Source organism: Cobetia sp. 1AS1 (assembly GCF_029846435.1).
Lineage (GTDB): Bacteria > Pseudomonadota > Gammaproteobacteria > Pseudomonadales > Halomonadaceae > Cobetia > Cobetia amphilecti.
Window position 1 is genome coordinate 1 of sequence record NZ_JARWKU010000005.1, and the last position, 114,865, is coordinate 114,865.

The 114,865-nt window shown below is 63.9% G+C and carries 98 protein-coding genes and 5 tRNA genes (1 of these 103 cut by a window edge); 67 read left to right on the plus strand and 36 right to left on the minus strand.

Features of this window, described 5'->3' with window-relative positions; all coding sequences use genetic code 11:
• Positions 1-722 precede the first annotated feature (722 nt).
• Both QD280_RS10015 and hisC read right to left on the minus strand, forming a co-directional pair.
• The gene (locus QD280_RS10015; protein WP_279839132.1) at positions 723-1,166 is read right to left on the minus strand and encodes a VOC family protein; all 444 of its coding nucleotides are present in this window, start codon (positions 1,164-1,166) and stop codon (positions 723-725) included.
• Between the two features lie 166 nt (positions 1,167-1,332).
• Positions 1,333-2,388 carry a histidinol-phosphate transaminase gene (gene hisC, locus QD280_RS10020; RefSeq protein ID WP_107336700.1) on the minus strand — a complete coding sequence of 352 codons (1,056 nt, stop codon included), beginning with the start codon at positions 2,386-2,388 and terminating at the stop codon, positions 1,333-1,335.
• 416 nt (positions 2,389-2,804) lie between these two features.
• Here hisC and QD280_RS10025 point away from each other — a divergent pair, with 416 nt between their 5' ends.
• From QD280_RS10025 to radA, 3 genes are all read left to right on the plus strand, one after another.
• Entirely contained in the window at positions 2,805-3,944 is a 1,140-nt protein-coding gene (locus QD280_RS10025; protein WP_279839133.1) for an alkene reductase, read from the plus strand.
• A gap of 179 nt (positions 3,945-4,123) precedes the next feature.
• The gene (locus tag QD280_RS10030; RefSeq protein ID WP_279839134.1) at positions 4,124-4,591 is read left to right on the plus strand and encodes a copper resistance protein NlpE N-terminal domain-containing protein; all 468 of its coding nucleotides are present in this window, start codon (positions 4,124-4,126) and stop codon (positions 4,589-4,591) included.
• 141 nt (positions 4,592-4,732) lie between these two features.
• Complete coding sequence (gene radA, locus QD280_RS10035) at positions 4,733-6,145, plus strand: DNA repair protein RadA (RefSeq protein ID WP_043336740.1); 1,413 nt, start codon at positions 4,733-4,735, stop codon at positions 6,143-6,145.
• 173 nt (positions 6,146-6,318) lie between these two features.
• On the opposite strand, the gene QD280_RS10040 is transcribed toward radA, so the two are convergent.
• Positions 6,319-6,963 (minus strand): DUF1415 domain-containing protein, encoded by a 645-nt coding sequence (locus QD280_RS10040; RefSeq protein ID WP_192838705.1) that lies wholly within the window; start codon positions 6,961-6,963, stop codon positions 6,319-6,321.
• Between the two features lie 325 nt (positions 6,964-7,288).
• Between QD280_RS10040 and QD280_RS10045 the strand changes: the two genes are divergently transcribed.
• Positions 7,289-9,160: a SulP family inorganic anion transporter gene (locus tag QD280_RS10045; RefSeq protein ID WP_279839135.1), complete on the plus strand. Its 1,872-nt coding sequence runs from the start codon at positions 7,289-7,291 to the stop codon at positions 9,158-9,160.
• Between the two features lie 118 nt (positions 9,161-9,278).
• Complete coding sequence (mnmH, locus tag QD280_RS10050) at positions 9,279-10,385, plus strand: tRNA 2-selenouridine(34) synthase MnmH (protein ID WP_043336739.1); 1,107 nt, start codon at positions 9,279-9,281, stop codon at positions 10,383-10,385.
• Between the two features lie 26 nt (positions 10,386-10,411).
• Here the strand turns inward: mnmH and QD280_RS10055 are convergent, their stop codons facing one another.
• A complete protein-coding gene (locus QD280_RS10055; protein WP_279839136.1) occupies positions 10,412-11,161 on the minus strand; it encodes a type 1 glutamine amidotransferase in 750 nt (249 codons plus the stop codon).
• A gap of 161 nt (positions 11,162-11,322) precedes the next feature.
• Between QD280_RS10055 and QD280_RS10060 the strand changes: the two genes are divergently transcribed.
• The 3 genes from QD280_RS10060 (at position 11,323) to QD280_RS10070 (ending at position 13,320) form a co-directional block, all read left to right on the plus strand.
• Positions 11,323-11,616, plus strand: a complete 294-nt coding sequence (locus QD280_RS10060) for an MGMT family protein (protein ID WP_213115038.1) — start codon at positions 11,323-11,325, stop codon at positions 11,614-11,616.
• A 181-nt stretch (positions 11,617-11,797) separates the two neighbouring features.
• Positions 11,798-12,409 (plus strand): DUF416 family protein, encoded by a 612-nt coding sequence (locus QD280_RS10065; RefSeq protein ID WP_043336733.1) that lies wholly within the window; start codon positions 11,798-11,800, stop codon positions 12,407-12,409.
• Positions 12,410-12,471: 62 nt separating this feature from the next.
• On the plus strand, positions 12,472-13,320 hold the full coding sequence (locus QD280_RS10070) for a CHAD domain-containing protein (protein ID WP_279839137.1): 849 nt from the start codon (positions 12,472-12,474) through the stop codon (positions 13,318-13,320).
• 108 nt (positions 13,321-13,428) lie between these two features.
• On the opposite strand, the gene hisF is transcribed toward QD280_RS10070, so the two are convergent.
• From hisF to hisB, 4 genes are all read right to left on the minus strand, one after another.
• Entirely contained in the window at positions 13,429-14,202 is a 774-nt protein-coding gene (hisF, locus tag QD280_RS10075; protein WP_043336726.1) for an imidazole glycerol phosphate synthase subunit HisF, read from the minus strand.
• Positions 14,203-14,213: 11 nt separating this feature from the next.
• On the minus strand, positions 14,214-14,960 hold the full coding sequence (gene hisA / locus QD280_RS10080) for a 1-(5-phosphoribosyl)-5-[(5-phosphoribosylamino)methylideneamino]imidazole-4-carboxamide isomerase (RefSeq protein ID WP_043336722.1): 747 nt from the start codon (positions 14,958-14,960) through the stop codon (positions 14,214-14,216).
• Between the two features lie 115 nt (positions 14,961-15,075).
• Positions 15,076-15,717, minus strand: coding sequence for an imidazole glycerol phosphate synthase subunit HisH (hisH, locus tag QD280_RS10085; RefSeq protein ID WP_054555217.1), 642 nt, complete (start codon positions 15,715-15,717; stop codon positions 15,076-15,078).
• 69 nt (positions 15,718-15,786) lie between these two features.
• On the minus strand, positions 15,787-16,380 hold the full coding sequence (hisB, locus tag QD280_RS10090; protein WP_043336716.1) for an imidazoleglycerol-phosphate dehydratase HisB: 594 nt from the start codon (positions 16,378-16,380) through the stop codon (positions 15,787-15,789).
• A 260-nt stretch (positions 16,381-16,640) separates the two neighbouring features.
• Here hisB and QD280_RS10095 point away from each other — a divergent pair, with 260 nt between their 5' ends.
• The 9 genes from QD280_RS10095 (at position 16,641) to QD280_RS10135 (ending at position 22,109) form a co-directional block, all read left to right on the plus strand.
• Entirely contained in the window at positions 16,641-17,126 is a 486-nt protein-coding gene (locus QD280_RS10095) for an acetyl-CoA sensor PanZ family protein (protein ID WP_225347481.1), read from the plus strand.
• A gap of 240 nt (positions 17,127-17,366) precedes the next feature.
• Positions 17,367-19,760 carry an AsmA family protein gene (locus tag QD280_RS10100; protein ID WP_279839138.1) on the plus strand — a complete coding sequence of 798 codons (2,394 nt, stop codon included), beginning with the start codon at positions 17,367-17,369 and terminating at the stop codon, positions 19,758-19,760.
• A 110-nt stretch (positions 19,761-19,870) separates the two neighbouring features.
• Entirely contained in the window at positions 19,871-21,043 is a 1,173-nt protein-coding gene (gene mutY, locus QD280_RS10105; RefSeq protein WP_279839139.1) for an A/G-specific adenine glycosylase, read from the plus strand.
• 138 nt (positions 21,044-21,181) lie between these two features.
• Positions 21,182-21,493: an oxidative damage protection protein gene (locus QD280_RS10110; RefSeq protein ID WP_052384882.1), complete on the plus strand. Its 312-nt coding sequence runs from the start codon at positions 21,182-21,184 to the stop codon at positions 21,491-21,493.
• A gap of 104 nt (positions 21,494-21,597) precedes the next feature.
• Positions 21,598-21,673, plus strand: a tRNA-Phe gene (locus tag QD280_RS10115).
• 5 nt (positions 21,674-21,678) lie between these two features.
• Positions 21,679-21,753 (plus strand) — tRNA-Gln (locus QD280_RS10120).
• Between the two features lie 49 nt (positions 21,754-21,802).
• A tRNA-Thr gene (locus QD280_RS10125) sits at positions 21,803-21,878 on the plus strand.
• Positions 21,879-21,955: 77 nt separating this feature from the next.
• Positions 21,956-22,031: transfer RNA gene (locus tag QD280_RS10130), tRNA-Phe, on the plus strand.
• Positions 22,032-22,034: 3 nt separating this feature from the next.
• Positions 22,035-22,109 (plus strand) — tRNA-Gln (locus QD280_RS10135).
• A 129-nt stretch (positions 22,110-22,238) separates the two neighbouring features.
• Here QD280_RS10135 and QD280_RS10140 read toward each other — a convergent pair.
• From QD280_RS10140 to QD280_RS10155, 4 genes are all read right to left on the minus strand, one after another.
• Positions 22,239-23,516, minus strand: coding sequence for a sigma-54 dependent transcriptional regulator (locus tag QD280_RS10140; protein WP_347881964.1), 1,278 nt, complete (start codon positions 23,514-23,516; stop codon positions 22,239-22,241).
• A 154-nt stretch (positions 23,517-23,670) separates the two neighbouring features.
• Entirely contained in the window at positions 23,671-24,054 is a 384-nt protein-coding gene (locus tag QD280_RS10145; protein WP_192838697.1) for a hypothetical protein, read from the minus strand.
• 116 nt (positions 24,055-24,170) lie between these two features.
• Positions 24,171-25,061, minus strand: coding sequence for a hypothetical protein (locus QD280_RS10150; protein WP_279839141.1), 891 nt, complete (start codon positions 25,059-25,061; stop codon positions 24,171-24,173).
• Positions 25,062-25,086: 25 nt separating this feature from the next.
• Positions 25,087-26,001, minus strand: a complete 915-nt coding sequence (locus tag QD280_RS10155) for a CsgG/HfaB family protein (protein WP_279839142.1) — start codon at positions 25,999-26,001, stop codon at positions 25,087-25,089.
• A gap of 589 nt (positions 26,002-26,590) precedes the next feature.
• On the opposite strand from QD280_RS10155, the gene thpD reads away from it, so the two are divergent.
• Complete coding sequence (gene thpD / locus QD280_RS10160; RefSeq protein WP_347881965.1) at positions 26,591-27,697, plus strand: ectoine hydroxylase; 1,107 nt, start codon at positions 26,591-26,593, stop codon at positions 27,695-27,697.
• A 247-nt stretch (positions 27,698-27,944) separates the two neighbouring features.
• The gene (locus tag QD280_RS10165) at positions 27,945-28,679 is read left to right on the plus strand and encodes a fumarylacetoacetate hydrolase family protein (protein WP_279839143.1); all 735 of its coding nucleotides are present in this window, start codon (positions 27,945-27,947) and stop codon (positions 28,677-28,679) included.
• A gap of 173 nt (positions 28,680-28,852) precedes the next feature.
• Here QD280_RS10165 and speA read toward each other — a convergent pair whose 3' ends face one another.
• The 3 genes from speA to QD280_RS10180 all read right to left on the minus strand — a co-directional run bounded on the left by speA (position 28,853) and on the right by QD280_RS10180 (position 32,415).
• A complete protein-coding gene (speA, locus tag QD280_RS10170) occupies positions 28,853-30,751 on the minus strand; it encodes a biosynthetic arginine decarboxylase (RefSeq protein ID WP_054555224.1) in 1,899 nt (632 codons plus the stop codon).
• Positions 30,752-30,927: 176 nt separating this feature from the next.
• Complete coding sequence (locus QD280_RS10175) at positions 30,928-31,890, minus strand: homoserine kinase (RefSeq protein ID WP_279839144.1); 963 nt, start codon at positions 31,888-31,890, stop codon at positions 30,928-30,930.
• A gap of 195 nt (positions 31,891-32,085) precedes the next feature.
• On the minus strand, positions 32,086-32,415 hold the full coding sequence (locus tag QD280_RS10180) for a DUF2782 domain-containing protein (protein WP_082388170.1): 330 nt from the start codon (positions 32,413-32,415) through the stop codon (positions 32,086-32,088).
• A gap of 357 nt (positions 32,416-32,772) precedes the next feature.
• On the opposite strand from QD280_RS10180, the gene polA reads away from it, so the two are divergent.
• From polA to QD280_RS10250, 14 genes are all read left to right on the plus strand, one after another.
• The gene (polA, locus tag QD280_RS10185; protein WP_279839145.1) at positions 32,773-35,661 is read left to right on the plus strand and encodes a DNA polymerase I; all 2,889 of its coding nucleotides are present in this window, start codon (positions 32,773-32,775) and stop codon (positions 35,659-35,661) included.
• 125 nt (positions 35,662-35,786) lie between these two features.
• Positions 35,787-36,854 (plus strand): type I restriction endonuclease, encoded by a 1,068-nt coding sequence (locus QD280_RS10190; RefSeq protein ID WP_279839146.1) that lies wholly within the window; start codon positions 35,787-35,789, stop codon positions 36,852-36,854.
• Between the two features lie 322 nt (positions 36,855-37,176).
• Complete coding sequence (locus QD280_RS10195; protein WP_279839147.1) at positions 37,177-38,697, plus strand: sigma 54-interacting transcriptional regulator; 1,521 nt, start codon at positions 37,177-37,179, stop codon at positions 38,695-38,697.
• A 451-nt stretch (positions 38,698-39,148) separates the two neighbouring features.
• Positions 39,149-40,285: a TRAP transporter substrate-binding protein gene (locus tag QD280_RS10200; protein WP_082388171.1), complete on the plus strand. Its 1,137-nt coding sequence runs from the start codon at positions 39,149-39,151 to the stop codon at positions 40,283-40,285.
• The gene (locus QD280_RS10205) at positions 40,282-41,013 is read left to right on the plus strand and encodes a TRAP transporter small permease subunit (protein WP_279839148.1); all 732 of its coding nucleotides are present in this window, start codon (positions 40,282-40,284) and stop codon (positions 41,011-41,013) included. The genes QD280_RS10200 and QD280_RS10205 overlap by 4 nt, the downstream gene beginning before the upstream one ends.
• The gene (locus QD280_RS10210; RefSeq protein ID WP_054555227.1) at positions 41,003-42,352 is read left to right on the plus strand and encodes a TRAP transporter large permease subunit; all 1,350 of its coding nucleotides are present in this window, start codon (positions 41,003-41,005) and stop codon (positions 42,350-42,352) included. Before QD280_RS10205 ends, QD280_RS10210 begins: the two co-directional genes overlap by 11 nt.
• Before the next feature lie 131 nt (positions 42,353-42,483).
• Complete coding sequence (locus tag QD280_RS10215; protein ID WP_054555228.1) at positions 42,484-43,107, plus strand: hypothetical protein; 624 nt, start codon at positions 42,484-42,486, stop codon at positions 43,105-43,107.
• A gap of 259 nt (positions 43,108-43,366) precedes the next feature.
• Positions 43,367-44,482 carry a TauD/TfdA family dioxygenase gene (locus QD280_RS10220; protein ID WP_279839275.1) on the plus strand — a complete coding sequence of 372 codons (1,116 nt, stop codon included), beginning with the start codon at positions 43,367-43,369 and terminating at the stop codon, positions 44,480-44,482.
• A complete protein-coding gene (locus tag QD280_RS10225; RefSeq protein ID WP_279839149.1) occupies positions 44,479-45,099 on the plus strand; it encodes an HD domain-containing protein in 621 nt (206 codons plus the stop codon). The genes QD280_RS10220 and QD280_RS10225 overlap by 4 nt, the downstream gene beginning before the upstream one ends.
• A 220-nt stretch (positions 45,100-45,319) precedes the next feature.
• Positions 45,320-46,294 (plus strand): ABC transporter substrate-binding protein, encoded by a 975-nt coding sequence (locus tag QD280_RS10230; protein WP_279839150.1) that lies wholly within the window; start codon positions 45,320-45,322, stop codon positions 46,292-46,294.
• A gap of 431 nt (positions 46,295-46,725) precedes the next feature.
• Positions 46,726-47,583, plus strand: coding sequence for an amino acid ABC transporter ATP-binding protein (locus tag QD280_RS10235; protein ID WP_279839151.1), 858 nt, complete (start codon positions 46,726-46,728; stop codon positions 47,581-47,583).
• 79 nt (positions 47,584-47,662) lie between these two features.
• On the plus strand, positions 47,663-48,568 hold the full coding sequence (locus tag QD280_RS10240; RefSeq protein ID WP_279839154.1) for a transporter substrate-binding domain-containing protein: 906 nt from the start codon (positions 47,663-47,665) through the stop codon (positions 48,566-48,568).
• Between the two features lie 82 nt (positions 48,569-48,650).
• Positions 48,651-49,370: an ABC transporter permease subunit gene (locus QD280_RS10245; RefSeq protein WP_215823720.1), complete on the plus strand. Its 720-nt coding sequence runs from the start codon at positions 48,651-48,653 to the stop codon at positions 49,368-49,370.
• Between the two features lies 1 nt (position 49,371).
• Positions 49,372-50,121: an ABC transporter permease subunit gene (locus tag QD280_RS10250; protein WP_279839155.1), complete on the plus strand. Its 750-nt coding sequence runs from the start codon at positions 49,372-49,374 to the stop codon at positions 50,119-50,121.
• A gap of 205 nt (positions 50,122-50,326) precedes the next feature.
• Here QD280_RS10250 and QD280_RS10255 read toward each other — a convergent pair whose 3' ends face one another.
• The gene (locus tag QD280_RS10255) at positions 50,327-51,004 is read right to left on the minus strand and encodes a TetR/AcrR family transcriptional regulator (protein ID WP_279839156.1); all 678 of its coding nucleotides are present in this window, start codon (positions 51,002-51,004) and stop codon (positions 50,327-50,329) included.
• A gap of 267 nt (positions 51,005-51,271) precedes the next feature.
• On the opposite strand from QD280_RS10255, the gene QD280_RS10260 reads away from it, so the two are divergent.
• On the plus strand, positions 51,272-52,483 hold the full coding sequence (locus tag QD280_RS10260) for an HlyD family secretion protein (protein ID WP_279839157.1): 1,212 nt from the start codon (positions 51,272-51,274) through the stop codon (positions 52,481-52,483).
• A gap of 2 nt (positions 52,484-52,485) precedes the next feature.
• Positions 52,486-54,075: a DHA2 family efflux MFS transporter permease subunit gene (locus QD280_RS10265; protein ID WP_279839158.1), complete on the plus strand. Its 1,590-nt coding sequence runs from the start codon at positions 52,486-52,488 to the stop codon at positions 54,073-54,075.
• A 123-nt stretch (positions 54,076-54,198) separates the two neighbouring features.
• Here QD280_RS10265 and QD280_RS10270 read toward each other — a convergent pair whose 3' ends face one another.
• From QD280_RS10270 to QD280_RS10285, 4 genes are all read right to left on the minus strand, one after another.
• Entirely contained in the window at positions 54,199-55,677 is a 1,479-nt protein-coding gene (locus QD280_RS10270) for a 4Fe-4S binding protein (protein ID WP_279839159.1), read from the minus strand.
• Between the two features lie 43 nt (positions 55,678-55,720).
• Positions 55,721-56,581: an FTR1 family protein gene (locus QD280_RS10275; protein ID WP_279839160.1), complete on the minus strand. Its 861-nt coding sequence runs from the start codon at positions 56,579-56,581 to the stop codon at positions 55,721-55,723.
• 126 nt (positions 56,582-56,707) lie between these two features.
• Positions 56,708-57,073 (minus strand): cupredoxin domain-containing protein, encoded by a 366-nt coding sequence (locus QD280_RS10280; RefSeq protein ID WP_279839161.1) that lies wholly within the window; start codon positions 57,071-57,073, stop codon positions 56,708-56,710.
• Between the two features lie 156 nt (positions 57,074-57,229).
• Positions 57,230-57,790, minus strand: a complete 561-nt coding sequence (locus QD280_RS10285) for an iron transporter (RefSeq protein WP_279839162.1) — start codon at positions 57,788-57,790, stop codon at positions 57,230-57,232.
• Positions 57,791-58,011: 221 nt separating this feature from the next.
• On the opposite strand from QD280_RS10285, the gene QD280_RS10290 reads away from it, so the two are divergent.
• Positions 58,012-60,375 (plus strand): GNAT family N-acetyltransferase, encoded by a 2,364-nt coding sequence (locus tag QD280_RS10290; protein WP_279839163.1) that lies wholly within the window; start codon positions 58,012-58,014, stop codon positions 60,373-60,375.
• A gap of 356 nt (positions 60,376-60,731) precedes the next feature.
• On the plus strand, positions 60,732-62,198 hold the full coding sequence (locus QD280_RS10295; protein WP_248379790.1) for an aminoacyl-histidine dipeptidase: 1,467 nt from the start codon (positions 60,732-60,734) through the stop codon (positions 62,196-62,198).
• 117 nt (positions 62,199-62,315) lie between these two features.
• Here the strand turns inward: QD280_RS10295 and QD280_RS10300 are convergent, their stop codons facing one another.
• The gene (locus QD280_RS10300; RefSeq protein ID WP_279839165.1) at positions 62,316-62,729 is read right to left on the minus strand and encodes a hypothetical protein; all 414 of its coding nucleotides are present in this window, start codon (positions 62,727-62,729) and stop codon (positions 62,316-62,318) included.
• Between the two features lie 390 nt (positions 62,730-63,119).
• On the minus strand, positions 63,120-63,707 hold the full coding sequence (locus QD280_RS10305; RefSeq protein ID WP_043333235.1) for a type 1 glutamine amidotransferase domain-containing protein: 588 nt from the start codon (positions 63,705-63,707) through the stop codon (positions 63,120-63,122).
• Between the two features lie 216 nt (positions 63,708-63,923).
• Between QD280_RS10305 and rmuC the strand changes: the two genes are divergently transcribed.
• The 5 genes from rmuC (at position 63,924) to QD280_RS10330 (ending at position 68,831) form a co-directional block, all read left to right on the plus strand.
• Complete coding sequence (gene rmuC, locus QD280_RS10310; protein WP_279839166.1) at positions 63,924-65,798, plus strand: DNA recombination protein RmuC; 1,875 nt, start codon at positions 63,924-63,926, stop codon at positions 65,796-65,798.
• Between the two features lie 345 nt (positions 65,799-66,143).
• Positions 66,144-66,440: a DUF2282 domain-containing protein gene (locus QD280_RS10315; RefSeq protein WP_043333233.1), complete on the plus strand. Its 297-nt coding sequence runs from the start codon at positions 66,144-66,146 to the stop codon at positions 66,438-66,440.
• 110 nt (positions 66,441-66,550) lie between these two features.
• The gene (locus QD280_RS10320; RefSeq protein WP_249330415.1) at positions 66,551-67,477 is read left to right on the plus strand and encodes a DUF692 domain-containing protein; all 927 of its coding nucleotides are present in this window, start codon (positions 66,551-66,553) and stop codon (positions 67,475-67,477) included.
• On the plus strand, positions 67,474-68,280 hold the full coding sequence (locus tag QD280_RS10325; protein WP_279839168.1) for a DNA-binding domain-containing protein: 807 nt from the start codon (positions 67,474-67,476) through the stop codon (positions 68,278-68,280). Before QD280_RS10320 ends, QD280_RS10325 begins: the two co-directional genes overlap by 4 nt.
• 77 nt (positions 68,281-68,357) lie before the next feature.
• Positions 68,358-68,831 carry a DoxX family protein gene (locus tag QD280_RS10330; RefSeq protein WP_279839170.1) on the plus strand — a complete coding sequence of 158 codons (474 nt, stop codon included), beginning with the start codon at positions 68,358-68,360 and terminating at the stop codon, positions 68,829-68,831.
• 135 nt (positions 68,832-68,966) lie between these two features.
• Here the strand turns inward: QD280_RS10330 and QD280_RS10335 are convergent, their stop codons facing one another.
• From QD280_RS10335 to betT, 3 genes are all read right to left on the minus strand, one after another.
• Positions 68,967-70,079 (minus strand): phosphatase domain-containing protein, encoded by a 1,113-nt coding sequence (locus QD280_RS10335; protein WP_279839171.1) that lies wholly within the window; start codon positions 70,077-70,079, stop codon positions 68,967-68,969.
• A 199-nt stretch (positions 70,080-70,278) separates the two neighbouring features.
• Complete coding sequence (locus QD280_RS10340; protein WP_043333228.1) at positions 70,279-70,758, minus strand: Dps family protein; 480 nt, start codon at positions 70,756-70,758, stop codon at positions 70,279-70,281.
• Positions 70,759-71,122: 364 nt separating this feature from the next.
• On the minus strand, positions 71,123-73,120 hold the full coding sequence (betT, locus tag QD280_RS10345; RefSeq protein ID WP_279839172.1) for a choline BCCT transporter BetT: 1,998 nt from the start codon (positions 73,118-73,120) through the stop codon (positions 71,123-71,125).
• Positions 73,121-73,532: 412 nt separating this feature from the next.
• Here betT and QD280_RS10350 point away from each other — a divergent pair, with 412 nt between their 5' ends.
• The 6 genes from QD280_RS10350 (at position 73,533) to QD280_RS10375 (ending at position 80,487) form a co-directional block, all read left to right on the plus strand.
• A complete protein-coding gene (locus QD280_RS10350; RefSeq protein WP_213113680.1) occupies positions 73,533-74,156 on the plus strand; it encodes a hypothetical protein in 624 nt (207 codons plus the stop codon).
• Complete coding sequence (locus tag QD280_RS10355; RefSeq protein ID WP_043333222.1) at positions 74,156-74,593, plus strand: hypothetical protein; 438 nt, start codon at positions 74,156-74,158, stop codon at positions 74,591-74,593. The genes QD280_RS10350 and QD280_RS10355 overlap by 1 nt, the downstream gene beginning before the upstream one ends.
• A 139-nt stretch (positions 74,594-74,732) precedes the next feature.
• Complete coding sequence (locus QD280_RS10360) at positions 74,733-76,823, plus strand: ATP-binding protein (protein ID WP_279839174.1); 2,091 nt, start codon at positions 74,733-74,735, stop codon at positions 76,821-76,823.
• Positions 76,824-76,839: 16 nt separating this feature from the next.
• Positions 76,840-78,369 carry a response regulator gene (locus QD280_RS10365; protein ID WP_279839175.1) on the plus strand — a complete coding sequence of 510 codons (1,530 nt, stop codon included), beginning with the start codon at positions 76,840-76,842 and terminating at the stop codon, positions 78,367-78,369.
• Positions 78,370-78,491: 122 nt separating this feature from the next.
• Positions 78,492-79,253, plus strand: coding sequence for a DUF1007 family protein (locus tag QD280_RS10370; RefSeq protein WP_279839176.1), 762 nt, complete (start codon positions 78,492-78,494; stop codon positions 79,251-79,253).
• A complete protein-coding gene (locus tag QD280_RS10375; RefSeq protein WP_279839177.1) occupies positions 79,243-80,487 on the plus strand; it encodes a sodium:proton antiporter in 1,245 nt (414 codons plus the stop codon). Before QD280_RS10370 ends, QD280_RS10375 begins: the two co-directional genes overlap by 11 nt.
• A gap of 165 nt (positions 80,488-80,652) precedes the next feature.
• Here the strand turns inward: QD280_RS10375 and QD280_RS10380 are convergent, their stop codons facing one another.
• A complete protein-coding gene (locus QD280_RS10380; RefSeq protein ID WP_279839178.1) occupies positions 80,653-81,081 on the minus strand; it encodes an HIT family protein in 429 nt (142 codons plus the stop codon).
• 404 nt (positions 81,082-81,485) lie between these two features.
• On the opposite strand from QD280_RS10380, the gene QD280_RS10385 reads away from it, so the two are divergent.
• From QD280_RS10385 to QD280_RS10420, 8 genes are all read left to right on the plus strand, one after another.
• A complete protein-coding gene (locus QD280_RS10385; RefSeq protein ID WP_043333219.1) occupies positions 81,486-82,493 on the plus strand; it encodes a TAXI family TRAP transporter solute-binding subunit in 1,008 nt (335 codons plus the stop codon).
• Positions 82,494-82,856: 363 nt separating this feature from the next.
• On the plus strand, positions 82,857-84,929 hold the full coding sequence (locus QD280_RS10390; RefSeq protein WP_152965327.1) for a TRAP transporter permease: 2,073 nt from the start codon (positions 82,857-82,859) through the stop codon (positions 84,927-84,929).
• A 204-nt stretch (positions 84,930-85,133) separates the two neighbouring features.
• The gene (locus QD280_RS10395) at positions 85,134-85,913 is read left to right on the plus strand and encodes a TSUP family transporter (RefSeq protein WP_225347489.1); all 780 of its coding nucleotides are present in this window, start codon (positions 85,134-85,136) and stop codon (positions 85,911-85,913) included.
• Positions 85,914-86,081: 168 nt separating this feature from the next.
• Complete coding sequence (locus QD280_RS10400) at positions 86,082-87,077, plus strand: zinc-dependent alcohol dehydrogenase family protein (RefSeq protein WP_054555249.1); 996 nt, start codon at positions 86,082-86,084, stop codon at positions 87,075-87,077.
• 65 nt (positions 87,078-87,142) lie between these two features.
• Positions 87,143-87,274: an entericidin A/B family lipoprotein gene (locus QD280_RS10405; RefSeq protein ID WP_084589348.1), complete on the plus strand. Its 132-nt coding sequence runs from the start codon at positions 87,143-87,145 to the stop codon at positions 87,272-87,274.
• 23 nt (positions 87,275-87,297) lie between these two features.
• The gene (locus tag QD280_RS10410) at positions 87,298-87,429 is read left to right on the plus strand and encodes an entericidin A/B family lipoprotein (RefSeq protein ID WP_107335644.1); all 132 of its coding nucleotides are present in this window, start codon (positions 87,298-87,300) and stop codon (positions 87,427-87,429) included.
• Positions 87,430-87,580: 151 nt separating this feature from the next.
• Positions 87,581-87,712 (plus strand): entericidin A/B family lipoprotein, encoded by a 132-nt coding sequence (locus QD280_RS10415; RefSeq protein WP_043333217.1) that lies wholly within the window; start codon positions 87,581-87,583, stop codon positions 87,710-87,712.
• A 175-nt stretch (positions 87,713-87,887) separates the two neighbouring features.
• Entirely contained in the window at positions 87,888-88,775 is an 888-nt protein-coding gene (locus QD280_RS10420; protein ID WP_213113684.1) for a LysR family transcriptional regulator, read from the plus strand.
• Between the two features lie 69 nt (positions 88,776-88,844).
• Here the strand turns inward: QD280_RS10420 and QD280_RS10425 are convergent, their stop codons facing one another.
• Entirely contained in the window at positions 88,845-89,951 is a 1,107-nt protein-coding gene (locus QD280_RS10425; RefSeq protein WP_279834730.1) for a rhodanese-related sulfurtransferase, read from the minus strand.
• 337 nt (positions 89,952-90,288) lie between these two features.
• Here QD280_RS10425 and QD280_RS10430 point away from each other — a divergent pair, with 337 nt between their 5' ends.
• From QD280_RS10430 to QD280_RS10445, 4 genes are all read left to right on the plus strand, one after another.
• A complete protein-coding gene (locus QD280_RS10430) occupies positions 90,289-91,080 on the plus strand; it encodes a formate dehydrogenase accessory sulfurtransferase FdhD (protein ID WP_279839179.1) in 792 nt (263 codons plus the stop codon).
• A gap of 15 nt (positions 91,081-91,095) precedes the next feature.
• Positions 91,096-93,483: an FdhF/YdeP family oxidoreductase gene (locus QD280_RS10435; protein WP_279839180.1), complete on the plus strand. Its 2,388-nt coding sequence runs from the start codon at positions 91,096-91,098 to the stop codon at positions 93,481-93,483.
• Positions 93,484-93,657: 174 nt separating this feature from the next.
• The gene (locus tag QD280_RS10440; protein ID WP_043333215.1) at positions 93,658-94,098 is read left to right on the plus strand and encodes a VOC family protein; all 441 of its coding nucleotides are present in this window, start codon (positions 93,658-93,660) and stop codon (positions 94,096-94,098) included.
• 285 nt (positions 94,099-94,383) lie between these two features.
• Complete coding sequence (locus QD280_RS10445) at positions 94,384-95,610, plus strand: diguanylate cyclase (RefSeq protein ID WP_279839181.1); 1,227 nt, start codon at positions 94,384-94,386, stop codon at positions 95,608-95,610.
• Positions 95,611-95,665: 55 nt separating this feature from the next.
• Here the strand turns inward: QD280_RS10445 and QD280_RS10450 are convergent, their stop codons facing one another.
• Positions 95,666-96,352, minus strand: coding sequence for a phosphatase PAP2 family protein (locus QD280_RS10450; protein ID WP_279839182.1), 687 nt, complete (start codon positions 96,350-96,352; stop codon positions 95,666-95,668).
• A gap of 529 nt (positions 96,353-96,881) precedes the next feature.
• Between QD280_RS10450 and QD280_RS10455 the strand changes: the two genes are divergently transcribed.
• Positions 96,882-97,394: an META domain-containing protein gene (locus QD280_RS10455; RefSeq protein ID WP_279839183.1), complete on the plus strand. Its 513-nt coding sequence runs from the start codon at positions 96,882-96,884 to the stop codon at positions 97,392-97,394.
• 151 nt (positions 97,395-97,545) lie between these two features.
• Here QD280_RS10455 and QD280_RS10460 read toward each other — a convergent pair whose 3' ends face one another.
• Positions 97,546-100,389, minus strand: coding sequence for a valine--tRNA ligase (locus QD280_RS10460; RefSeq protein ID WP_279835212.1), 2,844 nt, complete (start codon positions 100,387-100,389; stop codon positions 97,546-97,548).
• A 263-nt stretch (positions 100,390-100,652) separates the two neighbouring features.
• On the opposite strand from QD280_RS10460, the gene QD280_RS10465 reads away from it, so the two are divergent.
• Positions 100,653-103,607 (plus strand): ATP-binding protein, encoded by a 2,955-nt coding sequence (locus tag QD280_RS10465; protein WP_279839184.1) that lies wholly within the window; start codon positions 100,653-100,655, stop codon positions 103,605-103,607.
• Between the two features lie 15 nt (positions 103,608-103,622).
• Here the strand turns inward: QD280_RS10465 and QD280_RS10470 are convergent, their stop codons facing one another.
• The 3 genes from QD280_RS10470 to QD280_RS10480 all read right to left on the minus strand — a co-directional run bounded on the left by QD280_RS10470 (position 103,623) and on the right by QD280_RS10480 (position 107,075).
• Positions 103,623-104,093: a DNA polymerase III subunit chi gene (locus QD280_RS10470; protein WP_043333207.1), complete on the minus strand. Its 471-nt coding sequence runs from the start codon at positions 104,091-104,093 to the stop codon at positions 103,623-103,625.
• A 221-nt stretch (positions 104,094-104,314) separates the two neighbouring features.
• The gene (locus QD280_RS10475) at positions 104,315-105,409 is read right to left on the minus strand and encodes a branched-chain amino acid aminotransferase (RefSeq protein WP_192838659.1); all 1,095 of its coding nucleotides are present in this window, start codon (positions 105,407-105,409) and stop codon (positions 104,315-104,317) included.
• 145 nt (positions 105,410-105,554) lie between these two features.
• A complete protein-coding gene (locus QD280_RS10480) occupies positions 105,555-107,075 on the minus strand; it encodes a leucyl aminopeptidase (RefSeq protein ID WP_279839185.1) in 1,521 nt (506 codons plus the stop codon).
• A 412-nt stretch (positions 107,076-107,487) separates the two neighbouring features.
• Here QD280_RS10480 and lptF point away from each other — a divergent pair, with 412 nt between their 5' ends.
• Genes lptF through QD280_RS10495 form a run of 3 tightly spaced genes read left to right on the plus strand, consistent with a single transcriptional unit; the run spans position 107,488 to position 110,121 of the window.
• On the plus strand, positions 107,488-108,582 hold the full coding sequence (gene lptF, locus QD280_RS10485; protein WP_082388186.1) for an LPS export ABC transporter permease LptF: 1,095 nt from the start codon (positions 107,488-107,490) through the stop codon (positions 108,580-108,582).
• Positions 108,582-109,664 (plus strand): LPS export ABC transporter permease LptG, encoded by a 1,083-nt coding sequence (gene lptG / locus QD280_RS10490; protein ID WP_248379841.1) that lies wholly within the window; start codon positions 108,582-108,584, stop codon positions 109,662-109,664. Before lptF ends, lptG begins: the two co-directional genes overlap by 1 nt.
• 58 nt (positions 109,665-109,722) lie before the next feature.
• Positions 109,723-110,121 carry an RDD family protein gene (locus tag QD280_RS10495; protein ID WP_279839186.1) on the plus strand — a complete coding sequence of 133 codons (399 nt, stop codon included), beginning with the start codon at positions 109,723-109,725 and terminating at the stop codon, positions 110,119-110,121.
• A gap of 157 nt (positions 110,122-110,278) precedes the next feature.
• On the opposite strand, the gene QD280_RS10500 is transcribed toward QD280_RS10495, so the two are convergent.
• A complete protein-coding gene (locus QD280_RS10500; protein WP_107335632.1) occupies positions 110,279-111,103 on the minus strand; it encodes a hypothetical protein in 825 nt (274 codons plus the stop codon).
• A 618-nt stretch (positions 111,104-111,721) separates the two neighbouring features.
• Here QD280_RS10500 and QD280_RS10505 point away from each other — a divergent pair.
• Together QD280_RS10505 and bfr are read left to right on the plus strand one after the other, a co-directional pair.
• Positions 111,722-111,925, plus strand: coding sequence for a bacterioferritin-associated ferredoxin (locus QD280_RS10505; protein ID WP_043333196.1), 204 nt, complete (start codon positions 111,722-111,724; stop codon positions 111,923-111,925).
• A 399-nt stretch (positions 111,926-112,324) separates the two neighbouring features.
• The gene (gene bfr, locus QD280_RS10510; protein ID WP_043333195.1) at positions 112,325-112,804 is read left to right on the plus strand and encodes a bacterioferritin; all 480 of its coding nucleotides are present in this window, start codon (positions 112,325-112,327) and stop codon (positions 112,802-112,804) included.
• 93 nt (positions 112,805-112,897) lie between these two features.
• On the opposite strand, the gene QD280_RS10515 is transcribed toward bfr, so the two are convergent.
• From QD280_RS10515 to QD280_RS10525, 3 genes are all read right to left on the minus strand, one after another.
• Positions 112,898-114,019 (minus strand): 5-(carboxyamino)imidazole ribonucleotide synthase, encoded by a 1,122-nt coding sequence (locus QD280_RS10515; RefSeq protein ID WP_107335630.1) that lies wholly within the window; start codon positions 114,017-114,019, stop codon positions 112,898-112,900.
• Positions 114,020-114,022: 3 nt separating this feature from the next.
• Entirely contained in the window at positions 114,023-114,541 is a 519-nt protein-coding gene (purE, locus tag QD280_RS10520; protein WP_043333193.1) for a 5-(carboxyamino)imidazole ribonucleotide mutase, read from the minus strand.
• 221 nt (positions 114,542-114,762) lie between these two features.
• A protein-coding gene (locus QD280_RS10525) for a DUF1653 domain-containing protein (RefSeq protein WP_225996526.1) crosses the window boundary here: on the minus strand, positions 114,763-114,865 show its 3' portion. Its footprint extends 155 nt past the window's final position; only the last 103 of its 258 coding nucleotides appear in the window; its start codon lies off the right edge, out of view; the stop codon is at positions 114,763-114,765.

Sequence of the window (114,865 nt, forward strand, 5' to 3'; positions counted from 1 at the left end):
TCGGAAGTGAAACCGCTTAGCGCCGATGGTAGTGTGGAGTTTCTCCATGTGAGAGTAGGTCATCGTCAGGCACTTATACCGAACCGCCCCTGTAGCCTTGCTGCAGGGGCGGTTCTCTTTGTGCGCAGAAAAAATTGGCGCAATAGAAAATCCGTGTGCAGAAAGGCGTGCATGGAAAAGTGGTGCGAGAGGTAACCTTCCCATGCTGCACAAGAAGAAAGTCTTTGGCTCATCATCGTGCTGTGATGGTTCTGCCATTGATGGAAAATGATGTGCGCTTGTTATTTATCCCTGGTTTTGCCAAGAACCTCCCCTGCAGATTTTACTGTGGGGGTGTATTTTTATGCGGCTTAAAGTGCTTGGCATGGAGCTCTTAGCGGTGGGCCCATCATATTGATATTCATTTGGTAGTGCAGAGTTTCTTCATGTGAGAGTAGCGGATGGCCGCCCCGATCCTCGTCAGGCACTTATACCGAACCGCCCCTGTAGCCTTGCTGCAGGGGCGGTTCTCTTTGTGCGCAGGAAAAGTGGTGCAGAGAGTCCTGCATGCGAATCAGCTGTGGGCGAGAGAGAAGGGCGAGAGAAAAGCTTTGCCCAAGCAACGTGCAAATGGCACAAGAAGGCCCCTGTCGAGATATCGACAGGGGCCTTTTGTCTTCGGGGCCTTTTGTCTTCGGGGCCTTTTATCTTCAGGGCCAGTGCAATTTCAGTGCGCCATCACATCAGGGCGCGACTTCGTAGAGTTCGATGGGCGTGCCGTCGGGGTCTGCCAGGAAGGTGAAGCGGGCGCCGGTGTATTCATCGACACGTATCGGCTCTGGCGTGGCGCCACGCGCGATCAGCAGCTCGACACAGGTATCGATGTCTTCCGTCGCCAGCGCCAGGTGACGAAGGCCACAGGCTTCCGGATAGCTGGGGCGTTCAGGCGGCGAGGGGAAGGAGAACAGCTCCAGCTGGATCCCGCCCGGCAGGCGCAGATCGAGCTTGTAGCTGTCGCGGGCCTCACGATAGGCCTCGTTGATCACCTGCGCATCCATGACCTCGAGATAGAAGCGCCTGGCGCGAGGGTAATCAGCGGTGATCAGCGCCACGTGATGGACTCGCGTCAGAGGCAGGCGGGGTGTCGGGGTAGCGTCTGAAGCCTTGGCGAGACTGTCCGTTGTCATGTTGTGCTCCTGCAGAGTGTTCGGTGCGATGAACGGCACGACGAGCTGTGTGATGAGCTGTGTGGATGGGCCGTGCGGTGAACTCCTGAGTGACATCCTGATGAAATAAGGCGCCCGTGGGCGCCTTATTTGATTGGAGCGATCACTGGCCAGGCCGTGCGCTATCTCAGCGACACAGGGTTTCCAGGGCTTCGATCAGGCTGTCCATCTCGGCATCGGTACCGATGCTGATGCGCAGATAGTCACGCAGTGCGTCGGTGTTGAAGTGGCGCACCAGGATGCCCTGTTCGCGCAGGCCGATGAACAGCTTGCCGGCATCGTGGGTCGGGTGAGTCGCCAGCACGAAGTTGGTCTGCGAGGGCAGGATCTCGAAGCCCAGCGCGGCCATGCGATCGCGCGTCTGCTCGCGGGTGGTGATGACGCGTGTGCGGCACTCATCGAAATAGTCGGGATCACTGAGCGCGGCGACGCCGACCTGTTCGGCCAGGCGGTCGATGGGGTAGGAGTTGAAGGAGTCCTTCACGCGCTCCAGACCTTCGATCAGCTCACGCGAGGCCACGGCATAGCCAAGACGAATGCCCGCCAGGCTGCGTGACTTCGAGAAAGTGCCTGTCACGACCAGATTCGGATACTGATGAATCAGCGGGATGGCGCTTTCGCCACCGAAGTCCACGTAGGCTTCGTCGACCAGCACCACGCTCTGCGGATTGCGCTCCAGCAGCGCGGCAATCGCCTTGCGGCCATGGCCATGCCCTGTCGGGGCGTTGGGGTTGGCGAAGATGATGCCGCCATTGTCGTTGCCGAAGGCTTCCAGGTCGACTTCCCAGTTGTCGGTCAGTGCGATGCTGCGCGACTCGATGCCATACATGCGGCAGTAGACCGGATAGAAGCTGTAGCTGATGGACGGCAGCAGCAGCGGCTTGTCCTGGCGGAAGAATGCCTGGAAGGCCAGCGCCAGTACCTCATCGGAGCCATTGCCGACGAAGACTTCCTCGGCGGCCACATGGAAGGTATCGGCCAGGGCGGCGCGCAGCGAGCTGGAGCTCGGGTCCGGGTAGCGGCGCAGATCAGAGGCATTGAACTCGCGCAGCGTCTGCTCCACGGCGGGCGCCGGCGGGTAGGGGTTCTCGTTGGTGTTCAGCTTGATCAGCTGCTCACGCGGTTGTTCGCCGGGGACGTAGGGGGTCAGGTCGTGGACCTGTGGGCTCCAGTACTTGCTCATGATTTCTCGCCGCTGGTGACAGTGCATGACCCGTGTCATGGATGCTTTTCATGTTGCCCGCTGGATCGTCGCGGTACAAGCACCGGCATGCGCTCTGAGTGAGTCATGAGGGGCATTGGAGCGGTGATTGAAGGCTGTTGCGAAGGTCTGTTATGAAGGACTGTCGGGAGAGGGTGTTGTGAAGAACTGTCGGGAGAGGGTGTTGTGAAGGACTGTCGTGAGGGGGTGTTGAAAGAAGCCCAAGAGTGGCCGCACGGCGGGCCTCGCCCATTGTTGCCATGCCAGCATTATTCTCGTGCGATGTGCGTGCTTGAAGCAGCGCGTGGTGTGCCGCATGTCACAGGCATGCTTGCCCAGCTCGTGCGACCTTGCACGGTGAGGACGCTGGGTGAAGTCCTGCAATTCAAGGAGTCCCGATGACTGCCAACACCAATGCCCCGTACGCCGATACCCTGCTCGATCCGGTCAAGCTCGGTGATCTGACCCTGCCCAACCGCATCCTGATGGCACCGCTGACACGTGCTCGTACCCCCGACAGCGTGCCCGGTGAGCTGCAGCAGGCCTATTACGGTCAGCGTGCCGGTGCCGGCCTGATCATCAGCGAGGCGACCAACATCTCGCCCACCGCACGTGGCTACGTCTACACGCCGGGCATCTGGACCGATGAGCAGGAGGCGGGCTGGAAGGGCGTCGTTCAGGCGGTGCACGCCAAGGGCGGGCGCATGGCGCTGCAGCTGTGGCACGTCGGGCGTGTCTCGCATGAGATGGTGCAGCCGGACGGCCAGCAGCCGGTTGCGCCGAGCGCCCTGCGGGGTGAAGGCGCCCAGTGCTTCGTCGAGTTCGAGGACGGCACCAGCGGACGTCATCCCACCAGTACGCCGCGCGCCCTGGAGACGGACGAGATTCCCCAGCTGATCGAGGACTATCGCCAGGCCGCCGTGCGTGCCAAGCGTGCCGGCTTCGACATGATCGAGGTGCATGCCGCCAACGCCTACCTGCTCAACCAGTTCATGGCCACCAGCACCAATCAGCGCACTGACCAGTACGGTGGCTCGGTCGAGAACCGTGCGCGTCTGACGCTGGAAGTCGTCGATGCCGTCGCCGAAGTCTTCGGCCCTGAGCGTACCGGCATCCGCCTGACGCCCTTCATCGAGATATTTGGCCTGACCGATGACGAGCCGGAAGAGATGGCCTTCTACATGGCCGAGCAGCTCTCCAGACGTGGCATCGCCTATGTGCACGTCAACGAGCCGGACTGGGCCGGTGGTGACATCAAGTTCAGCGATGACTTCCGTCGTGCCCTGCGCGAGCGCGTCACTGGCGCGCTGATCTTCTGCGGCCATTACGACGGTGAGAGCGCGGCACGTATCATCGATGAGGGCATCGCGGATGCCGTCGCCATCGGGCGCCCGTATATCGCCAACCCGGACCTGGTCGAGCGCATTCGCCTCGGGGCTGAGCTCAACGAGCAGGACCCGGACACCTTCTACGGTGGTGGCGCCAAGGGTTACACCGACTATCCGTTTCTCGACAATGGCCATGATCGCCGCGGCTGAGGCCGACACGATTTAGCGAATGGTGTTCGATAAACGCCATCGGGGGTGGCCTCTCGGGGCGGATACCCGCTATTCTTGAGCGTGGAAGCTTGTGAGCGGTCTGCCTGCCAAAGCGGGTAGACCGCTCGCCGTCGATAGCGCTGATGCTGCTATCGAGTCATCGCCTTAAGGAGGATTCAATGCAGATCAGGACTCTGATGGTGGGAGCCGCGCTGATGGTCGGTCTCGCCGGGTGCGCATCAACGGCCCAGACCAATGACGGTGCCGCTGACAACAGCGCCACCGAGACAGCCAGCGAGCAGGTTGCCGTCTACAAGGGCACCCTGCCGTGTCGTCGTTGCACGGGCATTGACCTCGATGTACGCCTCAAGGGTGCCGAAGAGGCAGCCCAGGATGAGCGTACCTTCAGTCTCGATGCCACCTATCGTGATCATCCGCAGCAGCCGGACCCGGAGCATTATGAAGGCCAGTGGGACGTGCTGTCCGGCACCGTGACGAACCCGGACGCGACCGTCTATGAGCTGACGCCGGACGGCGAAGGCCAGACCTACTACTTCCTGCGTCTGGATGCCCAGACCCTGGAGCTGGTCGACCCGCAGAAGCGTCGCTTCCAGAACGGTGAGACACTGCGCCTCAAGCGCCAGTAAGCGTGCCGTGCGCCACAAGGCGATCGTGAGCACAAGGAAGGCGGCGCAAGCCGCCTTCCTTGTGTCTGGCCGTTGGAAATCCGCGGCTGACGACACTCCGCCGCGGCGCCGAGAATCATTTCTTCCCGACAGGATTGTCTGATGGCGAAAGCAAAGAGCGCCTTCGTATGTACCGAATGCGGTAGCGAATTCTCGAAGTGGCAGGGCCAGTGCAGCGGCTGCCGCGAGTGGAACACCCTGCAGGAAATCCGCGTCGGCGCCACGGTATTGCCCGGCGCCGCCCCCGCTGCGGGTGCCGTCGCCGGTGGTGCTGCGCGTAGCGCCAGCAATGGGCGGGGCGGCTACGCCGGCACGCTCAGCGACAACGTGACCGATCTTTCCAATGTCTCGCTGGCCGAGGTGCCGCGCTTCTCCTCGACCTTCGGCGAGTTCGACCGCGTGCTGGGCGGCGGGCTGGTGCCGGGTTCCGCCGTGCTGCTCGGTGGCCACCCGGGGGCCGGCAAGTCGACGCTGCTGCTGCAGACCGCCTGCAAGCTCGCCCAGCACAAGCGCTCACTCTATGTCACCGGTGAGGAGTCGCTGTCGCAGGTGGCGATGCGCGCCCATCGTCTGCAGCTGCCGACCCAGGGCCTCAAGATGCTGGCCGAGACCAGCGTCGAGACGATTCTGGCCACCGCCGAGCGCGAGAAGCCCGAGGTGTTGATCATCGACTCCATCCAGACCATGCATCTGGAGGATCTGTCATCCGCGCCGGGTGGTGTCTCGCAGGTGCGTGAGTCCGCCGCCGCGCTGACCCGCTTCGCCAAGCGAACCAATACCGTGCTGCTGCTGGTCGGCCACGTGACCAAGGACGGCTCGCTGGCCGGGCCCAAGGTGCTGGAGCACATGATCGACGCCTCCCTGCTGCTGGAGGGCGATGGCGATTCGCGTTTCCGCACGCTGCGTGGCCAGAAGAACCGCTTCGGCGCGGTCAACGAGCTGGGCGTGTTCGCCATGGTCGAGCTGGGTCTGAAGGAGGTGAAGAACCCCAGCGCGATCTTCCTATCGCGCAGCGAGGAGCAGTCCTCCGGCAGCCTGGTGATGGTGGTGTGGGAGGGCACGCGACCGATCCTGATCGAAGTGCAGGCCTTGCTGGATGACTCGCCGTTGGGCAATCCACGCCGTGTCGCCGTCGGCCTGGACGGCAATCGCCTGTCGATGTTGCTGGCAGTGCTCAACAAGCATGGCGGCCTGTTCACCGGCGATCAGGATGTCTTCCTGAACGTGGTCGGCGGGGTCAAGGTGCTCGAGACCAGCGCCGACCTCGCGGTGCTGTGTGCGGTGGTCTCCAGCCTGCAGAACCGTCCGCTGCCGCGTGAGCTGGTGGTGTTCGGCGAGGTGGGGCTGTCCGGCGAGATCCGTCCGGTGCCGAGTGGTCAGGAGCGCATCGTCGAGGCCGCCAAGCATGGCTTCACGCGCGCCATCGTGCCCAAGGGCAATGCCCCCAAGAATCCGCCCAAGGGCATGACCATCGTGGCGGTCGACAAGCTGTCCCAGGCACTGGAAGCCCTGTGAAATCTGCGCCTGGCGCGTGAGCCTGCCGCACGGGGACATCGTGGTGTGATGCTGCATACAACGAACAAGGCCAGCCTCGCGGCTGGCCTTGTTCGTATGGAGTTTTCTCCGAGCACGAAGCTCAGTCTGTCTTGTCAGTCCTGCTTGTCAGTCCTGCTTGTCAGTCCTGCTTGTCAGTCCTGCTTGTCAGCCTGACGGGCGGCGTGAGCACAGGCCTTGAGGCGTGAGACCAGACGCTCGACACCGCGCTCGCGCATGAGTTCTTCATTGCGCCCCGGCACCTCTTCGACATCGCCTGCGTAGGCATTGATGGCGGCTTCGACCGAGCTCTCGCGCAGCAGGTGCAGCATCGGGTAGGGCGAGCGGTTGGTGTAGTTGGCCGCGTCGTCTTCCTCGGTATCCTCGAACACGTATTCCGGGTGGAAGCTGGCCAGCTGATAGATGCCTTCGTAGCCCTGCATCTCCAGCAGCGCCTCGGCATAGTCGAGCAGCTCGAGGTAGGTATCGAAGTCGCGGAAGCCGTCCTTGAAGATCACCAGCGTCGTCTCGGCGTCGCGATTGGCGTCCAGGTTCAGCAGCTCATCGCCGAGTGCCTGCAGGCTGCGCTCGAGGCCTGCACCGGGCACCACGGCATACTGGATGCTGTTGCGTGCCATCTCGCGCGCGGCGAACGGGCACAGATTGTCGGCGATGATGTGCGTCTCGACCCACTGGCGCGTGGCGTCGATGGCCTCGGCTTCGCTGGCATCCAGCGGCGGGGTGTAGCCACCCGCCGTCTCGGGAGTCGTGGTATCGGTCGGCGTAGCGTCGGTGGTCATGGCGTCAGGGTCCGCAGCGGTGTCAGGAAAGGGTATTGTCACTGCTCGGGCGCGGCATGGCCAGCGCCGTGTCTTCTCGTCTCTCTTCGTTTCTCGTTATCGTGTCTCGTCGCCGTGTTTCTTGATCATGTCTCTTCAGCGTATGTCTTTATAGTGGGAGGACCGCAGGGTCACAGGTCGTTGTCGGGTATGTGGCGGCCCTGTTTCATTAGTGATTTCAGCGATAGACTTATCACCGCTGGTTTCAAGCCTGCCCCGAATACGCTCAGGGACATTGCGGCTACCGGCTGACGATTTCTTTCCTGCCTCGCCACGGAGATACTTCTTGTCCGCTGATACTCCGCCTCCTTCCTCGCCGCCCCCCGAACCTCCCGAATCTACCGAGACGGCAGAGGGGCCCGAGCACACCAGTGCCGCGGCCTATCGACTGTCGCGACTGTTGCCCTTTCTTGGCTGGATGCGTCAGCTGTCGCCCGGGGATGCGCGTTCTGATCTGATCGCGGGCCTGAGTGGCGCGGTGCTGGTGCTGCCCCAGGGGGTGGCCTATGCGTTGATCGCCGGCCTGCCACCGGCGCATGGGCTGTATGCCGCCATCGTGGTGGCGATCATCGCCGGCCTGTTCGGCAGTTCGCGGCATATGGTCAGTGGCCCGGCCGCGGCGATCTCGATGGTGGTGTTCGGCACCGTCTCGACCCTGGCCGCGCCGGGCAGTCCCGAATACCTGCCGCTGGTGCTGGCGTTGACCTGCATGGTCGGCATCATCCAGCTGTCGTTGGGGCTGATGCGCATGGGGGCGCTGGTCAATCTCATCTCGCATACGGTGGTGATCGGCTTCACCGCCGGCGCCGGGGTCTTGATCGCCACCAGTCAGCTCAAGCACCTGTTCGGCATTGCGCTTGGCGATGCCTCGAGCTTTCTCGGCACCTGGTGGGCGCTGCTCGGGCATCTGGGCGATACCTCGTGGGCTACGCTGATCACGGGGCTCAGCACCTTGCTCTCGGCCGTGCTGGTTCGGCGGCTGAATCGCAAGCTGCCGTGGATGCTGGTGGCGATGGCCGTCGGCTGTGGTGTCGCGGCATTGCTTGGCGGCAGTGCGGCAGGCATCCCGATGGTCGGCGCCCTGTCCGGCAGTCTGCCGCCGTTTTCCCTGCCGCCGCTGGGCTTTGATACCCTGCGCTCGTTGGGCGGGGCGGCCTTCGCGCTGGCGGTGCTCGGCCTGATCGAGGCAGTCTCCATCGCGCGCGCCATCGGCGTACGCTCGCATCAGCGTATCGACGGCAACCAGGAGTTCATCGGTCAGGGATTGTCGAATCTGGCAGGCAGTTTCTTCTCGTGCTTTGCCGGTTCCGGCTCCTTCACGCGCTCCGGCGCCAACTATGATGCCGGCGCCCGCACCCCGCTGTCGGTGGTGGTGGCGGCGCTGATCGTGCTGGCGGTGCTGCTGCTGGTGCCTGACGTGACCGCCTGGCTGCCGTTGCCGGCTATGGCGGGCCTGATCATGGTGATCGCCGCCAACCTGATCGAAGTCGGTCATATCCGTCAGATTCTGGCCGTCAGCCGCGAAGAGGCGGTGGTGCTGGTGATCACCTTCCTCGCTACCCTGCTGTTGCCGCTGGAGTTCGCCATCTTCGCCGGGGTACTGGTCTCGCTGGTGCTGTATCTGAACCGCACCTCACGGCCACGGTTGGTCGAGATGGCGCCAGACCCGGAGCACCCGGAGCTTGGCGTGCGCAATGCCGAGCGTTATCAGCTGGCCCAGTGCCGGGGAGTGGTGATTCTGCGCGTGGATGGTTCGCTGTTCTTCGGGGCGGTCGACCACGTCCAGCGCAAGCTGGCGCGCTATACCGGCAAGCACGTCATTCTGCTGGGCACCGGCTGCAACTTCATCGATATCGCGGGCGCCGAGATGCTCGAGATCGAGCAACGTCGCCTGCGCGATGCCGGCGGCAGTCTCAGCATGTGCGGCTTTCGCATGTACGCGCTGGAAGTGATGGAGCGCGGTGGCTTCCTCGAGCGCATGGGGCGTGAGAACTACTTCCATACCGCCGAGGCGGCGATTGCCTCGCTGCGCGACTCGGTCGCCGAAGCGCATCGCGCCCACGGAGAACAGCCCGCTGCCTGCCCCGATTGTCAGCTGTTCGGTCCGGCCGGGATCGGGCCGGGGCAGGGGGTGCGCCTGACGCCACCGTTGGCGTGAAAGCACAAGGCTGGGGGCGGCTGCACGCTTGCGATAGAATATGGCCCCTTGATGGTGCGGCCAGTCAGCCAGTCGCCGCCCATTGCCTCAATCCTGTTCTGTCTGCCGAGAGATGCCCATGAGTTTGCCCACCGTGGCGGCCAGCTGCGACCTGATTCGCGACGGCCGTCCGTTGATCGATGTGCGCGCGCCGGTCGAATTCGCCGCTGGTGCCTTGCCGGGTGCCGTCAATCTGCCGCTGATGGATGATGAGGAGCGTCATCGCGTCGGGGTGCAGTACAAGCAGGTCGGCCCGGAATCGGCGGTACATCTTGGCCATCAACTGGTCAGCGGCGGGATCAAGCGCGCACGTATCCGCGCCTGGGTCGAGCACGTCGAGCGGCACCCTGACGCGATTCTCTACTGCTTCCGCGGCGGCATGCGTTCCCAGCTCAGTCAGCAGTGGCTGCAGGAAGCGGGGATCGAGCGTCCGCGCATCGAGGGCGGCTGGAAGGCCATGCGTCAGCAGCTCTGTCAGCATATCGATGAGCGTGCCGAGCAGGCCCCGATGCTGTTGATCGGCGGGCTGACCGGCTGCGCCAAGACCGAGCTGATCCATGCGCTGGACAATGGCATCGACCTGGAAGGCTGTGCGCGCCACAAGGGTTCGGCCTTCGGCCGTCACCCCTTCCCGGCGCCGAGCCAGATCGACTTCGAGCACCGCATCGCCGCCGAGATGCTCACGCTTGAGGATGAAGCGCCGACCATCATGGAAGACGAGTCGCGCTTCATCGGCAGCGTCAACATTCCGCTCGCCACTTGGCGCGCGATGGAGCAGGCACCGTTGATCCGCGTCGAGATGCCGCTGGATTGGCGAGTCGTGCAGATTCAGAAGGACTATATCGAGGGGCTGTGGTCCACCTACAGTCGTCACTATGGTGACTTCCTCGGCTGGACCCTGATGCAGCGCCAGCTGCGTCAGGCGCTGCTGCGTCTGCGCAAGCGCCTGGGCAGTGCGCGCCTTGCTCGTCTGGTGCGCATGCAGGACATCGCCTTCCAGGAGCACAAGCGCGGCAATCCCATTGCCCATGAAGGCTGGCTGGCGCCGCTGCTCAGCGAGTATTACGACCCGATGTATCGCTATCAGCTCGAGAAGCACGAGCGCACCTTCCTGCACGTCGGCGACTGGGACAACAGCCTTGCCTTCGCGCGTGAGTGGAGCGCCAATCACCGCTGGCAGCGCTGATATCCCTCACGAGCGCCGGTCAGCGCTCACGCATTCAGCCAGTCCACCAGCAGGCGGTCCAGCAGGGCCGCCTGACGATCAAAGCGCTTCGGGTCTTCCAGCAACGCCTCGCGTGACTGCACGCCATTGCCCTCTAGGGGCGCGGGATGGTGGGCCAGGCGGTCCTGCGTGGCCGCCGCATCCATGTGCGGATGGAAGTTGAGCGCCACCACGCGACCCTCATCCCAGCTGAAGCCGGCCACTGGCGTATGCTCGCTGCTGGCCAGCAGCTCGCAGTCTTCCGGCAGGCCGCAGATCTCCTCATGCCACATCAAGGCCTCGAACTCGGCGGGTAGCCCCAGCGGGCACTCGTTGCTGCGCGTCAGCATGGCCCAGCGACGCTGCGGCACCACGGCGGGCGAGACGATCGCCCCCATCTGCTCGGCGATCAGTCGCGCCCCCAGGCCAATCCCCAGCAGCGGGCGATTGCTGTTCAGTGTGCGCCGAATCAACTTGCGCTGCAGGCGCAGCGACTGCTGTTCGGCGGGCGAGGCGGGCTGTGCGGCGCTCGACAGGCGTTGCGGACCATCCAGCACCACCAGCGCATGAAAGTCATCGATGCCCGGCAAGGCTTCGCCTGCCAGCGGGAAGCTGGTGTTGAAGCTGTGCCCCATGCCGGAAAGCCAGTCCTTGAGGCGTAGCGGACTCTGCCAGTCATGCGCTAGCGTTGCGGTATCGGCGGCTGAATCTGGTTCAGGGTCAGGGAGTTGCCCCTGATGTATGAAGTAAAGATGCATGGCTTCATCATGCGTGAGCGCCATGTCAGCGTAAAGGCCCCAGTACTTGCTTCTCAGTACTTGCTTCTCAGTGCCTGCATCTCATTACTTGCATAGTCAGTATCTACATCTCAGTACCTGCACCGGGCGAACCAGCCGCGACACGACAAGGAGAGAACCGCATGCGGGCCGAACTGCTCGAACAGATCTATACCGTGGTGGCGCAGATCCCCGAAGGCCGCATCACCACCTACGGGCGTATCGCCAAGATGACCGATGGCGCCAGCGCGCGCATGGTCGGCTCGGCGATGCGTCACCTGCCGGATGGCCATCAATTGCCGTGGCATCGCGTGATCAACGCCTCGCTCAAGGTCACCGAGCACGGCGGGGCAGTGCGCCAGCGGGAAAAGCTGCGCAGCGAAGGCATCCTGTTCGATGCTGCTGGCCGCGTGCCGACGGAGTGCCTGTGGCCCTGAGGTAGGCGGCAGCACGGCAGCGCTCGAGCGGGAGCGTGTTCATCCGGCCACGCGCGGGCGCTACCCTTTCGCCTATCCTATCGCATACCCTATAGCGACCTCCGGTGACATCGCGGCTGGCGGAGCCAAGACGCCAGCGCGAACGCCGCATATTGAATAGTGAAGTGAGAATAGAGCCGTCATGACTCAGCCTGTATCCGGTTTCCGTGCGCGCCTTGATGCGCTGGCCCCCGTGCGCCGTACTGCCTTCATGGCGGCGCTGACCGAGCGACTCCTGCCCAATGCCGGCTTCTACGCCGAAGCCAATGGCACGGCCAGCGCGCTGGACACCACGCGTGAGCTGCGCAAGCTGCTGGACCTCGTCTGGGAGCAGCTGCGCGTGCGCGATGCCAAGATCGATTTCTCGCTGCAGGCCGAGAAGGTCACCGCCTTCGAGCCCGCCGAGGACGACGACAGCTTCGGCGCGCGCCGCGCCCTGGAAGCCGTGATGGCGCTGACCGCCTGCATCGATGTGCTGATCAGCGAAGAGCCGGAAGCCGCGCTCAAGATCAGCCGTCTGTCCGCCGATGGCGTGCGCGCGCTGATCGACCTGCAGGCCGGTGAGGGCATCGAGCAGGAAGCGCTGGAAGCCATGATTCGCGAACATCCCTTGATGATCGATGAGCGTGACTTCCAGGACGCCGTGCTCGAGAGCGTCGAGGCCCCGCAGCTGTCACGCGATGACTGGCGCGCGCTCAAGCAGTTGGGCCGCAATGAAGATGTCAGCAATCTCGGGCTATCCTTGCAGGACTGAGCGGCCCGATTCGGGCCATCCTGGTGCCAGTGAAGACTGGCCAGCCGTTGTTGGAGAGACAGATGAGCGACACCCGTCAGCAGGATTCTTCTCCGATGAACGCAGCGCTGAATGGCGTGATTCAGGCGCGTCTGGACGCCATGCGTGAGCGCCTCGCGCAGCCGACGCTGAGCGCGGCGGATGTACATGCGCTGCGCGTCGACTGCAAGCAGCTGCGCGGCTGGTGGCAACTGCGGCGTGAGTCACTGGGCAAGTCGGCGGTGAGTGAGCATCAGGCGCGTCCGCGCGCCGTCGCCAAGGCATTGGCCGGGCCGCGCGAGGCGCACATGCTGCGCAAGACGCATGGTCGCGCCTACGCCTGGGTGGATGAGCGCAGTCAGCGCCTGCTGGATGCGCTGCGTCCGGGGCTGACCAGTGCTGCGCTGAGCGAGCCTGAGGGCGAACTGGATCACGCGCCGCTCGAGACGCTGTTGAGCGAAGAGCGGGCGGCCTGGCAGGCGGCACCGCTGACGGTGGAGGAGCTCAACATCGGGCTGGAATTCAGTCGTCATCGCATCAGCAAGCTTGCGGCGCAGGTGGCCAGCAAGCGTGAGATCGAGACATCTCACCGGCTGCGCAAGTGGGTCAAGTACCGCATGTTCCAGCTGGCACTGGCGCACGAGGCGCTGGGCGAGGCAGCCGCGCGGGAGCTCGAGTCACCGAGTCACGGACGGCATCGCGAGCCGGAACTGCTCGACAAGGCGGCCGCGCGGCTGGGCAATCAACATGACCTGGCGGAGCTGGCGCTGTGGGTCGGGGAGCGCGTGATGCTGCCCGCCGCCGAGAAGCACCTGGTCGTGGACATCATGACGCTTGCCGACCAGCGACTCGCGCAGGCGCTCAAGCCACTGAAGAAGCTGGGCTACGTCTGAGCGCTGTTCTCGCCTGAACCGAAGTTGCGTCTCTGCAGACACGAACGCCGCCATTCCCTGAGGAAATGGCGGCGTTCGCGCTTCTGCCTGAACTACCTGCGGCTGCGCTTACAGGCGCATCTCGATACCGCGTGCGGCCATATGCGCCTTGGCCTGGGGGATCGTGTACTCGGCGAAGTGGAAGATGCTGGCGGCCAGCACCGCATCCGCACCGCCTTCGAGCACGCCATCCACCAGGTGGTCGAGGGTGCCGACACCGCCGGAGGCGATCACCGGCACGCTGACGGCGTCGGAGATGGCGCGTGTGACGCCGAGATCGAAACCGGCCTTGGTGCCATCGCGGTCCATGCTGGTCAGCAGCAGTTCACCGGCGCCCAGTTCGACCATCTTCTTCGCCCACTCGACGGCGTCGAGTCCGGTCGGCTTGCGGCCACCGTGGGTAAAGATCTCCCAGCGCGGTGTCTCGCCGTCCTGGCTGACGCGCTTGGCGTCGATGGCGACCACGATGCACTGGCTGCCGAAGCGTTCCGCGGCTTCACGCACGAAGTCCGGGTTGAACACGGCCGCGGTGTTGATCGAGACCTTGTCCGCGCCGGCATTCAGCATGGTGCGAATGTCTTCACAGGTGCGGATGCCGCCCCCCACCGTCAGCGGGATGAACACCTCACCGGCGATGCGCGACACCATGTCGACCGTGGTGCCACGGTTGTCGACGCTGGCGGTGATGTCGAGGAAGGTGATCTCGTCGGCGCCTTGCTCGTTGTAGCGCTTGGCGACCTCGACCGGGTCACCGGCATCGCGGATACCGACGAAGTTGACGCCTTTCACGACACGACCGGCGTCGACGTCCAGACACGGGATGATGCGTTTGGCGAGTGCCATGATCGCTCCCCTCAGGCCTTGCGGCCGGTGATGGAGTCGGACAGCGCCTGCGCTTCGGCGATGTCCAGGCTGCCTTCATAGATGGCGCGGCCGGTGATGGCGCCGAGGATGCCCTGATCGGCCACTTCGGCCAGGCCACGGATGTCATCCAGGTTGGTCACGCCGCCGGACGCGATCACCGGGATACCGCCTTCGCGGGCCAGTGCCACGGTGGCTTCGATGTTGACGCCCTGCATCATGCCGTCGCGGGCGATGTCGGTGTAGACGATGGAGGACACGCCGTCGTTGGCGAAGCGCTTGGCCAGCTCGGTGGCCTTGATGGTGGAGACTTCGGCCCAGCCATCGGTGGCCACGAAGCCGTCACGCGCATCGAGACCGACGATGATGCGGCCGGGGAAGGCGCGGCACATCTCGGCGACGAAGGCCGGTTCCTTCACGGCCTTGGTGCCGATGATGACCTGGCCGACGCCGGCTTCCAGATAGTGCTCGATGGTCGCGGCATCACGGATGCCACCACCGATCTGGATCGGCAGCTCCGGGTAGGCGCGGGCGATGCGTGTCACGGCGTCGCCATTGACCGGCTTGCCTTCGAAGGCACCGTTGAGATCGACCAGATGCAGACGACGGCCACCGGCCTCGACCCAGCGCGCGGCCATGGCCAGCGGGTCATCGCCGTAGTTGGTGGAGTCTTCCATACGGCCTTGCTTCAGGCGTACGCACTGACCGTCCTTGAGATCGATCGCGGGGATTACCAGCATGTCGGGTGTCCTCTCGGCGTGTCTGGGCACGCCTGTATTGTCGTCGGTATATCGAAGGCGGATGTATCGGCGTCCGTCACGCGAGACAGACGCCGAGGGTCACGCGGGCGAGCCTTCAGGGCTGCCAGCGGACGAAGTTCTCGAGCAGCTTGAGGCCGGCGGCCGCGCTCTTCTCCGGGTGGAACTGCACCGCGAACAGGCTGCCCTCACCGATGGCGACGTGCGCCTCGGCACCGGCGTAGTGCGTGGCGCCGTAGACCTTGGAGCGCTCGCTGGCCGACACATAGAAGCTGTGCACGAAGTAGAAGCGCGAGTTGTCCTCGATGCCTTCCCACAGCGCGTGGCCCTGGGTGTGCGCGACATGGTTCCAGCCCATGTGCGGCACCTTGAGGCGCTGGCCGTGTTCGTCCAGCTGCTGGTCATCGAAGCGTTTCACGTCGCCCTTGAAGTAGGCGAGGCAATCGATGCCACCGTTCTCTTCGCTGCGCTCCATCAGCATCTGCTGACCGACACACACGCCCAGCAGCGGCTTGCTGTGGTTGCTCAGCAGCTCGCCGACCAGACCACGCAACTCGGCGCGTTCAAGCTCGCCCATGCAGTCACGGATGGCGCCCTGGCCGGGCAGCACCACGCGGGTGGCGCCGCGGATGGCGCGCGGGTCGCTGGTGATCACGACATTCTCGTCAGCCACGTGCTCAAGCGCCTTGGCGACGGAGTGCAGGTTGCCCATGCCATAGTCGATGACGGCAATCGTCATGTCTTTCTCCCGAAGGCCGGAGCAGGCTCCGGCGCTGGATGTCAGGCGTCTGGCGCCCGGATCATTCGTTTACAGCGAGCCCTTGGTGGAGGCGATACGGCCTCCCATACGCTCGTCCTCTTCCACCGCCATGCGCACGGCACGGCCGAAGGCCTTGAAGATGGTCTCGGCCTGGTGGTGGGCATTGAAGCCCTTGAGGTTGTCGATATGCAGGGTGGCGCCAGCGTGATTGACGAAGCCCTGGAAGAATTCCCAGAACAGCTGGGTATCGAAGCGACCGATGTTGCCGCGGGTGAACTCGCACTGCATGAACAGGCCCGGACGACCGGAGAAGTCGATCACCACGCGAGACAGGGCTTCATCCAGCGGCACGTAGGCATGGCCGTAGCGGCGGATGCCGGCCTTGTTGCCCAGCGCCTGCGCGAAGGCCTGACCCAGGGTGATGCCGATGTCCTCGACGGTGTGGTGGTCATCGATATGCAGGTCGCCATCGCAGTCGACCTCGATGTCGATCACGCCGTGACGGGCGATCTGGTCCATCATGTGTTCGAGGAAGGGCACGCCAGTGTTGGCGCTCAGCTTGCCTTCACCGTCCAGATTGATGCGGACCCGGATCTTGGTTTCCGAGGTGTTGCGATGAACTTCGGCGATACGCTCTACCATGATGTCTCTCCAGCGGTCGGTGACACCATCAGCGGCTTCGAGGCCGATGGGGTCTGGGCGCAGTCTGGGGCCTTTGGTAAGAGAGGCGTGTGTCCAGTCCGGCCGGGAAGTGCGCATCATGTGGTTATTGTCATGTGATGTCGCAATCGAAATCGTGATCAGGGCATTGACGACGGCAGAGAGCCGTCGGCGGGGCGCTTGATCGGCGGCAGGCGCGTCGTCTTTGTGCCTGCCCGACCCGTCATTATAGAGAAAGGACAATGGCATCCGCTACAATGGCGGGCATTCATATCGCGGGCGAGGATCTCACCATGCCGGTCACTCTTCAGATGATCGATCACGCACGCTGGCAAACCGATGAGCAAGTCCGTATCGATCTGTCGCGTATCTATCACGAAGCCCCCAGTGAGCGTCTCCCGCTCGCCCCGGATGACTTCATTCAGGCCAATCTCGCCGCGGGACACCGCTTCTGCAGCGCCTTCTTCAACGATCGTCATATCGGCGCGCTACTCTGCGAGGATGAAGGCGATGCCTGGAAGATCAGCCATTGCTGCGTGCGCAAGAGCACGCGTCGACGCGGTGTCGGTACGCGCCTGATGGCGCTGCTGTCGCTGGAAGCGGCCAGTGCCCAGCGTCTGCTGGTCGTGCCGAGTCAGGGATTGACCCTGGCCGACGAGCTGCTGGTATCACGTCTGGGCTATGTGCGAGACCCCGCTCGCGACGGCTTCGTGCTGGCGCAGGAGTGAACCCGGTCGTTGCCGGATGCGGAACTGACGTCAACGCGACCTGTCCACCGGCTGTGTCATCATCGATGTTGTCTTGAGGCTGTCTCGCTGTGCGGGAGGATGGCGCGCAGCGCTCGAGCTAGATGATGAGCGGGAGAAAGGGCATCGCCTGATGCCACGAGTCCCCAGCGCCATTCCATGTGCTGCCCTCTGGAGTGAGGGCACCGTAGCAATTCTCATCGTGTCAAAGGGAGGACGCAGATGAAAGCACTGTTCAGAGCCTTGCTGGCCATCGTCGGAGTACTGGCGTTGGTGGTCGTGGCAGGGGTGATCTATGTCACTACCTTCCTCGATCCGAATGATCTCAAGCCGCGACTGGTCAAGGCGGTCAAGGACCAGGCGGGGCTGGAACTGGCCCTGAACGGCCCGCTGGACTGGTCCTTCTATCCGCGTCTCGGCGTCAGCGTCGAGGACGCCGAAGCCTGGCTGCCGGAGCAGGAGCGTGACCAGTCACCGTTCGCCTCCTTTACCCGCGCGGAAGTCGGCGTGTCCTTCACGCCACTGCTGAGCGGTGAGGTCGAAGTCGAAGGCGTCTTCCTCGACGGCCTCAAGCTGGCGCTCGAGCGTGATGCACAGGGGCGTGGCAACTGGGAAAGCCTGCTTGAGCATGCGGCGACGGCCGCCGACAGTGGCGCGGCGGATGAAGCGCTGCCGCCGGCCAAGAGCGCCGGTGTGGCGCTGGCGGATGACACGACGCCGTCGGTGCAGAATGGCGCCGGCAGCATGGCGGTCAATCTCGATATCGCCTCGGTGCAGGTCACCAATGGTCAGATCGCCTATCAGGATGCGGCCAGCGGGCTCGACATGACGCTCAATGACGTGGCGTTGACGTCCTCCAACGTCAGCCCCGACAAGGCCTTCCCGGTCGAGCTGTCGTTCGTGGCCGATGGACGTGAGCCGGAGCTTCAGAGCACCGTCAGCCTCGATGGCAAGGTGGCGCTGGACCTGCAGGGCGGCCGTCATGTGCTGACCGGCGTGAGCCTGGATACCACCACGCGCATGCCGTCGCTGGGTGACAAGGACCAGAGCGTGGCGCTGGACATCGACACCCTGACGCTGGACACCGACAAGCAGCTGTATCTGGCCGATGGCGCCGAGCTGGACGCGACGCTCCATCAGGCCGCGTTGGGTGACAAGGCCCTGCCGCTGAAAGCCACCTTCGGTGCCGAAGCGGACCTGGCGGCAGGCACGGCGAATCTCGAGAATCTGCTGCTGACCTCCGGCAGTGACCTGCGTCTCAGCGGGGCGCTCAAGGCCAAGGACATCACCGGCGATGCGCTCAGCTATAGCGGCCAGTTCAAGCTGGCACCGCTGTCGCCCAAGGCGTGGATGACGCGTGTCGGCATGGAGGCGCCGCAGACCGCCAAGAGCAGCGCGCTGACCTCGCTGGCCTTCTCCAGCCCGTTCAAGGGCGACATGTCGCAGGTGCAGCTGACCAACCTGGTGATGGCGCTGGATGACACCACCATCAATGGGCGTCTCGGCTCGTCCTTCGATGCCTCGCAGATCACCTTCGATCTGGATGTCGACGCGCTCAATCTCGATGACTACCTGGCACCGGCGGGCGCAGACGAGAAGACGGCAAGCCTGGGGGAAGCGCTCACGGCGGGCGTGATCGCGCCGGTCTATGCGGCCGATGGCGACGCGGAGCTGCTGCCGGTGGCATTGCTCAAGACGCTGGGGCTTCAGGGGCAGCTGGATATCGGCACGCTGATCGCCTCGGGACTCGAGATGAGCAAGGTGACCGCCAAGCTGTCCGGCCAGCCGGGTGTTCAGCAGCTCGATAGCCTGACGGCCAGCCTCTATGGCGGCTCGCTGGCGGCCAATGCGCGCATCGACAGCCGCAAGACACCGCTGAGCATGAGCTTCGGCGAGAAACTGAGCAATCTGGATATCGCGCCGTTCCTCAAGGCGCTGGCGCCGGAGCAGAAGGGCATCCTGCGCGGTCGCCTGACGCTCAATGGTGACTACACCACCAGCACCAATCAGATCGACAGCATCAAGCGCAACCTGAACGGCAAGGGCAACTTCGAGATTCGCAATGGCGAGGTGCTCGACGTCAATGTCTCCAGGGAGATGTGCACTGCCGTGGCGACGCTGAGTGGCAAGACCTCCTCGCGCGAGTGGAAGGCCAATACGCCGCTGGAGCGCGCGCAGGGCAGCTTCACGGTCACCAATGGCGTGATCAGCAATCAGGATCTCGCCCTGGCGATCCCGGGCATCGCGCTGGACGGTAAGGGCCAGCTCAACCTGCCGACCGAGGCCTTCGACTACAACGTGGCGGCGCGCTTCATCGAGGGCGCGGATGACGCGGCCTGTGAGGTCAATCCGCGTCTGATCAAGCTGCGCTTCCCAGTGCAGTGTCAGGGCAATCTGAGCGGTGAGCCGGGCGAGTGGTGTGGCTTCGATCAGAAAGGCTTCCAGAGTGCCGCAGCGGAACTGGCCAAGGATGAAGCCAAGCGCAAGGCGGGCGAGAAGGTCAGCGAGAAGCTGGATGAGAAGCTCGACGAAGATACCCGCAAGAAGATCGACGACAAGCTGGGCGAAGGCGCCAGCGACAAGCTGAAGGGCGCGATTCAGGGGCTGTTCAACTGATCACGCGCTCCCTTCGCAGCAAGACCGGCACGCCAGCTCCTCGGGGCTGGCGTGCTGCCGTTTGAGCCCAGGCCATGGCGTCGACCATGGCGCGAGCAGAGGAAGTTTTGATGGCGCGACCTGACACTGCTGCCACGCCAGACGTGACAGCTCCCGAGAGCCACGCCACACCCGGCTTCGAAGACATCGCCCTGAGCCCCGAGGCGTTTCAGGCGCGCGTGTTCGACTGGTTCGATGAGCATGGCCGCAAGCATCTGCCCTGGCAGGAGAACACCACGCCGTATCGCGTGTGGGTCTCGGAGATCATGCTCCAGCAGACCCAGGTTGCGACGGTGTTGCCGTACTATGCCCGCTTCATGGAGCGCTTCCCGGATGTCGCGGCGCTGGCGGCGGCGGATATCGACGACGTGCTGCACCTATGGACGGGCCTTGGCTACTACGCGCGGGCGCGCAATCTGCACAAGGCCGCGCAGCAGGTCGTGAATGAGCACGACGGTGCCTTCCCGGTCGAGAGTGTCGAGGCACTGTCGGCCTTGCCGGGCATCGGGCGTTCGACCGCCGGGGCGATCATCAGCATCAGCACCGGACAGCGGGCGCCGATTCTCGATGGCAACGTCAAGCGCGTGCTGGCTCGCCTGCATGCCGTGGAGGGCTGGCCGGGCCGTCCGGCGGTGGAGCGCAAGCTGTGGACGCTGGCGGAGCGCTACACGCCGCAGGTGCGGCTGGCGGACTGGACCCAGGCGATGATGGATCTCGGGGCCACTCTGTGCACGCGCGGCAGCAAGCCGGATTGCGCGCGTTGCCCCTTCGAGGAAGTCTGCGTGGCGCATGCGCGTGGCGAAGAGAAGCGCTTCCCCGAGAGCAAGCCCAAGAAGACCATTCCGACGCGTCAGACGTTGATGTTGCTGGTCAGTGATGCGGCGGGGAAGATCCTGCTGGAACGCCGTCCGCCGACGGGCATCTGGGGCGGCCTGTGGGCGCCGCCACTGGTCGAGGACCGCGAGGCCGCGCGGGAATGGGTCGCTCGCGAAGCCCGCGGCGCCCATCTGGAGGCGCCACTGGCGAGTTTCGAGCATGTCTTCAGCCACTTCCGGCTGACCATCACGCCGCAGCCGGTACAGCTGGGGGAGGCAGGGCTTGCGCCAGCTCAAGCGGCCGGGAGCGTCAACGAGTCAGCCGCCGACCGCCGCTTCGTCGACCCTGCCGCGCCGGACGCCGTGGGCCTGCCGGCGCCGGTCAAGGCGCTGCTGGCGCGCTGCACGGATGATCTGTTCGGCCTGTGAGGCCTTGCTGGCGTCGGCATCGGCCGCACGTCTGGGGCAAAGCGGCTCAAGCGTGCGAGAATGAGGCAACAGTAAGGGCGTCTGGCGAAGGCTCGACGCTCATCCGCACTGACATCCAGTTCTCTTACGGAGTTACCCATGCGCACCGTACATTGCCGCAAGTATGACCAGGACCTGCCGGGTCTCGATTTTCCGCCGCTGCCGGGCGAGAAGGGCCAGGACATCTGGTCCAACGTCTCGAAGCAGGCATGGGAAGAGTGGCAGGCGCTGCAGACGCGTCTGATCAACGAGAAGCACCTCAACATGATGGATGCCGACAGCCGTCGCTATCTGATGGAGCAGATGGATCGCTTCTTCAACAACCAGGAGACGGATCAGGCCGAAGGTTTCGTGCCGACGGATGCCGCCGCCAAGGGTGAATCGCAGGGCGGACAGGGCTACGAAGTCTGAGTGGACGGCGAGGACGGCGGAAGGCGAATTACGACGCCAAATTCTTGATAAGCAAGGGTTGACGTCGGGAAAGGTTTTCTATTTAATACGTCCTCGTTGGCAAGGGCCAGATAGCTCAGTTGGTAGAGCAGGGGATTGAAAATCCCCGTGTCGGCGGTTCGATTCCGTCTCTGGCCACCAAGTGTTGGGGTATAGCCAAGTGGTAAGGCACCGGTTTTTGGTATCGGCATTCCCAGGTTCGAGTCCTGGTACCCCAGCCAGCTGACATGCAGTAACGTAGTAAGAAGACTCATATCATGAGTTCTTTGTGCCGGCTTAGCTCAGTTGGTAGAGCAACTGACTTGTAATCAGTAGGTCGAGGGTTCGACTCCTTTAGCCGGCACCATCTTCAGGCTTCTGTAGATGAGCGAAGAACACACGATATAGAGGTCGCCTTGGCGGCTTTTTTTGTGTCTTCAGGTTGGCCAGATAGCTCAGTTGGTAGAGCAGGGGATTGAAAATCCCCGTGTCGGCGGTTCGATTCCGTCTCTGGCCACCAAATTGGGGTATAGCCAAGTGGTAAGGCACCGGTTTTTGGTATCGGCATTCCCAGGTTCGAGTCCTGGTACCCCAGCCAATTCTGGCTAGCTGATGAAGTCGCAGGATGAATTCGGCAGCCAACAGAAAAGCCACCCCTCGGGGTGGCTTTTTTGCGTCTGGAGTATAGGTCAGGAGGGCGAAGGGCATGCCTCGGCCGGCGCTCATCTCAGTGCGAGGTGGGCTCGTCCGGGTGCATCGCCAGCCAGCTCAGGCGCTTGCGATAGATGGTGGAGGGCGCGATCTCCAGTATCGCCGCAGCGCGGGGGATACTGCCATCACAGGCGCTGATGACGCTCTCGATCGCCTCGCGTTCGACCATCCACAACGGGCGCAACGTGGTCTCGCTGTCCTCCGGCGCGTTGTGGCTGAGAGGCGTGCGATACGCCGTGCTGCTGGGCAGGTCCAGCATGTCGGCCGTCAGCACCTCACCATCATTGAGGATGATGGCGCGCCGTAGCGTGTTTTCCAGCTCTCGCACGTTGCCGGGCCAGTCATGGGCCAGCAGCTGACGCTCGGCGCACGCACTGAGTCGTGTGAAGCGTTTGCCTTCGTGGCCTGCCATGCGCCCCAACAGCCCGGTGGCGATCTCCAGGATATCCTGACCGCGCTCGCGCAGCGGCGGCACCTTCAGCGGAATGACGTGCAGGCGATAGAAGAGGTCTTCCCGGAAGCGGTGGGTATCGACCAGTACCCGCGGGTTCTGATGCGTGGCGCACACGATGCGGCAATTGACCTCTACCGTGCGCGTGGCACCCACCGGCATTACCTGTCCTGTCTGCAGGAAGCGCAGCAGCTTGCTCTGCAAGGGTAGCGGCAGCTCCGCGATCTCATCGAGAAACAGCGTCCCCCCATCTGCCGCCACGGCGAGCCCCTGCTGGGCGCTCACGGCCCCCGTGAAAGCCCCGCGCACATGTCCGAACAATTGCGACTCCAGCAGCTCTGCCGGAATGGCGGCACAATTGACGGCGATGAACGGGCCGTCACGTACCGGGCTATGGCGGTGAATGGCAGTGGCACACAATTCCTTGCCGCTGCCGCTTTCGCCGGTGATGAAGATGGGAGCGTCCGAGTGGGCGACCTGGATGAGAGTGCGATAGAGCGTCTGCATGGCCGATGAGTCTCCGATAAACTCCCCAAAACCGCGAGGTCGCTTTACCGGTAGTTCCCTTACCCGCGAGGTAGTGGAGATATCGTCAGCCAGATTCAATGCAGTAGCCGATGATGCAGCCTGATGAGCTTTCAGTGCGGTCATGAGTGTTGTTCCCTTGCTGCTGGTCTTTCTGCATTGCCTGCGCTTCGTGCGAGCGGGCTGCGAAAGAATAATTGTCGGGCTGCTTCTGGTGACAGCCTCACCGGAGAGTCTGGATTCTCCAGCGTTGAGTGTTCGTCTTGGGGGTTTATCGAGTACCCATATAGAGGTTAATGACTTGTGCGAGATGATCATGGCGGCTTTTAGTGCGTTTTTTCCGCTCCCCCTGAGTGGCAGACTTCTCAGTCTCGACGCTTGCCTGGCTGACCAACTCTCTACTCACGCTGAAAGGGTGAGTTCTGGTATCTGACGGTCTGTCTTCCCGCGGATGACTGTCCCGAGCAGTGCATCACTGGGCGTCTTCCTCCTCATCTTCGTTGTTGTGGGTAATGGTGAAGTCAGTCGACGACGTCTGAGAACTGCCATCCGCGGACTGATCCGCAGTGCTGTCGATGGTGCCGGTGGAGCCATCACTCAGCGTCTGTTCGATCTGTTGCCAGTTGCCGATCGAGGTGCTGCTGCCGGTATTGAGGGTATATTCCCCGATATTGGTATCGGACCCTTCCCCCAGGCTGCCGGCCTTCTTGCTCTCGTAGAGGATCAGGGCGGTTTCTGCGCTACGTGCCGGAAAGTCGTAGGGGAAGGGCCCCATCAGCGAGTTGGCGCTGACCGTCGTGGCCAGCAGGCATCCCGCGCTGACGACCCCCAGGCTGATACGTGTAAAAGCATTCATGTCTTGCTCCTTTCGCTCTGTGAAAGATGCAGTGTCTGATGCGTGAAGACTCTTATGCCGGCAGGTACTGAAACACACGCGGGTCGCCCCGCGTGTGTTGGTTGCCTGCTGAGGATTTACGGAGTAACGGGGCCGACGGAGACGGACATGTTGTTACCCACAGAGGTGGCCGTGTTGCTGATGACCGGGCCCTCGAAGCTGCCTGCCGGCGGCAGATCCAGCGTGATGCCGCTGACTGTGGCAGTCGAGCTGATGTTGGCGAAGCTCATCTGGGTATTGTCGGCAATCAGGGCGCTATCGATCCCTGTGCTATCCAGAGTGACCGACAGATTGTTACCGACGGAGGTCGCGGAATTGTCCACTGTCAGGTTGAGGATGTCGCTGACCTCAGCCAGTGAGTCGACATTTGCCAGCTGGGGGCCGAAGGAGTGACGACCAGGCCCACCGCCATAGAGTTCGCTTCCGGACAGAGTCTGCTCATTATGCAGATTGACCATGGCATCGCTGTCGATGGAGATATTGTTGCCCACCGAGGTGGCAGCATTTTCCAGTGATTCAAGCTTGGTGATGTCAGGATTGGGCGTTGAGCCGGCATAGCTGATATAGACATCCACATCGGCCGATGCTTTCGCCATGGCATCTGCATCAGCTTCAGCCTTTAAGCCTTTGATTCCGGCACTGGCCTCAGCACTGGAGTTGGCTTTGGCTTTGGCGCTGAGGCTATCCACCAGCTCTATGGTCGGGTCGCCTGCTTCGCCAGCGCCGTAGCTGATATCACTGACGATAGCTGTGGATGACACATCGCCGACTTGCTTCTGCAGGCTTTCGATCATTACCAAGCCACCTGGATCTTTGATTTTCGGATCAATATAGACGTCAATATTGACATCGGTATTCACCTGACCATCCCAGTTCCAGTCCACGTTATCGAAGGCTTGCGCCTGACTTGCCATCATCACACCACTTACGAGACCGATGGCGACTGCGAGCTTATTATAGGTAGTCATTGTCATGTTCCTCATGAATGTTGACTTATTGTGCTGCGCTGGATGCTGCCGGTACTTCTGATGCGGGTGCTGCTTGCAACGGTGTTGCGACTGCTTCATTGCCACTTGCTGCATTGCTGCTGGTATTGGCTGCGGCCACTTGCTGCGTGTTGCTATTGTCATCTGCAACATGCTGTCCCGGGTGCAATGCACATTCCTGTCCCGCAGGTACAGGAAGTCCCAGGCCTTCAGTCAGAAGCTGATACGCGCCCATCTCCACGACTGATCTCACGCCCAGCTGCAGTGGCTCATTGCGCACTGCGCCGGAATCAAACTCGATCAACTGATTGCCGAAGAAGCGGTAGATGCCGGCTTCGACTTCGTAACCGACCACCTGCTTCTGCAGGCTGGTGACATAGACGGTGCGGAAGGTGCGGATATCGACCATGCGCAGATCCAGGCCGACGTTGATGACTGCAGTGCGAAGTCCGGCCCCGATTCCGCTGACGAACAGGCGGGCACCACCGCTTGAAATGTTGTAATTGAGCTCTGTCAGTGCACCGAGAACCACGAAATGCGAAGGGAGTACCGCGAGGTTTCGGGGGGTATAAGCCAATGCCTTCTGCTCGAAAAGTTGCTGCTCTGCCAGCGGGACTCGTACATCGAGACGCTCGGTAAGATGTACCTTGCGAGTCTTGTAGAGGGCACTTATCAGCATCTCGGATACGCCCTGGGTCACGGCAGCGCTCTCTGTCACGGTGGAGTAGCTGCGTTGACCGGTCTTGTCCGTCACCTGACCCACTGCAATCACAGGCAGGTTGGTGGCGCCTTGCACCCGGCTGAGTGATACGAGGCATTCACTATATGGCGTGTTGTTTGAGGTGACTGGTGGCCCTACGACCGGTTCGACATTGTCGAATTTCGGTTCGACAGCTGCGCAGCCCCCCAGCACTGTGGCCATGCAAGCGGCCATGCATATCCGTGGCTTAAACATGCTGGAAGTTCCCCTGGTGTGACGCATGATCCTGCGCCGTTATTTTTTCTCTGATATGTCTCTATCAGTTGTTCTGCCGTGTTTTCTAAAGGGCACGAAGCGTGCCAAACAATTTCACAATATTTCACAGACACTTACGCATTAATGCGCAATGTTGCGTGCGATGCGTTTTGCAAATGGCGAAGCGAAGTGAGGGGAAATACCACGGGCGTGGTGCCAGTGATGAGTCGCTGATTAAGCTGCTTGTCTCACGGAAGATGAGAATTCGTGGCAACAGGATGAGTCGGGACTGGCGAGAGGGGATGACTGAAGGAATTTGTCATCCGCGAGGCACAGGCAGCCTCATGTTTTCTTGAGAAGGGTGATGGCGGGTGTGGTGTGAGATTGGATGGTCTTTTAACGATGTTGCGGATCAGATCTCTATGCTTATTTCATGAATCTCGGGGTTGAAGTCTGTTGTATGGCCCATAGGTGGGACAGTGCGGGCAAGCCGCATGCTAGAACGCCAGATTCCACTTTCCTCAATGCAAGACATTGATGCCTTAAGGAGAGCATGATGACAGCTTCACGCCATATGACCTCGTACAACGCCACTTCTGCTCTTTCATCCAAGCAACGCCAGCATGAGCAGACCGATGGTGGCAACGTCAGCGCCGCTGCAGAAGCCTCCAACCAGCAGCTGGACGCCCGTCAGACCAATGCCGACCGTGATCAGGCGCCGGAAGCCTATCTCGACAAGTCGGGCAGCGACCGAGGGTCCGATCACTCGAGAGACGCCTATCCGACGCGCCTGAGCCAGCCGCCGGAGCATCTGTGGCAGAAGCGCCGTGAGCCCGTCGTGCACTCGCGTGCCGATGAGGGTCCGCTGGGCGCCGAGCAGCTCAAGCGTTTCAAGAGTGACGGCTTCCTGTTCGAGCCGGAATTCCTGACGCCGGAGGAAGTCGAGGCGCTGAAGACCGAGCTGGCAGCGCTGCTCGACAACGAAGAGTGGCAGGGGCGTGATTTCACCATCACCGAGCCCAAGAGCCGCGAGATTCGCTCCATCTTCGCCGTGCACTTCCTGTCCGAGCGCTTCCGCCAACTGGCAGAAGACCCGCGCCTGGTCGATCGCGCGCGCCAGATCCTGGGGGGCGATGTCTATCTCCACCAGTCGCGCATCAACTACAAGCCGGGCTTCGAGGGCAAGGGCTTCAACTGGCACTCGGACTTCGAGACCTGGCACGCCGAGGATGGCATGCCGGAGATGCGCGCGGTCAGCGCCTCGATCATCCTGACCGACAATCACCACTTCAATGGCCCGCTGATGCTGATCCCCGGCTCGCATGAAGTCTTCGTGCATTGCCTGGGCGAGACGCCGGATGACAACCACAAGTCATCCCTGCAGGCCCAGAAGGTCGGTGTGCCCTCGCGTGAAGCACTGAGCGAGCTGATCGCCGAACGTGGTATCGAAGCACCGACCGGTGCCGCCGGTGGTCTGTTGATGTTCGACTGCAATACGCTGCATGGCTCCAACGCCAACATGTCGCCGGACCCGCGCAGCAACGCCTTCTTCGTCTACAACCGTGTCGACAACGCGATGCAGGCACCCTTTGCCGCCGCGCGTCCGCGCCCGGAGTTTCTCGCGCACCGTCTCGATGGTGGCTGGGATGAACTTGAAGACTGAAGTTGAAGACCGAGCTTGAAGACTGAAGTGGAAGACCGAGCTTGAAGACTGAAGTGGAAGACCAAGCTTGAAAGCTGAGCTTTGAAGATCGAAGTGAACTGAACTGCACAACGCCGGGTTGCGCTCAGGCGGCGAAATCTCGGACGTTGGTGTGGTAGTGGCAGGCTGTCGGGGCGACGTATCATTGCGATATCTCTCATTGATCGTCTTTCATTGATCCTCCATCACGCCCCGACAGGAGTTCTGCATGCCGCTTGCTCAGCGTTTCACCCCGCGTTTCAGCGATGGTCGCGTCTTCGCTCATGACCTCGGCAAGGTGGTCTGTGTCGGCCGCAATTACGCAGCCCACGCCGCGGAGCTCGGCAATGAAGTGCCCAGCGAGCCGTTGCTGTTCATCAAGCCCGCCACCAGCGTGACGCCGATGGACAAGCCATTGGCGATCTCGCGGCGTCGCGGCCAGTACCATTACGAGGCCGAGCTGGCGCTGCTGATCGGCAAGCCGCTGTGTGAAGCCAGCGAAGCAGAGGCGCTGGAAGCACTGGCCGGCATGGGCTTGGCACTGGATCTGACCCTGCGTGAGCGCCAGAGCAAGCTCAAGGCCAAGGGCCAGCCGTGGGAGCTGGCCAAGGCCTTCGATGGCAGCTGTCCGTTGTCTTCCTTTGTGGCGCTGGAAGGGTCGCGTTGGCGCGATGCCGATGGCGAGCTGCGCAGCGTGGATTTCCAGGCGCTGCGCTATCGCTTCGCCATCGACGGCGAACAGCGCCAGCAGGCGGATACCAGCCTGATGCTGTTCTCCGTCGCGCGTCTGCTAAGTGAGATCAGCCACAGCTTCACCCTGCTGCCCGGCGATGTGGTGCTGACCGGCACACCGGAAGGCGTCGGCGAGCTGAATCCGGATCAGGCGCTGGCACTCGCGCTGGATGCCCCGGATGGCAGCGGCGAGCTGTTGCGTGTCGAGACACGCACGCGCGGCGTGGTATGACGTCTGGGGCTGAGACAGCCCAGAGTATGTAGACAGCAGCCCTGAGCGAGTTCTGAAAAAGAAAAGCCCCTGCCGGGTCACCGGCAGGGGCTTTTGCTGTCTGGGCTTTAGCTTTTGAAGCTGTTCCATGCGGGCTCGGTTCATTGAGCCAGGGCCCGAGCCTCGCACAAGTCTCAGCTCTCCAGGTAGGTATAGCCGTCGAGACCGGCCTTCAGGTCTTCGAGCAGGTCTGCCTGTTCCAGCGCATTCAGGTTGGATGACTTGAGCTGACGTGCGAGGCGTGCGGCCAGCTGCTCCGGGTCGAAGTTCACGTAACGCAGCACCTGCGCCACGCTATCACCCTGAATCGCATGGGAAAGCTGCCACTGGCCATCGTCGTCGAGGCTGGCATCCACGGAATCGGTATCGCCGAACAGGTTGTGCAGGTCGCCGAGGATTTCCTGATAGGCGCCGACCATGAAGAAGCCGAGCAGCTTCTCTTCATCGGCATGCCATTCCGGCAGCGGCAGGGTGGCGTCCAGGCCCTGGTCATCCACATAGGTGTCGATGCGGCCATCGCTGTCGCAGGTGATGTCCTGAATCACGCCACGTCGTGTCGGCGCGCGGTCGAGACCGGTCAGCGGCAAAATCGGGAAGATCTGCTCGATGCCCCAGATGTCCGGCAGCGACTGGAACAGCGAGAAGTTGACGAACAGCTTGTCGGCCAGCTTCTCGTTGAGCTCATCGAGCACCGCGCGGTGCGAACGCTGACGCGCATCGAGACGCCCGGCCAGGCTGCGACACACGTTGGTGTAGATGGCTTCGGCCTCGGCACGGATGGCGATGCTCGCCAGCCCCATCACGAAGCGCTCCTGCACCTGATGCTGGGCGTGCACCACGGCGTGGTAGATCTCCACCAGCTCACGCGGCTCAAGCTGACCTTCCAGTCGTGCGGCCTGCGCCCACAGCGCGGCGATCTGGGCATCGTCCTCGCGGCGTGCGGGCAGCGGCAGGTTCACGCGCTCCTCGCCGATCACGTCCGTCACCAGCACCGCATGATGGGCGGTCAGGGCGCGGCCGGATTCGGAGATGATGTGCGGATGCGGCAGGTCATGGGCATCGCAGACGGCGTGGAAGGCGCCGACCACATAGTCGGCATATTCGCGCATCGAGTAGTTGAGCGAGCAGGCGCTTTCCGAGCGGGTGCCTTCGTAGTCCACGCCCAGGCCGCCGCCGACATCGACGATTTCCACGCCGGCGCCAGCCTCGTGCAGGCCCTGATAGAAGCGCGCGCACTCGGCCAGACCGCGCTGGATATCGCTGATGTCCGCGATCTGGGAGCCAAGATGGAAGTGGACCAGCTTGAGGCAGTCCAGCGCATCCACTTCGCGCAGACGCTCGACCAGCGCGACGATCTGGCTGGCGGTCAGGCCGAACTTGGACTTCTCGCCGCCGGTGTTCTGCCAGTTGCCCTTGCCGATGGTGGCCAGGCGCGCGCGCAGGCCGATGCGCGGACGCACGCCCAGGCGCTGTGCCTCTTCCAGCACCAGTTCCAGCTCGCTGGCCTTCTCGACCACCAGATGCACGCGGTGGCCGAGCTTCTCGCCCATCAGCGCCAGACGCACGTATTCGCGGTCCTTGTAGCCATTGCAGACGATCACCGACGGGCCGCTGTCCGACAGCGCCAGCACGGCGAGCAGTTCCGGCTTGCTGCCGGCTTCCAGGCCGACACGCCCGCGTGAGCGCTCGCTGGTCGCCAGCAGTTCCTCGACCACGCGACGCTGCTGATTGACCTTGATCGGGTAGACGGCGGTGTAGCTGGCGCCATAGCCGCGCGAGCTGATGGCGGCATCGAAGGCGGCGCACAGCTGCTCGACGCGGTCATGCAGGATATCGGCGAAGCGAACCAGCAGCGGCAGGCGCAGGCCCTGGGCTCGCGCCTTGTCGATCAGCGAGATCAGCGGCAGCGCAGGCGTGCCCGGCTCGCCATGCGGGCGCACCAGTGTCAGGCCATCCTGGCCCACGTCGAAATAGCCGCTGCCCCACTGGTCGATGTTGTAGGTGCGGCGTGCTTCGGCTGCAAAGGAGGTCATCGCGGTCTCCGGAGATGGACGGCGTGAAGGCAAGCCCGGCGGTGCTCAACAGGTGTGGGCAGCGTCGGAGAAGACAATGACGCCCGCAGGAATGCGGGCGCTCAGAGGGCGCATTATGCCTGCTGGGGGCCAGCAGGCAATTGCTTTGACGACTTGGTGAGTACGGAAGGTGCCGATCAGGCCGGTTGCGTGGCCTCGGGCAGCGGCAGAGCGCCTTCCTCGATGCGGCGACCCAGCAGCTGGCGGTACTGTGCCGGGTCCTTCGGCGTCAGGCTGTGGGCGGGCGGGTCCACGTAGACCACCAGCAGGCGTGACAGCCAATAGCGCAGCGCGGTCATGCGCAGCATGCTCGGCCACAGGCGGCGTTCGTCGGCATTCATCGGGCGCTCGGCGAGATAGGCGCTGAGCAGGGCGTCATAGCGCGCCTGGTCCAGATGGCCATCGTCATTGGAGCACCAGTCATTGACCAGAATTGACAGATCGAAGATCAGGTCGCCCGTGCAGCCGTTGTAGAAGTCGATGATGCCGCCGAGACGATCGCCGTCGAACAGGGTGTTGTCGCGGAACAGGTCACCGTGCAGCGCGCCCTGCGGCAGCTCGACACCGCTGAAGACGTCTTCGCAGACATCGATCTCGTCGGCCATCAGCGCCTGGTCTTCCGGGCTCAGATACGCCAGCACCTTGTGGTGCATCGGCTTGATCCAGTGCAGGTCACGGGTATTGGGGCGGTGGCCGGTGAAATGCTGCGAGACGGCATGCATGCGCCCCAGCGCCGCGCCGATCTCGCGGCACTGGGCCACGTTGGGCGAGACCGGCCAGTTGCCCGGCATACGCGGGAACAGCAGCGCCGGCTTGCCTGCCAGCACCTTGAGCGCCTGGCCGTCGCGGTCGTGTAGCGGGCCCGGCACCGGCAGCTTGTGGCTGGCGAGGAAGTCGAGCAGCTCGACGAAGAAGGGCAGTTCCGCATGCTCGCCCTGCTCGAACAGGGTCAGCACCATCTCGCGGCGATCGGTGGTGACGAAGAAGGTCGAGTTCTCGGTGCCGTGCGCGACATCCTCAAGCGATGTCAGCGTGCCTGCGTCGTACTCTGCCAGAAATTCTGCGACCTGAGCGTCGCTCAGGGGGGTAAAGACTGCCATGGGTGACTCTTCTCGCCGAAATGTGTCCGCCCCGCCAGTGGCGCGCCGCCGGAGCGAAACGGCGGCAATGCGCTGACAGGAGTTGTTGTAGGTATGCAGGAAGGATGCCGCCACGCCCGGGGGCAAGAGATGTGCCGCGGGCGTGACGCCTGTCGCTGCTGGCTCAGCTGTCGCGTGAACCAGATGCCGAGCTTATCACTTTTTCAGTGCCCAGCCGGGTACCTTGAGCTGGCTGGCGCTGGTGACGCTGGACTTGATGAAGTTGCCGTTGCCGTCACTGTCGAGCAGGAAGAAGGGCGCGCCGCCCTTGGGGATGATCTCGATGGCATAGAGATGGCCATTGACGCGGTATTCGCGCAGCTGGCGGTCATCCTGCTGACGGCTGGTGATCTGCGGCTTGGGGGCCTCGCTCTCGGCGACGGCCAGCGGCGCACTCAGGGCGGTGACGGCCAGCAGCAGCCCGGTGGCCAGCAGCGTGGGCAGGCGCAGCAGGGAATGCGGAGCAATGGAAGCAGTCGAGCGCATGACAATCCTCCTTTACACAAGCGCAGCCTGTATCAGGTTCCGCGTGCAAAATTTCTGTGAGCAAGGGGCCTGCAGGCAGGGTGCCTGCGAGCAAGCACCCGGTGCGTACCCGTGCAGAAGACAAGCGAATCGGCGCTGGCCTGAAACCTTGCCTGATGGGCGCAGTTTACGTCCCTTGCCGGCAGTGTGCACGACTTCCCGCCATCAATGCCGGGCGCAGAAGACACACGCGCCGAGGGTGGCGACTGTGCCTCGCCGCAGCCCTTGCGTATCATGACAGCCATAGCTGCCGAGAGGTTTTCGGCCCCGACTCTGCTTGCCCCAAGCTCACCCTTCAGCCTACGGATGCGACTGCTCATGGCCGCCACGCCGATCGTTCTCGTCGATGGATCTTCCTATCTCTATCGTGCCTTTCATGCTCTGCCGCCGCTGACCACCTCCAAGGGCCTGCCCACCGGCGCGGTGAAGGGCGTGATCAACATGCTCAAGAGCCTGATCCGCCAGTACCCGGACAGCCCCATGGCGGTGGTCTTCGATGCCAAGGGCAAGACCTTCCGCGACGACATGTACCCCGAGTACAAGGCCCAGCGCCCGCCGATGCCGGATGACCTGCGTCTGCAGGTCGAGCCGCTGCATGCCTGCGTGCGCGCCCTTGGCCTGCCCCTGCTGTGCGTGGAAGGCGTCGAGGCCGATGATGTCATCGGCACCCTGGCGCGCATGGCGACCGAGGCCGGGCGTGACGCCGTCATCTCCACCGGCGACAAGGACATGGCCCAGCTGGTGAACGAGCACATCACCCTGGTCAACACCATGAAGAACGAGACGCTGGACGTGGACGGCGTCACCGAGAAGTTCGGCATTCCGCCGAACCTGATCATCGACTTCCTCGCGCTGATGGGCGACAAGGTCGACAACATCCCCGGCGTGCCGGGCGTCGGCGAGAAGACCGCGCTGGGCCTGCTGCAGGGCATGGAAGGCGGCCTCGACACCATCTACGGCGATCTCGATCGCATCAAGGCGCTCAGCTTCCGCGGCGCCAAGACCCTGGCCAAGAAGATGGAAGCGCATCGTGAAGATGCCTATCTCTCCTACCGTCTCGCCACCATCAAGCTGGACTGCGAGCTGGAATATGGCCTGGATGACCTCGCGATCGCCGCGCCGGACACCGCCGCGCTGGTCGAGCTCTACAAGGAGATGGAATTCCGCGCCTGGCTGAAGGAGTTGCTGGAAGGCGGCGACATGGCGGCCACGCCGCATGCCGACGAGAAGGACAGCGGAGTCGCCGGCAGTGACCTGTTCGGTGACAGCATCGCGCCGGTCGCTGAAAAGGCCTCAGGCAAGGGCAAGACCGCCGCTGCGCCAACCCCTGATCTGGAAGCGGCGGAAGAGGGCGACGAGATGCCCGATGCGCTGCCGCCGCGTGAAGAGCGCAACTACCGCGCCATCACCGAGCAGGCCGAGCTGGATGCGTGGCTCGAGCGCGTGCGCAACGCCACCTCGCTGTGCTTCGATCTCGAGACTACCAGCCTCAACTACATGGAAGCCGAGATCGTCGGTATCGGCATGGCGCTGGAAGTCGGCGAGGCCGTCTACATTCCCGTCGCTCACAGCTATCTGGATGCTCCCGCGCAGCTGGAGCGCCAGGCCGTGCTGGAAGCGCTGACGCCGATTCTGGCCGATACCGCCATCACCAAGATCGGCCAGAACCTCAAGTACGATATCGAGGTGCTGGCGCGCTATGACATCGCGGTGGCCGGCCCGCTGGCCGACACCATGTTGATGTCCTACGTGCTCAATTCCACCGCGACCCGTCACGACATGGACTCGCTGGCGCTCAAGTATCTGGGCGAGAGCACCATCAGCTTCACCGACATCGCCGGCAAGGGCGCCAAGCAGCTGACGTTTGATCAGATCGCGCTGGAAGAGGCGATGCCGTATGCCTGCGAGGATGTCGACATCACCCTGCGTCTCGCCGCGCTGCTGATGCCGCGCATCGAGAAACTGGGGCGTCTGGATGAAGTGCTGCGTCAGTTCGAATATCCGCTGATTCCGGTGCTGGCGCGCATCGAGCGTAACGGTGTCGCGATCGACCCCGAGCGCCTGCACGTCCAGACCCGCGAGCTGACCGAGCAGATCCACGACATCGAGAAGCAGGCCTTTGAGCTTGCGGGCCGCGAGTTCAACCTCTCTTCCCCCAAGCAGCTGGGCGAGATCCTCTTCGAGGAGCAGAAGCTGCCAGTCAAGAAGAAGACGCCCAAGGGCGCGCCGTCCACCGCCGAAGCGGTGCTGGAGGAGCTGGCGCTGGACTACCCGCTGCCCAAGCTGATCATGCGCCATCGCGGCATGACCAAGCTCAAGAGCACCTACACCGACAAGCTGCCGCAGCTGGTCAACCCGACCACGCGTCGCCTGCACACCAGCTACCATCAGGCCGTCACCGCCACGGGGCGTCTGTCGTCGTCTGATCCGAACCTGCAGAACATCCCGGTGCGCAGTGACGAGGGCCGTCGTATCCGTCAGGCCTTCATCGCGCGCCCCGGCTATCGCATCGTCGCGGCGGATTACTCGCAGATCGAGCTGCGCATCATGGCGCACCTCTCCGGTGACAAGGGTCTGCTCTCGGCCTTTGCCGACAACCGCGACGTGCACGCCGCCACCGCCGCTGAAGTCTTCGGCACCGAGGAATCGCGTGTCAGCAGTGACCAGCGTCGCAGCGCCAAGGCCATCAACTTCGGGCTGATCTACGGCATGTCCGCCTGGGGTCTCTCGCGCCAGCTGGATATCGAACCCGGCCAGGCCAAGACCTACATCGAGCGCTACTTCGAGCGTTATCCGGGCGTCGCCACCTATATGGAAGACACGCGTCAGCTCGCCGCCGAGCAGGGCTACGTCGAGACCATCTTCGGCCGTCGTCTCTACCTGCCAGAAATCGGCTCACGCAATCACGCGCGTCGCAGCGCCGCCGAGCGCACCGCCATCAACGCCCCGATGCAAGGCAGCGCCGCCGACATCATCAAGCGCGCCATGATCGACGTGGACGCCTGGCTGGCGGGCAGCGACGGTGCCGACAGATACGACGCCATGATGGTCATGCAGGTACACGATGAACTCGTCTTCGAAGTCGCCGAAGCGCAGGTCGAAGACTTCATGAAAGACGTCGCGCAGCGCATGCAGAACGCCGCCTCCCTCGACGTCCCCCTGCTCGTCGAAGTCGAGCAAGGCGACAACTGGGAAGAAGCGCATTAACGCGACGCACCATTAAAGCAATCATCAAAACCCCGCTTCGGCGGGGTTTTTTGTTATTAACTTTGACAGTTATACTTATTAAGGCAAAAATATAAGCGCTAGCTTTTACACAGGGAAGAAGAAAAATGAGCTTGATAGAACGTTTCCAGCCATTGGTCCGTCGTGCACGCGATGAAAGTTCTCACATTACAACGGAAGAAGCCACAAAGACTGCGTTAATACTGCCTATGTTGCAGATATTGGGGTATGACGTTTTTAATCCTCGCGAGGTCATCCCCGAGTATATCGCCGACATAGGCAAGAAAAAGGGTGAGAAAGTAGATTATGCCATCATGAAAGATGGCGAGATCTCAGTTTTGATCGAGTGTAAGCCTTTAGGTATGAACCTTGATCAAGCTCACTTCACTCAGCTTTATCGTTATTTTAGTGTGACTCCTGCACGTTTTGGCGTACTCACAAATGGTGTGGAGTACCGTTTCTTCTCGGACTTGGATGACAGGAATAAGCTTGACGATCAGCCTTTCTTCCGCTTCGATCTGCTAGATCATAATGATCGTGATTTAGAGGAATTGAAGAAATTCAGCAAGAGTGATTTTGAGGTTGATAATATCCTTGGTTCTGCGAGTCAGCTGAAGTATATCTCGCTTATACAAGAAGAGTTTTCTTCTCTCATTACAGATGTGCCTGAAGACTTTGTGAAATTTATCGTGTCCCGTGTCTACGAAGGACGTATGACACAAAGTGTCGTGAGTGAGTTCAAGCCAACCGTTTATGATGCGATTCAACAGTTTATTCGTGAACAGGTAGATACTCGACTCAAGAAAGCGCTTAACTCCAGTGACCTGTCAGTTAGCGATGTCATGAGAAGCGATCCTGCTGAAAAAGAGGCAGAGCCAGAAGACGGTATCGAAACCACGCAAGAGGAAATTGACGCCTATAATATCGTGCGAGCTTTGGTGTGCGATAAGGTCGATATTGAACGTGTTGTTATGCGTGATACCAAGAGTTATTGCGGTATTTTGCTTGATGATAATAATCGCAAGCCGATCTGTCGCCTTCGCTTTAACGGTAAAAGCATTAAAAGAGTTGAGTTCTTTGATGATGAAGCGGATAGAGTAGAAATCAAAGATATTAAAGATATATTCTTGTTCAAGGATCGCTTGTTGAATACCCTGGATAAATATATTCAGTAATTTCAGATGTGATCAAGAAAACCCCGCTTTGGCGGGGTTTTCTTGTTTCTGGGCTGCATTTCCTGGGCAGGATCTCTGGCCCCCTCGTCTCTGTCCATGCCCATAAAACGAGCATGAGAAAGCAGAGGCACTGGCGTCGGGAAGTTCTACGACCACTGGCTACGTTGATCCTTGGCGGCGGTAGGCCGATGCTGTGGGTGGTGTCCGGTTTTCCGGACGCTGGCTGCGCGATGGCGCAGCTCATAACAATCAGATCCGGCGGGTGTGGTGGCAGAGGGATATGGCTGCCCACGATGACCGGACACGCCAAGGGAGAGCGGTGATGACTCAGCAGATGCCTGTGTCAGGCGCGGTGGGCGGGGAGAAGATGACTGCCCCGCTGCGTGATGATCTACCTGCCACCTCGATTCATCTGGAGCGGGCGCGCCGCGAGTTGCTGCGTGCCGCGATGGATGCGGTGGAGGAGTGGGTCGTGGTGGTGGATGCCCAGGGCGGTATCCAGTTTCTGAATGCGCCCTATGCCGAGTTTCTCGGCGTCGAGGCCAGCGAGGTGCTGGGACGCGATGTCAGCGAGGTGATCGAGAACACCCGCATGCACGAGGTGCTGGAGAGCGGACGCGCAGAGCTTGCCCAGCTGCAGTTGATTCGTGGCCACCACATGATTGCCCACCGTTACCCCATCTTCCGCGACGGCGAGCTGATCGGCGCCATCGGCTCGGTGCTCTATCACGACACCTGGGAATGGCGGCAGGTGAATGCTCAGGTTCAGGCGCTGGAAGCGGAGGTGGACTATTACCGTCAGGCGCTGGAAACCCCCACCGGCGCTCGCTGGCAGCTGAGTGACATCATCGGCGATTCGCCCGCCATGCGGGAACTTGCCTGCAAGGTGCGCAAGATCGCCCCCGGCGGTGCCTCGGTGTTGATCCGTGGCGAGTCCGGCACCGGCAAGGAGCTTTATGCCCATGCGTTGCACCGCAGCTCGGCGCGTGCCAAGGGCCCCTTCATCAAGCTCAACTGTGCGGCGATTCCCGAAGCGCTGCTGGAAGCGGAGCTGTTCGGCTATGAAGAAGGCGCCTTCACCGGTGCCAAGCGCGGCGGCAAGCCCGGCAAGTTCCAGCTCGCGGATGGCGGCACGCTGTTTCTCGATGAGGTCGGTGACATGCCGTTGGCGATGCAGGCCAAGCTGCTGCGCGTACTGCAGGACCGCGAGGTCGAGGCGGTTGGCGCGACCCGTCTGGTTAGTGTCGATGTGCGTGTCATCGCCGCGACTCACCGCCCGCTGGAAGCGCTGGTCGAGAGCGGCGAATTCCGCGAAGACCTCTTCTATCGCATCAACGTGGTGCCCTTGAAGGTGCCGCCGCTGCGCGATCGCCGCGACGACCTGCCGACCCTGGCCACGCACCTGTTGTCACGCCTGGCGCGCCGCAGTGGCCGCCGCCCGCCGATTCTCTCCGAAGCCGCTCTCGAACGCCTGTGTGCGCATCACTGGCCGGGCAACGTACGCGAGCTGGAAAACGTGCTCGAAGCCGCCTTCTATCTGGGCGGCAGCCATATCCAACCGACCGATCTGCCGGATGCCATCGGTGCCCGGCATGCCGCTACCCATCAAAGCGACTTGTCCACACCCGCTTCAGCGTCAGAGTCGTCCACAACCGCCCGGGAGTTGCATACCACGCCGACCACGCTGCGTGAGGCGATGGCTCAGGCGGAGCGCCAATTGATCGAGGATGCGCTGCGCGCCGCCGAGGGCAATCGCACCCGCGCCGCTCGGCAGCTTGGCATCGCCAAGTCCTCGCTCTACGAGAAGCTCAACCGGCATGACCTGTTGGCCGAAATGCCCTGATCGACAGGCATTTCACCTTCCCGTCACCAACGAGTGGCCAAAGCGTCCGGAAATTCGGTCAGTGACCGGAATTCCGGACGCTTTGCGTTTCTCGCCACCCCACGTCCTGCATAGCCGCATGGGGTCTGCATTCCTCTATCGGCATATTCGACTGGAGTCGTAGACAGAATTCATGACAGCGCGCGACCTTGGTCGCAGCCTTGGCGGCCTGAGTGTCCGGCTTTCCGGACGCTGACGTGAGCCGATACTGTCGCTCAAGGCGCGGTGAGTCGCCTCGCGCGGGCCTTCCCCTCGTAGCTCTCTGAAATCATTGACGTTGTTGTGGCGTGGTCAGCCGCTTGCGTTGTCATCGGGTAAGTTGACGTAAGCGTCATCTTGCAACGTGGCTCATGTCCAGCAAGCCACAAGCCGTACGACCAGCGAGCACAACAACAAATCAGGGAGCCGCACCATGTCGCAACACGCCACGCCGTATCAATCGACGCCGACCCGCCGCCTGCGCCTCGGAGCTGCCATTGCGGCGGCCGTGGCCACCACGACCTTGATGGCCGCCGCGCCAGCCCAGGCGGAAGGGCCGAAACAGCTCGACGTCGCCAGTACCTTCTCGACCAAGAACTTCCTCGGTGCCGGTGCCGTGCGCCTGTCCGAGGAACTCAAGAGCGCGACCGGCGGCGAAGTCGGCCTGCGCGTGCACGAGCCGGGGGACCTGGTGCCGGCCTTCGAAGTCTTCAACTCCGTGTCTTCCGGTGCCATCCAGGCCGGTTGGGACTGGATGGGCTACTGGGCCGGCACGGTGCCGATCACCAATCTCTACGGCGCACTGCCGTTCGGCCCGAGCCCGGAAGCCTTCATGTCCTGGATGTGGGCCGGCGAGGGTACCGAGCTTGTGCAGGCCGCCTACGACCCCTACGGCGTGAAGGTGCTGCCGTGCTTCATCTCGCCGCAGGAAACCGGCGGCTGGTACAACAAGGAAATCAACTCGCCGGAGGACTTCAAGGGCCTGTCGATGCGCATCTCCGGCCTCGGCGCCAAGGTGCTCAACAAGCTGGGCGCCTCGACTCAGCTGGTGCCGGGCAGCGAGATCTATCTTGCGCTGGAGCGTGGCCGTGTCGATGCCACCGAGTTCTCGGTGCCGCAGGTCGATCAGGCGATGGGCTTCAATGAAGTCGCCAAGTACTACTACTTCCCGGGTTGGCACCAGAGCGCCAGCTGGTTCTCGCTGCTGATCAACCAGCAGGTGTGGGACAGCTACAGCGATGAGCGCAAGGCGCAGTTCCAGACTGCCTGCCGCGCGACCCTGCAGTGGGCGATGGCCGAAGCGCCGCCGGCTCAGGTGCGTGCAATCCACGAGCTCGAGGAGAAGGGTGTCGAGGTCAAGCGCTTCCCGGAGCCGGTGATGACCGCGCTGCAGGAAGCCTGGGGTGAAGTGCTGGCCGAAGAGAAGCAGACCAATCCTGACTTCGCCAAGGCCTACGATTCGCTGATGAAGCACGCCGCACTGATCGACGAATGGTACGAGCTGCAGGCCATGCCGCAGCCGATGGCCATGAAGCAGGCAGACAACGCTGACGAGGGTAGCGCCCAATGACCGACCCCCGCCTTGCGCCCTGGCGGGCACAGGGCGGGGCGGTGTGTGACGCCCTGGGTCGACCGCTGGTCGGCCTGGGGCTGTGGCTGGGTCGCCTGACCAGCTGGTTGGGTCTGGCGATCATCCTGGCCGTGCTCACCACCGTCACGCTCAACGCCCTGGGCATCAATGAAATCGCCAACTGGGGGTCGCCCGACGTGCTGCTGTTCGGCACCGCGATCACCATCAATTCCGTCACCGAGTTGCAATGGCACCTGTTCGGTCTGCTGACGCTCTTCGGTGGCACCTACGCCCTGCACAGCGATACGCATGTGCGGGTCGACCTGTTCTATCAGCGCCTCTCGCCGCGCGGACGCGCCGTGGTCGATATCCTCGGCCACCTCATCATGCTGATTCCCTTCTGTCTGCTGATCGCCTGGCTGTCCAAGCACTTCGTCACCATGTCCTACATGTCCGGCGAGAAGTCCAACTATGGCGGTCTGGTGGACCGTTACCTGATCAAGGCGATGCTGCCGACGGGGCTGGTGTTCCTCGCCCTCGGCGCGCTGGGGCAGATCTTCGAGAATCTGGCCTGCCTGTTCGACCCGGCGCGCACCCCTGAGCGCCTGAAGGACCACGAGATTGCCAGTCTGGCCGGCCTTGCGGATCAGCAGAATGCTGCGCAAGCGACCACCGACGCCACGGCACCCCAGAATCATGCAGACGGGAGCCATGACAATGCTCGCTGAATACGCCTTGCCCATCACCATGGTGGTGGCACTTCTGATCGGTATCTTCTCCGGCTACCCGGTGGCCTTTCTGCTCGGCGGGCTGGGCATCCTGTTCGCCTTCATCGGCGACATCCCGCTGCCGTTTCTCGGCACCGTCGGCTCGCGCATCTTCGGCGGCGTGATCGAGAACTGGCTGCTGATCGCGATTCCGCTGTTCGTGTTCATGGGGCTGATGCTGGAAAGCTCCGGCGTGGCGCGCAATCTGCTGATGACACTGCAGCGGCTGTTCGGTCGCGTGCATGGCGGTCTGGCCGTCTCGGTGGCATTGCTGGGCGTGGTGATGGCTGCCAGTACCGGCATCATCGGTGCCTCGGTGGTCATGCTGGGCCTGCTGGCGCTGCCGGTGATGCTGGGGCAGGGCTACAAGGCCGAGATGGCCTGCGGGGTCATCGCGGCCTCCGGCACCCTGGGCATCCTGATTCCGCCCTCGATCATGCTGGTGCTGATGGGCTCCATCCTGCAGATCTCGGTGGGGGCGCTGTTCAAGGCGGCGCTGATTCCGGGGCTGATGCTCGGCGCGCTCTACGTCGCCTATCTGCTGATCACCGCCAAGCTGCGCCCGGACTGGGCACCGCTGCCGGACCAGTCGCTGCTCGGCACCGACAAGACACCGCTGCCGCTGGCGCTGCTGCGTGACCTGCTCGGCCCGATGGTGCTGATCGTCGCGGTGCTGGGGTCGATCATGACCGGTATCGCCACGCCCACCGAGGCCGCGGCCATCGGCGCGGGTGGCAGCCTGCTGCTGGCGCTGGTGATGGGCGGACTGTCCTTCTCCACCCTGCGTAACACGCTGCGCGATACCTCGCGGACCAGCGCGATGATCCTGTTCGTCGTCATCGGCGCGACCTGCTTCTCGGTGGTCTTCAAGCGCCTCGGCGGTGACTACCTGATCGAGGATGTCATCACCGGCACCGGCCTTGGCCCTTACGGCCTGCTGTTGCTGCTGATGGGGCTGATCTTCGTGCTCGGCTTCTTCCTCGAGTGGATCGAGATCAGCTTCGTGGTGCTGCCGCTGGTGGCGCCGGTGGTCGAGGCGCTGGACTTCGGGCTCGGGCTTTCCGGCCAGGGGCTGCTGGTGTGGTTCGCGATTCTGGTCGCCATCAACCTGCAGACGAGTTTCCTGACGCCACCCTTCGGCTATGCGTTGTTCTACCTCAAGGGCATCACCGCCGGGCAGGTGTCCATCGGCACCATCTATCGCTCGATTCTGCCCTTCGTCGGCCTGCAGCTGGCGGGTCTGATCCTGTGCATGCTGTTCCCTGCGCTGGTGCTGTGGCTGCCGGGGCTGATGCCCTGACGCACGCCACTCCGGACATCACAGGGAGGTGATGTCTGGGTAAGCAGAGAGCTGAGCAGAGAGCTGAGCAGCGCTATACGGCGTGAGGTCCGCAGGGGTGACCCTTCGGGGGTTCTATCAGGGAGAATGAAATGCTGCCACGACGCAGGGTATTGATTGCGGGGCAGGGGGAGTGGCTGGAGGCCATGGCGCGCACCTTCCTGGAAGATGGCGCCATCATCGCCCTGATGGGCACCGCGCCGGCGGACCTCGAACGCGTGCTGGATGCACTGGGCGGCGAGCAGTCGGACCGCTTCGGCCAGGTGGTCGGCGAGGGCTGCTTCGAGACACTGGTGGCACGTCTCGGGCGCCTCGACGTGCTGGTCTGCATGCCGCCGCAGGCCATGGCCGGGCAGTCGCTGGAAGCCTGTCTGGTCGCGCAGGTTGCCGGCCCCGGCGCCTTGCTCAAGGCGGCCTGTGCGCGCATGTTGCGCCACGGCGGACGCCTGCTGGCCGTGGCACCACCGCTGCCCTCGCAGCCGTCCTCGTCGCTGTCCTCGCAGCTATCCTCTCAAGAGCATCACGGCACTGCCATGGCACAGGCGGCGCTGAGTGAGTTGATCCAGCGACTGGCGTCACGCGCGCCGGACAAGGTACGCGCCAATCTGCTGTGCCCGGAGGGCAGCCGACCGGACGCCGTGGCGGAATGCGCGCGCTTTCTGGCCGGTGGCGCCGGGCGCTCCCTCAATGGTCAGGTGCTGCACCTGAGCGACTGATCTCCCGACAGACGTTTTACAACACAAGCGGCCGTGGCATTGCCACGGCCGCTTGTTGTCGTCTGCTGGTCTGACATATGGCCAATTTGATCAAATATACGTCCAATAATATCAACCCGCTCTGGCTGAAGTGATTAAGGTAGAAGGAGACTCAGCGTCGCACCAGCATCCGCGAGCAGGTACCTGACCAGAAAGACAACAGTGCCGCTCCCTCAGCCGTGGAGATCATCGAGTGCCCAGCAGCCCGCATTCCGTCAGCCTGAAAGATCATGGACAACAACTGCATCTGAGCCACGCCGAGGGCGATCTGACCCTCGAGGCGCTCTGGCTGCGTGAGCGGAGTCCCGATGAAACGACGCTCGACTCCCTCACCGGTCAGCGCCTGATCGAGGCGGCGGACCTGCCGCTGGACCTGAGCCTGACTCGGGCGCAGCTGGATGGCGACACGCTGTCACTGGCCTTCAGTGACGGCCATGCGGCGAGCTTCTCGCTGGCGGCCCTGCTGGCGGAGTGTCAGCCCTCCGAGGCCTATCAGGGCATGACCTTCTGGCAGGGGAATCTCGCCCAGCTGCCCGAGGCCGACTTCGCGGCGGCGCTGGAGGATGACGCGGCCTTGCTGGACATGCTCGAGCAGTTGCAGCGCTTCGGCTTCGTGCGCGTCAGCGGCGTGCCGGACACGGAGGACGGCATGCAGGGGCTGATCCACCGTATCGGGCCGCTGCGGCGCACCAACTGGGGCGGTATCGCCGACGTGAAATCCGTCGCCAATGCCTATGACCTCACCATGACCCAGCGCGGGCTGGAGCCGCATACCGACAATCCCTACCGCGACCCGATTCCGGGCTATATCTGGCTGCACTGTCTGCGCAACGCGGCCCAGGGCGGCGACAGCATGCTGGTGGATGGCTTCAGTGCGGCAGAGCACCTGCGCCGTGAAGACCCGGAGGCTTTCGCCTGCCTGACAGAAGTCACCCCCGGCTTCCGCTACCACGACGCCACCACGCGCCTGGAGAGCGAAGGCCCGCTGATCGAGCTGGATAGCCGTGGTCAGGTCGCCCGAGTACGTTTCTCCAACCGCACCGAGCGGGTGCCGGCGCTGCCCGGCGCGACCCTGCGTCGCTACTACGCTGCCCGCCAGGCGTTCTATCGCCTGATCTCCGGTGACGACTTCACGCTGCACCTCAAGCTGGCACCGGGCCAGATGCTGATCATGGACAATTACCGGCTGTTCCATGGTCGCAGCGCCTTCCAGCTGGAAGGCGGCATCCGCCATATGCGCCAGGGCTACGTGGACCGCGACTCCACCGCCAGCCGCCGTCTGCTGCTGGCCGATCAGCTCGCCGGTCAGTTCGCCAATGAGGAGGCCAGCGCATGAGCGAGCAGGCCCGCTTCCGCAGTTTCGAGGAAAGCACGCATGCCGAGTGGGCGCTGATCGATGCGCGCTTCCGGGAATATCAGTCCGATGCCTGCCGGCGTGTGCTTGAACATCTGGGGCGCCTCAAGGGCGACCACCACGGCTATCCGGTCGATCGCTACGAACACTGCCTGCAGACCGCCACCCGCGCGCTGCGCGCTGGTGCCGATGAGGAGATGGTGGTCTGCGCGCTGCTGCATGACATCGGCGATGACCTGGCACCGGCCAATCATGCCGAGATCGCCGCCGGTATCCTCGAGCCGTTCATCGACCCGCTGAACACCTGGATGATTCGTCATCACGAGCTGTTCCAGGGCTATCACTACCGCGAATTCTTCGGTCAGGACCGCCACGCCCGCGAGGCACATGCCGGGCATCCCGCCTATGAGCGCACCGTGCGCTTCTGTGACGAGTGGGACCAGACCAGCTTCGACCCCGAATACGACACCCTGCCGCTCGAGCATTTCATCCCGATGCTGGAGCGCGTGATGGCGCGTGCGCCCTTCGGCGGCTTGCCGGATCTGGTGCCGGAGCCAGAACTTGAGAAGGGCCAGGTCAGGCAGGCCGATGCTCGCTGAAGGCGTACTCTGCCTGAGGGTAAGTTCCAACGAATCAATCGCTTGTCACGCAGCCCGCGGCGCAGCAGGGCGGAGAAGACACAAGCGCCGACAACGACAACGACAACGACAACGACAGCGCCGTGAGCGATGGACACGCACGACGACCGCCATATACGAAGCCTTTCAGCCCCGACAACAACAAGGCCCGGCGCGACCGGAACCGACAAGGAAAGACACGATGACCACCACCCCGTACCCCCTGACATGTACGACGAAGCACGGCGCCCGCCGTGGTCTGCTTGCCCTCGCGACCCTGCTGCTCGGCACGGCTAGCCTGGCAGCCTCGGCCCAGGACAAGGATGACGAGCTGACGCTGATCGTGCCGCCGTGGCCCGGCGTCACCGTCAAGAGCGAGATCGTTGCCCAGATCCTCGCTCCGCTGGGTTACGACGTGGAGCGACAGGAAGTCAGCTCCACCGTCGGCTACAACACCCTGACCACCGGCGACAGCGACGCCTTCCTCGCTGGCTGGCTGCCTGCTCAGAAAGACAGTTATGACGCGGCCATGGCCGCCGGCGCGATCACCGATCTCGGCAACAACGTCACCGGCGCCCGCATGGGCTTCGCGGTGCCGGGCTATGTCTACGAGGCCGGCATCCACAGCGCCGCGGACCTTGCCGCCCACGCCGAGCAATTCGACGAGACCGTCTACTCCATCGAAAGCGGCTCCACCGTCAGCGACATGCTCAATGGCGCCATCGACAATGATGTCTATGGCCTGGGCGACTGGGATGCGATGGAGTCCTCGACGCCCGGCATGCTCAGCGAGGTGCGTGCCGCCCAGCGCGAGCAACGCTGGATCGCCTTCTACGGCTGGACACCGCACTGGATGGTGCCGGAATTCGACACCCATATCCTGGAGGATCCGGAGTCGGTGTTCGGCCCCGACAATGGCGCCAGTGACGTCAAGACCGTCGTGCGCACCGCCTACGCCGAAGCCAATCCCAACCTCGCCCGCTTCCTCGATCAGCTGGTCTTCAGCTCCGAAGAGCAGAGCGGCTTCATCCTCGACTACAGCCTGAAGGAGCGTGACCTCGATGAGGTGGCGCACGACTGGCTGGCCGCCAATCCAGACCGGCTGGCGAAATTTCTCGCCGACGTGACCACGCGCGATGGCGAGGATGCCCTGGCCGCCGTGAAGGCCAGCCTGTGAGGCTGACCTAGCCTTGCTGCCGCCTTGACGGCCTTGACGGCCTGGGCGGGCGCCGAGGGATGGCTCCCGCCCATGGCCTCGTATTGCTTGAGCCTCGTAGCGCCCAGGCCACGTCGCGTCCAGGGCGCGCAATCCGTGAACCACGACCCTGCTTGCCATGCCTCTGGCGTGGAAAATCGCAATGTGGAACGCCTCTTGCTATACAAGTGTATCAATAGTCGTTCGCTCGATTGCAGCTCGATCGCCGATTGCGCAGCCCGCCGCGGCAAGACAGGCCTCATCCGCGCATCGCCCGTCAGGCCCGGCAGCATCACGCCGCACCAGCAGGGTGCGTCACGCCGCTAGCGGCTGCACGATCGCCCATTTCACGCCAGCCACAGCCACCCACTTGTGAGTCGCTCATGACTATCTCGCCCTCGAACGTATCTCCCATGACCCGCTCGAAGAATGCAGACAGTGACGGCATCTCCCAGCCTCCGCAGGCGCGCCCGGACGCCAAGGCAAGACCCGCACGCGCTGCCTCGAATCGGGTCGTCGTCGAAGCCAGCAACATCGTCAAGCACTACGGTGATCTGGCGGTGCTGCACGACGTGTCCTTGCGCGTGAAGGAAGGCACCGTCACCACCATCATCGGCGCCAGTGGCTCCGGCAAGAGCACCTTGCTGCGCTGCATGAACCTGCTCGAGCGCCCCGACCGGGGCGAGCTGTCGATCGCCGATGAGCATGTGCGCTTCGACCGCGACAGCCGTGGCGGCCTCATCGGGCTGGATCGTCGTCAGATCCAGCGCCTGCGCTCCAAGGTCACCATGGTCTTCCAGCAGTTCAATCTGTGGCCGCACCTGACCGTGCTCGGCAATGTCACCGAGGCGCCGATGCGCGTGAAGGGCATGTCACGCCGCGAGGCGACGCGTATCGCGGAGCACTATCTGGAACGTGTCGGCATGCTGGAACGCGCCGACAGCTATCCGGCCTTTCTCTCCGGCGGCCAGCAGCAGCGGGTCGCGATCGCGCGTGCGCTGGCGATGGAGCCGCGCGTGCTGCTCTTCGATGAGCCGACCTCTGCGCTGGACCCGGAGCGGGTCAGTGAAGTGCTCGGCGTCATCCGCAGCCTCGCCGATGAGGGCCGCACCATGCTGATGGTGACCCACGAGATGGCCTTCGCCAGAGAAGTCTCCGATCAGATCGTGTTCCTCGATGAGGGTAGGGTCGGCGTGGCCGGAAGCCCGGCGGAGGTCTTCGAGCAGACCGAGCACGAGCGCTGCCGCCGCTTCATCGCACCGGCCGCCTGAGCTCCGCCTGTATCACCCCGGCATGGACCTCCCCGCCATGACGTAGATGGACCCACAACAACAGCCAGGAGATGGCCTGATGACCTTGATGAACGATGCTGGATTCGCTGCCAAGACACCTTCACTGACCGCGCGCGGAACGCCTGCCTCTGATTCCACTTCCACCTCTGCTCTTTTCACCTCTGCTCCCACCTCTGCGCTGCGCAAGCTGGCCGGCGCCCTGATGATGGGGGGACTGGCGGTGGGTGGACTGACGCTGGGCGCCGCTCAGGTGCATGCCGCCGACACCCTCAAGATCGGTATCTCCGCGGAACCTTATCCGCCCTTCACCTACACCTCCGCCAGCGGCGAGTGGACCGGTTTTGAAGTGGAGCTGGCCGAGGCGATCTGTGACGCCATGCAGCGTGAGTGCGAGATCACCCCGACCGGCTGGAGCGGCATCATCCCTTCGCTGAAGGCCGGTCGCATCGACATGATCATGAATTCGATGACCATCACCAAGGCCCGCGAGAAGGTCATCGACTTCAGCATCCCCTACTACAACTCGCCCGGCGCCTACGTGGCCGCCAAGGATCTCGAACTCGAGATTCCGGACGGCCTCGACGGCAAGATACTCGGCACCCAGGCGGCGACCACCCACGCCAACTTCGCGCGTCGAGCGCTGCGCAGCACTGGCGTCGATGTGCGTCTCTATGACCAGCAGGAGCAGGTCAACAGTGATCTGCTGTCCGGGCGCGTGGACGTGATTCTGGCCGACGAGATCGCCATGAGCGCACTGGTCAAGCGTGACGAGGCCAGCAACTTCGAGATCAAGGCGACCACGCCGCAGCACGAGGCCTACGGCATCGGTGCCGGCGTCGGGGTACGCAAGGAAGATGGCGCGCTGAAAGAGGCGCTCGATGGCGCCATCCATCAGGTCTATGCGGACGGCACCTGCACGGCGCTCTCGAACAAGTACTTCGATACCGACGTCTGCCTGGGCTGAGCCTGCGCGTGCTGGCCGGCCGGTCAGCACGCCTCGCGTATCGCATCCGCCATTTCCTACTGATACGAGAAGGACGCCGATCATGTCCCAGTTCGCCCAGGAAGGGCTCGCCGATTGGGCGGCCCCGATACTCGCCGGCGCCGTCACCACCCTGCAGATCGCCTTCGCCGCCTATGCCATCGGCTTGCTGCTCGGGCTGGTGGGGGCGGCGTCACGACTCAGCCCCTGGGCGCCGCTGCGCGCGCTGGCCACCAGCTATTCGACGGCCGTGCGCGCGGTGCCGGAACTGCTGCTGATCATCCTGCTGTACTACGGCGGCTCCCAGGCGCTCACCGCCTTGATGAACGCGCTGGGTATCGCGGGCAAGGTCGAGATCAGCGGCTTCGTCACCGCCGTCGGCGTACTGGCCTTCGTGCAGGGCGCCTACATGACCGAAGTCTTTCGCGGCGCCATCCTGGCCATTCCCAAGGGCCAGCTGGAAGCGGCCGATGCCTACGGCTTCTCGCCCATGGCGCGCTTTCGCTACATCACGCTGCCGGGCATGTTGCCCAACGCACTGCCGGGCATGTCCAACTTGTGGCTGATCCTGATCAAGGACACCGCCCTGATCAGCGTCATCGGCTTCAGCGAGCTGTTCTTCACCGTGCAGCAGGCGGCCGCCAGCTCGCGCGCCTACTTCCTGTTCTACAGCGTGGCGGGGCTGCTCTATCTGCTGATGACCCTGACCTCGAGCGCCGCGTTCAGTCGTCTGGAGCGCTACGTGCGCCGCGGCGAACCCGATATTTCAGCCCAGGAGGCGTGACATGGATTTCAGCTGGTTATCGGACCCCTATTATCAGGAATCGCTGTGGACAGGGTTGGTCAATACCCTGGTGCTGCTGGTGGTGTCGGCCGTGCTCGGCTTCACGCTGGCGGTCGGCATGGCGATGGCGCGCATCAACGGCCCCAGGCCGCTCGCCTGGCTGGCCAGCGGCGTTTCCATCGTGATGCGTGGCACGCCTCTGCTTGTGCAGCTGTTCTTCTTCTATTACGGCATCGGCCGGCTGCTGGAGGGCATTCCCGGCATCCGCGAGAGCATGTTCTGGGGCATCCTGCGTGATCCCTTCTTCTACGCCACCCTGACCTTCACGCTCTCGGTGGGCGCCTACACCGGTGAGGTGCTGCGCGGGGCGCTGCTCAGCGTGCCGCCCGGTGAGCGGGAAGCGGGGCGCGCCTTCGGCATGGGGCCGTTTCAGGTCTTCAGTCGCCTGTGGCTGCCGCGCGCCATCCAGCTGTGCCTGCCGACCCTGACCGGCGAGATGATCCTGCTGCTCAAGTCGGTGCCGCTGGTCTCGACGATCGCCATGATGGACCTGCTGCAGGTCGCCAACATCATCCGCGACGAGAACTTCCTCACCTACGAGCCGCTGCTGTTCATCGGCGCCATCTACCTCGTGCTGACCATCCTGCTGACCCTGTGTCTGCGTCAGGTCGAACTCAACTTCCCCGGCGTACGCGCCCAGGCACGCAGCGGCGGGTGGTTGGCGCGCCTGCGCCAGCCAAGGCCCGCCTGAGGCCACTCGCCTGGCGGCCATCGCTGATTTCCCGCAGAAAGCACACAAAGACGCCGAGTCAGTCGACTCGGCGTCTTTGTGTCTGTGGGCCGATGATCAGGCACCGAAGCCAGCAAGCTTTCTAACTGGCACCGAAACCTGCCAGCTTTCTAACTTGCACCGAAGCCAGCAAGCTCTCTAACTGCCCCCGAAGCCAGCAAGCTTTCTAACTGGCACCGAAACCTGCCAGGAATACGCGCACACAGCGTCTGACATGTGGGCAGAGTTGTTCGGGACTTGCGGTATCGGGTGGGCAGCCGAGCAGGGCGTCGACATGCAGCGGGTTGAGCAGCATGCCGGTGAGCAGGTTGGCGGCGGCCAGCGGTTCCTGGCCGAGGCCGGTGGACGGCAGGTGGCCCTGGGCGACCTGACGCGACAGGTAGCCTGCCAGGCGTTGTCGGGTCAGCTTGGGGCCGTTGTCGAGGAACAGCTTGCCGAGCTGCGGGTTGCGGCCGCTTTCGAAGGCGAGGCCACGGAACAGGCGGATCAGTTCCGGCGCGAGGGCCAGCGCCAGCATCGCCATGCCGAAGTCTTCCAGCGCTTCCTCGACGCTGCGTGTCTCGTTGGCTTCGTGGTCCATCACCGACCACACCGTCTGCGCCTCCTGCTGCATCACGGCCAGAAACAGGCCGTCCTTGTTGCCGAAATTCCGATACAGCGTTGCCAGGGAGCCGCCTGCCTCGCGAGCAATCTCATTGATGCTGGTCGCGGCGTAGCCATTTTGCAGGAAGTGTTCTCTGGCGACTTCCAGCTGGCGCTTGCGGCGTGCTTCCCCGCGTGGCGAGGCGCGAGTACCTGCTGTCTCCGTAGCGCTGGCAGTCTCTTGCGGGGTTGAATCGGTCATGGGCGTGTCCTGGATGGGAACCGTGAAGCAGCCTGAATCAGTCAGAGTTGCGGTTTTGCGAACGGGGCGCGATGTCTCGTGAAACTGTCGAGGCCACATCAATGAAGTGTAGTATTTATTACACTTAGTGGCGATGCAAGACGGAGCACATGTCCCGGACGGGCACGGGGGTTGCGACGGATGTTGCGACGGATGTTGCAACCGGCGTTCTCATCGTCAGACGAATGTCACGCCTGTCATTGGCAGGCAGCAAGAGAGAATCGCTCAATGAACAAGGCAGGCAAGAGTGTCGTGGCACTCGTCGTCGTGGCTGGCGTGATCGCTGGCGGAGTGATGGGGCTTGAATGGTGGCGTGTCGGTCGCTTCATGCAGGAGACAGACAATGCCTACGTGAAGGCCGACAGCGTGCCAATCCGTTCCGAGATCACCGCGCGGGTCACACAGGTGCTGGTGCACGACAACGAGCCGGTGAAAGCCGGGCAGCTGCTGATTCAGCTCGACGATGGGGATGCCCGGGCCAATCTGGATCAGGCCGCGGCGGCGTTGGACAACTCGCGTACCGGCGAAGCCCAGGCTGCGAGCCAGCTGACGCTGCAGCAGGCCAGGATCGATGAAGCCAAGGCGGCACTGGAGTCTGCCAAGGCCGAGCGTGATCAGGCGGCGTTGCACCTCAAGCGCTCCAAAAGCCTGGAAAGTCGCAGCTATGCCTCGCGTCAGTCCTATGAAGATGACCAGGTGACCATGCGAACCGCCGAGGCGAGCGTTGCCCAGAAGCAGGCCGCGCTGGTGTCTGCCCGGCAGCAGCTTGAGGTCTACAAGGCCCAGCAGGACGCCGCGCGTGCCGAGGTCGTCTCGTCAGCAGCGGACCTGGCCTACGCGCGTCATCAGTTGGAGAAGACCTCGATTCGTGCGCCGCGCGATGGCGTGGTCGGCAATCGCAGTGTCGAGGTGGGCACCATGGCCAGTTCGTATCTGACGCTGATGCAGCTGGTGCCGGTGCAAGATGCTTATGTGGTGGGCAACTACAAGGAAACCCAGACCGAGCGCATGCGCGTCGGTCAGCCGGTTAGCCTGGTGGTGGATGCTTACCCGGATATCGAGTTCAAGGGCGTGGTGGATAGCCTCTCGCCGGGCACCGGTACCCAGTTCAGCCTGTTGCCGACCGACAATGCCACCGGCAACTTCAACAAGATCGTCCAGCGGGTGCCGGTACGCATACGCCTGACGGGCCCTGCGGATGCGTTGCCGCGTCTGCGTGCCGGGCTCTCGGCGATTCCGAGCATCGATACGCGTGAGCTGCCGGATACGGGTACCTATGCCGCAGCGGCTGATTCCTCCGACGCGCCCGAATCTGCGCTGAATGGCTCTTCTACAGCGCCCGAACCCGCTCTGAATGATTCCTCCCAAGCGCTTGAACCTGCGCTGAAAGCAGTCACGACTGCGTCGATCGTTGCCAATGATATCCGTGAGGCACAGTGAGCATGGCTGAGGCAACGCAGACAGCGGCCTCCGGTGCGGGTGACATGCCGTCGCGTACCCAGCAGATCGGTTTCATTGCGGCGGTGTTCGGCATGTTCATGGCGATTCTGGATATCCAGATCGTGGCCAGCTCACTCAATGAATTGCAGGCGGGGCTGTCGGCCAGCCAGGAACAGATTTCCTGGGTCCAGACGAGTTATCTGATCGCCGAGATCGTGATGATTCCGCTCTCCGGCATGCTGGCGCGTATCTTCTCGACCCGCCTGGTGCTGACGGTCTCGGCGGTGGGCTTCACGCTGGCAAGCCTCGGGTGCGCGCTGTCGACGTCGCTTGAGACCTTGATCGTGCTGCGCGCGCTGCAGGGCTTCATGGGCGGGGCGATGATTCCGCTGACCCAGGCGGCCAGTTTCTCTATCTTCCCGCGGCGCATGATGGGCAGCATCCAGGCAGTGATCGGCCTGGTTGCTACCATGGCCCCCTCCATCGGTCCGTCCGTCGGTGGCTATATCACCGAACACATGAGTTGGCATTGGCTGTTTCTGGTCAACCTGGTGCCGGGAGTCATCGTCGCCACGCTGGTGTGGCGCAATCTGGATATCGACAAGGGCGACCGCCAACTGCTCAAGCGTCTCGATATTCTCGGACTGTCGATGATGGCGGTCTTCCTCGGCAGCCTTGAATTCGTGCTCGAAGAGGGGGCGGGTGATGACTGGTTCGCCAGTTCGCTGATCCTGTTCTGGACGGTCATCTGCGGGCTTGCGGCCATCGGGTTCTTCTGGCGCACGCTGACCATCGACAATCCGATCGTCGATCTGCGTGTCTTCAAGGACAGAAACTTCGCATTGGGGGCACTGGTCGGCTTCTGGATCGGCGTGGTGCTCTATGGGCTGGTCTATCTGGTGCCGCTGTATCTGGGCACGGTCGCGGGCTTTTCCAGTGTGCAGATCGGCGATGTGATGTTCGTCAGTGGTGTGGTGATGTTCCTGATGGCACCGCTGGCCGGCAAGCTCTCCGACACGATCGACCTGCGCCTGATGCTGTGCATCGGCCTGGTGCTCACTGGCATCGGTACCGGGCTCAACATGCACCTGACATCGGCATCAGGCTACAACGCCTTCTTCTGGCCACAGGTGATTCGGGGGGCTGGGCAGATCATGGTGCTGTTGTCGGTCTCGCGCCTGGCGCTGGGCCGGCTGTCAGCACATGACGTCGGCAACGGCAGTGGTCTGTTCAACGTGATGCGCAATCTGGGCGGCGCGGTGGGGCTGGCGCTGATCGACACCATCCTCGAGCTGCGTGAGGACTATCACTGGAATCAGTTGATCGGAGCGGTGGATCTCGGGCGTCAGGAGGTGGTCGATCAGCTCATCTCTTACCAGCTGAGTCTCAACAGTCTTGCTGATCCATTGCGGGCGGGTGTCGGCATGATTGCCCAGCGCATCAGTACTCAGGCCGAGGTGCTGTCCTACGACAACCTCTTCCTGTGGCTTGGGACGGTCTATGTGGTCGGCAGCGTCGTCGCCTTCCTGTTCCGCAAGCCGGAGCCACATCCGGCCCCCGCCAAGACGGACAAGCCTGTGCTTGAGGACTGATCGTGCTCGTGAAGAATGACAGCTGAGTCGTGACAGCGCTTGAACGCTGAACGCAGAAGGCCCGCCGATCGGCGGGCCTTCTGCGTGGGGGCTTTACGACAGGTGCCTGTCGAAAGAGCGGCCTTACCAGCCCCAGAACATCAGGTACCAGATGGCCAGTGCTGGCAGAAAAGCGACCGCGACACTGGCAGTTCCGATGACGCGTGACACCTTCCCCGCCAGCTGGCCGCTGTTGCGCTGCTCACCGGTGATGCGCCAGGCAAGGCGTAATCCCCACAGGCATGCCAGTGCCAGCAGGGTGGCGCGCAGGTCATTGGCCCACAGCAGGTTGATGCCATCACCACGCAGCAGCGTCATGGTGGTGGAGGAGAGGCCAAGGAAGACGCCAAGCCCGCCCAGCGGGATCAGGCTCAGCGACAGATGCCACATGCGTGACAGCGTGGCCTTGCCGCCCATCAGCAGGTTGCCGACCAGCAGTGGCACACTGGTGATGGCGCCCAGCAGGCAGCCACCGGCCACGATCCACGCCGTGATCAGGCCGCCGTCGAGCAGATTGAAGACGTCGTTGTGCGCAGGATAGTTGGTCAGTATCCACGCGGGCAGCGAGGTCGTCAGTGCCCACATCATGTCGTGCTCGATCAGCCATACGGCCAGTTGCTGCTTGAGGGCAACGAACCACGGGCTGGCGCTCCAGCTGAAGGCGCCGATGGCGACGCCGAGCAGACCGAACACCAGTACCGAGTAGTGGGTGAAACGCACCGGCTGCGGCGGCTCGACGAGCTCTGCGCCCGGTGCGCGCCATTCCAGCTGCATGGCACCCTTGTAACCGCTGCAGCGACCACAGACGTGGCAGTCACCGGCACTGTCGAGCTGCTTGAGGGGAATCAGCGGCGCGCAGTCAGGGGCGTGCGTGCGCACGGCGTTCCCCTCGCGTATGGCCTGATTGTGCGCCGTCCACTGGGCCTGGTCGGTACGGAAATGCGTCGGCGACAGGCGGGCCAGCAGGTTGAAGACACCATTCACCGGACACAGCTGGCGGCACCAGACGCGCGTGCCCTTGCCGTAGATGAGGCCGACGATGATGGCAGCCACCGTCGAGCCGCCCAGCACCACCAGCGCGCCAAGCGGGTACTGATAGACACTGGCCAGCTGGCCATAGAGCGTCGTGCCGAGGAAAGCCACGAAGGGCCAGCCGCCCCAGCGCATCCAACCGGGAATCGGTCGGCCGAGGCCGATACGGCTGGCGGCCTCGGTGAGGGTGCCTTCTGGGCAGAAGACGCCGCACCATACACGCCCCATCAGCACCATGCTGATCAGCACGAAGGGCCACCACAGCCCCCAGAACACGAACTCGGCAAATACCGTCAGGCTGGTGAGTATGTGGGCCTGGTAGTCCGGCAGTGGCAGCAACGCAGGCACGACCAGCAGGAAGGCATAGATCCCCACTACCAGCCATTGGATCAGCTGAATCAGTCCACGACGCTGCTGCATCGCCTGTCCGAAGCGCGCGATGCGCGTGCCCCTGGCATTTCGCGCTGCACCCGCATCGCTGGCGATGATGTCAGGGACACCGCCATGGGGGCGTGAGCCGCAATTAGCCATGAATGCTTCCTCTTTCTTCTGTTCGCTGGCTCGCAGGCAGTTCTCAGCTACGGGCGCGGTTGGCCAGCTGATTGCGCTGGTCCTTGCGCTCGACCTTGCGCTGACGCTTCATCAGACTGATCACGATGGCCCAGTAGGCGGCATAGCCCAGCACCATGGTGGTGGCAGGCCAGGCGCGATAACCGGCGAAGGTCGCCAGCAGGCCACCGAGTCCACTGCCGTCATCCAGCAGCCAGCTGGAATCCCACAGCGGGTCCATGCCGGCCGGCAGATAGCCCAGGCCGATCAATTGCTCAAGCCCGGACATCAACAGTGAGGCGGCCAGCAGCAGCAACAGGATTTCGGTGACACGGAAGAACAGCTTCCAGGAAAACAGCCGCGACCCCAGCTGCAGTGCCATGAAGGTCGCCACGGCCAGCGCGAAGCCGATCCCGGCGGCGAGAGAGAAGCTGCCGATACCCCCGGACTGCAGGCTGGCGGCGCCCATGCCGTAGAGGAATACCACCGTTTCCGCGCCTTCACGCGCCACGGCGATGGCCACCAGAATCGCCACGCCCCAGTAGCTGCCGGAAGAGACGGCATTGGCCAGCCCGCTCTCGAGTTCAGCCTTGAGGGTGCGGCCCTTGGTGCGCATCCACAGCACCATCTGGGTGATCAACAGACAGGCGACCAGCACCAGTGCTGCCTGGAAGACTTCCTGTGCGGTGCCGGTCAGCCAGGTATTGGCACCCATGAGGGCAGCACCCATCAAGCCGGCCAGTACCAGGCCGGCGACGACACCACCCCACAGGTAGCGAAGGCCTGCGCGTGTGCCGGACTGCACCAGCCAGGCATGCATGATGCCGACGACGAGAATGGCTTCGACGCTTTCGCGCCAGACGATAAACAGGACCTGATCAAACATGGCGGGACTCTCGGGAGCAGCGGGCAGGCGCAAGGGGCTGCGGGGCAGTTCGCGCACTGGCAGGGAAGAGATGGGGATTGCGGCTGAGGCTGAGGGCGACGTGCGTGATGGACATGAAGATATGCATCAGTCCGTGGCGATGACCTTGCCGCGGGCATCCGGCAGGTGGAAATCATCGAAGTAGTCGTAGCTACCGGCCCGCAGAGGATGGATGACCACGAAGGACTTCACGCCCGGCGCCAGCACCTTTTCCTTGCGCAACGAGTTGCTCTCGAACTCGGCGGGCGTGTTGCCGGCGTTGTGCAGCTGGATGACGAACTTCTCGCCAGCCTTCACCTTCAGCACTTCCGGCTTCAGGGTGCCATTCTCGAGGGTCAGGTCGTAGGAAGGCATGTCAGAGGCGGCTGCCAGGCCCGAGGGCAACAATGCAGGCAGCAGAATGGCGAGCAGAGGGATGAGTCGCAGGACGCTCAGGCGACGGGACAGACGCATGGAAGGCTCCAGGTCAGTGAAGTGGACAAGCCGGGCATCGTAAGCTGCAGGCCATGGCGCCGGTGATCAAGCGACCAATGGCCGCAGGTGCAGTCATCAGCACCGGCGGCCATTGGCAGGATCTCATGAGGCGCGCGTCTCGGCGCTGAGGGTGGCTCAGTAGCCGCCCTTCTTGCCGACACCGGCATAGACGAAGTCGTAGTCGGTGGTGATGGTATCCGGCCATTCAGCGACACCGGTTTCCTTGTCGACATGGCGTGGCATGTCCGGATGCTGGATCTCGAAGGTCAGGTGATACTTGCCCGGACCATCCAGTTTGACGTTCTCGCCGTAGTGAGTGCCGTCATTGGCGATCATCGGCACCAGCTTGCCTTCGATCGGCGTGTCGCTGCCGGACTTGGTCAGGGTGTAGTGAATGCCCAGATACGGAATCCAGTCACCCGGCGCGAAGCCGTTGTCATTCTCCATCAGCGCGTGGATATCGGCTTCCAGATGGACGTCTGCCTTGTCGGCCGGCAACTTGCCCTGCGGGGACATGACGACCGGTTGCAGATAGACGGCAGCGATTTCCATGCCACCTTCCTTGGCCGGCGTACCGATCGGGTATTCCAGTGCAAAAGCCTGGCCGGCCACGAACGGTGCCGCCAGACTCATGGCGATCAGCGCAGGCTTGAGCGCGCGGGATAGCGTGGTAGTGACGGTGTGGCGTTGCGACATGGGAATGGCTCTTGTTGGGAGGAATCAGCAGCTCATTATCCCGATAAGTTTAAATATAACCATTCTCAACAATGCGCCGCGTGCGTTGCTCATGTTGCAACGGGGTGTTTTTGTATATGAAATATGTCTTAACTAGCGATATGCGCCCAAAGATGTTTGTTCTCTCCAGAAACCGTCCCCCCTGCTGGTCTGCAGTGGCGGCATGCGGCATGCTGCGCGCCATGACAACGACTTCTCTCGAACCCGATATGCCGATGGACCTTTCCGACCTTCGGCAGTGGTGCCGGACACTGCATGCACGACTTCTGGCGGAGCAGACGCGCGGCTTGCTGTGGATCAGTGCCGCAAGCGTCGCACATGAGCGTGCATTGGCACTCTGCGATGTCTGGCCGGATGGCGGCCTGTCGCCATTGTGGCTTGGGGCTGGCGTGGAACTGGCGTCATCGAATTCGATTTCCCCACGTCAGTTGCCGATGGCCAAGGCCGCCACTCAGCTGGGCGGAGAGCAGTCACTGGTCATCTTCGATGCGTTGGAGAGCGGTCTTGACCCTGATGCCTTCGGCGCCGTCTCCGGTACGCTGAAAGCCGGCGGGTTGCTGGTGTTGCTGACGCCGGACGAGTGGGGTGTCCGGAAGCCTTGTCCGCTGCCGGACGATGATTATGCGCGTCTGGCGCATTGGCCGATGACGCGAGAGCAACTGACGGCCCGTTACCTGGCGCGTGTTGCGCGACGCTTGCAGCAGGACACGACCGTCGTGCGGTGGGCGGAGAACGAGGCGTTGCCGGGTGACCCCGTTTCGAACCCGACTCCGGCGCAGCCCGAGGGCTGTACGGCGGGCATTCCTGATCGTGATTGCCTGACGCAGGATCAGGCCGAGGTGGTCGCTGCACTGGCTTCACTTGCGCCAGAGTCGCCGCTGGTGATCAGCGCGGATCGAGGGCGTGGCAAGAGCGCCGCGCTGGGCATAGCCGCTGCGCGCTGTCTGGCGGCGGGGGAGGATGTCTGGCTGACGGCGCCACGCCCTGCGGCGGTCAGCGCGATCTTCGCGCGGCTGGCGGCCCTGCTGCCCCGGGGGCAGCGCGAGGGCAATGTCTTCCGGCTGCCGGCGGCTCATTCTCTCTCTCAGGCCCAGGCTGGGCAGGCGGAGGACGATACGGCTTCCGGCAGCGAGCTGCGTTTTCTGGCGCCGGATGCCATCGAGGCGGCTCGCCTCGCCTGTCACGATGAGGTGCTGCCGCGGCTGTTCGTCGATGAAGCCGCTGCCATCCCCACGCCATTGCTGAAAGGCTATCTGGCGCATTTCCCGCGCATCGCCTTCGCCACCACCGTGCATGGCTATGAAGGCACCGGGCGCGGCTTCCAGTTGCGGTTTCGCCATCATCTCGAGCGCCAGTGTCCCGGCTGGCAGGCGCTGGAGATGACGACGCCCGTGCGCTGGGCGCCCGGCGACCCGCTGGAAGCATTGACCGATGACCTGCTGCTGCTCTCGGCGCAGCCGCCTGAGCTGCCTGAGCCATGCGCGAAGAATGCTCAGCAGTGGCTGGAGGGCTGCGACATTGTCGTACTGGAGCGTGATGCATTGGCGCGTGACGAGGCGGCGTTGCGGCAGCTGTTCGGCCTGCTGGTGCAGGCGCATTACCGCACCACACCGGCGGACCTGCGCCAGCTGCTCGACACGCCGGGGCTCACGCTGACGGCGATTCGTCAGCGAGACGTCACGACTGGGCGTGATGCCTGGCTGGGGGTGGTGGCCGCCGTCGAGGAGGGCGGCTTCCCGGCGCCCCTGGCGCATGACATCTGGTGCGGCAAGCGGCGGCCGCGGGGGCACCTGCTGGCACAGTCGCTGGCGGCGCATGCAGGCCACCAGGGCGCCGCCGAGGCCCGCTGGTGGCGGGTGCTGCGTATCGCGGTGCATCCCGCGCTGTGGCGGCGTGGTCAGGGCGCGCGCTTGCTCCAGGCGCTGGAGCAGCAGGCGCTGGCGGCAGGCGTCACGCGGCTCGGCACCAGCTTCGGGGCCGAGGCCGATCTGGTCGCCTTCTGGCTGGCGCAGGGCTTCGTGCCGCTGCGCATGGGCCTCAAGCGCGATGCCGCCAGTGGCGAGCACGCGGTGATGATGGGCAAGGCCATCGGCGAGAGCGGGAGTGGCGCATCTGCGCCGCGCGGGCAGTTGGCGCAGGATGCCTTGCTCGGCGCGCTGCAGCAGGACTTCCAGCGCCTGCTGCCCAGCCTGCTCACCCATGAGCTGCACGGCTTGCCGCCCGCCTTGGTCGACAGGCTGCGGCAGCGAGGAAGTGAGGCAGATCTGGCCACGCTGACGCCAGCCGCATGCGCGCAGCGACTGGGCTGGTATCGCCGTGGTGGCGGGGGGCTGGCGCTGGTGCGGCCGTGGCTCGAGGCAGCACTCGAGGCCTGTGAGCCTGCACGACTCGATGAGGCGTCACGTCACGGATTGGTGCTGGCGCTGGGCGGACAGGATGCGCCTGCCTTCGTCAGCTGGGCCGAGGGGCAGGGCATCGTGGGCCGCAAGGCGCGCGATCGCTGGTGCCGAGCGGCCGCCGGGCGCCTGATCGAACAGAGCGAATGACAAGGCCGTCTGACAAGCTCATCTGACATGAGCATCGGTCAAGCCTGTCTGACAAGAGCAGAGCGGCCGGGCGCGGCTCAGAGGCCCGGAATGCCGATCGGGCCGGGCATGTCAGGAATCGGCGAGCAGCCACTCAGCATCAGCAGGCCGGCAGTGGCGGAGATGGCGGTCAGCAGCAGTAGTCGACGAGGCATAAAGGCTCCGATGAGGGTGAGGAATGGCATGCAGCTGTCAGCAGGGTCGTGATTGTCATCCTTGCATATTCGAAGTCACTGATCGATAGGTGTCGACAACCACTAGCCACGCCCGTCCGCTGTTCCGTATGCTCATTGATGACAAGAACAGGAATCTTCGCCATGAATGAGCATATCGATACGTTGGACCCCGCCATCCTCTGGCGTCATTTCCGCACTCTGTGCAATATCCCGCGCCCGTCCGGGCATGAAGCCGCGCTGGTGGCCTATCTGATCGACTGGGCCGAAGCGCGTGGTCTCGCCCATGATCGCGACGCTTTCGGCAACCTGCGTCTGCGCAAGCCCGCCACCCCCGGCCACGAGAGCGCAGCGGGCATCGTGCTGCAGGGCCATCTCGACATGGTCGCCCAGGCGGCCAGCGACAGTGATCACGACTTCACCCGTGATTCCCTCGACACCTACTTGGAAGACGGCTGGCTCAAGGCGCGCGGCACTACTCTGGGGGCCGACAACGGTCTCGGCGTCGCGGCGGCGCTGGCCGTTCTCGAAGACGACAGCCTCGTGCACGGCCCGCTGGAAGCGCTGTTCACCCTCGAGGAGGAAACCTCGATGGGCGGCGCGCTGAATCTGGCCGAGAACTGGCTGGAAGGGCGCTACCTGCTCAATCTGGATTCGGAAGACCGCGGTCAGGTCTATATCGGCTGTGCCGGTGGCGCGGACATCAATGTCGCCCACGAGTTTGCCACTTCCTCTCTGAAGGATGCCGAAGCGGAGCTGGAGCTGACCATCGGCGGCCTGGTCGGTGGCCATTCCGGGCTCGATATCCATCGTGGGCGCGGCAATGCCAATCGCCTGATGTCACGCGCGCTGGTCGCGCTGGCCGAGTTCAAGCCGCGTCTGGTCAGCTGGTCTGGCGGTACGCTGCGCAATGCCTTGCCGCGTGAGGCCACGGTCGGCGTGGTGATCTATGACGAGCGCGTCGCCGCCGCGCGCCAGCGCCTCGCGGACTTCGAGGCCCAGATTCGCGATGAGCTGCGCGAGACGGACCCGGATGTCTCGCTCAGCGTGACCCGCGGCAATGCCGAGAATGCGCTGTCCGTCGAGGACACCCAGCGGCTGGTCGCGGTGCTGGATGCCGCGCCCTACGGGGTCGAGCGCATGAGCGCGGCGGTGGAAGGCGTGGTGGAAACCTCCAACAACCTCGGCGTGGTGCAGCTGCGCGAGGGGCGTTTCCATCTCTGCGCGCTGGTGCGCTCGCTGCGTGATGATGCCGTGACCATGATGGAGCAACGCATTCGTGGGCTCTTTGCGCTGATCGGCGCGACCACCGTGGCCGAGAATGCCTATCCGGGCTGGCAGCCGGCGCCGGATGCGCAGCTGCTGGCGCGCTTCTGCAGCCTGCACGAGAGCGTCACCGGCCGAGCGCCGGAGATCAAGGTCATCCATGCCGGACTCGAGTGCGGCATCCTGGGGGCCAAGTATCCCCAGCTCGAGATGATCTCCTTCGGGCCGCTGATTCGCGGTGCCCACTCGCCCAGCGAGCGGGTCGAGGTCGAGTCGGTCGGTGAATTCTGGCAGGTGCTCAAGGGCCTGATCACCGAACTCGCCGAGCCTGCCAAGGCCGCTTGAGCAACTCTCAGGCAAGACTCGTCACGTAGACGAACGACGCCCCCGCAGGTCAGCCTGCGGGGGCGTCGTCATTTCTGGGCATCAGGCGCTGGCTTGGCGTGATGAGAGTGCGCAAGCTCAGTTGATATTGATGCGGATCGCCGGAATGCCGATGCTCACGCCGTTATGGTAGCGGCGTATGCCATGCCGACCGGAGTCACGGTTCTGGTATAAGTACGGGCGGTAGCGGTCGTGTTCATGGCGCCCATGCTGATAGTGGCGGCGCTTGGGAACATGGCGGCGGATGTCATGGCGCGAGTGATGGCGCTCCACGCGTGGCTCGTCGAACATCCTGAGGTGGCGGCGCTTGATCGCCTCGTGGCGACTGTGCGGCGTGCTGTGGCGCTCGCTGTGCTGGCCCTGCGCGCGATGGCGGTCATCCGCGGCGACCAGCGTCGGCGTGGCGAGCATCAGCGTCAGTCCCAGAAGTAAGGAGGGCAGCAGGGAAGTCAGCGGAGAGTGAAGGGCTGTGGTCAAGGTAGAGATATGCATGGGGCGGTCTCCCGTATGGTCGGTCAGTCACCCAAGAGGATCCTTGTCGTCAGAATATCGTGTCGCAGCGCCTTTTACGAAAGGCGTTCGCTAATGTCTCCGTGCGTCGCTTGTCGTGTTGTTGTGGAGCTGAGTTGTCCAGATTGCGTTGCCTGTAGCGTAAGTGGTTGCTCGCAATGAGGTTCTGGGATGCACGGCTGCAGAATGGCCAACGAACCTCGGAGATGAGGGGTTCAGCCAGTGCTGCGAGGACACTTCACTTCTGCCGCCAAGGCACCGGATTGCGCCCTTGAGACAACGAAAACGCCCCTGCCGAAGTGGCAGGGGCGTCTGTCTGTTCAAGCTTCAAAGCGTGCGGCTGTCTAGCTTGCGGCTCTCTGGCTTGCGGCCTCAGGCGTGCTGATGCTGGTGCTTGCCTTCGGCCAGTTCCTCGAGCAGCTTGGCGTTGAACGCATCAAGGTCTGCAGGCTTGCGGCTGGTGACCAGCGCGCTGTCACACACCACTTCGCTGTCCTGCCACTCGGCGCCGGCGTTCTTCAGGTCCTGTGCGACGGAAGGGAAGGAGGTCATCTGACGGCCTTCGACGACGCCGGCATCGATCAGGATCCACGGCGCGTGACAGATGGCGGCGACCGGCTTGTGGGCCTGGAAGAAGCTGCGCACGAAGCTCAGTGCGCTCTCGTCCTGACGCAGGGTGTCCGGATTGAACAGGCCACCCGGTAGCACCAGGCCGTGATAGTCGTGTTCGCTGGCATCGCTGAGCGGGGTGTCGACCTGATACTTCTCGCCCCAGTCGGTTTCGGCCCAGGCGCGAATGCCGTCTTTCTCCGGCGAGACGATGTCTACCTCGACGCCCGCCTCCTGCAGTGCGGCACGCGGCACCGCGAGCTCGGATTCCTCGAAGCCATGGGTCGCGAGAATGGCCACGCGCTTACCTTGCAGTTGTTGACGTGTCTGCTGATCGGTCTGCTGTGTCATGCGAATCTCCTTTCCGTGCTTCGGCTCTTGCGAGCGTGTTGGGCAGAGAAGTGGTGAATTCTGCTCTCGGCGTGCGTCACTCATCGTGGTGAGCACTGCACGCTGATGGCAGGCAATTCCCGTCCTTTCGTGCCCTGACACTCAAGACATGGATGCGCGATACTGACTTTCAAGGGGGGTGACCCCGCTGCGTTTTCACAGGCCATGGAGTGCCCGATGTCGCTGCTTTCTGAATCTTCCGCCGTGATGTGGTTGCTGGTCGGCGTGCTGTTGATGCTGTCGTTGGCCCTGGGGCTGGGCTGGCGGCGAACCCGCGAGCAGCTCCATGCCCTGCAGGAGAGCAGTGAGGAGGAGCAGCAGTCGATGCAGCAAGCGTGGCAGGCCTCGCTGGACGAGTCGCGTGAGCGCCAGCAACAGGCCGAGCAGCGAGCGGCCTTGATCGAGCAGCGTGCCGCACTGGATGGGCAGCAGGCGGAGCAGCAGCAACGCTATCTGAGCCAGTCGCTGGAAGAGGCGCGCCAGGCGCGCGATGCCCTGACGGAGCAACTCGCCACGCTGCGCGAATCGCTGCAGGGGCGTCTTGATGAACAGTCACGCGCCCTGAGTGAGCAGCAGACGCTGGCGCGCAGCCTGACCCGCCAGCAGGAAGTGCTGGAGGCGCAGCTGCTGGAGCGTGAAGAGCGTCTCGAGACACTGAGCGAACGCTACGCCGAGCTGCGCGAGACGCATGCCTCGCTGGTGACGCGCCAGCGTCAGGAGGCCAGCCATCACGAGCAGCAGCTGGCATTGCTCAACGACTCGCGCGAGCGCCTGAGTCAGGAATTCGAGCAGCTGGCGGGCAAGGTGTTCGAGGAGCGCCAGCAACGCTTCACCGCCGCCAGTGGCGCCCAGCTCGAGCAGCTGCTCAAGCCGTTTCGTGAGCAGGTCGGCGACTTCCGTCAACGCCTCGAGCAGCTGCATGGCGAGGAGGTACGTGAGCGCACCAGCCTCAAGAGTCAGCTCGACCAGCTGGCGGGGCTCAATCGCCAGATCACCGAGGAGGCGGCCAACCTGTCGCGGGCGCTCAAGGGCGACAGCAAGATGCAGGGCAACTGGGGCGAGATGATTCTGGAGACCGTGCTGGAGCGCTCCGGTCTGCGTGATGGCATCGAGTTCAAGCGCGAGGTGTCGTTCACCGGCGAGGGCGGACGCCAGCGTCCGGATGCCATCGTCTACCTGCCGGACAACAAGCATCTGATCATCGATGCCAAGGTCTCGCTGACCGCCTACACCGAGTACGTCAACGCCGAGGACGACGTGACGCGAGCACGCGCGCTGCGTGCGCATCTGACCTCGGTGCGTGGCCATGTCACCGGGCTTGCGCGGCGCAACTATCCCGCCATCGAGGGGCTGGGCTCGCCGGACTTCGTGTTCCTGTTCCTGCCGATGGAGCCGGCCTTCGCGCTGGCCTTCGAACACGATGACAGCCTGTTCCAGGACGCCTTCACCCAGGGCGTGGTGATGGTGACGCCGACCACCTTGCTGGCCAGTCTGCGCACCGTGGCGAGTCTGTGGAGCCTGGAGCGTCAGAACGACAATGCGCGCGTGATCGGGGAGCGCGCGGGAGCGCTGCTTGACAAGTTCCGCGGCCTCGCCGAATCCCTAGAGGAGCTGGGCACTCAGCTGGGACGCACGCGCGAGGCGCATGATACCGCCATGAAGCGGCTGGCCAGCGGGCGCGGCAATCTGATCAGCCGGGCCGAGGAGCTGCTGGAACTCGGCGCGCGCATGAAGAAGCCACTGCCGGAAGCGCTGGTGCGCCAGTCGCGCGACACCCTGCATCAACCCGAGCAGGCGCTGGGTCAGCCGCCGACATCCGCGCCGTCGGCGCTTGATCGCCAGCCCGCGTCCGAACAGCCTGCCAGTGAAGAAGCGCCTGCCAGTGAAGAAGCGGCGGCCAGTGAAGGCCAGGATGTCGACGGAGCGCCGGGCGCCGAAGTACCGGGTGCCGAAGCACTGGACACAGAGACACTGGACACCGAGTCAGGGCAGGCGCCTGCGTTGCTCTCGCGTTGGGAGCTCATGGAGCGCAAGTGGCAGGGCGATAGCTGATCGGCCTCATCGCCTGCAGCACTGCAGGCAGCCGTTGCGACTGACGTTACGAAAACGTTGCGACATGCCCTCAGACAGCAGATGACAGTCGACGCCAGCGGCCCCTATATGGGGCCGCTGGCGTTTGCATGGAGAGGTCAACGCAAGCGCGGGGTATCGTTTCCGCATGCGATGAGGGGAGTGCGGTCAGCGCGATATTGTCGAGTCGCGGCAAGAATTTCGATCTTTTCTGCATCCATCTCCCCAAGCCCCCCGTAAGTTGGATTGAGCCCGCAGCGCAGGGGTGAAAGTGATAGATAAATAACGTTTGGCTCATTAAAGAGCATTTTCTCAGGAGATGTGCCCATGTCTACCAAGACGAACAAGTCCGCCAAGACCGCTTTTGCCCTGGCCTCCGCACTCGGAACCGCTGTCGCTCTGTCTACCGCTGTCGTCTCCCTCCCGGCCCACGCGGCCGGCATGGAAAAGTGCTACGGCGTGTCGCTGGCCGGTGAGAATGACTGCGCCGCTGGCCCGGGCACTTCGTGTGCCGGGACTTCCACCGTCGATTATCAGGGCAATGCCTGGAAGCTGGTTCCGGAAGGCACCTGCACCTCCATCGAGACGCCGAATGGCACCGGCAGCCTGGAAGAGATCAAGTAAGCATCACGCCTCGGGGCTGGCTCGGACTTTCCCGAGCATCCCCCCGAACTTGACGTCCGGTGGCCTGGCGCCACGCCTCCACCGGACGTTCGCCGCCTCGAGAGGTCTTCATGCACCAGCCATCCCCTTCCTCCGGCAGTCCGGATTTCGGTACGGCCTATCCGTCCCTCGACGAGATGGCCGTCGGCATCAGCCTCAAGGCGCAGCATGTGCGTGAGCTGATGTCGTCGCGCCCGGCGCTGGGGTTTCTCGAGATTCATGCCGAGAACTACATGGGCGCCGGCGGGGCACCCCATGCCCGGCTGGATGCGTTGCAGGAGTATCCGCTCTCGATTCATGGTGTCGGCCTGTCGCTGGCATCGGAGCGCCCGCTGGATGCCATGCATCTGGCGCGCCTCAGAACGCTCTGCGAGCGTCATCCGCCCACCAGCGTATCAGAACACCTGGCCTGGGCCGGCCATAGCGGCCACTTCTACAACGACCTGCTGCCGGTACCGCTGACGGACGCGATGCTGGCACGGGTCAGCGATAACCTGATGCAGTTGCAGGACACCCTGGGCCGTCAGGTATTGATCGAGAATCCCGCCCACTATCTGCGTTTCGATGCGCGCGAGCTGGGGGCGGAACTGATTCCCGAGACGCATTTCCTCACTCGCCTGGTCGAGCGCAGTGGCTGCGGACTGTTGATCGACGTCAACAATGTCTTCGTCTCGGCGCACAACATCGGGATCGATCCTGCGGCCTGGCTGGAGTCCATTCCGGGCCACGCCGTCGGGGAGATCCATCTGGCGGGGCATGGCGAGGACTCGCGTGAAGGCCTGCTGATCGACAACCATGGCGCGCCGGTCTGCGATGAGGTCTGGGCGCTGTATGCCGACTTCATCAATCGCATCGGGCCGCGTCCGACGCTGATTGAGTGGGATACCCAGGTGCCGGCGCTGGAGGTATTGCTGGGGCAGACCACGCGCGCTCAGGCGTTGCTGCACAGCACACGGGCGCAGCAGCTGACGCGCTCCGGTATGGAGGGCGACCGATGACCTCTCTCGAGCGGCATGCCAGCGCTGAGCGCCAGCCCGACTGGCAGCGCGCCTTCATCGAGGCACTCACCCAGCCCGATGCCGCGCTTCTGGGTATCGAGGCAGGCCATCAGCAGCGCCTGGATGTCTATCGCAACAATGTCTGGGCCAGCCTGATCAGTGCGCTGGAAGAGGCCTATCCGGTGACCCGTCAGGTGGTGGGCGAGCGCTTCTTTGCGGCCCTGGCCCATGATCATTCCCGCCAGCATCTGCCGCGCTCACCGCTGATGATGGAGTACGGGGCCGGGCTTGCCGAGACCCTGCACGCGACCCTGACCACACTGGTCGAGACGCGTCAGGTGTCGGCCGCTCAGCTGCCGTTCTATGCGGTGGACCTGGCCCGCTTCGAGGCCGCTCGCCTGGTGGCCTACCACGCGGCGGACGCCGAAGCCCTGGTGCCGACTCAGCTGGCGGGACTGCCGCCCGCGGCGGTGATGGAACTCAGGTTCTCGGCGCACCCCGCGGCTTGTCTGCTGCACCTGGAGCATGCGGTGCTCGAGATCTGGCAGCGCCATCAGCATGCCGACGCGACGCTTGAAGGTCTGGCTATCGCGCGCCCGGAGCGGATCTTGATCACACGCCCGGCGCTGGAGGTGCAGGTCACGGTGCTGTGCGAAGCTGCTGCCTTGCTGCTCGAACTGCTGCTGGCGGGGCAGACGCTGGCGGACGCGGCAGCGCGGCTCGCGGACGCGCACCCCGAGCAGGAGCTGGGGCCGCTGCTGGCCCCCCTGCTGGCAAGTGGTGCCTTCCGCGCGCCGACCTGATCCTGCCTGGTTCTTTTCTGCTCGGCTCTTTCTGTTTGACCCTTCGCGCCCTGGCGCACCCTTGAGGAGGCCTCATCATGAGCCTTGAATCATCAACGACGCCTGCGGTTCGTACCGGTGTGGCGGGGCAGGTCCTGAAAGTGTTCGTCTGGCTGGAAAACCTGCGCATGGATGCGGTGCTGATCCTGATGCGCATCATCGTCGGCGCGGTATTCTTCATGTCGGCGCAGACCAAGGTCGACGGCTTCTCGATCAAGGACAGCACCTTCTTTCTGTTCGAGCATGAATACGCCTTGCCGCTGGTGTCGCCAGTGCTGGCCGCCTGGCTGGCGACCATTGCCGAGCACCTCTTCCCGGTGATGCTGTGGCTGGGGCTGGGGACGCGCTTCGCGGCGCTGGGGCTTGCCGTCATGACGCTGACCATCCAGCTGTTCGTCTATCCCCATGCTTGGGTGACCCACGGCTTGTGGCTCTCCAGCCTGCTGGTGCTGGTACTGCAAGGCCCGGGACGCCTGTCGCTCGATCAGCTGATTCGCTCACGCATCGCCTGAGGCCGTCATTCGGCAGAGTCGTTCGGTGAGGCAGATGTCAGTCGCGCGCAACGCAAGACGGAGACCCTGGGGGCTCCGTCTTGCGTTGTAGTACCGCGATAGTGCCAGCTATCTATCCGCTGACTAGCGAGGCGCTCAGGCCGGCTCGTCGGCGAGTTGATGCTCGATCTCGGCACGTACCATCTCGACGCTGGCGGCATCGATGTAGCCGTTGGCATGCGCGTGGTGCGCCATGTCGAGGCTATCGGTGCTCAACAGCATCACGCAGCCGAGGGCGGCCAGCTCCTCGCCGAGCCGGTCCAGCTCGGCCTTGCGCGAGTCCGAATCGCCTATCTGGCGAATGTAGATCGCGCAGATGCGACCGGGATAGCGGCGTACGACCTCGGCGTAGACTTCCGGGTCATGCTGGCCGCTGTCGCCGATGAGCAGGAACTGCATCTCGTCATACAGGCCGAGCATCTTCTCGATCAGCGCCTGCTTGTGGTCTTCGGAGCGTCTGGGCAGCGGGCGTTGCAGCGTCAGCCCCCACTCACGCAGAAACAGGATCGGCCCGACCGGAATGCGGTTGTGCTGGAAGAAGACCTCCAGCATCTCGTAGATGCTCCACGGACCACGCGATACATAGAGCAGCGGGCGCTGCTGCTGGCCGTCATCACCCTCATGGAGTGCCTGATAGAGCGCGGCCACGCCGGGGAAGGCGGTGCGGCGCTCGGCGGACTCGATGAACAGGCGGTAAAGCATCTTGAGCTTGTTGGCGACGCCGGTGTACATCACGGTGTCGTCGATATCGCTGATCACCCCGAGACGTGTGCTGATGGGCGGCAGATAGACCTGCGCCTCGCCTTCCACCGGAGGCTGCTTCGGCGGACACGCGGTGATGCGGGCGGTATGCCACTGGCCCTGGTGCTCCAGCGGCTCATCGAGCGGCAGATGCACGCTGAAGTAGCCATCGCGGTCGGTGATGGCGGTGGTGCGGTTGTCCCCCAGCGCGATCTCTACCTCGACGCCGCTCTTGCCCCAGCGCAGCATGCGACGACCGACATCCATCAGGTCGCGCCCGGCGCCGGGAGCCAGCTGACTGCGTGAGCCGGGCTGGCGGAAGATGCGCCCCATCAGAAAGGCTTCGCTATGCGAGCCGTAGCCACGATAGGCGTGAATGACGTAGCCATCCTTGCCCTGTGCGTGGCGCATGGGCTTGGCAGCCACATGCAGCAGCTTGCGTAGCAGACGTGTCAGCGGCAGTGACATGCAACCCTCCTGGTCGGTATCTGGCGGGCCTTCATGGCCACATGACAACGCCGCCTTTCGAGTCCCGCGTGTGCAGGGTCGAAAGGCGGCGTTCACACTGCGCGAATGCCTCGCGGCCCAGTGTCAGTCAAGTACAGCGTCAGACAGCAGCATCAGAGATCCGCGCTGCCATGCCCTGGCGCTGCATTGGCTTGAGCGCTTACTCGCCCAGGTAGGCGGACAGCATCCACACGGTCTTTTCCTGCTCGCGGATGTAGTCACCGACCAGTGAAGCGGTACCTTCATCGTCGGCGTCAGACGCGACGGACATGATCTCGCGCTGCAGTTCGATCAGGGACTTGTAACCGGTCAGCAGGCCCTTGACGCAAGCCGTGCCGTCGCTGACGTGGGTGTCTTCCTTGATGGTGGCGACACGCGCGTAGTCACTGTAGGCGTGCAGCGGCTCGTGACCCAGGGTCAGGATACGCTCGGCGATCTCGTCGACCTTGGTCAGCAGGTCGGTGTAGGTTTCCTCGAACTTCACGTGCAGCTCGAAGAACTGGTTGCCCTTCACGTTCCAGTGGTAGCCACGGGCATTCATGTAGAAGGTCTGGTAGTTGGCCAGCAGGATGTTGAGGTGCTCGGCCAGCTGAGTGGCGCTGGCAGTGTGCAGGCCGATGGCATTGGTATCGTTGGACATGAAGACTCTCCTGAAAAATGTGAAGTGAACGGCATTGTGGGGAAAGTGGAGATGCAGGTGGCGAGCCGTGCTGCCAGTATGCCACCAGTGTAGAGGCTGGGCGGGATGCAGGGTAACGAATTCACTGTATCGCCCTCATCGGCCACCCCTATCGTCGCCGGCGCACCACCCTCAAGCCGTAGATGAATGCCTGGTAAGAGATGTGGTGCGCACACGCGGTTTTCAAGGTCGCACATGGATATTGCAGCCAATGTCGTCGGCTCGGACATTCTGATTGCGGCCACATACGCAAAGGCCCCGCACGGAGCGGGGCCTTTGCGACAGCCATGTCATCAGCTGTCATCACTTCTGCAACGCTCAGGCGTCAGTTGCGCGCCATGTGCAGGAAGTGCATGTGCTTCTCGTACTGGTCCAGCACATCGCCGATCACCTGCTCCTTGGTGTAACCCATGACGTCATAGGTCTGGCCACCTTCACGCAGGAAGACCTCGGCGCGGTACTGGCGTTCCACGTCGCTGGTGCCCTTGCGCTTGACGTTGCGCAGCGCGAAGGCCGGTGCTGCGTATTCGCGCACCCGCACACCGTAGACGAAGTCGACTTCCTCGCCGTGGCTGACCTGCAGATAGCTGCGGTCTTCCTCGTCATTGACGCGAGTATCCAGGCCCTGGGCCTCGAATTCCTTCGCGACATCCGCCAGTGCCGGCGTGACGGTGTTGATCAGGTACTGCTCGACGTTCTTCTGGCGCGGCGTCTCGACCAGGGTCTGGACGCGCTTCTGCCAGCTGCGTGCGCCACCGGCGGTGTGGCCCGGCGTGTTGCTCAGGTGCTGCATGGAGCGTTGCTTGACGCCCTCGAGACGCAGTGCCTTGAGCAGGCCATAGCAGACGAACATCAGGATGATCGCGAACGGCAGGGCAGAGGCCAGCGAGGCGGTCTGCAGCGCGCCCAGGCCACCCGCCATCAGCAGCGCCACGGCGACGAAACCTTCGGAGAAGGCCCAGAAGACACGCTGCCAGACCGGAGATTCGTCGCCTTCCTTGGAGGTCAGCATGTCGATGACCAGCGAGCCGGAATCCGAGGAAGTGACGAAGAAGGTCACGACCAGCAGGGTGGCCAGCATGGAGGTGATGCTACCGAACGGGAACAGCTCCAGGAACTTGAACAGCGCCACGGACGCATCGGCGGAGACCGCTTCTGCCAGGTTGCCCGCGGTATCGGTCAGCAGCATGTGCAGGGCGCTGTCGCCGAAGAAGGTCAGCCACAGGAAGGTGAAGCCCATCGGCACGAACAGCACGCCGTAGACGAATTCACGGATGGTGCGGCCACGCGAGACGCGTGCGATGAACATGCCCACGAACGGGGACCACGCGATCCACCAGCCCCAGTAGAACAGGGTCCAGCCACCCAGCCACTTGGACGGGCCCTCTTCGGGGATATAGGCGAACATGTTGAAGGTCTTGTCGACCACTTCGCTGAGGTAGCCACCGATGTTCTGGATCAACGTCTGCAGCAGGAAGATGGTCGGACCCACGCACAGCACGAACAGCATCAGCGCCAGTGCCAGACCAAGGTTCAGCTCGGAGAGACGACGGATGCCGCCGTCCAGACCCATGACCACGGAAATGGTCGCCAGACAGGTGATGATGGCGATCAGGATGATCTGGGTGGTCAGGTCGTTGTCGATATCGAACAGATAATGCAGACCGGAGCTGACCTGCAGCACGCCCAGACCCAGCGAGGTCGCGACCCCGAACATGGTGCCGAAGACGGCGAAGATATCGACGGCATGGCCGATCGGGCCATGGATGCGCTTGCCGATCAGCGGATACAGCGCAGAGCTGATGCGCAGCGGCAGGTTGTGGCGGAAGCTGAAGTAGGCCAGCGCCAGCGCCACCACGGCATAGACGCCCCAGGCGTGGATGCCCCAGTGGAAGAAGGTGGTCTTCATGGCTTCACGCGCGGCCTCGACGGTGCCGGCATCGCCGACCGGAGGCGCAGTGAAGTGGAAGACAGGCTCGGCGACGCCGTAGAACATCAGGCCGATGCCCATGCCCGCGGAAAACAGCATCGCGAACCAGGAGCCGTAGCTGAAATCAGGCTCGGAATGGTCTGGCCCCAGCTTGATGTCGCCATAGCTCGAGAAGGCGAGACCCAGCGTGAAGATCACGAACACGCCCATGGCCAGCAGGTAGAACCAGCCGACGGTGTCGATGATCCAGGTCTGGACATGACCGAAGGCGGTCTGCGCGGTATCCGGCATGGCGACCGTAAAGATCACGAACGCCAAAATCACGACGGCGGAGCCGAAGAAGACTGGCGGATTGATCTTGGCGACCGTGGGCTGGTCGGCATTTTCTGACATAAATTTCTCTCCCTGATTGCCTATTCGTCGATAATGGTAACTTATTGAACCTGTAGCGTCGTGAGTTGTCCGCCCGATATCGTTTCCATATGTAACCAGTGTTGCGCGCGCTGACCGGCGGTTTGCGCGCCGAGCGAGCGGCCCTGGCAGCGCTGGCGTTGCGTGTTCATCGTGCGAAATGGCAATGGCGATACGGTCTTGGCTTGCATTGTCGGGGGCTGGATACGGTAGGCGCTGGCATGGCTGGGCGCTAAGATGAGGCTTCCTGCATCCAGGGTATTCCGCTGTCTCGATACCATAATTATGCAGAAACCCTACAAGACTTATGTGTCAGTCTAGTGCCTCTGGTGTGTCTCATGGTGTGAAAATCGTGATGCAGCGCCGGCTCAAGTGACTGACCGGAGACGTTCGCATGCTCCATCGACTTCCCGAATTTCCCGCACGGCCGAGCGTGGCTGATACGTCAGCGCGCTCGCGCCTGCCGCGCATGACACTGCTCGCAGTGGGGCTGGTGCTGCTGAGCGGCTGCTCGGCCCTGTCCGGCAAGGACCCGCTGGCCGCGAATGACAGCGCTGGCCTGCCCGAAGCCTGCATCTTTCCGCGTGAGGGCGATGCCAATCAGTGGTTGCGTGCCGCGGCGCAGGTCGTCGAGGCCCGTGGCTACAAGATCCGCGAGAGCGAACAGGCGCTGGGCGTGGTGACGGGTGAGCGCAAGGTGGACCAGCCGGGCCTGGGCGCGATCGATGGGCCCTTCGGCTCGCGCATCGGCTTCTCGGTGGGCTATGGCGTCGCGGCGGGCAATGATTTCGGCGTGGGCGTCGGCAATGACACCTTCCGGGATGACCCGATCAGCTTCGAGCGCATCTCGCTGGTCGCGCCGGATGAGCGCGTGCGTGTGATCCGCGATGAGCAGGTCATCAATCAGGGCGGCTACGTCATCGATGCCCGTCCTCACAATGACAGCGACAGCTGCCGCCAGATCGAGCGTCAGCTGCAGGCTGCGCTGGCGGGTCGTGATCCACGGGAGGTTCGCTGATGAACATGCGCAAGGCATCTCCACGCTCGCTGTGGCAACGTCTGGGGCTCGCGACGCTGCTCGCCGGTCTGCTGGTACTGGGTGGCTGCATGAACCAGCCGACCCATGCGCCGGACTCGCGCACCGCGGTGATCGCCCCCAACAGCGGCACCCTGACCTCCCAGCAGGTCTTCGTCACCCTGCTGACGACGCTGGCGGAGCGTGGCTTCATCATCGAGCGCGCAGACCCGGATCTCGAGCGCCTCGATGCCAGCTACGCTGCCCGGCCGCCGCTGGCGTTGGAAGCCTGGGTGAGCGAGGTCAACGGCCAGATTCGTCTCAGCGTGAGCGGTGACAGCAATGGTGCCGATATCGCGCCGGGCCGCCTCGACAACCTGCTGGTGGAGGTCGCCGTGGCCCTGGATGCGCGCACCGTGCCGGTGATCGGCGCGCCGTGACCGCCTCGCGCATGCCAACTCCACGCATGGCAACCCCACGAGGCGGCCCTCAGCGTCGCCTCTCTGGCCTTGTCCACCACTTCGCAGGCGGGCAGTACCGGAGCCCGGGCGAGCCCGCGCTCGCGCGGTGTGATGGCCCATGACGCTGAGTGCGCTGCGCCGTCGGCGTCTGGCCTGGTTGGCACTCTCGGCCAGTCTGCTGGCCGGGCTGATGGCCTTGTTTGCTCTCTGGCACTGGGAGCTGGCGCGTGGCGAGCGTGATGCTCGCCAGCACGCTGCGACTCGTCTGAATTTCTACGCCAGCACCCTGAATGCTGAGTTGTCGCGCTTCCAGTGGCTGCCGGAATTGCTGGCGCGCCAGGCCCGTGTGCGTATCATCCTTGGCGAGCAGGGCGTTCCGCCTGCGGCAACGCCGCCTGTTATCCCCTCAGACGAACGCGACGCCGCCAATGCCGCCGCTCCCCTCGGTTCGAGCAGTGATCTCAACCAGCATCTGCGGCGTGTCGCGCGTGCCTCCGGCGCGGCGGCCATCTTCCTGACCGACCGCGACGGCATGACCGTGGCCGCGAGCAACTTCGATGAGCCAGACAGCTTCGTCGGCTATCGCTATGACTACCGCCCTTATTTCATCGATGCCCTGGCGCGCGGGCGCGGCGAATTCTTCGCCGTCGGCAATACCACCGGGCGTCCCGGCTATTTCGTCTCGGCGCCGGTGCTTGGGGCCGAGGGTCAGCCGCTGGGCGTCATGGTGGTCAAGGTCTCGCTGGAGGCGCTGGAGGATACCTGGCGCCAGGCGGGGGAGACGGTGCTGCTCGCCGATGCCAATCGCATCGTGCTGCTGGCCTCGCGGCGCAACTGGAAATATCGCGCGCTGGAGGCGATCGAGCCGCAGGCGCTGGACAGCATTCGGGCACAGCAGCAGTTTCGCGGGGCGCCGCTGACACCGCTGTCGCGGGAGCTGGAGGACGGCAGTCTGGTGCTGGGCGACAACCACGAACTGGCGGCATCGGAGATCGCGCGGCTGCCGACGGCGGCGATGGGCCAGCGCTATCTGGATGAGTCGCTGGCCAGCGGGCCGTTGGGCTGGCAGCTGCATTTTCTGATGCCGCTGCGGCCACTCTATATCCAGGCGCGCAATGTGGTGCTGGTCGGGCTCGCCGTGATCCTGGGACTGGCGATGATGGCGCTGTGGATGCGCGAGCGTCAGGCGCGCCTGGGGCTGATTCGGCGTGAAGCGGTGATGATGCGCGAGATCAACGAGCGCCTCGAGGAGCGGGTCGCCCAGCGCTCTCGCGAACTCGAGGCCACGCGTGACGAGCTGGTGCAGGCCGGCAAGCTGGCCGCGCTGGGCACCATGGCGGCCGGTATCGCCCATGAGCTCAATCAGCCGCTGGTCGGCATTCGCACCTACGCCGCCAGCGGCGGCAAGCTGCTGGCGCGGGGCATCGCCTCTGCCGCAACGCGCCCCGAGCTGACCGCGCGTGCCGCCGAATCCGCCGCCAGAAACTTCACGCGCATCAGTGAGCTGTCCGAGCGCCTGGCCGACATGATTCGCCAGCTGCGCGTCTTCGTGCGTCCGGCCAGTCAGCAGGCGCCCGTTGCCCTGGCGCTGGCGCCGCGCATCGACTTCGCGCTGGAACTGCTCGCCGAGCGAGTCACCGCCCTCGACCTGACGGTGGAGCAGGACGCGCTGACCTGGGACATCATCGTGATGGGCGAGCAGGTGCGTCTCGAGCAGCTGCTGACCAACCTGATCCGCAATGCGCTCGATGCGCTGGAAGGGGAGCAGAAAGCACAGCAGGTCGATCAACAGACCGATCAGCAGAGCGACGAGCCGGACGACAAGCGCGCGGCCCCGCGACTGCGCCTCAGTTGGCAGGCCTGGCCGGCAGTGGCCAGTCTCGAGGGGCAGCCAGGCGGATGTCTGCGCATCGAGGACAACGGCCCCGGCATCGACCCTGCGCTGCGTGCCACGCTGTTTGATCCTTTCACCACCACACGCGAGGTCGGCGAAGGCATGGGGATGGGGCTGTTTCTGAGTTATGGCCTGGCGCGCGACCTCGGTGGTCAGCTGCGTCTGGCCGATGGCGCTTCTGTGTCTGAACCGGCTGAGGGCTCTGCGCTGGGCGGCGCCTGCTTCGAATTGTGGCTACGCACGCCGGCGTCGGAGGCAACGCATGCAGCCGACGGCACCGAACAACAAGGCAGCGGGCAGCAATCCGTGACATGACGGGGTATACGCACGAATGACAGGCTATACGCACGACAGCGATGGCTTCGAGGGCGCAGAGGAGTTTGCCGCCACGGGCCTGGACCCGGCAGAGCTGCGCCTGCAGCAGGACAGCGATCTGACCCGTGAGGCGCCGGTATGGCTGGTGGATGACGACCCGGCGGTGCGCGAATCCCTCGCTCAGTGGCTGGAGCTGGCCGAGATCCATCTGCGCTGCTTCTCGCGCGCCGAGGCGCTGCTGGAGGCGCTGGCTGCCGCCGAGCCGGTCAGCGTGGTGATCAGCGATATCCGCATGCCGGGCATGGATGGCCTGACGCTGTTGGCGCGGCTTGCGCTAAAGGCACCGGAGCTGCCGGTGCTGATGATGACCGGTCACGGCGATGTCGCCACGGCCGTTGCCGCGATGCAAGGCGGCGCGCGCGATTTCATCGAGAAGCCGTTTGACCCCGAAGCGCTGGAGCTCAAGCTGCGTCAGGCGCTGGCGGGGCGGCGTCTGAGTGATGAAAACCAACGCCTGCGCCGCCGCTTGAGCGTGCGCGGCCTCAGTGGTCTGCTGCGGGGCGAGAGCCGGCAGATTCGCCAGCTGCGTGAGCGACTGCTGGAGTTGCGCGGGCACCCGGCGCGCGTCTGGATCAGCGGCGAGGCGGGCAGCGGGCGCAGCACTCTGGCGCTGGCACTGGCCGAGCATGCGCCGCCTGCTGACGCTCCGCCCTCAACTGCTGCCATGCCGACGGCGGCGACGGCCTTGCTGGCACGAGTGGAATGCGCGCCCCTGTCGCAAGCCAGGGCAGAGGGCGCGGAGGCACTGGCGAGCGCGATCGAGGATGCACTCGCGGCATGTCCTGCGGCCAATACCTTGCTGCTGCATGAGGTGGACCACCTGAGTGGCGCGCAATGGCAGTGGCTGGACGGCTGGATCGCCACGCGTGAGGACGGCGCCCGCCAGGCGCCACGGCTGGTGTGCAGCGCGCTGTGCAGCGTGGGCGACGTGATGGCAAGCGGGCCGCTGACGCGTACTCTCGGCCATGCACTGGCCGAGATCGAACTGACGACCCCCGCCCTGCGCGAGCGGCGCGAGGACATCCCGTTGCTGATGGCGCATTTCAGCCGTCAGGCTGCCGAGGTGCATGAGGTGGAGGCGCAACCCTTCGCCAGCGGTGAGCTGGCCGCGTTGATGGCGGCGGACTGGCCGGGCAATCTCTGGCAGCTGCGCCAGGCCGCCAGTCGCCGCGTGGTGCTGGGGGAATCGCCCACGACGCGGCAGTCATCCGCACCAGGCAGTGCCTCAGCGGAGGAGGACGCAGGCGAGGTCGGCAATGGTGGGAGCGACGAGGCGCTGGCGAGCAGCGAGGAGCATGGGCTGGCGGCACAGGTGGCGATGTTCGAGTCGACCTTGATTCGCGCCGCCTTGACCCGTGCACGCGGCAACATCGCTCAGGTGCTGGAGGAGTTGGCACTGCCGCGGCGTACGCTCAATCTCAAGATGCACAAATACGGGCTGCGCCGAGAAGACTTTCGTCATGGCCATGATGATCCGGCGAACTGACCGTCGCCGCTGCCTGTCGAAGGTGTCCTCGGGCTGCGTCGGGATGCCGCCCGTTTTGTCATGAAGTAACATCCTGCCAATCCCTTCCTGTCGTCCCCGTGACGTTCTGCCGGAGTTTCCCGATGTCTGTTGCTGTTCATCGCCTGGTGGCGGCGCTGTCGTCCGCGCTGGCGCGTTTCCCGTCTCGTCACAGGCTGCGCCCCGTAGCCTGGCTGACGCCGTTGCTGATGCTGGGCACCCTGGTGGCCAGTCAGCCCGCTGCCGCGCATCCGCACGGCTGGGTCGACCTGCGGGTGACGCTGCGCCTCGATGACCAGGGGCGGGCCGTCGCGATGCGCCAGTATTGGCTGCTCGACCCCTTCTACAGCCTGACGCTGCGTCAGGAGCTGGCCGCGCTCGAGGACGATACCAGCATGGAGCAGCGCCTCGATGTGCTGGGCAGCGAGATTCTGGCCAATCTGTCGCAGTTCGATTACTACACCCATGTCACGCTGGACGGCGAACCCGTGGCGCTTGGCAAGGCGACGCGCCAGACCACCTGGCTCAAGGGCGAGCGTGTCGCCTTCCAGATGGAGCTGCCGCTGGCTGAGCCGGTGGCGATGGCTGGCCATACCCTCAGTTATCGCATCTACGACCCCACCTATTACATCGAGATTCTGCATGACCCAGATGCCATCGCCGTGCAGCAAGGGCTGGTGGTGAGCGGACTGGAAGGACAGGACTCGGCGCTGAGCTGCACGCCGGGCATCACGCCGGCCGACCCGGACCCGTCCAAGGTCGCCGAGGCCTCGATGCTGGATATCAACGCCACCGCACCGATGGATCTCGGCCAGTACTTCGCCGAGGTCGGCAGTGTCAGCTGTGAGGTGGCTGATGAGCAGTGAGCCGAAGGACACCAGCGGGCTTGGCGATATCAAGAGCCTCAAGGGCATGCGTGATGGCCTGCTGAAGCCGGCCTCGTCGCGGAGGCGGCGCCTGGCCGGCTGGCTGGCGGTCGGCTGCGGGCTGCTCGTGCTGGGCATGGCGCTCTGGCCAGGCCTGGTGCAGGGCTGGGGCGAGGCGCTGGGGTGGATCTTCGCCGAGCAATCGCGTTTCCAGCGCTCGCTGGGGCGCGCCATGAGTGAGCTTGCCGCGCATCCCGGCACGCCCTGGGCGCTGATCGGGCTGTCCTTCGCCTATGGCGTGCTGCATGCCGCGGGCCCCGGGCATGGCAAGGTCGTCATCAGTACGCTGCTGGTCAGCCAGCCCATCGTTCGGCGCCGTGCACTGTGGCTGTCGTTGCTGGCGGCCTTGCTGCAGGGCGTCAGTGCGCTGGTGCTGGTCGGCCTCGGGGCGGGGCTGCTCGACTGGGCGGGGCGCGATGTGCTCGGACAGGTCGAGAAGGTCACCCTGCTCAGTCATCTCGGGGTGCTGGTGCTGGGGCTGTTGCTACTGTGGCGCGCCGCTCGCACGCTATGGCGTGTTGTCAGGGCACAGCCTGTCTCTAGCGTGGGAGCGCCGCAGGCGCCAGCGATGCAGGGGCTGGCGTTCGAGCCGTCGCCTGGCCGCGACCACTCACATTCTCACTCTCACTCTCATTCTCACGGCCACGCTCATTCACACGGGCATGACTGTGGTTGCGGCCATGCGCATGGCGTGACGGCGGAGCAGGCCAGTGGCGACTGGCGCACCATGGGCATGGCGGTGCTGGCGATCGGCCTGCGCCCGTGTTCCGGCGCGATTCTGGTCTTGCTGGCCGCGCTGGCGCTGAACATGGTCGGCAGTGGGGTACTGGCGGTGCTGGCGATGTCATTGGGCACCGCGCTGACGGTGGGCAGCGTGGCGATGGCCACCTTGATCATGAAGGCCAGCGGACGCCTGGCGGCGGCCGGCTCGCGCCTGGGTGGGCCGCACTCGGACGGCCGCGCGCGTCGTCAGTGGCCGTGGGCGGCACTGGTCGGGCTGCTCGGCGGCATCATCATCACGGTCTTTGGCGCTTTGCTGGTCGCCAGCAGTCTCAAGGCGCTGGACTCTCCCACCGGTCGCGGTGCTTCGCCGTTTGATCGCTCGGCGCCGGGCACCTCCCTCCAGAGCCCTCTGGGCCCGAGGTCATCAGGACAGAGCTCAGGCGACAAGTGAGGTCCGGCGACGAGTGAGGTCTGCGGCGCCGCCGCTAACTACCTGCTACACGCTACCTGCAAGATACGACAACGGGGCCCATCGGGCCCCGTTGTCGTAGATGTGAGAGCGTGGATGACAGTGTCTGCGAGAGCGCAGATGTCAGTGACAGCGCAGGTGATGCTGTCAGTAGGAATAGCTCGGCAGCTCGGCGATCTTCATGCGCAGGGTGTCGACCAGCACCGTCAGTGCCTCGTTGTCATGGGGCTCGGCCGTGCCGACGCCCCACACCGGCCCTGGCCAGGCTTCATCATCGCTGCGGCGGGCGATCACGTGCATGTGCAGCTGCGGCACCATGTTGCCCAGTGCGCCGATATTGAGCTTCTCGCCACCGCTCACCGTCATCAGCAGTTCGCCCAGTTGCGTGGTTTCCTGCCAAAGCTGCTGCTGGGCGCTGCTGTCCAGTTCGTAGATCTCGCGGATGGCATCGCGGCGCGGAATCAGTACCAGCCACGGATAGCGCGCATCGTTCATCAGACGCACGGTGCACAGCGGCAGGTCGGCCACGAAGTGGGTGTCGGCGTCCAGCTGCGGGTGAAGGCTGAAGGGGGTCATCGTCTCTCCTTGATCGGATGGAGCAGGGCGGGCGTGAGTCGAGGGCAAAGGGTAACCCGAATCGTGGCGGACTCCTTGGCGTGAACGCCCGCGAATGCCCTCAGTGTGACCAGATCGGCAGAATCCTGCCACTTTGCGGATTGCCCGTGCGTGCTGTGGGGGCTGCGCAATGCCCCCATCGCCAAATACCGCGCCGCGCGGACAGTTGCTAACCTTCTTCCTACGCTGAAGCAGAGGCTCGCAACGAACGCCCCACGCAAAAGAGGGCTACCTTGCGCATTGTCGGTCGCGACATGGCCAGCACCGCCCAGGGCCAGAGCCTGCTCAGCCGCAATGTCCGTCTGCCTACCCACATTACAAGAATGCTCAACCTGCGCCCGGCAGGTTCGCCAAGGAGTCACTCCATGCAAAAGCGCCAGTTCCTCAAGGCCGGTCTCGGTCTCGCCATCGCAGCCTCTCTTGGTCTCAGTGCCGTGGCTCAGGCGGAAGGCAAGTACATCATGGGTACCGCCACCACCGGTGGCACCTTCTACCCGGTCGGCGTGGCACTCTCCACGCTGATCAAGGTCAAGCTCGAGCCGACCGCCGGCATCTCCGTGTCCGCGATTTCCTCGGCCGGTTCCGGCGAGAACCTCAAGCTGATGGAAGAGGACCAGGCCCAGTTCGGCATCATCCAGGGCCTCTACGGCGCCTGGGCATGGAATGGCACCCCGCCGGTCAACAAGGCGCACAAGAACCTGCGCAGCATCTCGATGCTGTGGCAGAACGTCGAGCACTTCGTGGCCCGCAATGATGAGGTCAAGTCCGGCACCATCGAGGACATGACCAACTTCTACGGCAAGAGCTTCTCCATCGGCAAGAAGAACTCCGGTACCGAAGGCTCGGGTCGCTTCATCCTCGAGCAGCTGGGCATCGATGCCGACAAGATGGATCTGGCCTACATGGGCTATGGCCCGAGTGCCGATGCGATGCAGAACGGCAACATCGACGGCATGAACATTCCGGCCGGCGCACCGGCCTCCGCCGTGACCCGTGCCTACGCCAACCTGGGCGGCGAGATCACCACGCTGGACTTCACCGAAGAGCAGCTGGCCAAGGTCAACTCCCAGTTCGAGCTGTGGACCCCGTATGAAATCGCCGCTGGCACCTATCCGGGTCAGGACGAGGCGATCAACACCATCGCCCAGCCGAATATCCTGGTGGTGCGTGACGATGTCTCCGAAGAAGACGTCTATCAGATCACCAAGACCATGTACGAGAACCTGCCGTTCCTGAACAACATCCACCCGGCCACCAAGGCCATGGCCATCGACAAGGCCATCGCGGGTCTGCCGCTGCCGCTGCACCCGGGTGCCGCACGTTACTTCAAGGAGCAGGGCATCGAGATTCCGGCGCGCCTGATCGCCGAGTGATCCACTCCTGATGTTCCCGCTGCCCTCATCGCTCGCCTCTGGCGGCGGTGAGGGCAGCGCAGTTTCCCAGACCAATAAACCACCGCCGGTCCGGCGCCGTGACACTGCCCCGCGTGGGCAAGGTGAGGCGCAGGACCAGAGCAGTGCCCACGATTGATCGCGGTAGAAGCCCGTATTCTCCTCGCAAGCCCGGGCGCATGGTGACGCAAGTCGCCGCTGCGCCATCGCTGTCTGATCCCGTTTTGAGGCAACGCCATGCATGATTCCCGCTCGCCAGAGCCCTCTCGTCCCACTGATAGCGAAGCGCAGGAGCCGGATCTCTCCGGTGTGCGCGACGAATCCGCCGAAGCTGCGCCGTGGCGCATGGAGCTGCCCTGGCTGGGGCGTGCCGTCTTCGTGATCTCCATCGTCATCTGTCTGGCGCACCTGTACTTCAACACCGTCTCGACCCTGTCGGAGCTGTGGGTGAGCGCCTTGCACTACGGCCTGTTCGGTCTGCTGTGCGCGCTGACCATTCCGATGCTGACCCCGGCCAGTGATGGTGCCAAGCGCTGGGTGCTGGGCGTGGATGTCATGCTGGGGCTGGCGGCGCTGGGTTGCGGCCTCTATCTGATCGGCTTCGAGGATGCGCTCTATGACCGCGGCGTGGTGTTCTCCACCGCGGACTGGGTGGTCTCCATCGTCGCGGTCGGCCTGATCCTCGAGTTCGCGCGCCGCACCACCGGCTGGTTCATCCCGGTGCTGTGTCTGATCGCGCTGACCTACGTGGCCTGGTGGGGCAAGTATGTCGGTGGCGTGTTCAACTTCCCGGGCCTGACCTGGGAGACGGTGCTGTTCAGAAGCTTCATCGGCGGCGAAGGGATGCTGGGCTCCATCGCCCGCATTTCCTGGTCCTACGTGTTCATGTTCATCCTGTTCGGGGCCTTCCTGGTCAAGTCCGGCGCGGGTGACTTCATCATCGATCTGGCGCGCTGCGCGGCGGGTCGCTTCAAGGGTGGCCCGGGCTTCGTGGCGGTGTTCGCCTCCGGCCTGATGGGCTCGGTGTCCGGCTCGAGTGTCGCCAACACCGTCTCCACCGGCGTGATCACGATTCCGCTGATGCGCCGTGCCGGCTTCCCGGCGCGCTTCGCGGCAGGCGTCGAGGCTGCCGCCTCGACCGGTGGTCAGCTGATGCCGCCGGTGATGGGCGCGGGCGCCTTCATCATGGCGTCCTACACCCAGGTGCCGTACCTGACCATCGTCGGCGTGGCCGCCTTGCCGGCGCTGCTCTACTTCCTGTCGGTGGCCATGTTCGTGCGCATCGAGGCCAAGCGCTCCGACGCCACGGCGCTGGATGACCCGCAGGGCCCGCGTCTCAAGGACGTGCTCAAGGATGGCTGGCACTATCTGGCACCGCTGTTCGTGCTGGTCGGTGCACTGATCTATGGCTTCACGCCGACCTACGCCGCCGGCATCGCGATCCTGTCCGTCATCGCGGCCTCGTGGCTGTCGAAGAATCCGATGAAGCTCGGTGACATCATCGAGGCGATGCTGGCCGGGGTGCGCAACATGACCACCACCGCGATCCTGCTGATCACCGTCGGCCTGATCGTCAACGTCGTCTCCACCACCGGTATCGGCAACACCTTCTCGCTGATGATCACCGACTGGGCGGGTGGCAGCCTGCTGATCACCATCATCCTGATCGCGCTGGCGTCATTGATTCTGGGCATGGGCCTGCCGGTGACGGCGTCCTATATCGTGCTGGGCACGCTGTCCGCCCCGGCGCTCTACAACCTGATCGCCCATTCCCAGCTGGTGGATCTGCTGGCGGCGGGCAACCTGCCGGAGCAGGCCAAGGCCATCTTCATGCTGGCAGCACCGGACAAGCTGGACCTGCTGGGCGCGCCGATGAGCATGGACGCCGCCCGCGAACTGCTGGCGCTGGTGCCGGATACCTTCCAGAGCCAACTGTATGAGCAGGCGCTGTCGCCGCACGTGCTGACCATGGCACTGGTGAGTGCGCACATGATCATCTTCTGGCTGTCCCAGGATTCCAACGTCACGCCGCCGGTCTGCCTGACCGCCTTCGCGGCAGCCGCGATCGCCCGTACACCGCCGATGAAGACCGGCCTGATGGCCTGGAAGATCGCCAAGGGACTCTACATCGTGCCGCTGCTGTTCGCCTGGAGCCCGCTGATCTCCGGTGACATCGGCGAGATGCTGACGGTGTTCGTGTTCGCGCTGTTCGGGATCTACGCCATCGTCGCGGGCCTGGAAGGCTATCTGGAGCACGAACTGCCCTGGTGGCTGCGTCTGGCGATGTTCCCGCTCGGTGCGCTGATGCTGTGGCCGCATGGTCAGCTGACCTACGACCTCGCAGGCCTGGTCATCTTCCTGGGCGTGCTGACCTACAGCGTGCGTCAGAGTGGCCGGCAGGAAGCGCTGGCGCACTGAGTCAGGCGTGTCGGATGAGCGCCAGACGCGTCAGCCGATGTGGCTGAAGCAGGCGTGACGCGACGCGATATGCTATGAACGATGCCCGGCATCACTTTCCCCCGCTCAGTCACGCGAGGGTGGTGTGTCGGGCATCGCGCGCTCTGGGGCCTGTCCGCCTTGGGCGTCTTCACTCAACGGGATGGCGGGACAAGGAATGTCGACATGATGTCGGATGTTGCAGGGCTGACCAGCGGCCTTGATCTGATCAGCGTAGTGGCGCTGATCGCACTGGGTGGCGTGGCCGGTTTCATCAATGTGCTGTCGGCGGGTGGCTCGATGCTGACGCTGCCATTGCTGATGTTTCTCGGCCTGCCGCCTGCGCAGGCCAATGCCACCAACCGCGTGGCGATCGCGTTGCAGAGTGCGACCGCGACCAGCACCTTCCTCAAGGCGGGCGCGCACAACATGGGGGTGGCCTGGCGACTGGCCGTGCCTGCCGTGGCAGGCGCCATGCTGGGCGCCTGGCTGGCGACCCGCATCAGTGCCGAGGCCTTCGAGAGCGTCCTGATCGTGGTGATGGTGGTGTGTTCGATCATGATGCTGCTGCCGACGCCGCGCATCGACACGCGTGAGCTGACGCCGGAGCGCATCACGCCCGTGGTGTTGCTGGCGATGTTCGGCATCGGCATTTATGGTGGCTTCATCCAGGTCGGTGTCGGCGTGCTGTTCATCGTGGTGCTCTACCGGCTGCTCAAGATCGATCTGACCCAGGTCAACGTCTTCAAGGTCTTCATCGTGTTGATGTATACCCTGCCGGCGCTGGCGGTGTTCGTGTTCGATGGTCAGGTGCGCTGGGCCTACGGTCTGGTGCTGGCGGTCGGCAACATGAGCGGCGCCTTCCTCGGCGCGCGGGTCAACATGAGTCCCGCGGGTGCGCGGTGGGTCAAGTGGCTGACGGTCGCGGTCATCTTCATCATCGTGCTCAAGCTGGCGCTGACCTGATGCTGGCCTGATGCTGACCTTATGTTAGACACGGAGTAAGCTCGCGGTAATCTGAGCGAAATGCCAGTCTGTCCCGTCGACACGCCGGCACGCCGCTCACCCCCTATTCATGATGGCGCCGAGCCCGGCTATGGCGTCTCTTCCTTCATCGTTCAGGAGTCTTTCCTCATGCAAGCCATGGTCATCGAGCAGTACGGCGGTCCCGAAGTGTTCGTCGAGCGCGAACTGGAGACCCCGACACCGGCGCGGGGGCAGGTGCGTATCAAGGTGACGGCTTCCAGCATCAACCCCATCGAGACCAAGCTGCGCAGTGGGCTGGTCAAGTCGCACCCGGAATTCCCGGCCATTCTCAATGGCGATGTCTCCGGGGTGATCGATGCCGTCGGCGAAGGCGTGTCGGACTTCTCCGTCGGGGATGAAGTGCTGGGCTGTGCCGGTGGCGTGAAGGGCTGGCAGGGTGCTCTGGCGGACTACATGATCGCCGACACCCGTGTGATCGTGAAGCGCCCGAGCCTGGCGGCGCTGACGCTGGAAGAGTGCGCGGCCTTGCCGCTGGTGTTCCTGACGGCCTGGACGGCACTGGTCTCGCGCGGTCAGATCAAGGAAGGCGAGCACGTGCTGATCCACGCCGGCACCGGCGGCGTCGGCCATGTCGCGGTTCAGATCGCCAAGTATCTCGGCGCGCATGTCACCACCACCGTGTCCAGCGAAGCCAAGGCGGACCTGGCACGCCAGCTGGGCGCCGACGAGATCATCAACTACCGCGAGGAAGCGGTCGCGGACTACGTGACGCGCTTGACCTCCGGGCGTGGCTTCGATCTGGTCTTCGACACCGTCGGTGGCGACAATCTGGATCGCTCCATCGAGGCCACCGCGACCTCCGGTCGTCTGTGCTCCATCAATACCCGCTCGACCCACGACCTGACCCAGCTGCACTCCAAGAACCTGTCGCTGCACGTCATCTTCCGCTCGGTACCGCTGCTGACCGGTATCGGCATGGACGACCAGCCGGAACTGCTCAACGCCCTGAGCGAGATGCTGGAGGCCGGCGCGGTACGTCCGCTGCTCGACGAGCACCAGTTCAGCTTCCGTGACGTCGCCAAGGCGCATGAGTTGCTGGAGTCCGGCGAGGCGCTGGGCAAGATTCTGCTGGTAAATCGTTGAGTATTGGCACCTTCGGTCAGTGAGGGTGTCTTACCTTCATTGGCCGTTGATCAGGAAGAGAAGTGATGAGAATGACGCGTTTGATGGTGGCTGCCCTGTTGGTGGCCAGTGTGAGTCTGGCCGGCTGCAATACCGTGGCCGGTTTCGGCAAGGACCTGGAGCATCTGGGCGGTTCGATCGACAACGCCGCCAGCTGATTGCCCGAGAGAGAGGAATGCCCATGCGACGATTCATGATGATGACTGGCACCGCGCTGCTGTTCGGCCTGCTGTTGGGTGGCTGCAATACCGTGGAAGGTTTCGGGGAAGATCTCGAACACCTTGGGGGTTCCATCGAGGAATCGGCCAGTTGATGGCACTGTCCATGGCATGGGCGGCGAGTGAACAAAACATGAATCTCACCCCTTGAAAGCCCATGGGGCGGCCCAAGGTATGAGGGTAGAGGCGCAGGAACTGGCGTCTTTACGAGATTTCTTGATATTCACTACCGCAAGGAGCATGACCATGTCCCGCACCATTGCACTCATCTTCGCCTCTTTCTTCACTCTGGCCGCGCTTTCCGGCTGCAACACCGTTGACGGTGCCGGCCAGGATGTCGAGCATGCTGGCGAAGCTGTCCAGGACGCCGCTCAATAAGCGACGCCCCGGATAGTGGTGATATCCAACGCCCGGCCATCGCGCCGGGCGTTTTCGTGTCTGATCGCCAGACATGCAGGCGTGCTGACTGACGGGCCGCCTTGCGTCATCATAGCGCTGACGGCATGCGCCCCCAGCGTGCGTCACTCCCGCCACCGCGAGCCAAGGGCCCGACATGGATCATCGACAGTTGAGTTTTCTGGTCGCGCTGGCCAGTGAGCGCCATTTCGGTCGCGCCGCACGGGTCTGTCATGTCACCCAGCCGACGCTGTCGGCGCGCCTCAAGCAGCTCGAGGAGGAGCTGGGCACGGCGCTGATACTGCGCGGCCACCGCTTCGAGGGCTTCACGCCGGAAGGGGAGCGCGTGCTGACCCACGCACGGCGCATTCTCGCCGAGCTGGATGAGCTGAAGGGAGACCTGTCGCCGGACGCGGTGCTGACCGGCCGCCTGTCATTGGGCGTGGTGCCGTCGGCGCTGGCGGCGGTCGGCGAGTTTCTGCCGCGGCTGCGGGAGGCCTTTCCGCAGCTCTCGCTGCGCCTGCGCGAGCTGTCGACCTCATCGCTGGCCCAGGGGCTCGAGGATGGCGAGCTGGATCTCGCGGTCGGCTACCCCGCGGCGCCGGCCATGAGCGGCTTTGCCTGTCGGCCGCTCTATCAGGAGCATTCGGCGCTGATCGCCAGTCAGACGCATTTCCGCCTGCCCGACGCGCCGCAGTGGGAGTGCCTGCGTGACTATCCGCTGGTGTTGCTGACGCCGGAGATGCAGCAGCGGCGACGCCTCAATCAGCAGTTCGAGCTGCTGGGGCTGCAGCCCTCGCCCTTGTTGGAGGCCAATTCGATTTCCGGCCTCGGCGTGATGCTGGAGGCTGGCCTGGGAGTCAGCGTGCTGGCGGAGAACCTGGCCGATTCGCGGCTTGGTGAAGGGCTGATCGCGCGTCGGCTGCCCGGCGAGGGCGAGACGGTCGGGCTGTTGTGGCGCAGTGGTCAGCAGCGTAGCCGACGCCTGAATGCCGTACTGGAACTGCTGCGTTCGTTGCCTCACTCGGCGGGTGTGGCCGATTGAGTGAGCCTGCAACGCAGAACACCCCGTCGAGACGGGGTGTTCGGGTAGCGAAAGCGACGTTGGCCGCTATCAGCTCTTCTCGCTGGACTTCTTGCTGGCCTCCAGCGCGGCACGACGGGCGGCTTCACGCTGCTGCTGCTTGGCATCGCGCCGTGCCTGCATCTGGGCGACGGCATCCATGCCCAGATGAGCTTCGCCACGTTCTCTGGCGAGGCGGATCTGGTTCTCGCGCTCGGCGAAGCGCGCCTTCTGGGCATCGCTCAGCTTGTCGTAGCAGCGCGGGCAGCTGACGCCTTTCTGGTAGCGCTCGCTCTGCTTGTCTTCCTCGGTGATCGGCAGGCGGCAGGCATGGCACTGGTCGTACTGGCCGGGGCGCAGCTGGTGGTCGACGGTGACGCGCTCATCGAACACGAAGCACTCGCCCTGCCACAGGGTCTCTTCCTCTGGCACCTCTTCCAGATACTTCAGGATGCCGCCCTTGAGGTGATAGACCTCATCGAAGCCCTGCTCCTTGAGATAGGCCGTGGACTTCTCGCAGCGGATGCCGCCGGTGCAGAACATCGCCACCTTGCGATGCTGTGTCGGGTCCAGCTCACGCGAGACGTAGTCCGGGAAATCACGGAAGGCAGTGGTGTTCGGGTTGACGGCACCGGCGAAGGTCCCCACTTCCACTTCATAGTCATTGCGCGTGTCGATCAGCAGCACCTCAGGATCGGAGATCAGCGCATTCCAGTCCTTCGGCTCCACATAGGTCCCGACGGTGTGACGCGGGTCGATGCCCTCGACGCCCATGGTGACGATCTCGCGCTTGAGCTTGACCTTGGCGCGCAGGAAGGGCGCCTGCTCGGCCAGTGACTGCTTGGTGTCGAGCTCGGCCAGACGCGGGTCGCTGGTCAGCCAGGCGAGCAGCGCATCGATGCCCGCGCGTGAGCCGGACACGGTGCCGTTGATGCCTTCGCGGGCCAGCAGCAGGGTGCCGCGGATGGCGTGCTCGTTCATCACCGCCAGCAGCGGGTCGCGCAGCGCCTCGAAGTCCTCGAGGGTGACGAACTTGTAGAGCGCACAGACCACATGCTGCGGCGCCAGCGGGCTGGGGCGGGTGGAGGCAGATGTGCTGGTCAGCTGCGGGGCGCTGGCCTGATCAGATGCGGCAGTCAGGTCGGGAGTGTCGGTCATGCGAAGGGTCCTCATGCGGGCCGGAACGTAAATCCGGAGCAGGATGATCGAGAGATGAGAGCGGCCGGCGGACGGGTGATAGCGCGACAGCAGGAGCACCCTCAAGGGTCGGCGACGCATTTTACGCGACTCGCGCGCGAATTTCTCGCCCACCACGATGGCCCGCATGCCTGTCACCGGCAGGACGCCATCTTCATTGGCGGTGCCTATCAATTGGCGACTCGGCTCAATTGGTCGCCCTCACGGCATGCCGGTAGGATATTCCCATATTGCGCAGAGGTCGGGTGAGGGTTGCGCGCACCGTTCTCGCCACGCATCTGCGCCACGGAGAGCCGTAATGAAAGATTCGCTCTATCAACAAGCGCCAGGCGCTGCAGGCTATGCGGATGCCCGCGAGGTGCCGCTGCGCGAGCTGGATGGCCCATCGGAGCTACCGGTGAGCCTGGCGCTCAATGACACCGCGATGGGCACCTTGCTGGCCAGCCCAGAGGCCCTTGAGCCGCTGGCGCTGGGGCATGCCTTCACCGCGGGCTGGATCACGCGGCGTGACGAGGTCTCGGCGATCCATCTCTCGCGGCTGCGTCATGGGCTGGCGGTGCGTCTCGAGGTCAGTGACTCGCTGGCGCGCAAGGCTGAGCGTCATCAGCGGCGTGAGAGCAGTGTCTCGAGTTGCGGCGCCTGTGGCGTGCAGGACGAAGCGGAGCTGATGGCGGGACTCATGCGTCTGCCGCCACGGACAGCGCTGGCGCCCGATGCGCTGATGCGTGGGCTGGAACGCCTGGAGCGCGCCACGCGCCGCGGCATGCATCTGGCGCTGGGGTTGGACGCCGAAGGCGGTCTGATCTCGCAGGGCGCCGATATCGGTCGCCACAATGCGCTGGACCGCGTGATCGGCATGAGTCTCGACAGCGGTGTGTGGCCCGAGGCGTTGCTGGTGTCGAGCCGCTGCAGCCTGGAGCTGGTGCAGAAGACCATCCGTGCGCGCATTTCGACCCTGATCACCCTCGCGGTGCCCTCGCGACTCGCCGTCGAGACCGCCCGCGCCTGCGACCTCAATCTGATCTGTGCCCACCGCGGGCGTCGACTCGAATTGCTCAGCGGTCACGCTGATCGCCCCCGTTCATCCTAGCCAGTGGATCCTGACATGACCGACATTGCTGCCCCCGAGATCGAGACGCCTGCGTCTGCCAGCCTGCCCCGCGAGGATGCGCAACAGACGCGTCATCCGCGCATTGCCGCCTATTCCGGGCCGGCGGGTGGCTGGGGCGCACTCAAGAGCGTCGGTCAGCATGTCAGTCACTCCAAGGCGCCGTGGAAGAGCGTGCGCTCCCTGCTCAAGGCCAATCAGGACAAGGGCTTCGACTGCCCCGGCTGTGCCTGGGGGGACCCGGAACACGGCTCCTCCTTCGAATTCTGCGAGAACGGCGCCAAGGCGGTGGCCTGGGAAGTGACCGCCAAGCGGGTCACGCCGCGCTTCTTCGCTCAGCACACCGTCACGGAGCTGCTGGGCTGGGATGACTTCATGCTCGAGGATCAGGGCCGCCTGACCGAACCGATGCGCTACGACGCGGCCAGTGATCGCTATATGCCGATCAGCTGGGACGCGGCCTTCGAGCTTGTCGCCGAGCACCTCAGCGCGCTGACGTCGCCGGATGAGGCGCTGTTCTATACCTCGGGGCGTGCCAGCAACGAGGCGGCCTATCTCTACCAGCTGTTCGTGCGTCTGTTCGGCACCAACAACTTCCCCGACTGCTCCAACATGTGCCACGAGGCCAGCGGTGTCGGCATGAAGGCGAGCCTCGGCGTCGGCAAGGGCACGGTGCTGCTGGAGGACTTCGAGCACGCCGATGCCATCTTCGTGTTCGGTCAGAACCCCGGCACCAATCACCCGCGCATGCTGGGTGATCTGCGGCGTGCCTCACGGCGTGGCGCGCGCATCGTCAGCTTCAATCCGCTGCGTGAGCGGGGGCTGGAGCGCTTTGCCGACCCACAGTCGCCGCTGGAGATGATGACCCTCTCCAGCCAGCCCATCAGCCATCGCTATTACCAGCCGCGCATGGGCGGCGACATGGCGGCGGTGCGCGGCATGGCCAAGGCGCTGTTCGCGATGGAGGCGCGGGGCGAATTCACGCGCGCCGCCAGCTTCATCGAGGCGCATACCCGCGGCGTCGAGGCCTGGCAGTCGCTGGTCGAGGCGACCGAGTGGGCAACCCTCGAGGACCAGTCCGGCCTGACGCGCGCTCAGCTCGAGGAGGCGGCGACCATCTTCGCGGGTGCCGGCAACGTCATCTGCACCTGGGCGATGGGCATCACCCAGCATCTGCATGCCGTCGAGAGTGTGCGCGAGATCGTCAATCTGCTGTTGCTCGGCGGGCACTTCGGCCGTCCCGGTGCCGGTGCCTGTCCGGTGCGTGGCCATTCCAACGTCCAGGGCGATCGCACCATGGGTATCGACGAGAAGGCGCCCACCTGGCTGATCGATGCGCTGGAAGCGCGCTACGGCGTCAGCATGCCGCGTGCGCAGGGCTACAACACCGTGGAGAGCCTGGCGGCGCTGGAGCAGGGCAAGGCGAAGACTTTCATCGCGCTGGGCGGCAACTTCACGCGCGCCACGCCGGACAGCGAGCGGACCGAGGCCGCGATGCGCAACCTCGAGCTCAACGTCCAGATCAGCACCAAGCTCAACCGCAGTCATCTGGTGATGGGCAAGCAGACCGATGCGCTGATTCTGCCGTGTCTCGGTCGCAGCGAGATCGATCGCTCCTCACAGGTGGCTTCCCAGCACATCAGCGTCGAGGACTCGATGTCGATGGTGCACTCCAGCGCCGGCATCAAGGCACCGGCCAGCCCTGAATTGCGCTCCGAGCCCGGCATCATCGCGGCGATCGCGCGTGCCACCCTGGCGCGCGTGCTGCCGGCGCGAGGTTTCAGTGATCCGGTCGATTGGCAGGCACTGAGCGAGAACTATGATCTGATCCGTGACGAGATCGCGGCGGTCATCCCCGGCTTCGCGGACTTCAATTCACGGCTGGCACACAAGCGCGGATTCCACCTCGCCAATCCGGTACGCGAGCTTGCCTTCCCGACCTCCAGCGGCCTGGCCGAGTTCTCGCACATGCCGCTGCCAGAGTCGGTGATGCATCAACAGCTGGCGCGGCGTGACGGCTGGCTGACGCTGCAGACCATGCGCAGCCACGATCAGTACAACACCACTGTCTACGGCTACAACGACCGCTATCGTGGCGTGTCCGGTCAGCGGCGGGTGATCTTCATCAATGGTGAAGACCTGGCGCGGCTGGGGCTGGCCGATGGTGATTGGGTCGACATGCTCGGCGAGCCGCGTCCTGACGGCAGCGAGCGACGTGCGCCGCAGTTCCGTCTGGTCGAGTACGACATCCCGGCCGGTTGCATCGGGGCCTACTATCCGGAAACCAACGTGCTGGTCGCGTTGGAAAGCCACGGCGCTGATACCGGCACGCCATCCTCCAAGGCGGTGCCCGTGCGTCTGGAGCGCAGTTCACGCATCGCCTGATGGCGCGAGACGCCAGCAGCAGGGTGCATGCATCACCACACTGCCGTGCCGCGAGGAGACTCGTCGCGCGGCAGTCGTGTGTCTAGAATATTCCCGTGCGCCGAGCCAGCTACGCTCGGCGCACGTCTTTTCCGTCCTCAGTGCTGCCCCAACCACCGTTCAAGAGAGTGATCCATGCAATATCTGCACACCATGCTGCGTATCCGTGATGTCGACGCTTCACTGCATTTCTTCCGTGACCTGCTCGGCATGGTCGAGATCTCGCGCAAGGATTCCGAGAAGGGCCGCTTCACGCTGATCTTCCTGGCAGCCCCGCAGGATGCCGAACGTGCCCGCGAGATGCAGGCACCGATGCTGGAACTGACCCATAACTGGGACCCGGAAGAATACGAAGGTGGGCGCAACTTCGGCCATCTGGCCTATCGCGTCGAGGATATCTACGCTACCTGTCAGCATCTGATGGACAACGGCGTGACCATCAATCGCCCGCCGCGTGACGGCCACATGGCATTCGTGAAGAGCCCGGATGGGATTTCGCTGGAGCTGCTGCAGGCCGGTGACGCCCTTGCGCCGCAGGAACCCTGGGCCTCCATGAGCAACACGGGCAGCTGGTAAGCAAGCAAGGCCGCATGTTGACGTGTGCGTAAGCGTCGCATCCAGGCAACGCAATAGCCGAATTATGACTGGTGCATCGCCCAGCAGGGCTTATGATGTAATGAAGTTCATAAGCCCCGCAGCATGATGTGTGACATGTCGTGCTCGGCCTTTGTGGAGTGTCATCGCGGCAGGCAGCTATCCCTTCTTCCTTTCTCTTGCTGCCCGCCTGCCGCGATGTTGCACCTCCTTGAGTCGCGTGAGGGACCGCCACGCGGACACTGCCTAGCTGGCAAGGATTGCCTGATGCCGAGAGTCATAAGCGCCTGGCTACGTCATGAGCCACGATTGCTCGCCGTGGAGCATCGTCGTTTCTACCATGCCTATCTTTGGGTCTATCTGATGCTGATGGGCCTCTTCGTGGTGTGGGTTCCCTTCTTCACTCTCTTCAACGAGTCGCGGCTGGCATTCGCCAGCGGCATCATGGCGCTCGTGTCCGTGCTGGGCGTGATGCTGCACCGGGCGCATCAGCTGACCTTGGGTCTGGCCCTGATGATGAGCGCCTTGACGCTGATGGCCTGGCTCTCGGTTTTCTGCTTCGGGCTCTCGGCGGGCTATGAGTACTATTTCTTCATCGTGATGGCCGGTATCCACCTGGCCCCGCTGGCGGCGCGCATTCGAGTGGTGACGACACTGATGCTGTTCATGGCGGCTGTCTCGGCGCTGATGGTCTCGCCGGTCCTGCATGAGGGCGGCGTCCTGTCGGCCTGGGTGCTGCAATCGACCAATCTGTTCGCGGTCATCCTGATGATGGTCACCTTCCTGTGGCGCATGCTGGCGCTTACCGAACACTTCGAGCGCCAGTATCTGAAAGATGCCAGTCGTGATGAGTTGACCGAATTGCTCAATCGCCGCCAGATATTGCGCCACGCCGAGGACTGGTGGCGTGACGGAGTGCCCTGTGCGGTATTGATGCTGGATGCGGACAACTTCAAGCGCGTCAATGACCTGCATGGGCATGCCGTCGGTGATGAAGTGCTGCGTCATCTGGGTCGCCTGCTGACGGCCACACTGCGTCAGGGCGATCGCGCCGGGCGTGTCGGTGGCGAGGAGTTCCTGGTGCTGTTGCCGCGTATCGGGCGCACCGAGGCCATTTCCGTGGCGGGGCGCATGCGCTCCCTGCTGGCCAAGTCTCCTCCGGTCTTCGCCGGCACGCCGGTGCCGGTCACGGTTTCCATCGGCGTTGCCATTAGTCATGAGGTCGATTCGCTGGATGAGCTGATGCAGCTGGCCGACAGGCGGCTGTATCACGCCAAGCATAATGGGCGTGATCAGGTGGTGGCCGGTGGGGAACATGAGATGACAGGCCTTGCCACGGCCGATGCCAGCCCTCCGCCCCCCGGCAATGACGGCGGCGGACTTGGCAAGGCAGAGGCCGTGGAGGAGGGCGCTCGCGGCAAGGAGGATGACCGCCAGGAAAAGCAGCGCCACAAGGATTCCAGCCCTTTCTCGCGGACACCCCTCGTCGGCTGACCTGAGTTCAGGTTCTTGAGTTCAGGTTCTTGAGTGCAGGTTCACGAATGCTGCTTCAGGAGCGCTGCTTCAATCGGGCCAGCGCGTTTTCCATGCCACGGGCAACGGTGGTCGCCAGTGGTGTGCACAGCACCCAGGGCAACACGATCAGTGCAATGCTGAGCGAGCCCAGATAGACATCGCTGAACCAGTGAGCGCCGACCATGATCCGCGGAGCGCTCAGCAGTACCACGAACGCCAGGCTGCACAGGGCGATGCGGCGCGGTGCGAAGGCCAGCATGAAACTCGCGAATACCATCAGCATCAGGCCGTGATCCCCCGGGAAACTGTTCGACGCCGAATCCTTGGTCTTGAAGGACACCAGCTCGGAGAGATGCTGTGCGTGGCTGAAGAAGCGCGTCGGGCTGGCATGGCCATAGCTGATGGCGCGCAGCACGAACAGCGAGAGCAGGCCCGCCGTCAGCAGCATGGTGATGCCGATGCTGGTCCAGCGGCGATAGCGGGCAGGCTGCTGATCATTGAGCATCGCCCAGCAGAACAGAACCCCCATCATGGCGAAGGCCACGGCGTCGAAGGCGCGCGTGTTCAGAATGCCGAGCAGCGTGTCCCAGTGCGGATTGAGCGGTGTGATGAACTGGTTGAAGTCCCAGAAGACATCGTTGTCGAGGGTGGGCCAGAAATCCAGCGCCGGTATCCACCAGCACGCCAGCAGCGCCACTCCCAGCGCATTCAGGATCACCATTCGTCGCAGTTTGAATCCCGTCTGCGTCCTGTGCGAGCGGGGCGGGGGCGAGGGTTGCACGTGCGGGGCCTGCAGCGAACCACTGGCTCGCTGTGAAGATGCAGTATCAGCGGCGTGCATGGAAGGACTGTCGGGGGCGGCGGGAGTCATGTCGTGTCAGCTCTGCGGGGCTCATGTCGGGATAGGCTCACTCAGGTCGGTAGCTCGCTGGCTCGGTGGCCAGAGGGCTCGAGACAGGCGACGCTGAGTGGCGATCTGGTCGAAATTCTAGTGCAGGCTTTGCTTTGAAAACACTGTTTTCAAAGTTGGCGAGGTGGACAGATGGTTGCGTCCATCGCGCTGCTGGTAAGCTGGCGGCAGTCCGGCAGGTGACATTCAGGCGCATGGCGTGAGGGCCTGTCGTTCATGACAGCCGTGCGCATGATCGCTACCCTTGCTGTCATGTCCGTTCCTTACCCACCGTTCTTTCCGTCTGCCGGGTGACTGCCGTTGCCGGCAATGCCACTGGCGGGCGCCACAGGAGTCATCCATGTCCGTTACCGTGCGTCGTCTATCGCGTTATACCTCCGTGGGGTTCGCTATTTCCTTGCTGGCTGGCTGCGCGGCCATGACACAGCATCCGCAGGGCAGTGACTCATCGGGTGCCGCTGCTCCTGCTCCTGCCCTGGTGGGCACCCAATGGAGTTTCTCCGCCACGGATGCCAGTGAAGAGGCTGCCAACTTCCTGTTGCAGCCCCCCAGCCAGCAGCAGCTGGCAGACGAGGAGGATGACCGTCTGCGCCTGGTCGGCAGCAATGGTTGCAATCGCCTGATGGGGCCGGTGGTGCTGGATGAGTCGCGTCAGACGCTGGACATCGGTCCGCTGGCCTCGACCATGAAGATGTGCCCCAACCCCGAGCAGTCCAACGCCTTCAATCGCATGCTCGAGGACGTGGCCAGTTACCAGATCATCGGCAGCGGTGAGAGTGCTCGGCTGCGCGTGATGGATGACACCGGCTATCTGCTGGCGACCTTCATGCCGCTGGCAGACCCCGCCGAGTAATTGCTCGGCGCGCTTTTCTCGATGAGCTCATCTCGATGCGCTCATCCGGCGTGCCTGGGAGGGCGATTCGCGAGCGGGCTGCCAGAAACGAGAAAGCCCCCTGCACCGTTCGGTGCAGGGGGCTTTTGCTTGCGTGAAGCGCGAGCGTGACTTACAGCGCTTCGATCTTGACGCGCTGGCTTTCCAGCAGCGCAAGTTCCGCCTGGGCGTCGGCCAGCTTGGCGCGCTCCTTCTCGACCACATCAGCCGGTGCACGACCGACGAACTTCTCGTTGCCGAGCTTGTTCTCGAGGCCGGTGATGACCTTCTGCTGCTTCTCGTGCTCCTTGTCGATGCGCTTGAGCTCGGCTTCCTTGTCGATCAGGCCTGCCATCGGCACCAGCACTTCCAGCTCACCGACGCGCTGGATGGCGGACATCGGGGCTTCGTCGCCTGCCGCCAGGAAGGTGATGCTTTCCAGACGTGCCAGCTTGGAGAGGAACAGGCGGTTGGCTTCCAGGCGCTCGGCATCGCCAGCTGCGCCGTTCTGCAGGAAGACTTCCAGCGGCTTGGCCGGTGACAGGTTGAGCTCGCCGCGCACGTTGCGGATGGCGATGATGATGCCTTTCAGCCACTCGATATCGCGGATGGCCTGCTCATCGATCCGGTCGGCTTCGGCCTGCGGCCACGCCTGGCTCATGATGCTCTCGCCCTCCACCGGCTTGCCGGCGTGCGGTGCGATACGCTGCCAGATCTCCTCGGAGATGAACGGCATCATCGGGTGGATCAGGCGCAGGATGGTCTCGAGGGCGCGCACCAGGGTGCGACGCGTGCCGCGCTTGGCCTCGATGCTTGCGTTGTCATCCCACAGAACCGGCTTGGACAGCTCCAGATACCAGTCGCAGTACTCGTTCCAGATGAACTCGTAGAGCGCCTGGGAGGCGTGGTCGAAGCGGAACTCTTCCAGCGCGCGGGTGACCTGCTGCTCGGTCTGCTGCAGGCGCGCGATGATCCAGCGATCGGCCAGCGACAGTTCGACGGCTTCGCCGTTGACGCCGCAATCCTGGTCCTCGGCATTCATCAGCACGTAGCGCGCCGCATTCCACAGCTTGTTGCAGAAGTTGCGATAGCCATCGAGACGGCCCATGTCGAACTTCACGTCACGCCCGGTGGAGGCGAGTGACAGCAGGGTGTAGCGCAGCGCATCGGTACCGTGAGGCTCGATGCCTTCCGGGAACTCGTTGCGGGTGGCCTTGGCGATCGCCTTGGCTTTCTTCGGCTGCATCATGTTGCCGGTACGCTTCTCGACCAGCTCCTCGATGCCGATGCCGTCGATCAGGTCGATGGGGTCGAGCACGTTGCCCTTGGACTTGGACATCTTCTGACCGAGGCTGTCACGCACCAGACCATGCACGTAGACCTTGCGGAACGGCACTTCACCCTTGAACTTCAGGGTGAACATGATCATCCGCGCCACCCAGAAGAAGATGATGTCGAAGCCGGTGACCAGCACGTCGGTGGAGTGGAAGGTCTTGAGTTCTTCGGTATCCGCCGGCCAGCCGAGGGTACCGAAGGTCCACAGCGCGGAGCTGAACCAGGTGTCGAGGACGTCTTCGTCCTGACGCAGTTCGACGTCGGCACCCAGGTTGTTCTCGGCGCGGACTTCCTCTTCATTGCGGCCGACATAGACGTTGCCGTCGTTGTCGTACCAGGCCGGAATGCGGTGGCCCCACCACAGCTGACGCGAGATGCACCAGTCCTGCAGGTCGCGCATCCACGCGAAGTACATGTTCTCGTAGTTCTTGGGCACGAACTCGATGTCGCCGTTCTCGACCGCTTCGATGGCCGGACGCGCCAGCTCCTCGACGGCCACGAACCACTGGTCCGTCAGCAGCGGCTCGATGACATCGCCGGAGCGGTCACCGTGCGGCAGGGTGTTGTTGACGGCCTCGACCTGCTCCAGCAGGCCCAGCGCGTCCATGTCGGCGACCAGCTTCTCGCGCGCGACGAAGCGATCCAGACCGGCATAGGCGGCCGGCAGGCTGGCGTCTTCCTGAGGCTGCGGACGGCCCTGGAGGTCATAGATCTCGGCGCGCTCCAGGATGGTGGCATCCTGGCTCATCACGTTGATCAGCAGATGGCCCTGACGCTTGCCGACTTCGTAGTCATTGAAGTCGTGGGCCGGGGTGATCTTGACGCAGCCGGAGCCCTTTTCCATGTCGGCGTGTTCATCGGCGACGATGGGGATGCGACGGCCGACCAGCGGCAGCTCGATGAACTTGCCGACCAGGCTTGCGTAGCGCTCATCCTTGGGATTGACGGCCACGCCGGTATCACCCAGCAGGGTTTCCGGGCGCGTGGTGGCGACGATGACGTAGTCCTTGCCATCGGCGGTCTTGACACCATCGGCCAGCGGATAGCGGAAGTGCCAGAAGCTGCCCTGCTGATCGCGGTTCTCGACTTCGAGATCGGAAATCGCGGTGTGCAGGGTCGGGTCCCAGTTGACCAGACGCTTGCCGCGGTAGATCAGGTCTTCCTTGTGCAGGCGCACGAAGACTTCCTGTACCGCCTTGTAGAAGCCGTCATCCATGGTGAAGCGCTCGCGCTTCCAGTCGATGCTGGTGCCCATGCGACGCAGCTGGCGGGTGATGTTGCCGCCGGACTCTTCCTTCCACTCCCAGATCTTGTCGGTGAAGGCTTCGCGGCCGAGATCATGGCGGGTCTTGCCTTCTTCGGCGGCGACCTTGCGCTCGACCAGCATCTGGGTGGCGATACCGGCATGGTCGGTGCCTACCTGCCACAAGGTGTTGCGACCCTGCATGCGGCGCCAGCGGACCAGGGTGTCCATGATGGAATCCTGGAAGGCGTGGCCCATGTGCAGGGAGCCGGTGACGTTGGGCGGCGGGATGACCAATGAGAAGCTCTCGCCCTGGCCTGACGGCGCAAAGCGGTTGTCGGATTCCCAGCGCTCGTACCAGCGCGTCTCGATGGCGTTCGGTTGGTAGGTCTTGTCCATGGGTCTGCATTGATCCGGTTGGGCGGGGCGTCCCGCGCCGGCTCAAGGAGCGGTCAGCGCAGGCAGAAAATGGGCTCGATTATAGCGCCGCTGATGACGGGCGTCATTCGGTCTTGGCGGGCAGACCCTCGTGGCGTCTGGCAGACGCTGTTTTCACAAAGCAGGCAACATCCACGCACTGATGCCGTATCCTGTTGCGACCTCACGACGCCGAGGCTTGCCGCCTCGCACACTTCCCATTCTCTCACGCTCGCGGAGCCGCAATGTCCAAGCCTCGCCCCACGGACGGTGCCCCTCGTCCGACACGTCGTTGGGTCTGGCATGAACTGCTGCGTCATGCGCTGGTGCCATTGCTGGTGCTCGAGGTGGCGCTGCTGGGCTGCTATCTGGTGTTGCACTGGCTGGTCTCCGGGCAGCAGGACTCCACGCGCAGTGAGCTGGTGAATACCCAGCTCGAGCAGCTGACCCATTACGAGGCAGAGCACATCAGCCTGCTGGCGGACGACTGGCGCAGTGATGCCCGTCAGCTGGCGCGCAGCACTCTGCGTCACATGGACACCCCCGTGACGTCCCGCCAGCGCGATCAGGAGCTGCAGCGCCACATGAGTGCGGGCGACGGCACCCTGTACGTCGCCGAGAATGATGGTGGCGCCGGCTCCTATTACTCCTCGCTGGTGCCCAGCTATCTGCAGGACCACGACAAGGTGGTGCGCCTCTCGGCAATGGACGCCCAGGTGTCGGACATGCTCGCCACGCAATCCGAGCTGCGCCAGATCTGGTTCTCCGGCTACGACGGCTACTTCCGCATATCGCCGTGGACCGATACCCGCAACATCTTCACGCCCGGCGTCGACCTCACCAGCTACGGCTTCTACTACCTGGCGGATGACCGCAACAACCCGAGCCGTGGCGCCGTCATCACGCCGCCCTACCAGGACCCGGTCGGCAGCGGTTGGCTGGTCTCGACGCTGATGCCGGTCCATCGCGGCGACTTCCTCGAAGGCGTGGTCGGCATCGACGTCACCCTCGATTCTCTGGTCGAGCGGCTCGAGAATGCCGAGCTGCCCTGGGGTGCCTATCTGATTCTGGTGAGTGACGATGTCGTCATGGCCATGCCGCGTGTCGGTGAGCAGGATTTCGGCCCCCAGCCCGCCCCTGAAGTGGTGCCGATGCCGCTACTGCACGATCGCTTCCTCGATACGGCGCATGATGTCGAGAACTCCCCGGCCATGGCGCACCTGCTGCGCAGCATCTCGGATGAGGCGCAGGGCGTGCGCAGCGTTTCCTTGCTCGCCGGTGAGCGGCTGGTCGGCTGGCAATCGGTGCCGGGCACCGACTGGCGGTTGTTGGCGGTGGTGGATGCGCAGCAGGTCAACAGCGACATCGATATCTGGAATGAACGCTTCAATCAGCTGGGCTACGTGATGCTGGTGGGGCTGATCCTGTTCTTCTTCGCCCTGCTGGTGGTGATGCGTTGGCGGGCCGAGGCCATGGCGGCCACCCTGTCCGAATCACTGGCACGCCTCAGCGACATGGCGCTGCGCATCGGTCGCGGCCAGCCCGTGGTACGCGAGCGCTTCCAGCTGCAGGAGCTGGATCAGGCCGGTGAGGCGCTGCGCGAAGCGGCTCAGCGCCGTGACCAGATCGAGCTTGAACGCGCCGAAGGTGCGCGGCACGTCGAGATGGTGATGGCGGCCTCCGGCGATGCCACCTGGCGCTATGACTTCGATCAGGACGATCTCTACCTGCACGAGAATTTCTTCCTGATGCTGGGGCTGCCGGTCCGCGCCAGCATGCATCTGGCGGACCTTGACGCCATGACGCACCCGGAAGACCTCGTCGGTCTGCTCGAGGCGCGCTGGCGGGTCATGCACGGTGAGAGCTGGGCCGAGGCACGTGACGTGCGCTATCGGCATGCGCGTGGTCACTGGGTCTGGGTGCAGATTCGCGGCCAGATCACTCGGCGTGATCATGAGGGCCGGCCACAGCGCGCCACCGGGCTTGCGCTGGACATCCAGCGCCACAAGCAGTCACTCAAGCTGCTGGAGGCGGCCCGCGACAGTGCCACCGAGGCCAGCCAGTCCAAGTCGCGTTTCTTCTCGAGTTTCAGTCACGAGATTCGCACCCCGCTCAACGCCATCATGGGCTTCACGGATCTGCTCTGCGAGGAAGCCGACCTGACCCGCGAGCAGCGCCGCTACGTGGATGAGGCCAGTCATGCGGCGGCGCAGCTGTCGGCGCTGATCGAGGACGTGCTGCAGATGTCGAGTCTGGAAGCCGGTGATCTGCCGCTGGATTGCCAGCCCCTCTCGGTGGGTCAGAAGCTGATCCGGCTGGCGGGTCAATATCAGCCGCGCCTGGAAAGTGCCAATCTGACGCTATCACTGGCGCTGGAAGGCGAGTCACTGTGGTTGAATGCCGACCAGCGGCGCCTGGATCAGATTCTCGGCAACCTGATGGGCAACGCCATCAAGTACAACCGCGAGGGGGGCTGGATTCGTCTGGCCATCGGCCAGGAGCGCAATGCCAGCGGAGTGGAGATGGGCTGGGTGGAAATCACCGATGGCGGCTTCGGCTTTGATTCCGCGCAGGCGGTCCAGCTGTTCCAGCCGTTCTCGCGTCTGGGGCGTGAAGATTCAGGCATCGAGGGCACCGGGCTCGGGCTGGCGCTGTCGCGGGAGCTCGCCCGCCGCATGGGCGGTGACATCACGGCGCGGGGCGAGCTGGGCGAGGGCGCCAGCTTCCGGGTCTGGTTGCCGCTGGCGGATGTCAGCGCCCATGAGCGCGTCGTCCAGGCGGCGTGGTCGGCGGAGAAGGTGCTGCCGGTGCCCTGTCGCTGGCTGGTGATCAGCACGCGGGCGCAGGACCGTCTGCGCCTCGAGGTGATCGGCAGTCACGTCGCCAATCTGGAGATCATCATTGCCAGCAGTGCGGCCCAGGCGTTGCGCCTGGTGCGAGATGTCAGCCCGTGTCTGGTCATCTTCGGCGATGTACCGGACATGAACGTGGCGGCGCTGTTCGCCGAGATCCAGCGCATGCCGCGCGAACTGCCGTTGTGGGCCGTGCGTATCGGGGAGCGTGACGCCAGCGAGGCCGCAGGCGGCCTGCCCGAGGCCTTCTTCGACAGTGGTGAAAGTCCGCCCGGCATGGACGATATCGAGCGCTGGATGACGCATCTGATGGTCAGCTTCCAGCGTGCCTGCGATACGGACCGCTGACGCATGGCGTGTCGCTCAGCTGACGCCCTTGAGCTGATGCGAGCGCACGGCATAACCGCGTGACTTGTAGGTGCGCCAGCATTCGCGCTTGGTCACCAGCACATCCTGATGCTGATTGATGATCTCGGCGACGCGCTCGAAGCGTGAGAACCACTCGGGAATCTCGGGGTGCAGGTTGAGCAGCGCCTCGATACCCGGCGCCGGGGCGTCCTGCCAGCCGATGGTGACCGGTGGGCGCGGCACGTCATCAGCGTGTTCGGCCTCGCGGGCGGCCATGTCGAGATCGATATCCAGCGCATGGGGCACGAAGCTTTCCGGGCGGAACTGCCACAGATGCTCATCGAACTGACGCGCCATCGCCTCGTCCTCGACATGCACATGCAGGCGAAAGCCCTTGGCGTGTATGGTCTCGGCCAGCCGGCAGGCGAATTCCAGCCGGGCTTCCAGCGTGGTGTCGGGCAGGATGTAGAAGTCGATCTGGGTCATGGGCACCGCTCGGGCAAGGAATTCTCGAGCGCTCAGGATACCGCACTCGCCGCGCGGCTTCGATGCAGCCTGAATTCCGTGATGTTTTTCCGCAGCCAGATATCCGTGCGCCAGAAACCCCAAGGCCCGCCTCTTTCGAGGCGGGCCTTGGGGTTTCGGTCATCCTTCAAGCCACAGGGGCGGGCTCGAGGACTTGTTTCCGTGCACTAATGTCAGTGCACTTATGCCAGACGCGTCATCCAGCCACGCGTGTCTTCGGCGCGACCGTATTGCAGATCCAGCAGCTGGCTGCGCAGACGCATGGCGACATCACCGGCGTTGGCGGTCAGGTCGAGGCGACCTTCTTCACTGACCAGCTCGCCCACCGGGGTGATGACGGCGGCGGTACCGCAGGCGAACACCTCGGTGATCTCGCCGGAGGCGATGCCTTCACGCCACTCGTCGATGCTGATCGGGCGTTCTTCCGGCGTCAGACCCAGATCGGTCGCCAGGGTCAGGATGGAGTCACGGGTGACACCTTCCAGAATGGTGCCGGTCAGGCGCGGCGTGACCAGGCGGCCATCCTTGAAGACGAAGAACAGGTTCATGCCACCCAGTTCCTCGACCCACTTGTTCTCGGCGGCGTCCAGGAACACGACCTGGTCACAGCCATTGGCGGAAGCTTCGCTCTGCGCGGCCAGTGAACCCGCGTAGTTGCCGCCGCACTTGGCGAAACCGGTACCGCCGGCGGCCGCACGGTTGTAATGCGAGGACAGCCAGATGGAGACCGGCTTGATGCCGCCCTTGAAGTAGGCCGCCACCGGTGAGGCAATCACGTAGTAATCGACTTCACGCGACGGACGCACGCCGAGGAAGGCTTCACTGGCGATCATGAACGGACGCAGATAGAGGCTGCATTCGTCACTGACGCTGGCCGGAGTCGGCACCCAGGCGCTGTCCTGTGCGAGCAGGGCCTTGAGCGAGCCGACGAAGTCCTCGTCGGACAGCTCCGGCAGTGCCAGACGGCGGGCGGAGTTGCGGAAACGTGCGGCGTTCTTCTCGGGGCGGAAGGTCCACACCGAGCCGTCTTCATGACGGTAGGCCTTGATGCCTTCGAAGATTTCCTGGGCGTAGTGCAGTACCGAGGCGGCGGGGTCGAGGCTCAGCGGGCCGTAGGGGCGGACTTCATGGCCGTGCCAGCCGCCGTCGGCGGTCCAGCGTACATGGGCCATGTGATCGCTGAAGTGACGGCCGAAGCCGGGATTGGCCAGAATGGTGTCACGAACGGCAGCATCCGCCGGTTGCGTGGACGCGCGGACGTCGAAGCCTTTGGTCACGTGGGTGTCTCCGTAGCAGCGAGACCCCCGACGCGGAACGCCGGGGGTCGAATCATTTTTATAGGACCTCTCGGGTCAGCGGTGCCGAGTGGCGTCGCGACCCGCGTGTCTCAACGCTAGCACGCTATCGAGAGCATGCGAAGCCTCAGACGGTCTCTTCCTGCGGGGCGCTGAGTTCCGCTTCGCGATCCAGCAGGTATTGGGTCAGAAGGCCCACCGGGCGGCCGCTGGCGCCTTTCTGCTTGCCGGACATCCAGGCGGTGCCGGCGATGTCCAGATGCGCCCATGGGAAGGTGTCCGCGAAGCGGGACAGGAAGCAACCTGCGGTGATCATGCCGGCTTCGCGACCGCCGATGTTGGCGATGTCGGCGAAGTTGGAATCCAGCTGCGTCTGATACTCGTCCCACAGCGGCATGTGCCAGGCGCGGTCCCAGGCTTCTTCGCCGGCGTCGAGCAGGTCGAGCGCCAGGTCATCATCGTTGGAGATCAGACCGGTGGCGTGATTGCCCAGCGCGATGACGCAGGCGCCGGTCAGGGTGGCGATGTCGACGACGCTGGCCGGCTCGAAGCGCTCGGCGTAGGTCAGCGCATCACACAGCACCAGACGGCCTTCGGCGTCAGTGTTGAGGACTTCGACGGTCAGACCCTTCAGGGTCTTGATGATGTCGCCCGGCTTGGTGGCGCGGCCGTCCGGCATGTTCTCGGCGCTGGCCACGATGGCCACCACGTTGAGCTTGGGCTTGAGTTCCAGCACGGTGCGCATGGTGCCGAACACGCTGGCCGCGCCGCCCATGTCGTACTTCATCTCGTCCATGCCGGCGCCCGGCTTGAGCGAGATGCCGCCGGTATCGAAGGTGATGCCCTTGCCGACCAGCACGTGCGGGGCTTCGTTCTCGTCTTCCGCACCGCGGTATTCCATCACGATCAGGCGGCTCGGCTCTTCACTGCCGCGGCCGACCGACAGCAGGGACAGGGCGCCGAGCTCCTCGAGCTCTTCCTCGCCGAGCACGGTCACTTTCAGGGCGCCATCGGAGGCGGCACCCAGTTGCTCGGCACGCTCGCCCAGGTAGCGCGGCGTGCAGATGTTGCCCGGCAGATTGCCCAGCGTGCGCGCTTCATTGACGCCCATGCCGATGGCGGCACCGACGCGCAGGCCGGCTTCCAGTTCGGCCTGACGCTGCTTGTCGGCACTAACCACGCTCAGGCGGGTCAGAGAGACGGGCTCGCCCGGCTTGCTCTTCATCTCGGTGAAGCGATAGGCAGTGCGCAGTGCGCTCTCGGCGATCATGCGCGCCATCCAGTCAGTCTCACGCAGCTCGAGATTCAGCTCGAGGCCAGCGAAGGCCGCGTCTTCGACGGGCAGCTTGAGCAGAGCGGTCATGGCGGCGTCGAGGCCGCGCTTGTAACGGCTTTCGTCGAGCTTTTCCTCACTGCCGAAACCGGCCAGCAGCAGGCGCTGAGCGCCGAGGCCCGGAGCGAAGGGCACCAGCAGGGTATTGCCGAGCTCGGGCTTGAAGTCGCCGCGCTCGATCAGCTGGGAGATCAGCTTCTCGCTGGCATCGTCGAGTCGTGCCGCAGCACCGGTGAGGTCGCCCTCGATGACAGGTACCACGATGCAGGCGGTTTCAAGCTGGGCCGGATTGGCAGTGACTACAGGAAATTCCATGGCAACTCCACGCGCGCGAGTGAGGGTACGAAGATGAACAGTACAAGGATGAAGGATGTCGTCAGGCCAGGCGTGCCCGGCTCGCGACGACATCGGGGTCATGGTCTGGATGGGGGCGCAGACCGCTCATGACAAGCTGAGCTGGCATGCACGAGTGAGGGCAGTCCATCATGTCAGGCTGTCCACGTGCAATGCCTGCAGCCGCGACAAGGCAGCATCCTTTCTGGATAATGCTGCTGCATGAGGGGGGGCCGCTCCCGTCCAGTCTTCAGACCCGTGCCGCCAGTGTACGCAAAGGCTGCGCACCATGCATGAGGGGGATGATGCCTTCATGTGATCACGACCATTCCTCCACCGGCTATCATCGATCTGGTCAACACGCTCGCTTGCGAGCGGGAAACAGGAGTTCCACTTGATCATCTTCCGCTACCTGACACGCGAGATACTCACCACCATGGCCGCCGTGGCCGGGGTGCTGATGCTTGTCATCATGGGCAGCCGATTCATCCGCTATTTCAGTGATGCGGCGGAGGGGGATTTCCCGGCGTCGATTCTCGGCAGCCTGATGCTCTATCACCTGCCGGGTTTCTTCGAACTGCTGCTGCCGCTGTCCTTCTTCCTCGCCGTGTTGCTGGCCTTCGGTCAGCTGTACATGAACAGCGAGATCACCGTGCTGGTCGCCTGTGGCGTCGGCCCGGAGCGCCTGCTGCGTGTCACCCTGCTGCCGGCGCTGTTGATCACGGCGCTGGTCGCGGCCTGCAGCCTCTATCTGACACCTGCCGGCGCGCTCAAGAATGAGCTGTTGCTCGAGCAGCAGAAGCAGAAGACCGACTTCTCGATTCTCGGCGCGGGACGCTTCCAGGAGATCGGCAATCGCACCGTCTATGCCGAGAGCATGAGCGATGACAACAGCGAGCTGGAAAACGTCTTCATTGCCGAGGCAGGTGACAGCAATGCCGCCAGCACGCCCGACAGCGAACCGAGCCAATCGGTGGTGCGCGCCGAGCGTGCCTTCCAGGAAGTCAGCCCCGAGACCGGCAGTCGCTATCTGGTGTTGAGCGACGGTACGCGCTACGGGGTGGAGCCGGGCAAGGCGATCGCCCAGCGACTGGGCTTTGATCGCTACGGCGTGCGCATCACCGAGGGTCAGGACGCCGCGGCCCTCAAGGAAGACATCGAGCTTGCGACCACGGCGCAGCTCTGGGCTTCCGATCTTCCGGAGGCCAAGGCCCAGCTGCAGTGGCGCATCTCGCTGCCGTTGATGGTGCCGATCCTGATGCTGATCGGCCTGCCGCTGGCACGCGTCAATCCGCGTCAGGGGCGTTTTGCGCGTCTGCTGCCGGCCATCTTCGTGCATATCACCTATCTCAGCCTGTTGATCGCGGCGCAGAATGCCGTCGCATCCGAGAAGTACCCGGCCGCCATCGGCCTGTGGCCCATTCACGGCGTCTATCTGGCGCTCGGCATCTGGCTGAGCTGGCGCGACAACCGCGGAGGTGGCCGCTGATGCTGCTTGATCGTCTCGACCGTTACATCGCCCGCAATGTGCTGGTGGCCATGCTGGTGGTGCAGGTACTGATTCTCGGGCTCGACCTGATGATCACCTACATCAATGATCTGGGGGATGTGAAAGGCGACTACGGCGCCTTTGAAGTGCTCCTCTATCTGCTGATGCGTCTGCCGTCGCGCTTCTACGAATTCGTGCCGGTCGGCGTACTGCTGGGCGCCCTGATCGGGCTGGGCAGCATGGCCTCGAGCAATGAGCTGACCATCATGCGCGCCGCCGGTCGTTCACTGACGCGCATTCTGTGGGGTGTGATGAAGCCGTTGGGGCTGGTCATCGCCATCACCATGGCGGTCGGTGAATACGTCGCCCCCGTCACCGAACTGCAGGCTGACGCCTGGCGCGCCGAGAAGCAGCAGGGCGCAGGCGCCGTCTACGCGGAAGGCGGCGGCTGGCAGCGCGAGGGCAACGACTACTACCGATTCGGCTCGATTCGCAGCGATGATGTGGTGCTCAACGTCACCCGCTATCGCTTCGATGACGAGCGCCACCTGACCCAGGCGCTCTACGCCAAGCGCGCCGTCTGGGAGAGCGATGGCTGGACGCTGGAGGCGGTGCAGACCACCACCTTCGAGTCCCAGGATGGTGAGCCGAGCGCCACCACGGTGGCTCAGCAGGAGACCCGCGAGTGGGACACCCAGCTGACGCCGGACCTGCTCAAGCTGGTCATCAGCGACCCCAAGCAGCAGTCAGCCTCCGACCTGTGGCGCTATTCCCGCTACCTGCAGGACCAGGGGCTGTCGGCCAATCAGCCGCTGCTCTACTTCTGGCAGAAGATTCTGCAGCCGCTGACACTGGCGGCGCTGGTGCTGGTGGCCGCCTCCTTCGTCTTCGGGCCATTGCGCACGGTGGCGGCGGGGACGCGGGTCTTCTACGGCATCGTGGTCGGCCTGCTGTTCAAGTATCTGCAGGACCTGCTCGCCCCGGCCTCGGTGGTATTCGGCTTCGCTCCCATCTGGGCGGTGCTGGCGCCGATGCTGGCCTGTTACGTGATCGGCCTGCTGCTGATCCGGCGCAGTGGCTAGGGGCGCCCCGCACTCTCGCCGCCGTCTCGACCCGCAGGGAGCACGCCCTGCGGGTCTGATGCGGCGTCTGGGCGGCGTGGTCTATGACGCCTTCCTCGTGATGGCGTTGTTGATCGTGCTGGGCTTCATCGGGGTTGCCGTCAATGGCGGTGAGGCCAATCAGTCGCCGCTGTTCCGCAGTCTGTTGCTGGTGGCGATGTTCGCCTTCTTCGGCGGCTGCTGGAGCCGCAGTGGCATGACGCTGGGTATGCAGGCTTGGCGGCTGCGCATCGAGACGCCACAGGGTCATGTCCCGACGCTGCAGCAGTGCCTGATACGCTTCGTGGTTGCCGGGCTGTCATTGGGCGCCTGCGGGCTGGGGTACGTCTGGCAGCTGTGGGACTCTGAGCAGCGCAGCTGGCAGGACATCGCCTCCGGCACCCGCGTGGTGGTGGTGCCCAAGCCACGGCGCGAGTGAGGCATCAATAGGGAGCCTCTGGCGCGTGCGCCATGCAGGAAAGCAGTGAGCTCAGCCAGAAGTCATCTCAGCCAGACGTGAGCTCAGTTAGACAAGAAAACGCCCCGCCAGTCATCGACTGGCGGGGCGTTGTGTTTTCCGCGAGTGCAGGGGTTGATCAGACGCCCAGCAGGCCATCCAGGCGCGTGATGATGCGCTCCACGCTGGCGCGTGACACCACCAGGCTGTCTTCCTGTGCCGCCGTCTCGGGCAGCTCGCGCGGCAGGTCGATCACCGCGGTGCCCATGCCTTCCAGGCGCACGCCCTCACGGTAGCGTACGAAGGACAGCTGACCGATCGGACGCTGGCCATCGTGGTCGAGGCGCGCCAGACGCGTGAAGGCGCTGACGGTATCGAGCACCGGCGCGCTGGTCAGCGGCAGGTGCGTCAGGCGCCATGCCAGCCAGCCATCGATGTCGACGGCTTCATCGCGCAGGGTGGCGAACCAGTGACGCGCCTGATCCAGGCGGTAGCGAGCACGGCCCTGCTTGTCGAGCCACAGCACGTCGGCGCTGGCCTGACGCGGGCTTTCCAGCTCGCCCGGGAGGTACAGCCAGGATTCGGTCAGGCGCTGCAGGGCGCCCGGCAGCGGCTCATCCAGGGTGCGCTCGTTGAGGGAGTCCAGCGCCGCGCTCAGGTCGCCCTGTTCCGCGCTCTCGCCGGTGTTGGAGTAACCGACGTTGTAGCGCCAGACACGGTCGGAAATTTCCTGGGTGACCACGTGGTCATGGGGCAGAGCGATATGGCTCATCAGTTCACGTGCGTTGCAATGCTCATCCACCAGGCCTTCACGGCGGGCTTCACGATAGAGATTGCGCAGCAGCGGGGTCAGCGGCAGACGGTGGTGGTCACCGAAGCAGCTGCCGGCGTCGCGGACGGCGTCCAGATCAAGTGGCAGGTGGGACGTGGCGTGATGATCGGCGGTGGCGAGTTGTACTGACATGATATCGGGCTCCTTGCGGATTGGCGTTCGGAAATCGGCAGATAGGGCAACAGCAGACGGATTCAGGCCGGTCACGGCTTCAGCATGGCGCCCATCATCGGCATGCCGATGCGGGTCATGGCCATGAGGAGGCGTAGCGACGGAATCTCTTGCAGTGTCCTGTTCATGTTCTTTCCTGATTGCCTGGCGGGGCGTGGCAGTCATTTGCCTTCATCGTGACGCGGCGCTTCCCGTGAGCGAGGAGCTGGGCTGCGTTCGAGTGACCCGCCTGAGTGATCGGGCTAGCGATGACTCATTATGTTTTGGTGCGATTGTTTTTCGAATTGCATAAAAAATCGTTATACATACTAGCGGCCTCGTGTGAAATCGCAACCCTACCTTTCTGTCAGCCACGGGCCATCATTCTTTATACGGCGCTGGCTTTCCCTACGGCAATCGCTTTGTGAGGCTGATGTGGCCTGCTTATGACATCGTGTGTTCCGCAACCGCAAACCGGCCAGAAATCGCCTCGCTAAGTATTTGATATAACGTGTGAATGAGAATTTTTTGCAGTCAGGTGTTGCGCATGTTTCTGCGAATCATTTACATTTGTCTCACTTGGAGTGAGCGAGGTGAGCCATGTACGTCTGTCTGTGCAAAGGTGTGTCAGACCACAAGATCCGCGAAGTCGTGGAACAGGGAGCGCGCAGCTTCCGCGAAGTCCGTGAGCAGACCGGATGCGCGACCCAGTGCGGTAAATGTGCCTGCATGGCCAAGACCATCACTCGCGAAGCGGTCGCGCGTGAAATGATGCCGGCAGAGGATCTCGCCTACGCGGTGTGATGCAGGCTCGAGCCGAGGCTCGCCTGCCGGCGACTGACACTCCAGTCGCCGCGCTGTCCATTATTGCGTGATCCGTTCCCGTTGACTCCCGGCAAGTGCTCGCTTGCCTGACGCCCGCCACCCGGTCTCAAGACCGGGTGGCGGGCGTTTTCGTATGGGCGCCAGGCAATCCGGTACCGGTCGCCACATGACAACGCGGATACCAATCTTTCCCATTTGCGCCTAAAAGTCGATAACTTGTTGGTATGTCTCGAAAAATTCATGTTTTTGCGCCATACTTGCCGCACCTGACCGATAGGGCACGCCTGACGTGCCCGCGCTGCGGCTGATGCATGCCGTCATCAGGCGCAGCACAGAACCTGACGCAAGCAGCAACCCTGACAAGAGAGGAATGGCGACATGAAAGGCGATCCCAAGATCATCGAGCATCTCAACACCATACTGGCCAACGAACTGGTCGCCATCAATCAGTACTTCCTGCATGCGCGCATGTACAAGGACTGGGGCCTCAAGCGCCTGGCCAAGTGGGAATACGACGAGTCCATCGAAGAGATGCGTCACGCCGACACCCTGATCGAGCGCATCCTGTTCCTGGAAGGTCTGCCCAACCTGCAGGACCTCGGCAAGCTGCGCATCGGCGAGAACACCAAGGAAATGCTCGAGTGCGATCTGGCGCTGGAGCACCAGGCACATGGCGATCTGAAGGAAGCGATCGCCTACGCCGAACAGGTTCGCGATTACACCTCGCGTGATCTGTTCCGCAAGATCCTCGACGACGAGGAAGAGCACATCGATCACCTGGAGACCGAGCTGGGCCTGATCGAGAAGGTCGGCATCGAGCTCTACCTGCAGAAGCAGATCCACCACGAGATCGACTGATTCCGTGGCGGCTCGCTGAGCCGTGCCGAAACGAAAACGCCCCCGCTGCCGATGGCAGCGGGGGCGTTTCGTCTTCAGTGGCGCAGAACCGGCTTACTTGCCCAGTTCATTGACCAGCAGCGCTTCGACAGCCGCGATGCGGGCGTCGAGGCTCGCCTTGTCGGCGGCCAGAACCGTGATGTGGCCGATCTTGCGCCCCGCACGCGGCGCCTTGCCGTAGTCGTGCAGACGCGCGCCGGGGATGGCGAGCACGGCGTCACGTTCCGGCATGCGGCCGATGATGTTGAGCATCGCGCAGGGCGTGAGCAGTGCGGTCTCGCCCAGCGGCATGCCGGCGACGGCACGCAGGTGATTCTCGAACTGGCTGGTGACGGCGCCTTCGATGCTCCAGTGCCCCGAGTTGTGCACACGCGGTGCGATCTCGTTGGCCAGCAGGCGCTCGCTGCCATCGGCGTCCTTGACGACGAAGAACTCGAAGGCCATCACGCCGACATAGTCGAGCTCGTGCATCACCTTGAAGGCAGCCGCCTCGGCTTCGGCCTGCAGGCCGTGGGAGTCGAGCGGCGTGGAGCAATGCAGGATGCCGCTGCGATGTTCATTGCGCGACAGCGGCCAGGCGCGTGTCTCGCCATCGCGACCGCGTACCGCGATCACCGAGACTTCGTGATCGAAGGCGATGAAGCCTTCCAGGATCAGCGGCACGCTGCCGAGTTCGGCGAAGGTGTCGGCGACGTCGGCCATCTCGCGCAGCACCTTCTGGCCCTTGCCGTCATAGCCCAGCGTACGTGTCTTGAGCACGGCGGGCAGACCGATGGTTGCGACGCCCGCTTCAAGGTCCGCCTGGCTGTCGACCAGCGCCAGCGGCGGCACCTCGATGCCAAGACGCATGAACAGCGACTTCTCGCTCCAGCGGTCACGCGCGGTATCCAGGGCGCCAGCCGGCGGGAAGGTCGGACGCTCGGCTGCCAGACGCGCGACGGCGTCCGCCGGCACGTTCTCGAACTCGAAGGTGATGGCGTCAGACGCCGCCACCAGCTGCGTCAGGGCCGCATCATCCTGCCAATCGGCACAGAGATGATGACCGTGGACGCGACCGCAGGGCGAATCCGAAGGATCAAGGAAGGTGAAGCGGGCATTCAGGGCGGCGCCGGCCTGAGCCAACATGCGGCCCAGCTGACCGCCGCCGACGATACCGAAGCGGAACGGCTGGCTCATGGCTTACTCGCCTCCGTGGGACAGGCTGGGTGCGTCGGGGCGCGGGTCCGGATTGTCGAGCACACGGTCGGTCTGCTCGGCACGGAAGTTGATCAGCGCGGTGCGGATGGCCGGGTACTTGTTGGCCAGCTGGCTGGCGGCCAGCAGCGCGGCATTCACGGCACCGGCGCGGCCGATGGCCAGCGTGCCGGTGGGGATGCCGGCGGGCATCTGCACGATGGAGAGCAGGGAATCGACACCTGACAGCATGCTGGACTGCACCGGCACGCCCAGCACCGGCAGCCAGGTCTTGGCGGCACACATGCCCGGCAGATGCGCCGCGCCGCCGGCACCGGCGATGATGACCTCAAGGCCACGCTCGGCAGCGGTATCGGCATAGTCGAACAGCAGGTCGGGCGTGCGATGGGCAGAGACGACCTTGACCTCGTGTTCGATCCCCAGCGCTTCCAGGGTTTCGACCGTATGGCACATGGTCGCCCAATCCGATTTTGATCCCATGATGACACCAACCAGTGCGCTCATGCTTCCTCCGCTCTTGACGTGGTATGAACCAGCTCACAGTGCCTGCCAGACGTGCCGGGCAGTGCGCTGTGTGGGCGTGGCCGAGCCGCGCGGGCAGATCATGCCCGCAAGCGGCTCAATGCGTATGTCTGGAAAAACAAGCGGCGCAGTATAGCACCGCGACCGACAGGCGGCATGTACCTGTCTGGTCGGTCAGGATGTGGGTGCGGCAAGGCCGCGGATCAGCAGGACCACGCCGAGACCAGCGCGAAGCGTGGCACCGGCTCGCCCTGGATCTCGACGTTCTCCATGAACATGCTCAGCGGACGCACCCACAGCCCGCAT

Bases quoted from the DNA above. Each gene is read 5' to 3' on its own strand.
- QD280_RS10015 (WP_279839132.1), bottom strand. From the start codon at position 1,166: ATGACAACGGACAGTCTCGCCAAGGCTTCAGACGCTACCCCGACACCC.
- hisC (WP_107336700.1), bottom strand. From the start codon at position 2,388: ATGAGCAAGTACTGGAGCCCACAGGTCCACGACCTGACCCCCTACGTC.
- QD280_RS10025 (WP_279839133.1), top strand. From the start codon at position 2,805: ATGACTGCCAACACCAATGCCCCGTACGCCGATACCCTGCTCGATCCG.
- QD280_RS10030 (WP_279839134.1), top strand. From the start codon at position 4,124: ATGCAGATCAGGACTCTGATGGTGGGAGCCGCGCTGATGGTCGGTCTC.
- radA (WP_043336740.1), top strand. From the start codon at position 4,733: ATGGCGAAAGCAAAGAGCGCCTTCGTATGTACCGAATGCGGTAGCGAA.
- QD280_RS10040 (WP_192838705.1), bottom strand. From the start codon at position 6,963: ATGACCACCGACGCTACGCCGACCGATACCACGACTCCCGAGACGGCG.
- mnmH (WP_043336739.1), top strand. From the start codon at position 9,279: ATGAGTTTGCCCACCGTGGCGGCCAGCTGCGACCTGATTCGCGACGGC.
- QD280_RS10055 (WP_279839136.1), bottom strand. From the start codon at position 11,161: ATGCATCTTTACTTCATACATCAGGGGCAACTCCCTGACCCTGAACCA.
- QD280_RS10060 (WP_213115038.1), top strand. From the start codon at position 11,323: ATGCGGGCCGAACTGCTCGAACAGATCTATACCGTGGTGGCGCAGATC.
- QD280_RS10065 (WP_043336733.1), top strand. From the start codon at position 11,798: ATGACTCAGCCTGTATCCGGTTTCCGTGCGCGCCTTGATGCGCTGGCC.
- QD280_RS10070 (WP_279839137.1), top strand. From the start codon at position 12,472: ATGAGCGACACCCGTCAGCAGGATTCTTCTCCGATGAACGCAGCGCTG.
- hisF (WP_043336726.1), bottom strand. From the start codon at position 14,202: ATGGCACTCGCCAAACGCATCATCCCGTGTCTGGACGTCGACGCCGGT.
- hisA (WP_043336722.1), bottom strand. From the start codon at position 14,960: ATGCTGGTAATCCCCGCGATCGATCTCAAGGACGGTCAGTGCGTACGC.
- hisH (WP_054555217.1), bottom strand. From the start codon at position 15,717: ATGACGATTGCCGTCATCGACTATGGCATGGGCAACCTGCACTCCGTC.
- hisB (WP_043336716.1), bottom strand. From the start codon at position 16,380: ATGGTAGAGCGTATCGCCGAAGTTCATCGCAACACCTCGGAAACCAAG.
- QD280_RS10095 (WP_225347481.1), top strand. From the start codon at position 16,641: ATGGCATCCGCTACAATGGCGGGCATTCATATCGCGGGCGAGGATCTC.
- QD280_RS10100 (WP_279839138.1), top strand. From the start codon at position 17,367: ATGAAAGCACTGTTCAGAGCCTTGCTGGCCATCGTCGGAGTACTGGCG.
- mutY (WP_279839139.1), top strand. From the start codon at position 19,871: ATGGCGCGACCTGACACTGCTGCCACGCCAGACGTGACAGCTCCCGAG.
- QD280_RS10110 (WP_052384882.1), top strand. From the start codon at position 21,182: ATGCGCACCGTACATTGCCGCAAGTATGACCAGGACCTGCCGGGTCTC.
- QD280_RS10140 (WP_347881964.1), bottom strand. From the start codon at position 23,516: ATGATCATCTCGCACAAGTCATTAACCTCTATATGGGTACTCGATAAA.
- QD280_RS10145 (WP_192838697.1), bottom strand. From the start codon at position 24,054: ATGAATGCTTTTACACGTATCAGCCTGGGGGTCGTCAGCGCGGGATGC.
- QD280_RS10150 (WP_279839141.1), bottom strand. From the start codon at position 25,061: ATGACTACCTATAATAAGCTCGCAGTCGCCATCGGTCTCGTAAGTGGT.
- QD280_RS10155 (WP_279839142.1), bottom strand. From the start codon at position 26,001: ATGGCCACAGTGCTGGGGGGCTGCGCAGCTGTCGAACCGAAATTCGAC.
- thpD (WP_347881965.1), top strand. From the start codon at position 26,591: ATGACAGCTTCACGCCATATGACCTCGTACAACGCCACTTCTGCTCTT.
- QD280_RS10165 (WP_279839143.1), top strand. From the start codon at position 27,945: ATGCCGCTTGCTCAGCGTTTCACCCCGCGTTTCAGCGATGGTCGCGTC.
- speA (WP_054555224.1), bottom strand. From the start codon at position 30,751: ATGACCTCCTTTGCAGCCGAAGCACGCCGCACCTACAACATCGACCAG.
- QD280_RS10175 (WP_279839144.1), bottom strand. From the start codon at position 31,890: ATGGCAGTCTTTACCCCCCTGAGCGACGCTCAGGTCGCAGAATTTCTG.
- QD280_RS10180 (WP_082388170.1), bottom strand. From the start codon at position 32,415: ATGCGCTCGACTGCTTCCATTGCTCCGCATTCCCTGCTGCGCCTGCCC.
- polA (WP_279839145.1), top strand. From the start codon at position 32,773: ATGGCCGCCACGCCGATCGTTCTCGTCGATGGATCTTCCTATCTCTAT.
- QD280_RS10190 (WP_279839146.1), top strand. From the start codon at position 35,787: ATGAGCTTGATAGAACGTTTCCAGCCATTGGTCCGTCGTGCACGCGAT.
- QD280_RS10195 (WP_279839147.1), top strand. From the start codon at position 37,177: ATGACTCAGCAGATGCCTGTGTCAGGCGCGGTGGGCGGGGAGAAGATG.
- QD280_RS10200 (WP_082388171.1), top strand. From the start codon at position 39,149: ATGTCGCAACACGCCACGCCGTATCAATCGACGCCGACCCGCCGCCTG.
- QD280_RS10205 (WP_279839148.1), top strand. From the start codon at position 40,282: ATGACCGACCCCCGCCTTGCGCCCTGGCGGGCACAGGGCGGGGCGGTG.
- QD280_RS10210 (WP_054555227.1), top strand. From the start codon at position 41,003: ATGCTCGCTGAATACGCCTTGCCCATCACCATGGTGGTGGCACTTCTG.
- QD280_RS10215 (WP_054555228.1), top strand. From the start codon at position 42,484: ATGCTGCCACGACGCAGGGTATTGATTGCGGGGCAGGGGGAGTGGCTG.
- QD280_RS10225 (WP_279839149.1), top strand. From the start codon at position 44,479: ATGAGCGAGCAGGCCCGCTTCCGCAGTTTCGAGGAAAGCACGCATGCC.
- QD280_RS10230 (WP_279839150.1), top strand. From the start codon at position 45,320: ATGACCACCACCCCGTACCCCCTGACATGTACGACGAAGCACGGCGCC.
- QD280_RS10235 (WP_279839151.1), top strand. From the start codon at position 46,726: ATGACCCGCTCGAAGAATGCAGACAGTGACGGCATCTCCCAGCCTCCG.
- QD280_RS10240 (WP_279839154.1), top strand. From the start codon at position 47,663: ATGACCTTGATGAACGATGCTGGATTCGCTGCCAAGACACCTTCACTG.
- QD280_RS10245 (WP_215823720.1), top strand. From the start codon at position 48,651: ATGTCCCAGTTCGCCCAGGAAGGGCTCGCCGATTGGGCGGCCCCGATA.
- QD280_RS10250 (WP_279839155.1), top strand. From the start codon at position 49,372: ATGGATTTCAGCTGGTTATCGGACCCCTATTATCAGGAATCGCTGTGG.
- QD280_RS10255 (WP_279839156.1), bottom strand. From the start codon at position 51,004: ATGACCGATTCAACCCCGCAAGAGACTGCCAGCGCTACGGAGACAGCA.
- QD280_RS10260 (WP_279839157.1), top strand. From the start codon at position 51,272: ATGAACAAGGCAGGCAAGAGTGTCGTGGCACTCGTCGTCGTGGCTGGC.
- QD280_RS10265 (WP_279839158.1), top strand. From the start codon at position 52,486: ATGGCTGAGGCAACGCAGACAGCGGCCTCCGGTGCGGGTGACATGCCG.
- QD280_RS10270 (WP_279839159.1), bottom strand. From the start codon at position 55,677: ATGGCTAATTGCGGCTCACGCCCCCATGGCGGTGTCCCTGACATCATC.
- QD280_RS10275 (WP_279839160.1), bottom strand. From the start codon at position 56,581: ATGTTTGATCAGGTCCTGTTTATCGTCTGGCGCGAAAGCGTCGAAGCC.
- QD280_RS10280 (WP_279839161.1), bottom strand. From the start codon at position 57,073: ATGCGTCTGTCCCGTCGCCTGAGCGTCCTGCGACTCATCCCTCTGCTC.
- QD280_RS10285 (WP_279839162.1), bottom strand. From the start codon at position 57,790: ATGTCGCAACGCCACACCGTCACTACCACGCTATCCCGCGCGCTCAAG.
- QD280_RS10290 (WP_279839163.1), top strand. From the start codon at position 58,012: ATGACAACGACTTCTCTCGAACCCGATATGCCGATGGACCTTTCCGAC.
- QD280_RS10295 (WP_248379790.1), top strand. From the start codon at position 60,732: ATGAATGAGCATATCGATACGTTGGACCCCGCCATCCTCTGGCGTCAT.
- QD280_RS10300 (WP_279839165.1), bottom strand. From the start codon at position 62,729: ATGCATATCTCTACCTTGACCACAGCCCTTCACTCTCCGCTGACTTCC.
- QD280_RS10305 (WP_043333235.1), bottom strand. From the start codon at position 63,707: ATGACACAGCAGACCGATCAGCAGACACGTCAACAACTGCAAGGTAAG.
- rmuC (WP_279839166.1), top strand. From the start codon at position 63,924: ATGTCGCTGCTTTCTGAATCTTCCGCCGTGATGTGGTTGCTGGTCGGC.
- QD280_RS10315 (WP_043333233.1), top strand. From the start codon at position 66,144: ATGTCTACCAAGACGAACAAGTCCGCCAAGACCGCTTTTGCCCTGGCC.
- QD280_RS10320 (WP_249330415.1), top strand. From the start codon at position 66,551: ATGCACCAGCCATCCCCTTCCTCCGGCAGTCCGGATTTCGGTACGGCC.
- QD280_RS10325 (WP_279839168.1), top strand. From the start codon at position 67,474: ATGACCTCTCTCGAGCGGCATGCCAGCGCTGAGCGCCAGCCCGACTGG.
- QD280_RS10330 (WP_279839170.1), top strand. From the start codon at position 68,358: ATGAGCCTTGAATCATCAACGACGCCTGCGGTTCGTACCGGTGTGGCG.
- QD280_RS10335 (WP_279839171.1), bottom strand. From the start codon at position 70,079: ATGTCACTGCCGCTGACACGTCTGCTACGCAAGCTGCTGCATGTGGCT.
- QD280_RS10340 (WP_043333228.1), bottom strand. From the start codon at position 70,758: ATGTCCAACGATACCAATGCCATCGGCCTGCACACTGCCAGCGCCACT.
- betT (WP_279839172.1), bottom strand. From the start codon at position 73,120: ATGTCAGAAAATGCCGACCAGCCCACGGTCGCCAAGATCAATCCGCCA.
- QD280_RS10350 (WP_213113680.1), top strand. From the start codon at position 73,533: ATGCTCCATCGACTTCCCGAATTTCCCGCACGGCCGAGCGTGGCTGAT.
- QD280_RS10355 (WP_043333222.1), top strand. From the start codon at position 74,156: ATGAACATGCGCAAGGCATCTCCACGCTCGCTGTGGCAACGTCTGGGG.
- QD280_RS10360 (WP_279839174.1), top strand. From the start codon at position 74,733: ATGACGCTGAGTGCGCTGCGCCGTCGGCGTCTGGCCTGGTTGGCACTC.
- QD280_RS10365 (WP_279839175.1), top strand. From the start codon at position 76,840: ATGACAGGCTATACGCACGACAGCGATGGCTTCGAGGGCGCAGAGGAG.
- QD280_RS10370 (WP_279839176.1), top strand. From the start codon at position 78,492: ATGTCTGTTGCTGTTCATCGCCTGGTGGCGGCGCTGTCGTCCGCGCTG.
- QD280_RS10375 (WP_279839177.1), top strand. From the start codon at position 79,243: ATGAGCAGTGAGCCGAAGGACACCAGCGGGCTTGGCGATATCAAGAGC.
- QD280_RS10380 (WP_279839178.1), bottom strand. From the start codon at position 81,081: ATGACCCCCTTCAGCCTTCACCCGCAGCTGGACGCCGACACCCACTTC.
- QD280_RS10385 (WP_043333219.1), top strand. From the start codon at position 81,486: ATGCAAAAGCGCCAGTTCCTCAAGGCCGGTCTCGGTCTCGCCATCGCA.
- QD280_RS10390 (WP_152965327.1), top strand. From the start codon at position 82,857: ATGGAGCTGCCCTGGCTGGGGCGTGCCGTCTTCGTGATCTCCATCGTC.
- QD280_RS10395 (WP_225347489.1), top strand. From the start codon at position 85,134: ATGATGTCGGATGTTGCAGGGCTGACCAGCGGCCTTGATCTGATCAGC.
- QD280_RS10400 (WP_054555249.1), top strand. From the start codon at position 86,082: ATGCAAGCCATGGTCATCGAGCAGTACGGCGGTCCCGAAGTGTTCGTC.
- QD280_RS10405 (WP_084589348.1), top strand. From the start codon at position 87,143: ATGAGAATGACGCGTTTGATGGTGGCTGCCCTGTTGGTGGCCAGTGTG.
- QD280_RS10410 (WP_107335644.1), top strand. From the start codon at position 87,298: ATGCGACGATTCATGATGATGACTGGCACCGCGCTGCTGTTCGGCCTG.
- QD280_RS10415 (WP_043333217.1), top strand. From the start codon at position 87,581: ATGTCCCGCACCATTGCACTCATCTTCGCCTCTTTCTTCACTCTGGCC.
- QD280_RS10420 (WP_213113684.1), top strand. From the start codon at position 87,888: ATGGATCATCGACAGTTGAGTTTTCTGGTCGCGCTGGCCAGTGAGCGC.
- QD280_RS10425 (WP_279834730.1), bottom strand. From the start codon at position 89,951: ATGACCGACACTCCCGACCTGACTGCCGCATCTGATCAGGCCAGCGCC.
- QD280_RS10430 (WP_279839179.1), top strand. From the start codon at position 90,289: ATGAAAGATTCGCTCTATCAACAAGCGCCAGGCGCTGCAGGCTATGCG.
- QD280_RS10435 (WP_279839180.1), top strand. From the start codon at position 91,096: ATGACCGACATTGCTGCCCCCGAGATCGAGACGCCTGCGTCTGCCAGC.
- QD280_RS10440 (WP_043333215.1), top strand. From the start codon at position 93,658: ATGCAATATCTGCACACCATGCTGCGTATCCGTGATGTCGACGCTTCA.
- QD280_RS10445 (WP_279839181.1), top strand. From the start codon at position 94,384: ATGCCGAGAGTCATAAGCGCCTGGCTACGTCATGAGCCACGATTGCTC.
- QD280_RS10450 (WP_279839182.1), bottom strand. From the start codon at position 96,352: ATGGTGATCCTGAATGCGCTGGGAGTGGCGCTGCTGGCGTGCTGGTGG.
- QD280_RS10455 (WP_279839183.1), top strand. From the start codon at position 96,882: ATGTCCGTTACCGTGCGTCGTCTATCGCGTTATACCTCCGTGGGGTTC.
- QD280_RS10460 (WP_279835212.1), bottom strand. From the start codon at position 100,389: ATGGACAAGACCTACCAACCGAACGCCATCGAGACGCGCTGGTACGAG.
- QD280_RS10465 (WP_279839184.1), top strand. From the start codon at position 100,653: ATGTCCAAGCCTCGCCCCACGGACGGTGCCCCTCGTCCGACACGTCGT.
- QD280_RS10470 (WP_043333207.1), bottom strand. From the start codon at position 104,093: ATGACCCAGATCGACTTCTACATCCTGCCCGACACCACGCTGGAAGCC.
- QD280_RS10480 (WP_279839185.1), bottom strand. From the start codon at position 107,075: ATGGAATTTCCTGTAGTCACTGCCAATCCGGCCCAGCTTGAAACCGCC.
- lptG (WP_248379841.1), top strand. From the start codon at position 108,582: ATGCTGCTTGATCGTCTCGACCGTTACATCGCCCGCAATGTGCTGGTG.
- QD280_RS10495 (WP_279839186.1), top strand. From the start codon at position 109,723: ATGCGGCGTCTGGGCGGCGTGGTCTATGACGCCTTCCTCGTGATGGCG.
- QD280_RS10500 (WP_107335632.1), bottom strand. From the start codon at position 111,103: ATGTCAGTACAACTCGCCACCGCCGATCATCACGCCACGTCCCACCTG.
- QD280_RS10505 (WP_043333196.1), top strand. From the start codon at position 111,722: ATGTACGTCTGTCTGTGCAAAGGTGTGTCAGACCACAAGATCCGCGAA.
- bfr (WP_043333195.1), top strand. From the start codon at position 112,325: ATGAAAGGCGATCCCAAGATCATCGAGCATCTCAACACCATACTGGCC.
- QD280_RS10515 (WP_107335630.1), bottom strand. From the start codon at position 114,019: ATGAGCCAGCCGTTCCGCTTCGGTATCGTCGGCGGCGGTCAGCTGGGC.
- purE (WP_043333193.1), bottom strand. From the start codon at position 114,541: ATGAGCGCACTGGTTGGTGTCATCATGGGATCAAAATCGGATTGGGCG.